Here is a 115,343-nt window from a genome sequence, read left to right as displayed (position 1 = left end):
TGCACCAAAAGGGTGGTGCCCAAGAGCAATCGCGCGTTCAGCCACCGCATTTGAACGGCGCAGATGACGTAAGACCTGTTCTTTACTCGGCGTTGGCCCACGTTCTACAGACATATTTCTCTCCTTCCTTATTTCGCGTCGATGCTCCACGGGAACAGGCGTTTTTGCAGCCAGCTCACTAGCCCGTAAAGAGTCAAACTACACACCACCAGCAAAAATAGACTGGCGAAAGCCAATGGGATCTTAAACGATGAGGTGCTGAATAAAATCAGATAGCCAAGCCCCTGGTCAGCGGCCACGAACTCCGCCACTACGGCACCGATTATCGACAGCGTAATCGCCACTTTTAGCGCGCTGAAAATATACGGCACTGCGTACGGCATACGGATTTGCCAATATTCACGGTTACGTGGCGCACGTAGAGTTTTAGACAGTTCGAGCAGTTCCGTCGGTACGGAATTCATCCCTGTCGCGGTGGAAATCACCAGCGGGAAGAAAGAGATAAGCGTGGTTATCACCACGCGCGGCAACATGCCGGAACCGAGCGTTACGACAATAATCGGCGCAATTGCCACCACTGGCGTGGACTGAATCACAATCAGCCACGGCAGCACCAGACGGGCGAGCAATTTAGAGCTAACGATGGCAATCGCCAGTGGCAAGGCAATCACAATCGCCAGCAAAAAACCGCCCAATGCGACACTCAGCGTTGCCAGGATGTGCGTAAACCAACGCCCGGCATCTAGCGTGCTGACGGAGGCAAAAATTGCAGACGGCGACGGCAGGATAAATACCGGAATAGCGAAGAGTTTGCACGCTCCTTCCCATACTGCCACCGCCACAATCAACGCCAGCAACGCGATGTACCGTTCCAGAAACACTCTCATGCAGGCTCCTTGTGGCGGCTAAAGACTTTATGGCGGATTTCTGCAGTTAACTGATGAAACAACGGATGATTAAGCGTTTCCTCATCTCTTGGGCGCATCAGCGGTACATCAATAATCTCGCTCACTCGCCCTGGACGTGCGCTCATCACCACAATGCGATCCGACAACAGCAAAGCTTCCTGAATCGAGTGGGTCACAAACAGTACCGTTTTTGGGCGTTCATTCCAGATACGCAACAATTCAAAGCTCATTTCGTCGCGCGTCAAGGAATCCAGCGCAGAAAACGGTTCATCCATTAACAAAATATCCGGGTCATGCAATAACGAGCGGGCGATGGAAACACGCTGCTGCATCCCACCGGATAACTCCGCCGGGCGCTTTCTGGCAAACTGCATCAGGCCGGTCATTTCCAGTAATTCATGGCCACGAGCAATGTCTTTGGCATCAACACGACCATACTTATGTTTCATCGGAAAAGTGATGTTATCCAGCACATTGAGCCACGGCAGAAGCGTTGGTTTCTGAAACACAAACCCCATTTCGTCGCGCGGTTCAGTGACCGGTTTGCCGTACACTAAAATCGCGCCACTACTCGGCTTGAGCAGCCCGGCAATCAAACGCAAAATGGTTGATTTCCCGCAGCCTGACGGGCCAATAAACGAAACAAATTCATGGCGGCGCAGTGTCAGATTCACCTCATCCAGCGCCGTAACTTGGGTGCCATCTGCAGAAATAAATGTCTGATTGACGTGACTAAGCTCTATAACAGGCTGCATGGCGTTCCCTTATTTAGCGAGATAACTACGGTCGACCAGTGATTCCGGATTTACTTTATCGAGGGGATATTTCATGGATTTCGCCACCCATTCCCAGGTGTGTTTCAGCAGCGTTGGGTCAAACTGGCCAAGGCCATCACGCTGGCTGATTTCGTTATCTATCAGCGGTTTTGTGACATTAAAATCGGCTTCTAACATCGTGGCATCCGCTTCTGGAACCATCGTTTTTTGGTCAGCGGCGGCTTTGTCCGGGTGTGCCAGACTAAACTCGATAGACTTTTTCGCCGCGCGCAGGAAACGCGCCACCACGTCCGGTTTTTCCTGGATGAGCTTATCGGAGGCGAAGAACGACAAGCCGTAGCCGTCAAGACCGTAATCCGTCCACGCCAACTCGAGTGGTTTTTTACCGACCTGTGTCAACGTCGCGTCTATGATTGGGCGATTGGTTGACCACACCACAACGCCATCAACACGCCCTTGCGCCAACATAGGTACCAGCGTGCTGGGGTCAGCTTTAATCTGTTTCACACTATCTGGGTCAACGCCGTTGCTTTGCAGCATGATCGGCAATAGCGCGTTTGATGCAGAAAAGGTCGGTATACCCAACGTTTTACCTTTCAGGCTTTTCATGTCGGTAACACCGCTGCCCTGCCAGGAATAAATCGCATCTGGTTGTTTTGAATAAATGCTCATAATGGCTTTTACCGGTATACCTCCTTCCGCCTGCGCCATCATTAATGAGGCAATGCCACCAGTACCAATATCTGCCGCACCCGAGGCAATTTTCGTCAGCGTGTCACTGCTGCCCCGGCCTGGTAAAATGGTGATATCCAACCCTTCGGCTGCATAAAACCCTTCTTGTACGCCAACAAAAACAAATGCTTTATCACCACCGTTTGGCATCCAGTCGAGTTGCAGTTTTAACTTATCTACAGCCGCGGCATGCGCACTTGCCAGCACCAGGGCTACAGCGGTTGTCAGTGTGATTACACGCATGGTTATCTCCTCAAAGGGGGGTATATCTGCCCGGCAGATGAATGTGAAACATTTGTCACAACACCTGGAAACTTTTGTTTCAAACATACGAGTGGCAAGGGCAAAAGTTAAAATATGAAAATCTTATATACCCTTTAGCATTCAAGTTGCAGCCAACCCCCTGCAGCTTGAAGGATGATGGGTATTACCTGATAAAAAGCAGGTGGTTGAACTGGCTCCCTTTATTCTCAGGCGCGAGAGGTATACCGTATTGGGCATCAGAAACATCTCAACCGGAAAACCCGGTTTCAAGAATGAGGATTCACCATGAAAGCAGTCGTACTTGAACAAGTTGAAGGCCAGACTCAGGCCGAGGTAAAACAAATCTCCGCACCGGCTGAAGATCTGGGAAATGTGCTGGTTGATGTTGAGTGGTCAAGCCTTAACTATAAAGATGCGCTGGCAATCACCGGGAAAGGAAAAATCATCCGTAACTTCCCGATGGTACCGGGTATTGATTTTGCAGGCCGTGTGGCAAGCAGCGAAGACGCCGCTTTCAGTGCGGGCCAGGAAGTCGTGTTGACCGGCTGGGGTGTTGGCGAAAACCATTGGGGTGGCCTTGCAGAACAAGCTCGAGTGAAATCCGAATGGCTAGTCCCGTTGCCTGCTGGGTTAAGCGCGCGTAAAGCGATGGTCATCGGCACCGCAGGCTTAACCGCCATGCTGTGCGTAATGGCGCTGGAAGATGCAGGTGTTACACCGCAAAGTGGTGAAGTTGTCGTGACCGGCGCCAGCGGCGGTGTGGGCAGTACAGCAATCGCTCTGCTGCACGCATTGGGCTACCAGGTTGTAGCGGTGTCTGGCCGTGAATCAACCCACGAGTATTTGCGCCAGTTGGGTGCCAACCGTATTTTGCCACGCAGTGAATTTGCCGAAACGCGCCCGTTGGAAAAACAAGTCTGGGCCGGTGCGGTGGATACTGTTGGCGGCAACGTGCTCGCCAAACTGCTGGCACAAATGAATTACTCCGGTTGTGTCGCTGCTTGCGGCCTGGCAGGTGGATTCGCCCTGCCAACTACCGTAATGCCATTTATTCTGCGTAACGTGCGTCTGCAAGGTGTGGATTCCGTTAGTGCACCGCTTGAGCGTCGTATTGCTGCATGGAAACGCCTTACTGAGCTGCTGCCAGAAAGTTTCTACGAGACTGCGACTACGGAGATAAGCCTCGAGCAAGCGCCAGCCGTTGCTGAGAGTTTTATGAGTAATGAGATTCAGGGGCGTACGCTGGTGAAGATTAAGTAAGCAGCCAGTCAGTGCCGGATGTCGCTTACGCTAATCCGGCCTAAGAAAGCGGCTATTGGGTGGATTAGCGTAAGCGACATCCACCTTTTCTACTCTGAATCTCTAGCCCGGCAATACGATATTGCTGTCCGCCAACGACCCCATCTCATTGTGCATCGCGCACGCCGCATCGACTAAATGCATCGCCAGTGCCGCACCACTGCCTTCGCCTAAACGCATACCCATCTGCAAATACGGTTCAAGCCCCAGCTTATTCATCGCAATCACCGCACCTTTTTCAGCCGACAAATGCGACGGGACTAAATAATCACGCACGCCTGGTGCAATCTGGCAGGCTGCGAGTGCTGAGGCATACGACAAGAAACCATCCAGAACGACAGGAAGCCCGGCTGCTGCTGCCCCTAGCATTACGCCCGTCATGCCCACCAGGTCAAAACCACCTACTTTCGCCAGTACGTCAATACCGTCAGTGGCATCCGGCTGATTGGTTGCGATGGCTTTGCGTACTACCGCAATTTTGTGGTGCATTTTGTCGCCCGGGAAATTTGCCCCCATACCTACAACATCATCAGGAGAGCTATCAGTTAGTACGCTGACCATCGCTGCCGCAGGCGTCGTGTTCGCCATACCCAACTCACCCACGCCAAATAACGTGACACCTTCAGCTGCTTTTTCCATGGTGAGTTTCATGGTTGCCAGCAATAAATCTTCTGCTTGTTCGCGGCTCATCGCCGGGCCTTGTGCAATGTTGCCACTGCCGCGCGCCACTTTCATATCCAGCACACCTGGCAGTGCATCGCTGTCGATACCGACATCAACTACATGAATATCTGCGCCCACGGTCGCACCCAGAACGCACACGCCAGTGTTGTGGCGCGTCATGTTCATCGCCTGAATAGCAGTAACAATTTGCGGGGAAATCGCCACACCTTCCGCGTAAACACCGTGATCGGCACACATCACGAGAATGGCTTTGCGTTTGGTATTCAGGCCGTTCTTCATCCCTGGCATTCCCGCCAGTTGCACCGCTAACGCTTCCAGGCGCCCGAGACTGCCGAGCGGTTTTAGCAAGCCATCAATGTGTTTTTGCGCATGTGCCATTGCTTCGCTATCAAGCGGTGAAATCTTTGCCAATAAAGAGTGTAGTGTTTGCATTTTTTATTCTCATAAACGTTATAAAAATCAGTTCAGGGCGAGTTATCGCAACAGTGCCAGCAGGAAAACAACTTCACCTAATTCGATTGCAGCACCCAAGGTGTCACCCGTTTGCCCGCCGAGCGTACGGCGTAGCGCCCACGCCAGGCCAAATATGGCAAGCAGTGTCACAACCAATGCCAAAAGCCCCGCGCCAGACAACAGAATGGCGCATAACACCGCCCCTCCGGCGAGGGTCAGCAACGTTTGGGTGCCCGTCACTTTGCCGATGAACAGATTGCCCAACCCTTTTTCACGGGCATATTGATGGCGGTACATCAGCAACACGCTCGCGGTGCGTCCGGCGACGGAAGCCGCAGCCAATACCGCCAGCATGTTACCGCCGCGCAATGCCAGTTCACTCACCACCAGCACTTTCATCACAATCACAAAAATAAGCGCCAGCCCGCCGTGTGTACCGAGACGGCTGTCACGCATGATTTCTAGCATACGGTCACGGGCACGCGCCGAGAAAATACCGTCGCAGGTATCTGCCAGGCCATCAAGATGAAAACCACCGGTCAGCAGCGCAAGCGCCAGCACATAACCCATAGCGGCGAGCGGCAATCCAACCCAAGGTTGCAGCAGCGTAAACACCACGCCCGCAAGCGCCCCCAGCACCAGGCCAACAAACGGGAAGGTGACGATACCCCGCACATACTGATTAGTTTCGATGCCCAGCGCCCAGCGCCCAGGCACCGGAATGCGGCTCATAAACTGCAAGGTGGCAAAGAACAAACGGAAAATCATTTAATTTTTACTCCAATACCTGAAACAACTAGCCATACTTCATCGGCACTCTGCGCCAGGCGCTGGTTCACTCGCCCGGCTATATCACGAAAATGCCGCGCCAGGCGGTTTTCCGGCACAATGCCCATGCCTACTTCGTTAGTTACCAGAATCACTTCTGAAGGACTTGCGGCACACGCCGCAAGCAAGATGTCGATTTGCTGATTAACCCCCTGTTCAATCTCAACAAAATCCCAGTCATCTTCTGGCAGGCGGCCTGCCACGTCGTACATCACGTTGGTAATCAGCGTGGTAATACATTCCAGCAGCACCGCTCCCTGGGCATCGTTTTGCTCATTAATCACCGTGTTTAATTCGCGATACTGTTCCACGGTTCGCCAGTGCGATGGGCGGCTATCGCGGTGGTGTTGAACACGCGTCGCCATTTCATCGTCAAAGATTTTCGAGGTGGCGATATACAACACGCGATCAAAGTTTGCCGCCAGCCGTTCCGCATGGCAGCTTTTACCACTGCGGGCGCCACCCGTGACTAATTTCATGCCGGTTGCTCCTGATGTTCATGCATAATCTGGTAAATCCTTTTGATATCAATGTGTTCACGCATCGCGTCAGCCAGAATATCGAACTGCTGGTTTTTATGGTTTTGATAGTCAAATACTTCGCCTTCCCAGACGTTCAGCCCTTTGCGTTGGCGTAAGCTATCCAGCAGCCCGCGGGTAAATTCAGCGCTATCAAACAGGCCATGCAGATAAGTGCCCAGCACCCGCCCCTCTTCACTGATTGCACCATCAACATTATGATAAGGCTGAGTATTGCACTCCGTAAAGATGGCAAACGGTGAGGTATTTTCACCCCGCTGCGTTTCACCCATATGGATTTCATAACCCTGCAAAGTGGTGGATGAGCACGCGGCAAAAACGCCAGCAAGTTGCGCCTGAACATGGCCTGCCACACGTGTTGTGGTTTTTTCGTTAGCAAAACGGGTGACAACATCCAGCAAGCCAATACCTGGCATTTCGCCAAGCCCCGACTCCACTTCGTCGTAAATATGCTGTCCGAGCATCTGATAACCGCCGCAAATCCCCAGCACAACGCCATCATTGCTATGGTGCGCCAGCAGCGCCTGTTCGAGTCCGTTTTCCCGCAGCCAGTGCAAATCACCAAGGGTATTTTTACTGCCTGGCACAATTACCAGGTCACTGTTTGCCAGCTCATCAGGTTTGCTGACATAGCGCAGGCGCACATCGGGTTGTGCTGCCAGCGCATTAAAATCGGTGAAGTTCGACATATACGGTAATTTCAGCACCGCGATATCCAGCTCTTTCGGGGTAGCCTCGTCGTATTTTCCGCGTTGCAGCACCACGCTGTCTTCATCTTCAAGATCGACATTCAACCACGGCATCACACCTAATACCGGTACACCTGTTAACGCTTCAATTTGTTCGATACCGGAGTAAAGCAGCGCTACATCACCGCGAAATTTATTGATGATGACGCCTTTAACCCGCCACTTTTCATGCTCAAGAAGCAGCGCAATAGTGCCGTAAATCGCCGCGAATACGCCGCCACGGTCAATATCTGCCACCAGAATCACCGGACATTCTGCCAGCTCTGCCATACCCATATTGACGATATCGCGGTCACGCAAGTTGATTTCTGCCGGGCTGCCAGCACCTTCGAGCACCATCACGTCATGCTCTGCCGCAAGGCTTTGGTAAACCTCGCGGATTTGTGTTTTCAGCTGTGGTTTGTAGTTGTGGTAAGTGACAGCATCCATATTGGTGGCGACTTTGCCCATCAATACTACTTGCGCTTTGCAGTCGCTGGTTGGCTTGAGCAGCACCGGATTCATACGCACATCAGGGGCAATACCTGCGGCTTCAGCCTGGAAGATTTGCGCCCTGCCCATCTCTTTGCCATCTGGCGTAATACCAGAGTTGAGCGCCATGTTTTGCGATTTAAACGGTGCGGTGCGGTGCCCGTCCTGGGCAAAAATACGGCAAAGGCCCGCCACCAGCATACTTTTGCCAACATCTGAAGCAGTGCCCTGGACCATTATTGCAAGACTCATCATGCCTCCTTTGAAATGCGCAAAGTGTCGAACAGTTGGGTTTCGGTTTTGCACAGCGGGAACCCAAGTTCGCTATGCAGTTTGACCAGCCACGGCTGTACCAGCCCAGCTTCACGCAGCATTTCGGCCTGGCTAAATACCTCACCAGGCTCACCCGCCGCCATAATTTTTCCGCCATTGAGCACATACACGCCGTCGCAGACTTCATAAATCAAATCAATATCGTGGCTTGAGATAACCACATGCTTACCGTGCGCAGCTATTCGGGCAATGATTTCAATCATTTGCTGCCGCCCAGAAGGATCAAGCCCTGCGGTCGGTTCATCCAGCAATAAGTAGTCGGCTTCCATCACCAGAGCACCAGCAATCGCCACACGTTTCTTTTGCCCGTGGCTGAGATATTGAATCGGTTTATGGCGAAAAGATTGTGCGTCCACAAGGTGAACGGCGCGCTCTACGCGGCGGCTAATATCGGCTTCATCGACACCCAGGTTACGCAAACTAAAGGCGATATCGCTATCAATATCGGTATAGAAAATTTGTTGTTCCGGATCCTGGAATACGGTGGTGACGCGCTGACGATGTTCGATAAGTCCAGCTTTGCTGTAATTTAGCGGTTTGCCCTGCCACAACACAGCACCCTGCTGCGGGCGCAAAACACCGTTCAGATTCATAAACAGGGTGGATTTCCCGCAACCATTCTCACCGACAATGCCCGTCACCGGATAACGTCCAAAATCGAAGGTTAAGTCGTGCAGAACCGTCTCATCCTGATAGCGAAAAGATAAATTTTGCGTAGTAAGCATCGGTGCGGTTCTCACAGGTGGAAATCACCCTGGTAAAGTTTGACGTCCAGCGTCGTGACCATTTGTTGATAACGAAGCAGCACGCGTGAAAACAGCATGCTAATCAACATGGCCAACGAGCGGTATCCGCCCGGCAACGTACGATAACCGAAACGCAATGACTGAGCACGGTGAATGGCCTGCGCTTCATCTAACAGGATAAAAATAAAACGCCAGGTGAGCAGGATTTGTTCAGTCAGCAAACGTGGCACCCTTGCGCGTTGCAGCAGGATAATCAATTGTGGAAATGGCAGATTCAGCACCAGCCAGTAGGTTGCGGCCAGTGCAGCAAGGCTGCGCCAGAGGGTTTGATTCGCCATCGCCATCCCTTGAGCATCAATGCCTACATAAAATGAGCCGATCGGCACACTCCACAACAAGGATTCAGCCTGGTGTGCGGCACTAAAGATAATCGTCACGACACCTACCAGCAGAAAACCCAGCGGCACCGCCAGCCATTGCAGATAACGCAATGGGCCAACGCGCAACAACCAGCAGGTGAAAATCGCAATAATCAGCAGCAAAAGCGCCTGCCCCCAAGAGGGAAGCACAAATGCCAGGACCATCATCGTCAGATACAATGCGAATTTACGCAGCGGTGAAACACGACACCAGCGGCTTTGGTAACTGAGTTTATCAATCCCCAGCATGGTCTTCGCGTCGGCCCCGGTAGAAGCCCAAAATATAGAAAATCACCGCCGTACCCATTGAACCCTGCAGGGTAAACAACAGGCTCTCAATTTCACCGCTGGCAGGTTCATAAAGTGGCTGGAACCAGGGTTTGTAATCTGGCGCGACTGCAAGGATCTGGCCCTCAGCCTGATCGTCGGAACCGCCATAGTCGCCGCCATGAGGAATAAAGAAAGGCACAATCATCAATCCCACCACCAGGGAGAGCAAAATCAGGGTCTTTTTCATGTTATTGGCTCCTGGCAGGAAGCAGTTGTCGCTTCGTAAGCTGGTCGTAAATCATTACCGTCAGCAGTCCTTCGGCAATCGCAATCGGGATTTGCGTCAGGCAGAAAATGCCCATGAATTTCATCGAAGAACCGGTAATACCAAAGTGTGGGTCGGGGAATGCCACACCAAGCTGTAACGAGGTGACAAAATAGGTCGTCAGGTCAGCAATCATCGCGCACAAGAACACGCCAACGTCACGGCGAAAACCTGCTTTACACGCCAGTTTCCAGACCAGATAACCCACAATCGGGCCAATCACCGCCATCGACATGCCGTTTGCACCTAACGTGGTCAGCCCACCATGCGCCAGTAACAACGCCTGGAACAACAGCACGATTGCACCCAAAACTGCCACCACACCCGGCCCAAACAGAATTACCGCCAGCCCAACACCCGTTGGGTGCGAGCAGCTTCCAGTCACCGACGGGATTTTTAGCGCCGAGAGAACAAAAATAAACGCACCGCATAACGCCAGCAGTACTTTTTGGTTGCTATCGTGCGCAACGATTTGGCGCAAACGCACCAGTCCGACATACAAACATGGCAGGAACAAAATCCACCACGCCAGCGCCCACATTGGCGGCAGGAAACCTTCCATGATGTGCATAGCAAAGGCTTCTTGCGGCACGATGAGCAACAACATCCCCATGCCCAACCCACTTAACGAGAGTTTTTTAAGTAATTTCTCCATGATTTAACCTCGATGACTCCACTGTTTGTTAACTAAAATGGTCGAGAAATAGGGCAGTTTTTGATCATCTGGTACCTCATCAAGATGACGCCAGCACTGCTCACCTGGTAATGTTGCTTCCGCCATTAATAGCGCGTGGCCGATAAGCCCGAGATGTTGGAGCAGGGCCTTGATCTGTGCGAAACGCCCGTAGACTTTCATCAACACCACACAGTCATGCGAACGTAAGGCCTCAGTCAGGGCATGATGCGAAGCAGTGCAAGACATCACCGCCAGCGACTGCTGCTCCATAGCCAGAGGTAGTTGTGCACGTGAGGCAATGGCGGCAAAAGAGGTGACGCCAGGGACGATTTCCAGCCACTCCGGGTTGCCAATCCGCGCCAGCAAAAACACCCAGGTGCTGAATAACATTGAATCGCCCAGCGTGATAAAACCGACCTGCTTGCCCTGCTCCACTTCGTGCTGCAAAGCGGCAGCAGTTTCATCCCATACCTGCGCTTTTTCGTCGTTATCCGCACTCATTGGGAAGTGGCAAGTACGCACTTCGGTGGTGTCGTTGAGGTATTCGCGCACAATCGAAAGCGCCAGGCTATCACCGCCTTTGCGGCCTGCCGGTGCAAACAGCACATCCAGCTTGCCAATAATACGTGCCGCACGAACGGTGATCAGATCACTGGCACCAGGGCCGGTGCCAAGGGCATACAAACGGCCGCTCATACTGTTACCTCAGCATTTGATTTTTCCAGGGCACGCTGTAAATGGTTAACGAACATGGCGCGAATTTGCGGGTTTTCACCCAAACCTTGTAACCAGGGCTGTGCGTCGATACCCGCTTCATGCAACTGCGCTTTCCATGAGCCTTCTTCGTCAGACGCCATGTCATTAATCGCATGGTCACCCGCCACCAACATCAGCGGCATCAAATGGACTTTGCACACCTTTTCTCGCAGCAAGCCACTCAGGATTTGGTCAATTTCCGGATAACTCTCAACCGCGCCAACGCGTGCCGGAATTTGGCGTGCCGCCATGAGATGGTCAAGACAGGCATAAGCGGAAAACGCATGATGGCTGGCACCGTGGCCCATGAACACAACACGTTCGTCGGGCTCCAGTGGTGGCATCTGGCTTTGCAACGCACTGAGCAGCAGCTCGTAGTCATTGAAATCACTCAGTAACGCATTACCCAAAACCAGGCGCTGGAAAAGATGGCTGTGCGCCTGTACTTCACGGGCAATTTTTTCGTATTCATCACCGTTTATTACGTGCAGCGATTGCACCGCCACGTCCTGATAACCCAGCCTGGCCAGGCGAAGCAAGGCTTGCGCAGGTGAGTCTATGTCCAGATTATCGCGGCTTTTTAACTTGCGAATAATCATACCGGAGGTAAAAGCGCGGAACAGGTCGCGGTCAGCAAAAGTGCTGGCGAGTTGATCTTCGCAAGCAACAATGTTTTTGGTACAGGTATCGTGGTAACTGGTGCCAAAACTGATAACTAACAGGGCTTTTTTCATTATTTCCTCTCTTGCAGCCAACGTGCTACACGGTGATTAACGTCTTCACGGCTTTGAAGCAGTTCAGGGCCAAAAACCTGCGCTTGCGGGCGCGTCACAACGACACACGGGATACTTTGCTCAAGCGCGGGATTGACCTTATCGAGATAGCCGCCTTCCGCACCGGACTCTTTGGTTATCACCACGTCGGGCGAGCACCAGGCGTACATTGTGGCGTTGAAATCGGCGCTAAACGGGCCGCGCAACGCAATAATATTGTCCACGCCCAGCCCCAACGCTTCGCACTCAGCAATCACTTCGCAGGTCGGCAACACGCGCACTAGCAGAGTTTTACCAGGCAAACCTTGTTGATACGCCGCCAGCTCTTTACTGCCTGTGGTCAGCAACACGCGTGGGCCGTAATTCCGGGCCACCGCACATGCGGCTGGCAGGCTGGGAACTTTATGCAGCAACGGGTGTTCCAAATCGTTAAGCTCGCTGCGGCGCTGGTAACGGCTGAGTGTCACGTCCGCATATTTGCAGGCGTGGGTAATATTGCGACTCAGGAGCTCGGCATACGGATGCGAGGCGTCAATCACCCACCGCACTGCATTACTCACCAACCAGTCAGCAATTTCATCGCTGTCGATACGCCCGACACGGATCTTGCCGTTGATGTTGCCCGCAAGCGCCTCCCCCACCGCGGTCGCCACCGACAAGGTGTATGAAATGCGCTGCTCATCGAGAATTTGGCAGATAAATCGCGCATCACTGGTTCCACCAAACACCAGCACTTGCGGCTCACTCACAGCTCATAGCCTCGTGGAGTAATCATTAAACCGTCGCGCACAAAAGTCGTCTTGTTACCGACAATCACCAGGCTCGTCATATCGACCGGCTCAAAGTCCATCTCATCAAAAGTGGTCAGCCATTTTTGTTCTTTTTTACGCCCGGCAGCTTTCACCACGCCAACAGGCGTTTGCGGGTGGGTAAATTCGCTCATTAATTCGAATGCACGCGCCAGATGCCCTTCACGGCCACGGCTGCGCGGGTTGTAGAAGCAGATAACAAAATCAGCCGACGCCGCCGCAATAATGCGTTTTTCGATAACCGGCCACGGCGTTAACAAATCGCTAAGGCTGATATGGCAGAAATCGTGCATCAGTGGCGCACCCAGTAATGATGCGGCGGCGATACTGGCAGTGATGCCAGCAACCAGGCGCACTTCAATATCCAGTTGCTGGCTGGTGACCAGTTCCAGCACCAGACCTGCCATACCGTAAATCCCGGCATCGCCACTGCTGATTAGCGCCACTTTATGCCCGGCCTGTGCCAGTTCAATAGCGGTTTGGCAGCGTTCAATCTCTTTGCACATACCGGTTTTGATCACCTGTTTGTCGCCCGTTAATGGCTTCACCAGATGGGTATAGGTTTTATAACCGACGACAATTTCAGCTTCTTGCAGGGCAGCAATGGCTTCCTGAGTCATCATGGCTTCGCTACCAGGGCCAATGCCAATTACCGTTAACATTTGTCTGAAACTCCTAAAGTTATTGTTACGCCTTGCTCACGCAGGGTGTTGCCAACCAGATTCCCGTTGCTCATCAGCCACGCAGCCGGTTGCGACACACTGCCAACGCCCACGGTCAGGCGCACAAATTCCGACGACGGAAATCGCTGCTCGTGTTGGGCAAGTTGGTCAACGTCAAAAAGTTTGAACGGGATTTGATGACGCAGTACCAGTTCAAGTAACGCAGGTTCATCTTGTTTGAGGGTCACGCTGCCTATTGCACTGAGCGCCAGCGAGTCAAAATTATTCTCCGCCAGTTGCTGACTCAGAAGCGTAGCCACTGTTTGTGGCGAGGTATCGCGGCGACAGCCTATTCCGGCGACCACGCGTTTAGGCACCAGCTTATAAAGTGGGATGTTTTGCGGCGGCAATTCTGCACGCAACGTCACGCATACCAACGCATCAAGCTCTGGCAGTACCGCGAGATTATCGATAGGGACAAAACCGCGAGTGTCGTAACACTCAGCGTTTTGTGCAAAATCACGGTCCCACCACAACCCAACGCGCTGCTGGCTTACCAGCATTTGGTTAATAGTTTTCACCGTCTGGCGAAAATCCAGCGTAGTCGCGTTAAGTTTTGCCGCCAGCGTATCAAGTGCCGCCAGTTGGTTTACGTCGGTTGCGGTAGTTATCACGGGATCGGCATTTAACAGCTCGGCAAGATGGCGAGTTAGCGCATTGGCACCGCCCATATGCCCCGAAAGCAGGCTGATAACATGCTCTGCGCGCTCATCCATTACCACGATTGCCGGGTCTTGCAACTTGTCACACACTAGCGGCGCAATCACGCGCACCACAATTCCAGTCGCGGCGATAAACACCAGCGCAGAATACTGGCTAAACGCCTGTTCTACGGTTTGTGCGAAGCTGCCACCGAAGGGAATAAACCCCGGTTGCAGCAGCTTTTCACTGGTAAAACAGGTCAGTGGTAATTTGCTGCGCAGCCGTTGTGCTAGCGCAACACCGCCGGGGGTCAGGCAAAACAGAGCAATCGACTCAGGCCTTGCGGTATTCATGGCTGAATCCTGCGTCGTAGAGTTTGGAGTAGTGATACTCCTCGCCAAGAAATGCCCCAACCATGATCAGCGCTGTTTTACGGATCCCCGCTTCACGCACTTTTTCTGCGATATCCGTAAGCGTGCCACGTAATTCCTGGCAATCAGACCAGGTGGCTTTGTAGACCACCGCAACAGGCGTGTCCGCAGGGTATCCCCCTTCAATCAGACGCTCCGCCACGCGATGAATACGCTGCACCGAAAGAAAAATAGCCATCGAGGTTTGGTGTCTGGCGAACGATTCAAGCTGTTCGAGCGGCGGCATTGGCGTGCGGCCTTCGATGCGCGTAATGATCAGGCTCTGTGACACTTCCGGTACGGTATATTCCACGCCAAGTTGCGCGGCGGCTCCCAAAAATGCGCTTACGCCCGGTACGGACACGTAGCCAATTCCGAGTTTAGTGAGCATCTCACCCTGTTCGCGAATTGAGCCATACAACGAAAGATCACCGGTTTGTAGGCGCACCACCAACTTGCCCGCTTTGATTGCGTTTTCCATCAGCTCAATAATTTGCTCAAGGTTTAGCCCGGCGCTGTCGTGGCATTCAGCCCCCGCCTGGCAGTAATCCAGCAGCTCAGGGTTGATGAGTGAACCGGCATAAATCACCACTTCTGCCTGCTGCAAGATGCGATAGCCCTTCAGGGTTATCAGCTCTTTGTCGCCAGGGCCTGCGCCGACGAACCAGACTTTGCGGGTATCAAAAATTTTAGTCATCGCTTCCTTCCTTGAGGCAAGAAATCAGATAGGTGGGATTGTTCGGTTTGAAGTAGTGCCCACTGCCAAGCGTTGCGAGGTTTGCCACTTGCAGTTGCAGACAGTCAAAATCGCGGATTGCGCACTGCTCAAGGTGGGTTAACGCGCAGGTTAAGTTTTCAAGCAGGATAAAGGTCATGACCAGACGCCCGCCTGGATGCAAATGTGCCAACGACCAGTCGATGAGTTCGGTTAACAGCCCGCCGCTACCGCCGATGAATACCGCATCGGCCAACACGGTCAGCCCTATCGGTGCGTATCCACTGATAATCTCAACGTTCGGGCAGGCAAACAGCTCACGGTTTTCAGCCATTAGCGCTAGCGCGTCTGGATTGCGTTCAATCGCCATCACCTGCAATTGCGGATAGCGCATTGCCGCTTCAAGCGACACGCTGCCGGTGCCAGCACCAATGTCGATAAATCGCTGCGCGTTCTGGAGCTGCAAACGCTCCAGTGCCTGAGTGCGTACTACTTCTTTGGTCATCGGCACGCGTGCGCCACGTAAAAAAAACTCATCTTTCATTGAGGATAACCACCACGTTCATCGCGTAGCTTCGCGCCACATCAGCAGCACGCAGGCAATGGATTCGTTCATCTGCAGACGAGAGATTCTCGCCAATAATAAGCGTTGAATTTAGGCCTCGAGCCAGCAACGCCTGGGCGATGGCATATGGCCCGATGTTTTTGTCTGTCACCATTGCCACTTTTTGGTGCGCGGCAATCGCTTGAAAATCCGGTTCACGTCCATGACTGCTGGTTATCCATAAGTCGTTCATATCGACCGCCGCTTTCGCGCACAGGTATTGAATCGAGCTAATGCCAGGAATAATGCACAGCTGTTCTGGCGTGAAGTTTGCTACCAGGCGTTTACCGATGCCGTAAACCAGCGGGTCACCGGAAGCCAGCACCACCACGCGCTGATTGATACGCTCATGAAGCCAGAGGATTAAGCCGTCAAGATCAGCGTCCAGCAGACGTGTTTCACCACTAAATTCAGCAAAAAGTGCCAACTGGCGAGCTCCACCGACCAGAATGTCAGCGCTATCAATCGCGCTACGTGCCTGAAAGGTCAGGTATTCCGTGTCACCCGGGCCAATGCCTACTACGGTTAGCATCGCAATGCCTGCGCAATATCAACCACGGGGCGGCTGCTGCCTAAAATCTGGTTATCAAACGAGAATAAAATGGCGTCGCATTTTGGTGGGGATTGGGTAAAGCGCAGCATTTCGTCGACTCGTTCGCAGATGCGGCAGGCCAGGCGCTCGAATACGCCAAGCCAGCCCTGTTCGGTGATGATCTCAAGCGCGGCCTCGGTGGTGTCGCACTGGCTTACGGCTTCCAGTAGCGCAAACGGTGCACCCATTAATGCCAGATGAGCGACCAGTGTTTCCATGCGCCCATCAGCAATGTGGCTGTGAGTGTGGAAAATTCCGGCGGCAACTTTTACCAGCTTGCCTGGGTGACCAATCAGAACGATATGGCGATATTCCAGCCGCACCGCTTCCTGAATCATGTAGCCGACGAAATTGCTCATCGTCACTACGCATTCGCTATCCAGTTGCAGCTGTTCGCGTACAAAACGTTCGCCGTGGTTGCCAGGCACCAGAATCACTTTATCCAGCCCGGCGGCACGCTTCATTTCCAGCTCAAGTGCGAGCGAGCGCTTCCAGCTTTCTTCAGACATTGGCATCACAATTCCGGTGGTGCCAATAATAGAAATACCGCCCAAGATACCGAGGCGATGGTTATAAGTTTTCTTTGCCCGCGCCTCACCTTCCGGTGCAAAAATTTCAATTTCAGCGCCACGGTCAGTGCCGATAACTTCACGTACTGCGGCCTCAATGGTCTGACGTGGCGTGCGGTTAATTGCAGATTCACCCATCGGTAAACCAATGCCTTTGCGCGTCACGACACCAACACCCGTACCACCATGAAGCCGGATAATGCCGCTGTCGTTCAGCTGCACGCGGGCGAAAATAAGCATGCCGTGCGTAGCATCAACGTCATCACCGCCGTCTTTACGAATCGCCGCAGTTGCCTGCTGCCCTTCAATAATTGGCATTTCAACATTGAGGTGCAGCGTGACACCGGACGGCGTCACAATTGAAACCTGGTCAATCACGTTTTGGCGCAAAACCATCAACGCTGCAACTTTTGCCGCAGCAGTGGCACACGAACCGGTGGTGTAACCTTTACGGTACGCCTTGCCTTTATGCCAGACGCAGTCGGCGTGTTGCTCGCTCACGCTACCTCCCGCAAGCGGTAAAGTAGAGCATTGACGATGGCAGCAGCCACATTGCTACCGCCTTTACGTCCACGCGCAGCAATCGCAGGCAAGCCGCTTTCAACCAACGCTTCTTTGGATTCTTCAGCACCAACAAACCCTACCGGCACACCGATAACGGCTGCCGGTTGAGCGCCTTTTTCCAGCAATCGAAACAGTGCGGTAGGTGCGTTGCCAAAGACGAAAACCTTCTCGCCCTCTTCTTCCAGCGCGAGATCTACCGCGGCCATAGAACGGGTAATGCTCTGCTCTTTGGCATGGGCGACCACACGCGGGTCGCTGATAAAACAACGACAGCTACAACCAAATTGTGCCAGTAGCGTTTTATTAATCCCCGATAACGCCATAGTGGTATCGGTGTACAAAGTGCATCCACGCTGCAAGCTTTGGCTTAGCTGTTCGATGACATCCGGCGAAAACCACAGAATATCCAGCCACTCAAAATCGGCAGTGGTATGGATAACGCGCTTGATCATCGCTTCCTGAATGGCATCGTTAAAACGGTATTCTGGGTGCTCAGCGGCAATAATCTCGCTGATGATTTCAAAGCTGTGTTGCTCAATAAGCTGTGGTTGTTGCAAGTAATTCATCGGGTGTCCTTAAGCTATACCAAGCGCCAGCCAGCGCAGTGCGGCGAACAGCAGCAGAGCAAACAGCGAGGCCAACATCATCAGTTGAATGGTGCGAGTGATGTCTTCAAGGGCGATGCCGCGCTGCTCATCCCCCATCCAGGGTTTTTCTACCCGTTCGCCAAAATAGTTATTTGGCCCGCCGAGGCGGATACCCAGCGCACCCGCGACCGTCGCTTCAGACCACGCACAATTTGGGCTACTGTGCTGATGGCGGTCGCGCCAGCCGACAAGCAATGCCTTGCGCGGATTAGCTCCGAGAAACCAGGCTGAAATGCTTAACAATAGCCAGCTCAGACGGGCGGGAATAAAGTTAGCAGCGTCGTCCAGGCGTGCACTGACATAGCCAATAGCGCGGTATTTTTCAGTTTTGTAACCGACCATCGAATCGAGGGTATTGATAGCTTTGTAGGCCATTGCCAACGGGGCACCGCCTATTAACAAGAAGAAGAGTGGTGCAATCACGCCATCGACGCTGTTTTCAGCCACGGTTTCGACTACCGCGCGGGTGATTTGCGGGCGTTCCAGTTGGGAGGTATCACGCCCAACAATCCATGATAGTTTCTCGCGGCTTTCGGCGAGCGTTCCCTCTTTCAGTGCACGATAAACCTCCAGTGCCGCATCACTCAGGCAGCGCGCTGCAAGGACGGTATAAATCATCCACACTTCGACCAACCATCCGAGCCACGGATGCACGAGACTTGCGACATGCAATATCCCCCAACTGACACCCCAAGTTGCCCCAACCACTACCAGCCATAACACACCGCCGCCGATTTTTAGAGCACGGTCGCTTTTGCAAAACCGACGCACTACGCGCTGCGTAACGGTGATGAGATTGCCAATCCAGCGCACCGGATGTGGCCAATGTGGCGGGTCGCCAAGCCAGTAATCCAACAACCACGCAACGCCCCAGGCAAGCAATGTCATAGGTTTCCCCTCGCAAGTGTTAACCAGTGATTAAGCAAATCTGGGCGTTGAGCGAAATGCACATGCAGATAGCTGGCAAAGGTCGCCTGGTGCTGAACACCACCCTGCCAACGCGAAACGGCGACACTATCTCGCCATTTACAACAGTCGAAAGCGGCAGGTAATGGGCTGCTGAAATCCGAGTAGTGAAATTCGTGACCACGCAGTGTTTCGCCTTTTCTGGCAAGCAATGTGTCGTGCAAAGCTGTTGCCTCGCAATAACCAAAGCGCGTCAACCGTTTACCCATTTCGCTGTGACCTGGCAGCACGCCACACATTGCGTGAGTTTCACTTTCACCATCGGTAAGAGACTCCCCCAAATACATCAACCCACCGCATTCGGCATACAGCGGGATGTGTTGTTGATGGGCTTTGCGCAAGGAGTCGCGCATCCGAACGTTCGCGGCGAGTTTTGCGGCATGGACTTCGGGATACCCCCCGCCCAGCCAGATCATCTGGCAATCAGGGAGTTTTTCGTCATGCAGAGGGCTGAAACGCTGGATTTTCACCCCGGCGTGTTCAAGCATTTCGAGGTTATCCGGATAGTAAAAATTGAAGGCTTCGTCTTCAGCGAGTGCCAGCGTTAGCCCATCAGCTAAAGCGGCATCAGGAGGTGTTGGCGCGTCACCTTCGGGTAGTGAATTCAGGTGAGATAAAGACAGCAGCTGATCGATGTTGACCGTTTTCTCAATCTGTTGCGCGAGAAGTGTCCAACGTTCATCCTTCGGTGTCTGCTCTTGCGCCGGGACCAGCCCAAGATGGCGTGAGGGCAAAGCCACATCCGCCATTGCTGGCACGCGGCCCAGAACCGGCAGCCCGCAATAACGCGTGATGGCATCGGCAAGCAATTGATAATGGCTGTCGCTGTTAACTCGATTGAGAATCACACCCGCGATGTTTAGCGTCGGGTCAAATCGCTGGAAACCCATTACTGTAGCAGCGATGGAGGTGGACACAGCTTTGCCATCCACCAGCAAAATCACCGGGCAGCCGAGCTGTTTTGCCATTGCAGCGCTGCTGCAATAATTTGGGTCAGTTCCATAACCATCGTACAGCCCCATCACGCCTTCAATTACCGCGATATCCGCATGTTGCATCTGTTTTGCAAACAGACCATTGAGGGTTTGAGTGGGCAGCATAAACGCGTCGAGATTACGGGAAGCAATGCCGGTAACCGCGCTGTGCCAGCCGCTGTCGAGGTAATCAGGGCCGATTTTGAAAGGTTGAACGCGCAGACCGCGCTGCATTAGGGCGCGGAGCAATCCTAGCGTAACGGTTGTTTTACCGCAGCCGCTGCTGGTTCCTGCAATGACGAATGCGTGTTTCGCAGCCCTTGCCATAGTTGCCTTATAAAATTCGGCAAAGAGAGGCTGTCAGCGCACGCGTGCGCACCCCTGAGGCTGCACGCATCTGATGACAACTGGCTTCCCACCGAAGGAGTTGTTAAGGATTGGCTGACAGGTCGGTCTTCTGGCTTAGCGTCATTCTTACCCGCCCTTCCCAATCTTGAGATCAGTGGTTACGCGGGTTCGTCGGCATCACAGCAGCGGGGGCTGCGGGGGATTGTCACCCCCTTCCCAGCCACGTTTATTCACGTGGCATGAACGAGTCAGTTGTCGATAAATTTTTAAATTCATCGGCTAAATGAATATATAAAAACCAATACAGTGTAAAAGCTAATAGATACTGAGTGTTGCGCTATAACAATTTTTACTGATTTTTTAGGTCTTGAGTTGTAATGGCTGTCGCAAACCGCTGTGCTATTATCCCGCGCTTGCAATACAAAATCAGAATGGAGGGTTGCCAATATTATGGCTGAAGCACGCTGCCCGGCATCATGCGGCGAATTCATTCAGGGATGGATTGACGGCGGCGAGAAGCTGGTGTCATGCCCGATAGACTGGTTTAGCACCGTTAACGTGTGTGAAAGCGCTATGTCATACGACGAACGCCCACGCATGCGCCAGATGCTGGAGCGAGTCGTCGCTCATTTTGGCCACCCGGCTTCGTTCGCAAACAGTCTCAGCATTTCGCTGGAATCAACGATTCCAGTTGGTAAGGGGCTGGCGAGTAGCACCGCTGATATTGCCGCCACCGCAGTTGCGACTGCGCGTCATTTGGGTCAAGAGCTAGATGAACCTACGCTTGCTACTTTATGTGTGCAAATAGAGCCAACGGACAGCACCGTTTTTCGCAAGCTCACATTATTCGATCATCTTAACGCTCAGGTTCAGATTGCCTGCCCGATGGTACCCGCACTGGAACTGCTCCTGCTGGAAGGTAACACCACGCTGTTGACCGAGGATTATCATCGCCGCAATCGAGAACCCACGTTGATCAGCAGTGCAGAGGTTCTCGATAACGCCTGGCTTCGCCTACAACGCAGTTGCGAACAACAAGATGTTCGGTTATTAGCTGAGGCCGCTACGCTGAGCTCAGTAGCCAGCCAGCAGCTTTTAGAAAAACCGATGTTTAACGAGCTGTTATGCCTGGTTGAAAAGTTTGATTTATACGGACTGAACGTGGCGCATAGCGGCAGTGTGGTGGGATTGATGCTTGATAGCAGCAAACATGATTATCAGAAAGTAGTCTGGCAGATAAAGAAGCTAGCCATTGATGTACATTACCCAAAACAGCATCTGGTGACGATGATTGAAGGCGGTGTGCGCTAACTCTGGGCGAAAAAAAACCGCCTGGTCGGCGGTTTTTCAGAATAATTTGCCTCTACCCTAAATAATTCGAGTTGCAGGTATGCGGTAATTGAATGTAGCCAGCCCCCCTTGCAGCTCGAAGAATGACGGCTATATTATTCGGGCTTGATTTCGCCCATTACTTTGAGCTTTTTGGAAATTTCACGACGCTCTTTGGACAGTTCAGCATTCTTGATGATGTAGTCATCAACACGGTCTTCATAGTCAGTTTTCATGCTGGCGATGATGCCCTGGATAGCCTCGATGCTCATGCCTGGCTTAATGTAGTCGCTCAGGTTATCAAGCAACAGAACGCGTTTTGAGTTATCACGGATCTTTTTCTGAACGTCCTGGATTTCACGTTGCAGTTTGTTTTTACGACGAAACAGACGAACAAATTCAAGCACGTCCTGGAAAGAAGGTTTGGTTGGTTCCATTTTTATACCCCTGCTAATTTCATACTCGGATTCGTTAAAGCATCCGCCATAAGATTACCTTAATGGTAGAGGCGGCTGCTGGCGATTAGTATCTTCCGCTATCTTAACCTCAATTGATGCTGAATCGAAACCAGCAATTCGCATCAGGTTACGCAATTATTTACGTAACGCGCGACAGATCAACTGTGACAGCAATTCTAATTGGCGGGCAAGCTCAAGGCTAAGCCATACATAGCCATGAATCGGCGTTTCCTGAAGTTTCCCGTTTTGCCCATCTTGCATCAACTGACGCAGCTCGCTGACAATTTCGGTCAGTTTCTCGTTATTTGCGGAAATCGGTGATGGGTTGCCATCACGAAGTGCCAACGCTATAGCGCCAAGGGTGCGCTGCGTCATCTGCTGCGTATCGCGCAAGGTATGCGCATTAATCATCAGGAAGTGGCTTTCTCTTGATGCCCAGTAAGCATTGATTTGCAACTCAAGCGTACATACCATGTTACGGCTAACCGTTTGTATCGCTTCAAAAATAGATTTCTGAATGTGAGTTTCTTTGCTGCTCGGCCCGATTAGCGCACGCATTCTCACTACATCGTTCAGCACTTGATGCAAGTGCTTTTCCAGGCGCGGACGTTCTAACAGGTTAGGCGAAAAACCGGCGTTATAAACTCGACCAAAGGACGTGACGAAATTCGCCATTTGAATACGCCAGTGGATAAACGCCCGTTGTGGGTAAATGCTGGTGAACAACATCGCCAACAGTGAACCAAAGATAACATCGCCACTACGCCACATTGCAATTTCCATATCACCGGCTGGCGCGCCAACGACTACCGCAAGGGTGATGCCAATCAGCAGAGCCTGATACGGATGTTTACCCAGCGCCAGGTAGCCGCAAATAAACATCGCTACAGCGCACCACACTAACATCAGTGGCAAAGAAAAGAGTTCAAGCCGCAGGGCAATAAGCCCCATAGTGGCACCACAAATGGTGCCGCCGATACGCTCAAAAGCGCGAGGTACTACATTGCCCCAGAAGGAGATTGGCCCCATCACAACCACGAGTGTGATTAATGGCCATGTACCTTCCGGAACTTTCAGAAGATGAACAATCAGAAAGGTAAGAACAAAAGCAAGGGCGATGCGAATACCGTGCACAGTACGGTATTTACGATAAACGCGCAGCTCAAAGGGGCTTAGTGATTTGTCGGGTCGCACTCCCGGCTCTCCTGAACACAAAAGCGTGATTGTACCAGAGTAATCACAAACACCCGAAAAGCTGCTTTCCGGGTGTTTGGTGTAGATCAATTCAGGCTGTGATTTATTTATTGCAATTTATAGAATTGTTATTAGCTTTTACTGGCAACCGAAATAAACATATCTACTTCCCACACACCGCTTTCTGAACCATCATTCAAATAATGCTCGAAGCACGGTTTCCCGGTTATCTGGTAACGTTCATCCGCCAGCAGACTATCAAAAAACAGGTTCCACGGCTTCGCAAAATCGCCGTCGTCAACGCGGGCACGAGCAACAGCATATTGCCCACCTTCGATGCGGGTAACGATGACGCCTTCACTGTTTTCCGGCACGGTAAAGTTTTCAGCAACGGAGACGACCGTGTCGCAACGTAGTTTTTCCGCAGGCACAACGTCGGGGTTGTCGTAATAAACCGCCAGCCACTCTTCGCCGACAATTTTATGCGATTTTACCCATAAGGAGAGCTGTTCAAACCCCTGATGAACTGTTTGTTCCCACGGCCCCACCATATGAAAACCCGCTACTTTCCGCTCACGAACTTGTTGTAAGTTAAATTCCATATGACCTCCTGACTCGGCTAGAAATACTGTATATTTATACACCACACTATTGCAGGGAGACAATCCTTTGCCAGGGTGATGTGGTTACTTTGCGAGCAAGATCGCTATTCGCATATCTTTCGCCTGTTGATTTTAGTACAGGTAAAAAAAACGGGCCGACTTTGACCGTCGACCCGCTTCGAACTCACAACATGAATTACAGTTTGTGGCTTAGATAATCGCTAAATCGTGACCATGCACTGCCCTTTTTGACGCTACCCAGCGTCACCAATGGCCAATGTGCAATGAGCTTATCGCGATCAAAGAGTTCAATTTCACCGACGTGTTGATTTGCTGCAATGGGTGCTTCCATATCCTGGCTATCGAGAACATATTTGGCTTTAATGTTAGGGACTTCCGATTTTGGCAACGCCATAAATACATCTTGATTGGTGCCGACTTCTACAATCTTTTTATCGCCATACCAAATCGTTTCTGTTCCAATTTTTCGCCCTTTGTGCAAAACCTGCACAGTATCGAAATTATCCTGGCCCCAGTGCAGTAATTTACGCGCTTGATCTTCGCGCCCTTTCGGGCTTTCAGCGCCCATTACAACGGCAATTAAACGGCGCTGCCCATCTACACTTGAAGCGATAAGATTAAAGCCAGCGCTTGCGGTATGGCCCGTTTTAAGACCATCAACATTGAGCCCTTTATCCCACAACAAACCATTACGGTTCTGTTGGGTGATGCCGTTCCAGGTGAGGCTACGTTCTCTGTACATATGATAAAATTCAGGTTCACCATGGATAATAGCGCGTGAAAGTATCGCAAGATCGTAGGCGGAGCTGTGTTGGCCTGGCGCATCAAGGCCGTGCACCGTTTCAAAATGGGTATCGCGCAAATTGAGTTGCTGCACGTATTTATTCATCATCGCCACAAACTGTGGCTGCCCGCCAGCGACGTAATCAGCTAACGCGACACAGGCATCGTTACCGGAGTCAATGATCAAACCACGGCTCAGGTCATGAACTGATAGTTTGTCACCCGCTTTTAGAAACATTAGCGATGAACCTTCAAAAACCGGATTGCCTTTTGCCCAGGCATCTTTACCCACGGTGACAATATCGTTTGCCGAAATACGCCCGCTATCAATGGCGCGATCAACCACATAGCCCGTCATCAGCTTGGTGAGGCTCGCCGGGTTGCGTCGCACATGCTCATTTTGCGCAGCCAGTATTTGCCCGGTGGTGTAATCCATCAATACCCACGACCCGGCCTGGATTTGTGGCTGTGGTGGTGCATTAATGAAAGTGTCGTCGGCAAATGCGGAGTGAGCAGTAATTGACAGGAGTGAACAGACAGCAAACAGACGGATCTTCAACGATATATCCTCAGTAACAATATTTTCAGCCGCCCGTTTTACTGGAATTTGTGACTCTTTTCGCTATTAAATTGCAAAAAATTATAAATACAGATGATTCCATGCGGATATTGAATGCTTGGCTTGGTGATGCAGGCACCTTATTAATGGTTTACCATGGCAGCAGCCGTATCAGACAACGAAGATAGACACATGGAGAGAGTTTTAGTGGTATTTCAGTTTAGTAACAGTATGTTAAAAAACACTCAAGGGCGGGAGTAAACCGTGGAAAAGTCAACGCAACAACCTACCTTCCTCTTTCATGATTATGAAACAACCCCATCAAACCCGCGCCACGACTGAAACTAAAAACTATAACTATATATTTGGTACGCAATTTGGTACGCACCATCAATAATGATGCAGTGGTGGGCGGACTGGATTGATGCCGGAGTTAATGCTTGGTCACACCGGAACATCATTTTCATCCACCCGGTTTATGTAAAACGTAACCCGCCCTCTGACCGTCACATCCTCAAGAGCCTAACCCTCTATCGTTTCACCATCTTCCGTTATCAGCGGCCCCCCATCACCTTTGCAAGTTCACTACGCCCGTCTGCATGAATCAGAATGGTAGAGCCCTGGGTGCACGGCAATGACTTGTCTACCACTACAAACCCCGAACACGTTTCCATGATTATTCTGTTTGCGCTTATATTGCAGAAATCATTAATGTTGAGTCGCCGTTCAGTGTAATCAGCTGCCGGAGAAGGAAATCCCATATTTACCTCACGTATCCCATGTTCATCAAAAAGTAGTCTTTGTCTTCACCTTCATGATCGGTGTAGTCGCGGAATGAGCCTCGGTAATAAGTAATCCACTCGTTGGCCTGCCTGAGCGACCAAAAGTGATTGAGCTTATTAAGCTCGGACACAAAGTCTCGCGTGGAAATAATCTGCCCGCGCTCAGGGTCGAATTTGATAGCGCACTTGAATGCGATGATGATGTCACTGCGCCGCGGCATGATCCCCCCTTCAATTAAACTGTATTTATATACAGTATTTTTTATTGAAGAGCAGATCAAGCGAACCAGCCACGCTGACTTTCACTGATGTGAGCTGGAGAGATTAAAGGACTTTATTGATGAAGGGATTACGCGTTGTGTAAATTTTTAATGAAAGTACGCTAAGAGTTATCCCGCAACGGCTCCCATTTAAAACTGAGCCCGCAGAAAGACGATGTACGATTAATAGCAATGATTTTACACAGGGTGAATCGCTTCCTGGCGTGGTTTTGAATTGTTCTACGCTAAATTTTTGCCACTTAACCTCCCATTACACCTTAAGCATCCAACAAAAAAACTGCCTGAGGAAGGTTCATAAGTATATTGTTTCACATTATTGAGATTTTTTTAATATTTAGCTTCCACTTAAAACGAAACTCTATGTTAAAATGGCATTATTCCTTTTGTAAAAATGTTCTCAGAGTAGAAACGCATGAATGAGAGAAATAACTCTTTTGACCTAATACGCCATGTTGCTGCTTACATGGTTTTATTTTCTCATCACTTTATTCTTTCGGGTTTGCATGAGCCAATTTTTCTAAAATGGGAGACTTTGGGCTCAATTGCTGTTGCTATATTTTTCACTATATCAGGTTACTTGATGCCTAGAAGTTTCAGTGGTTCAAGTAACTTCTTAGCGTTTATGAAAAAGAGATGTAATAGAATATTTCCAGGGCTTATCGTGTGTTCATTTGTAATGTACTTTGGCATTGGCTTTTTCTTTAACACTGCATCACCATCTGATTATATTTCATCAGGAGATGCATTGGTGAAAACCTTACGAAACTCCGTCTTTATACAAGAACAAATACATGGCGTCTTCTCTAATTTTAAATACAAAGATATTATAAATGGAAGTCTATGGACGCTGCCGATAGAATTTGTTTGTTATATAATTATTGGATTCTTCCTTTCCATTAGTAACTCATGGAAATCACCATCCATTCTTTTATTAATTGCTATCATTGCAACAATTGCTATAAATTACCAGGCTGAATTGTATGCCTATTATGCGGTACCATTTAAATTTTTAGCTTTGTTCATGATACCGTTTTCTACCGGAGCCTTATTATCCATGACAAGATCCGCATGGTGGAATTATAGATTTAATTTTTTAGCAATTGCTGCCTTGATGCTAGTAGCAGCTTCTGGAAAACCAGAAATTCAAATAATCGGTCTACTTTGCGTATCACTAATAACAGTTATGATTGGCACTATCTTTAATGAAAAAATAATCCACAATAAATTTGACATTTCCTACGGAGTTTACATTTACGCATTCCCAGTGCAGCAGATAATAATAAACACATTTAACATCACTTTCTACTCCAGCATGTTCGTGTCAGCAACAATAACTACTATTATTGCTATTGCATCTCATAAGTATATTGAAAGTCGATTCACAAGAAGACATAAGCACTTAGAGAAAGACATACATATTAGTCACATTTAATTTAAAGGGAGGTAATCACCCTTATAATATATCACCTTTTCTCTAACCGTTTAATCATAGGAATTGCTGTCTGAATTAAAAGATAATCCAAACTGGCCGCGGTTCATTCTGAATATCGTTACATATGCAGTCATTGCCTGCGTAGCTGAATTGCCAATCTAAACAACCATAAATGACTGTTGTAGTGATAAGGAAACAGGGTGTGGATGACATCATGACGCGGGTCATCATGCCACTAACGACGGCTGATATATGGCAACAAACCGTATCGACTCGGGGCTTGCACGATGCATAGCGTCCATTTATGGCACACTGCCGCTGGCCCTTAGGGGAGTACGGGCATAAATTATACTTTGCCATGAGGTAGTGATTATTCTTGAGCCGGTAAAGGGGTCGGAATGGATAAAACCGGGACTGGTGGTCAATTGATGCTTTCCGGTGCGGTGGATATGTCGACCCCTTTCACCGCTTTGATGTACGCCATACACTCAATTTTGCCTTGTCATCATCGCTCCCCAGCGACACCTCTGTACGCCAGTCGGTTGTGATGCCTTTTTGGTTTATTCCGTTACCGAGCAACGAGATGCATACATCATCTCCTATATTGATGAAAACGCTCACAGTGAGTCTGAAAAGAGCGCAATGGTGGATGCTATTATCAAAGTAACCTACGGCGTTCCATGATCAGGTGTAAGCAAGGCCAATGCCCATTGAGCAGCGCCACAGTATCTGTGGCGATAAATGACTTGAATAAACCCAATCAAAAGCCCACCTGAGTGGGCGTTTGATACAGGATAGAATGCCTTCACATTCCCAGGTATCTAAATGGAGAAATTCTTAATTTGATGTTAAGCTTGGTTTTTAATTTTTAATCAAGATATTTCTTATATCTCATGAAACAGACTACTCTTAAGCCAACGCGGCTAGACAACGTAACAATACTACGCTTCATAGCAGCGCTATATGTTTTCCTATACCACGCCAACGCAAGGATTCATATTGACTTCGAATGGCCAATAAACTGGATTATCTCAAATGGTGCTGTTGGGATGAGCCTTTTCTTTGTTTTGTCTGGATTTATACTAACCTACACTTATGGTGATACTGTTGGTGTTGGATACTTTAAAAAACGCCTGAACAGGATATTCCCTGCATATTTATTTTGTGGGTTAATCACACTTCCGTTCCTGTTTATGCAATCAGGGATGTCTACTACTGGGATTGTAAAGTCTATAACTTCAATTTTCCTCTACACGACAGCGACACAGTCCTGGGTAACTCCAAGTTTTTTTTACTGGAACTTCGGTGGAACATGGTCAGTTTCTACTGAAATGTTCTTTTATGCTTGTTTCCCACTTATATTAAAGAATATCAATAGGGATAACATACATTTAGTTACAATGGCAGCCATCGCTTTTTGCGGTCTTATCATACCACTTTCTCTTGTGTATAACCCTGAGATTCAAATACCTATTTATTATGCAACCCCAATATACAGGTTGCCTGAATTTATCCTCGGTATTGTTGCGGCTAAGTATATGCAATATGGACTAAAGATAAAATGGCCTCATACTTTAATTGCTCTTGCAATCTTGCTGGTCGCAACTTCGTTCCCTATGAAGGGATACATGCAACATAATATTGTTATTGTCCCAGCAATCGCACTGATTCTTGTTGGCATAGCTCAAATGAATACACACAAGGCCTTTAAACCTTTTGTATGGATGGGCGAAATAAGCTACTCATTTTATTTAATGCAGTGTGCTGGCTTTATGTTCTTCGATTACATAAAACCTTCATTCATATATAACAATGGGTTATTCGGTTGGTTAATTCTCTATGTGATATTCACGATTGCAGCACAATTCTCATACTCATTGTTTGAGAAAAGGAATATTGTAAAGCTGGCATTTAGAAAACTGGCTGGCTCTGAGATTAAAAGGGTGGCATAACCCGCCCCCAAGTTTATGGAGTGATATATGTATAATTACTCTTTATTCTTGATGTCGCGGCATAGCTATATAAATTTGCTCTGCCGCATAATCCTAACTCCCCCCTGTTCATGCGATGGCCTGTAACATAAATGGTTGCAGCGCTGGTTGTTGTGCTGCCGATCTCAACCACAATAAAGGAACTGCTTGTTTCCACTCCAGAGACAGCAACAGAATATGTTATCTCTTTCCACTCACCACCTGACCTGCCCCCAGGATTAGATACAACCTTAAGTTAGTAATGTCGGTTGGTTTTTCTTCATATTTCCCGTTTCGCCAGCCAGCCGCAAATTCAGCTGGAGTCTGGTAATTCAGCGATGAATGAGGACGGCACTCGTTATAATCTTGTCGCCAGTTATTAATGATTTTCCTAGCGTGAACAATATCACTGAACCAGTGCTCATTCAGGCATTCATCGCGAAAGCGTCCGTTAAAACTCTCAATAAATCCGTTCTGGGTCGGCTTGCCCGGCTGGATAAGTCGCAGCTCCACGCCATGCTCAAAGGCCCATTGATCCAATGCGCGGCAGGTAAATTCCGGCCCCTGATCGGTTCTTATCGTCGCCGGATAGCCGCGAAACAGTGCAATGCTGTCCAGAATACGCGTGACCTGCACGCCTGAAATCCCGAAAGCGGCGGTAATCGTCAGGCACTCTTTCGTGAAATCATCCACGCAGGTCAGACACTTGATCCTGCGACCGGTGGCCAGTGCGTCCATGACGAAATCCATCGACCAAGTCAGGTTCGGCGCATCTGGGCGCAGAAGGGGAAACCGCTCGGTCGCCAGCCCTTTGCGACGTCGTCTGCGTTTTACGCTCAGGCCGTTAAGGTGGTAAATGCGGTATACCCGCTTGTGATTGACGTGAACGCCCTCCCGACGCAGTAACTGCCAGATGCGCCTGTAACCAAAACGCCTGCGTTCAAGCGCCAGTTCAGTGATGCGCCCTAATAAATGCGCATCCGACGCCGGACGCTGCGCTTCATAGCGGCAGGTCGACAGGGACAAACCTGTCAGCCTGCAGGCACGACGTTGCGACAGACCGGTCGCACCACATATCAACTCCACGGCTTCCCGCTTCTGGTCTGTCGTCAGTACTTTCGCCCAAGAACCACCTGAAGCGCCTCCTTATCGAGCATGGCTTCGGCGAGCAGCTTCTTGAGTCGGGCGTTCTCTTCTTCAAGCGACTTCAGGCGCTTAACCTCAGGCACTTCCATACCGCCATACTTCTTACGCCAGGTGTAAAACGTGGCATCGGAAATGGCGTGCTTGCGGCAGAGTTCACGGGCAGATACCCCGGCTTCAGCCTCGCGGAGAATACTGATGATCTGTTGGTCGGAAAAACGCTTCTTCATGGGGATGTCCTCACGTTGCAGATGAAGACATTACTAACATCGGGGTGTACTAATCAACGGGGAGCAGGTCACACCGCCTACAAATGATTTAGCAAGTAACGCTGTCCTCGCGCCATTATCATTAGCAACATAAATGTTAACGTTGAATGTTTGCTAAGAACTTGCATTATAAAGTGCCTATATAGTAACAACCTCGCCATTGACCAGGTCGGCCCTTGGATGTTCGTATATTAAAGATGTATTAGCACCTATGCCGCTACTAATCGAGGCAATATAACGACTCATGCGCAGATTTTGCTGCGGACTTCCAGAGATCTTACCCAGCAATAGTGGACACGGAACTAAGTGAGTAAACTCTTAACCCAGAGGTAGCTCACATAACAAAAGCAGCATTAATCAAAAAACAGTCCCGCAAGCAGTACACACCTGAATTTCGTCACGAAGCTCTGAAGCTCGCTGAACGCATTGGTGTTGCTGCCGCTGCCCGCGAACTCAGTTTGTATGAGTCACAACTCTATGCCTGGCGCAGCAAACAGCAGAGTCAGCATTCCTCTTCCGAGCGAGAACCAAAGTCACGTGGCTGGATACTCATAATTGAGCAGCTATCGATAACTTGACGCCTCATGCACCAACTAATCGCGGAGCGAAGCTGTGACAGCATTTGCCTGGCGCGGCGGCTATTGGCTTTCTCTTCCTGAGTGAACAGGTCAACCCATTGCTTAACCATTACCGAACCAACGGATCTGCCGGGGAAGGCGTCATGCATATGTTTGATGACCGTTGACTGGTAAAGCTGAACGGTGTTCGGCCTTAGCGTTGCTTTAACGTAATTATCTTCCCAATAATCCAGGCAATCAGCAAGGGTCATTGATTCACTAGCGGAGTTTTCAAAGTGAGTGCGGGGGGTCTATACCTTTGTCGTACAGCACTCGGAGATCTGCGGTTATGTTCCTTGCCTCTTTAAGCTGCATTGCAGGGTATCGGCCCAGACTTAACCTTTGTGCTTTCGAGTCCCATCGATACCGGTACTGAAAGCGAATCACTCCGTTGGGGGAAATTCGCGCGCCGAGCCCGTCAGCATCCGATACTTCTTGCGGGCCTGAATATGGTTTACCATGTATAGAACGAAGTTTAGTGTCGCTGAGAGCCATAATAATATTTGGTACGCATCAGAAAGTGGGTTTGGTACATATCTGGTACGCAATATCACATGGACTAAAGTGGGCAGTAAACAACATTAAGGAGCATAGATTGACGTATGAAGGGGTTATTTAGTGATTATTCAGTTTAATAACAGTACGTTAGACAACACAATTGGACGGAAATAAACATTGAATAACTCAGAGAAACAACCTACCTTCCTCTTTCATGATTACGAAACCTTCGGTAAAAGTCCGTCCCTCGACCGCCCTGCACAATTTGCTGCTATTCGTACCGATGACCAATTTAATGTTATTGGTGAGCCAGAGGTATTTTACTGCAAACCTGCGGATGACTATTTGCCACAGCCTGAAGCGGTAATGATCACCGGTATTACACCCCAGCAAGCATTAGCGCTTGGCGTTAATGAAGCCGACTTTGCGAAGCGCATTCACGATATTTTTACCGTGCCGAAAACTTGCGTGGTGGGCTACAACAATGTGCGTTTCGATGACGAAGTCACGCGCAATATTTTCTATCGTAACTTTTATGACCCGTATGGCTGGAGCTGGCAGAACGATAACTCACGCTGGGATTTACTCGATGTTATGCGTGCCTGCTATGCGCTGCGTCCGGAAGGGATTGTGTGGCCTGAGAATGATGAAGGTTTGCCGAGTTTCCGCCTTGAGCATCTGACGAAAGCCAACGGTATTGAACATGCCAATGCACACGATGCAATGTCAGACGTTTACGCAACTATCGCGATGGCACAACTGGTCAAGACTCGCCAACCGCGCCTGTTTGATTATCTCTATAGCCATCGCTCAAAACACAAACTCACCACCCTGATTGATATCCCGCAGATGAAACCGCTGGTGCACGTTTCGGGGATGTTCGGCGCTATGCGCGGTAATACCAGTTGGATTGCGCCGCTGGCCTGGCATCCTGATAACCGTAATGCGGTGATCATGGTCGATTTGGCGGGCGATATTTCCCCATTATTGGAACTGGATCCCGACACATTACGTGAGCGTTTATACACACCCAAAGCCGCACTTGGCGATGCCGCAGCAGTCCCCATCAAACTGGTTCACTTAAATAAATGCCCGGTTCTGGCGGTAGCGAATACATTGCGCCCGGAAGATGCAGAGCGTTTGGGAATCGATCGTAAACGTTGTCTGGATAATCTGAAGCTGTTGCGCGAAAACCCTGTCGTGCGTGAAAAAGCCATCGCAATCTTTGCCGAAGCCGAGCCGTTTGTGCCTTCCGATAATGTGGATGCGCAACTGTATAACGGTTTTTTCAGTGATGCCGACCGTAACGCGATGCGCATCGTGCTGCAAACTGATCCACAAAACCTGCCAGCGCTAGATATTACCTTCGCCGATAAACGCATTGAGAAATTGCTGTTTAACTATAGGGCACGTAACTTCCCTGGCACGCTTGATGAAGCTGAACAGCAACGCTGGTTGCAGCATCGCCGTGATGTATTATCTCAGGATGCGCTGCAAGCTTATGCCCAAGAGTTGGAAGCGTTGTATAACCTGCATGAAAGCGATAAAGAAAAGACAGCGTTGCTGAAAGCCCTGTATGAATACGCACAGTTTTTAGTGGGATAAGAGTTATAAAAAGATGCCCGAACAGGCGAAAACAGGTGGATGTCGCTTGCGCTAATCCACCCTACAACAGCTTTTAGTAGGTCGGATTAGCGTTAGCGACATCCGACATTTACCTGGGTTCTTACGCTAAGTCTTCGTTGAATTGCGGAACCGGGTTGCGGAAGCGACGCGTCACGAAGGCCAGATAAGTCAGGCCGATTGCCGCCCAAATCAGGCCCAGAATCATCGAGCTTTCTTCCAGGTTAACCCACAATGCACCGACAGTCAGCGCGCCACAAATTGGCAGCACCAGATAGTTGATGTGATCTTTGATGGACTTATTACGCTTTTCGCGGATCCAGAACTGGGAGATCACTGACAGGTTTACGAAGGTAAACGCCACCAGCGCACCGAAGTTAATCAGCGCCGTTGCTGTCACCAGGTCAAACTTAACCGCAAACAGAGCAATGATACCCACCAGCACAACGTTCAGAGCCGGGGTGCGCCATTTCGGGTGAATGTAACCGAAGAAACGCTCCGGGAACACACCATCACGACCCATGACATACATCAGGCGAGATACGCCAGCATGTGCTGCCATGCCAGAAGCCAGAACGGTGACACAGGAGAAAATCAGAATGCCAAACTGGAAGGCTTTGCCTGCCACGTAGAGCATAATTTCTGGCTGTGATGCGTCCGGTTCTTTAAAGCGTGAGATGTCCGGGAAATACAGTTGCAGGAAGTAAGACACAACAACGAAAATCACACCGCCAATCAGAGCGGTCAGGAAAATCGCTTTCGGGATGACACGGCCTGCATCTTTAGTTTCTTCTGACAGCGAACTGATACCGTCAAAACCAAGGAACGAGAAGCACAGTATCGTCGCACCGGTAATCATCGGCACTACGTTGGCATTCTCCGACCAGAATGGTTTTGTACTGGTCAACGTGCCAGCACCTTCGCCGTTTGCAACGCCGTAAATCACCAGGCCGGTAATCACAACGATGACAAACATCTGCAACACAACAATCAAACTGTTGAAGTTGGCTACAGTTTTGATGCCGCGCAGGTTAGAGATAGTCATAAAGCCAACTAGCAACACCACGAAAATCCACGACGGGATAGACGGCACCAGGGCTTCAAAATAGATTTTTGCCAGCAGAATGTTGATCATCGGCATGAACAAATAATCAAGCAGCGCTGACCAGCCCACCATAAAGCCAACCACTGGGTGGATTGCTTTTTGAGCGTAGGTATAAGCGGAACCCGCAGATGGGAAGCGGCGTACTAGCTTTCCATAACTTAACGCGGTGAACAAAATTGCCACAAGGGCAAACGCGTAAGCCGTCGCGACATGTCCGTCGGTAAGGCCAGATACAATACCAAATGTATCGAACAAGGTCATAGGCTGCATATAAGCCAGACCCATCATAACAACCGGAAGGAGCGTCAGGCTCTTACGGAGTTCAACACGAGATTTTGCACCTGCAGTGACGTTAAGCGACATAGTCATTCTCCCAAATGGCGAATACATGCGCAAAAGCAAAAAATTGCCCCATCTTGTTTTCCTCGGCGACACAACTGTCGTTTTTTAAAAGCTAGTATCTATCCGGTACGAAGCCCGGCCTCTTGGTTTTTTTGGCGGATGCCTGTTTGACTACTTGAACTCAATGCAAAAAAATAACCGACGCGTTTAACGTCGGTTTTTTGTTCTCATTTAGTGAGGCGCGTATTTTGCACCAATTCGAGGCAGGATGACAAGATGTTGAGGCCTTCATTAACAATTTCTTTTTCAGCGGTTAATGGAACGAGGAAACGGATAACATTAGCACGCACACCACAGGACAATAAAACCAGCCCTTGCTTGCCCGCTTCTTTCACAAGCTCCTGAGTTAATTCTTTATTTGGACGGTGGCTATCACGCTTCTCAACCAGCTCCATCGCAATCATTGCGCCGTAACCACGCACATCGCCAATGCAGTCAAATTGCTCTGCCATTTCCTTTAGACGATGGGTGATTTGCTCACCAATAGCCTGGGCGCGTTCATTGAGATTTTCGTTCTTAATCACATCCGTAACAGCCAGCGCTGCGGCAATCGCTACCGGAGAACCTGCGTAAGTGCCGCCAAGGCCACCAGGCATCGCTTTATCGAACAGTGATTTCTTGCCGACAAGCGCGGAAAGAGGGAATCCACCCGCCAGACTTTTCGCCATGGTGACGAGATCAGGTTCCACATCGCTATGTTCAATGGCGAAGGTTTTGCCAGTGCGGCAAAAACCACTCTGAATTTCATCCGCAATCAGCACAATACCGTGCTTATCACACAGCGCCCGTAGCTGTTTCATAAATGAAGGAGATGCCGCATAGAAGCCCCCTTCCCCTTGCACCGGCTCAATAATGATGGCGGCCACTTCATCGGGTGCGACATCCGCGGCAAAAATTCCAGCCAACGAGGCCAGCGCTTGAGTGTCAGTCACCCCAAGATAAGCCGCCGGATAAGGCGCGTGGTAAATTCCAGCCGGGAATGGGCCATAGCCCTTTTTATACGGCTGAACTTTGCCAGTTAAAGCCATTCCTAGCAGAGTTCGCCCGTGGAAGGCGCCTCGAAACGCGATAATAGCCGAGCGCCCTGTTGCAATTCGCGCCACTTTAATCGCATTTTCAACCGCCTCCGCACCAGTGGTGAGGAACAGTGTCTGACAGGGTTCACTGATTGGCACCAGTTTATTCAACCGTTCAGCAAGCTCAATATAGTTGCCGTAGGGTGTGACCTGGAAACAAGGATGGGTAAACTTTTCAAGCTGTTGACGCACAGCGTCAATGACTGCGGGATGGTTATGCCCGGTATTTAGCACCGCAATACCAGAAGCAAAATCAATATAGCGTTTGCCCTCAACATCCCAAATCTCTGCATTTTTTGCTTTTTCGATATATACCGGCAATGCATTGCCGACCCCATGGGGAACGGCTTGCTCACGCCGCGACTGCCATTGCTGATTGGTTTGCTTCATACAGACTCCTTGCGCACAAAAAACCTCTACAAAACAATGTAGAGGAGAAAATTTAAACGCGAAGACACTTTAAGAAGAGAATTTGTCCCATCATTAACGATAGATGTGACAATTAGGCTCTGCCAGTCGCCCATCTGTATTATTTTTGCGAGGTTCCGTACACCACGGCGATTTCAGGATTAGTAACGATTTGCTCGCGCCACCATTCGCTGGCAAGCCCGGCGGTTTGCTCGTTCCAGCCAATCCAAACCGGTACAAAAGGCACATGGGAAGTCACTTGTTTTTCCACCAGCACGCCGCTTTCAATAAAGCGCTGAGCCATGTAACGGGGAACGTAACCGCAGCCAATACCGCTGATTTGCAGCTCGAGTTTGGTTTTAAAATCAAAAACAGTAATTGCGTCCTGATCTTCGAGTAAATGCATCGAACGCGATGGCTCCAGACGCGAAGTATCCCCCACAATTACCGCACGACTGCGTTTGATAATGCGGCGAGTTAACGGTTCTTCGGCGTCTGCAAGCGGGTGATGTGGAGCGACAACAAAAACGCTTTCAAGCTGGCCTAATAACGTAAACCCAAAACCACTCAACGATGGAGGATCACTCATCGCGCCAACAATAATGTCCGCGCGACCTTCGGTGAGCGCTTCCCATGAGCCTCCTAACACGCCGTTGATGAATTTCAAACGCGTCACGCTGTAACTTTTGTAGAAAGCTTCGATAAGGGGCGTCAGCAACGAGAAGGGAAACGAATCATCCACACCAATCACCAACTCGTTTTCCCACCCTTGATGAAGCTTGATGGCTTGCTGTTCCAGTTCGCGTACGGTATGCAGCACTTCGCGGCCTTTTTCCAGCAGAAGCTGACCCGTTCGCGTAAAACGCGCGCGGTGGCCGGAGCGGTCAAGGATTTGAATATTGAGATCGTTTTCGAGTTTTTGAACGGTATAACTGAGCGCGGAAGGCGTTTTAAAGAGCTTTGTTGCCGCCGCAGCAAAGCTCCCTTCTTTATCGAGGGTATCGAGAATTATCAGCACATCCAGCAGTGGTTTCATACTCGTTCCCGGGAGTCACGAGCAATGCCCCACAGTGGTTACTGCATGGGCATTACCAGCGGGTTTGGATACTGATATTCAAACCCAAGTTCGTTACAGATACGGTTGCCATCCACCAGCTTACCGTGGCCATTTTGTGCTTCAGTTCTAAAGACAGGGGCGTCGAGATTCATCTGACGCGCCATCAAAGAGTAGAACTCGGCACGCGTTGGGTGATCTGGCGCACATAAATTATAGATGTGCCCACCCTTTGGAGCCTGTAACAACAACGTAATTGCTGAAATAACATCTTCGAGATGCACCAGATTCACACCGTGCGCGCCATTCGCCACATCGGTTTTCCCCGCCAGAAAGCGCCCCGGATGGCGTTCCGGCCCGACTAAACCGGCCAGACGTAAAATATCCACTGACGTACCCGGCAAATCATGCAGCCAGGTTTCTAGTTCTTTAAGCACCCTGCCACTGGCGGTAACAGGCTCAAGCGGCGAGGTTTCTCTCACGGTTCCTTCCCTTTCACCATACACAGAGGTAGAACTGGTAAAAATAATGCGCGGAATATTATGCGCCAACGCACTGTCGACAATTTCTTGCACTGCTTGCAGGTAGAAATCGTCACCTTCGCCAGTTCGGCGGGCAGGCAGCGTTATGACCAAAGCATCCACATCGAGAAGCGCATCAAGATCGTCGCTGTCGCAAACCAGTTCCGGTGTCAGTTGCAATTGATAACTGTCTATTCCACTCATTCGCGCGGCTTCTACACCATCGAGAGTGGTTTTACTCCCTGTTACTTGCCAGCCTCGCGCCGATAAAGACATCGCCAGTGGCATTCCCAGCCACCCTAACCCGACAATCGCAACTTTTTTCATACCCTGGCTCCTGAATTGCAGCATATATCTCTGCTGCGCTTTGCATTCTCTGCATTAAGGCTACGCCACGATGGACGAACTGACAATCAGTGGTGCTAAACAGAATATTAATTGAGAGGATAAAAAGCCCTTGCACTCAATGGCGAATCTGGTTTAGGTTATTTGCACAGACAATGAATACTCATTCATACGAGAATTTTATGACACGCGTTCAATTTACTATCCACCATCATCACCATCACCCTGACTAGTCTTTCAGGCGATGTGTGCTGGAAGATGAAAAAATCTTCCACTGGTGCATGAACGAGTCAAAAAGCCCCCGGAAGATTACTTCCGGGGGCTTTTTTTTTGGACGTCAGACAAGAATTGATAAGAGGAACCCACCCATGTTAGACAACAACCGTTTACGCATAGCTATTCAAAAATCCGGGCGTTTGAGCGATGACTCACGCGAATTACTGGCTCGCTGCGGCATAAAAATTAACTTGCATACCCAGCGACTGATTGCCCTGGCAGAAAATATGCCAATCGATATTCTGCGTGTTCGTGATGACGATATCCCGGGGCTTGTGATGGACGGCGTCGTGGACCTCGGCATTATTGGTGAGAACGTGCTGGAAGAAGAGTTACTGAATCGCCGCGCTCAGGGCGAAGACCCACGTTACTTCACACTGCGTCGTCTTGATTTCGGTGGCTGTCGTTTTTCACTCGCCATCTCCGTCGATGACCCATGGGACGGCCCGGCAAGCCTTAACAATAAGCGCATTGCGACTTCTTACCCTCACATTCTTAAGCGCTACCTTGATAGTAAAGGTGTTCAGTTTAAGTCCTGCTTATTAAATGGTTCCGTTGAAGTCGCCCCACGCGCCGGTCTTGCTGATGCGATTTGCGACCTGGTTTCCACCGGAGCAACACTTGAAGCCAACGGCTTGCGTGAAGTTGAAGTGATTTATCGCTCCAAAGCGTGCCTGATTCAGCGCGATGGCGAAATGGCAGATGCCAAGCAACAGCTTATCGACAAACTGATGACACGTATTCAGGGCGTGATTCAGGCTCGTGAATCGAAATACATCATGTTGCATGCGCCAAGCGAGCGCCTGGACGAAATCGTGGCTCTGTTACCTGGCGCTGAACGCCCAACGATTCTGCCGCTGGCAGGTGAACAGCAGCGTGTGGCCATGCATATGGTGAGCAGCGAAACGCTGTTCTGGGAAACCATGGAGAAACTAAAAGCGCTGGGTGCCAGTTCGATTCTGGTGTTACCAATTGAGAAGATGATGGAGTAACACCATGGCAAACTTCAATACGTTGATTAACTGGAATGAGTGTGATGAAGCGGCACAACTTGCATTGCTGACCCGCCCGGCGATTTCAGCATCGGAAAGCATTACGCGCACAGTGGCTGAAATCCTTAATAATGTGAAAGCCAACGGCGATTCGGCATTGCGCGAATACAGTGCCAAATTCGATAAAACGATCGTTGCGAAAATAAAGGTCACCGACCAGGAAATTGCCGCAGCCGTCGATCGGTTAGGTACAGAGATTAAAGATGCGATGGCTGTCGCTGTCGCGAATATCGAAAAATTCCACGTTGCTCAGCAACTGGAAAATGTAGATATCGAAACCATGCCAGGCGTGCGTTGCCAGCAGGTCACTCGCCCCGTGGCTTCCGTCGGCCTATACATTCCTGGCGGTTCAGCTCCACTGTTTTCAACTGTATTGATGCTTGCCACCCCTGCAAAAATTGCCGGATGCAAAAAAGTAGTGCTTTGCTCACCGCCACCGATTGCCGATGAAATCTTGTATGCCGCACAACTCTGTGGCGTGCAGGAAGTGTTCCAGGTTGGCGGTGCACAGGCGATTGCTGCACTGGCGTTGGGCACCGAAAGTATTCCAAAAGTGGATAAAATCTTTGGACCCGGGAACGCCTTTGTCACCGAGGCAAAACGCCAGGTGAGTCAGCGCCTTGATGGCGCGGCAATCGACATGCCAGCGGGCCCTTCCGAAGTGCTGGTGATTGCCGATAGCGGTGCGACACCTGATTTTGTCGCATCCGATCTGTTATCTCAGGCCGAGCACGGCCCGGATTCACAAGTTATTTTGTTAACGCCGGATAATGCGATGGCACAGGCTGTTGCAAAAGCCGTCGAATGCCAGTTGGCAGCGTTACCGCGGGCTGAAACTGCTCGCAAGGCGTTGGAAAGCAGCCGTCTGATTGTCGCTCGCGATTTAGAGCAATGCATTGAGATTTCCAACCAGTATGGCCCGGAGCACCTGATTATTCAGACGCGTAATGCTCGCTCGCTGGTCGATAGTATTACCAGCGCCGGTTCGGTGTTCCTCGGTGACTGGTCACCGGAATCGGCTGGCGACTATGCGTCTGGCACAAACCACGTTTTGCCGACGTACGGTTACACCTCGACCTGTTCAAGCCTCGGTCTGGCCGATTTCCAGAAACGCATGACGGTTCAGGAATTATCACCACAAGGTTTCGCAAGTCTGGCTAAGACAATTGAAACTCTGGCGGCCGCCGAGCTGCTGGATGCCCATAAAAACGCCGTTACCCTGCGCGTTGCTGCGCTGAAGGAGATGCAATGAGCATTGAAGAGTTAGCCCGCGATAATGTCCGCGCCCTGACCCCTTACCAGTCGGCTCGCCGTCTGGGCGGCAATGGCGATGTGTGGTTGAATGCCAACGAATATCCCACTGCGATTGAGTATGAACTCACGCAACAAACGTTGAACCGCTATCCGGAATGTCAGCCAAAGTTGGTGATTGAACGCTACGCCGAATATGCCGGTGTAAAACCGGAGCAGGTATTGGTCAGTCGAGGTGCCGACGAAGGTATCGAGCTGTTAATCCGCGCGTTCTGCGAACCAGGTAAAGATGCGGTGCTTTACTGTCCGCCAACTTACGGTATGTATACCGTGAGTGCCGAGAGCTTCGGCGTTGAACGTCGTACCGTGCCAACACTTGAAAATTGGCAGCTCGATTTACCGGCCATTGCTGAAAATCTGGATGGCGTGAAAGTCATTTATGTTTGCAGCCCAAACAACCCAACCGGCCAGTTGATTAATCCGCAAGATTTCCGTGTGCTGCTTGAAATGGCGCGCGGCAAAGCGTTGGTCGTTGCAGACGAAGCCTACATTGAATTTTGCCCGCAGGCGACGCTGGCTGGCGGGTTAAACGAGTATCCGCATCTTGTTATCCTGCGCACACTTTCCAAAGCCTTTGCGTTGGCGGGATTACGCTGCGGCTTTACGCTGGCAAATGAAGAAGTGATTAATTTGCTGATGAAAGTCATCGCCCCTTACCCGCTCTCTACACCGGTTGCGGATATCGCAGCCCAGGCGTTAAGCCCACAGGGTATTAATGCGATGCGCGAGCGCGTGGCTGAAGTGTTGGTTAATCGTCAATACTTGATTACTGCACTCCAGGATGTCGACTGTGTAGAGCAAGTATTCGACTCCGAGACAAACTATGTTCTGGCACGCATCACAGCCTCAAGTGCTGTATTTAAATCTCTTTGGGATCAGGGCATTATCTTACGTGACCAGAATAAACAACCATCGTTAAGCGGCTGCCTGCGTATTACCGTCGGCACCCGTACTGAATGCGAGCGCACCATTGCTGCGCTGCGTGAACAACCCGGCCTGACGGCCACGGAGGGCGTGTGAGCCAGAAAATTCTTTTTATCGACCGTGACGGTACCCTGATTTCCGAACCACCTTCAGATTATCAGGTGGATCGCATGGATAAGCTGGCCTTTGAGCCTGCAGTGATCCCCGCCCTGCTGCAATTGCAAAAAGCAGGATACAAACTGGTGATGATCACAAATCAAGATGGTTTGGGTACTGATAGCTTCCCGCAAGCAGACTTCGACGGCCCGCATAACCTGATGATGCAAGTGTTTACCTCTCAGGGCATAAATTTTGATGACGTGCTGATTTGCCCGCATTTACCGGCAGACAACTGTGATTGCCGTAAGCCAAAACTGGCGATGGTGAAAGGTTATCTGGAAGAAGGCGTGCTGGATAAACCCAACAGCTATGTGATTGGCGATCGCGCAACGGATATCGAGCTTGCCGAAAACATGGGGATTCAAGGGTTACGCTACCATGGCGAAACTCTGAACTGGCCGACGATCAGCGAAAGGCTGACTAAACGTGACCGTTATGCCCACGTAGAACGTGCCACCAAAGAAACACAAATCGATGTACAAGTTTGGCTCGACCGCGAAGGCGGCAGCAAAATTAACACCGGTGTTGGCTTCTTCGACCACATGCTGGACCAGATTGCGACGCACGGTGGGTTCCGTATGGATATCAGCGTGAAAGGCGATCTTTATATTGATGATCACCACACAGTCGAAGACACGGGTCTGGCACTGGGAGAAGCACTGAAAATCGCTTTGGGCGACAAACGTGGTATTACGCGTTTCGGCTTTACGTTGCCGATGGACGAATGCCTGGCGCGTTGTGCGCTGGATATTTCTGGCCGCCCGCACCTCGAATATAAAGCCGAGTACAACTTCCAGCGCGTGGGTGATCTTAGCACTGAAATGGTTGAGCATTTCTTCCGCTCCCTTTCTTACACCATGGGCGTGACGCTGCACTTAAAAACCAAAGGCAAAAACGACCATCACCGTGTCGAAAGCCTATTTAAAGTCTTTGGCCGCACGCTGCGCCAGGCCATTCGCGTCGAAGGCGACACGCTACCCTCCTCAAAAGGAGTGTTGTAATGAACGTGGTGATTCTGGATACAGGATGCGCCAACCTGCACTCGGTGAAATCGGCTATCCAGCGCCACGGCTATGAGCCATTGGTGAGCCGTGACCCGGAGGTGGTACTGCTTGCCGATAAACTGTTTTTACCTGGCGTGGGAACCGCGCAGGCGGCGATGAATCAGATTCGTGAACGTGACCTTATTGAGCTCATTAAAGCCTGCACACAACCGGTGCTTGGCATCTGCCTTGGTATGCAACTGCTAGGTTCGCGCAGCGACGAAAGCAACGGCGTGGAAATGCTCGGCATCATTGATGAGCCAGTGTTGAAAATGGCCGACCATGGCTTGCCGTTGCCACATATGGGTTGGAACCGTGTCTATCCAAAAGCCAGTGACCGCTTGTTCCGTGGCATCGACGACGGTGATTACTTTTACTTTGTTCACAGCTACGCCATGCCAGTGTGTTCGAATACTATCGCGCAAGCCAGTTACGGCGAGGCTTTCACGGCTGCGGTGCAAAAAGATAACTTCTTCGGCGTACAATTCCACCCGGAACGCTCGGGTGCCGCCGGTGCAAAATTACTGAAAAATTTCCTGGAGATGTAAGCACCATGATTATTCCAGCTCTCGATTTAATTGACGGCACAGTGGTGCGCCTCCATCAAGGGGATTACGACCAACAACGCGATTACGGCAACGACCCGCTTCCGCGCTTGCAAGATTATGAAGCACAGGGTGCTCAGGTGTTGCATCTGGTCGATTTAACCGGGGCAAGAGACCCCGCTAAACGCCAGATCCCCCTGATTAAAACGCTGGTTGCGGGCGTCCATGTGCCGGTGCAAGTTGGCGGTGGCGTGCGTACTGAAGAAGACGTTGCCGCTCTGCTTAAAGCAGGTGTTGCTCGTGTAGTGGTTGGTTCAACGGCCGTGAAATCACCAGAAGTAGTCAAAGGCTGGTTTACCCGCTTTGGCGCAGATTCACTGGTACTAGCCCTTGATGTGCGCATCGACGAACAAGGTAACAAGCATGTTGCCGTCAGCGGCTGGCAAGAGGACTCCGGCGTGTCTTTGGAAGAACTGGTGGAAACTTATCTGCCAGTCGGACTCAAACATGTGCTGTGCACGGATATCTCCCGCGACGGGACGCTGGCTGGTTCTAACGTCTCGCTGTATGAAGAAGTTTGCGCACGTTTCCCGCAAGTGGCGTTCCAGTCTTCCGGCGGCATTGGCGACATCAACGATATCGCTGCTTTGCGTGGAACTGGCGTACAAGGTGTAATTGTCGGGCGCGCATTACTGGAAGGGAAATTCAACGTGACGGAGGCTATTTCATGCTGGCAAAACGGATAATTCCTTGCCTGGATGTACGCGACGGGCAGGTCGTTAAAGGTGTGCAGTTCCGCAACCATGAAATCATTGGTGACATCGTACCGTTGGCGCAACGTTATGCGGCAGAAGGTGCAGATGAGCTGGTGTTCTACGATATCACCGCATCAAGCGATGGTCGCGTAGTCGATAAAAGCTGGGTTTCACGCGTAGCAGAAGTAATCGACATCCCTTTCTGTGTGGCAGGCGGCATTAAGTCGATAGGAGATGCAGCGCAGATCCTCTCTTTTGGCGCGGATAAAATTTCCATCAACTCCCCTGCTCTGGCTGACCCGGAACTGATTACCCGTCTGGCCGATCGTTTTGGCGTGCAGTGTATTGTTGTCGGAATTGATACCTGGAGTGATTGCGAAACCGGGAAATATCATGTCAACCAATATACTGGCGACGAGACCCGCACGCGTGTAACAACGTGGGAAACCCTGGACTGGGTGCAGGAAGTTCAAAAGCGTGGAGCCGGGGAAATCGTTCTGAATATGATGAACCAGGATGGAGTGCGCAACGGTTACGATCTCGAGCAGTTGAAGAAAGTACGTGAAGTTTGCCACGTACCGCTGATTGCTTCGGGTGGCGCGGGAACGATGGAACACTTCCTGGAAGCATTCCGGGATGCAGATGTAGACGGCGCATTGGCAGCATCTGTGTTCCATAAACAAATTATTAATATTGGTGAGTTGAAACTGTATTTGGCTCAACAAGGCGTGGAGATAAGAGTGTGCTAACACAAGAGCAACGAGACCAACTGGACTGGGAAAAAACCGATGGTTTGATGCCTGTCATCGTCCAACACGCAAAATCTGGTGAAGTGTTGATGCTAGGGTACATGAACCCTGAAGCCTTGGCACAAACCATAGACAGTGGCAAAGTGACGTTCTTCTCGCGCACTAAGCAGCGTTTATGGACCAAAGGTGAAAGTTCCGGCAATTTCCTGAACGTGGTAAACATCGCACCAGATTGTGATAACGACACCTTGCTGGTGTTGGCGAACCCAATTGGCCCAACTTGCCATCTGGGCACGTCGAGTTGCTTTGGCGATGCCCATCACGACTGGCACTTCTTATATCAGCTCGAGCAACTATTGGCCTCGCGTAAGAGTGCTGATCCGGCGAGTTCATACACCGCGAAGTTGTATGCGAGTGGAACCAAGCGTATAGCTCAGAAAGTGGGTGAAGAAGGCGTTGAAACCGCATTAGCCGCGACCGTCAATGATCGCTTTGAGCTGAAGAATGAAGCTTCGGATTTGCTCTATCACCTGCTGGTGTTGTTGCAGGACCAGGATTTGGATTTAAGCGCGGTGATTGAGAATTTAAGGGAAAGGCATAAGTAGGGTTATCCAGATGTGAAAAAGGCCGCGAATGCGGCCTTTTCTTTTAATATTGCTCTCAGAGCTTAGACAACGGTTTTGTAGTTACGCAATGCTTTACGACCAAGAACCACACCCGAGCCAAGAATCAGACCAATCAAAGCCCCAAGTACTAAAGTCAGGCTTTTCTTCGGGCTATCACGGCGGATAGGCAAGCTTGGCTTCATCACGTAGCGGAAAGCATAAGTGGTATCAGGCTTGGATTTCAATGCGCTAATCGCCAACAATGATTGACGAGCATTGAAGTAAGAATCATCCAACGGCAGCGGGCGCGTCGACTCATTTTTAATGATGGAAGAAAGCGCATCGCTACCCAATACAAATAGAGTATCTTCGGACAGCGTCTCAGCCTGCTGAACCAGGGTGTTTTTGATATTGGATTGTTGCGCAACAATCAATGCCTGATTCAATATTTCCAAACGCTTATCTTTCTTCTCTTGAGCGATTTTCTCTTTGGTTACTAAATCGACTTTAAGATCGCCAACTTTTGAATCAATGCTGGTTTTCAAGTCATCATCAAGTTCGGTGACAACACGCTTGTTAATCTGCTGAATATAGTTAGTCAGTGTTTTTTGCGCTTCTGCTGCACTTTGAGCAACATAGGTCAACTTCAACGGAACTGGCTGTCCTTTAACAGATTCCTCGATGGTCAGTTTTTCGGGCTTTTCCTGATTATCTAACTGCTCAGATAATGCAGACAACGCCGAGTTAAAGCGGCCGAAGAAACGTTGTTGTATTTCTACAACTGTAGGAGCGCTGGCAGGATTTTGGCTATACAACACATCCATCGCATTATTATAGTTCGCTATTTGCCCAGAATCCGGCAATGTAATGATAGCTTCAGAGGTCCATTTCTCTTTAGCAACGAACAGATAGATAACGGCAAGGATCACAGCTGCAACAGTGAAGGCAATTATGGTGATTTTCCCTTTCCACAGCTGCATTAAAATATCAAATAAATCAATGGATTCAGATGAGTCACTAACGTGATCTCTGCCTGTATTGTTGTTGTATTGAGTCATGGCTACCCTAGAAAAGTTACTCACAATATGTGGTTTTTGCATGCATGATTATTGTATGCGAAATACTAAATTGAAAAACATATCTTTTTTCAATAAATATTAAAATCATCAATTATGTTGATTTTTTGTTAAAAACCACATTCCATCGGTCACTTTATCATGTTCAATTGAGAAAACCAGACGGTTAATCCGAAAAAAAACGGCCCTTAAAAGGGCCGCTTAATTGATCATCTTATGTAATAAGAGAGCTTATTCCATCCATTCCGTATGGAATACACCTTCTTTATCAGTACGCTTATACGTATGTGCGCCAAAGTAGTCACGCTGAGCCTGAATCAGGTTGGCAGGTAATACCGCCGAACGATAACTGTCGTAGTATGAAATCGCTGCTGAGAAGGTTGGTGTTGGAATACCGTTTTGCACCGCATAAGAAACTACATCACGCAGAGCTTGCTGATATTCGTCAGCAATTTGCTTGAAGTATGGTGCCAACAGCAAGTTTGCAATGGCTGGGTTCTCAGCATAAGCATCCGTGATTTTCTGCAAAAATTGAGCACGAATGATGCAACCAGCACGGAAGATTTTAGCAATCTCACCGTAATTCAGATCCCAGTTATTTTCTTCCGATGCAGCACGCAGTTGCGAGAAGCCCTGTGCATAAGAAACGATTTTTCCGAGATAAAGTGCGCGACGCACTTTCTCAGCAAACTCAGTTTTATCACCAGCAAATGGCTTAGCCTGCGGCCCGCTCAGTACTTTAGATGCTGCAACACGTTGCTCTTTCAATGAAGATATGTAACGTGCGAAAACAGATTCGGTAATTAGAGATAGTGGTTCGCCAAGATCCAAGGAACTCTGACTGGTCCATTTGCCAGTACCTTTGTTTGCCGCTTCGTCCAGGATTACATCAACCAAATATTTACCGTCTTCATCTTTCTTAGTGAAGATATCTTTGGTTATGTCTATCAGGTAGCTGCTCAACTCACCTTTATTCCATTCAGTAAAGGTTGTTGCAAGTTCCTCATTAGAGAGGTTCAAGCCATTTTTAAGCAGTGAATAAGCTTCAGCGATTAACTGCATATCACCATATTCAATACCATTGTGAACCATCTTCACATAGTGGCCTGCACCATCGGCACCAATATAGATAACGCAAGGCTCGCCATCTTCCGCAACAGCTGCAATCTGCTTAAGAATTGGTGCAACCAGTTCGTAAGCTGCTTTCTGACCACCAGGCATGATAGATGGGCCTTTCAGTGCGCCCTCTTCCCCACCCGACACACCAGTACCGATGAAGTTGAAACCTTCAGCGGACAGCTCGCGATTACGACGGATAGTATCCAGGAAGAAGGTGTTGCCACCATCAATAAGTATATCGCCCTTATCGAGATATGGCTTGAGGGAGTCAATGGTCTTGTCCGTGGCTTCACCAGCCTTCACCATCAACAAAATACGACGAGGAGTTTCAAGAGATTCAACAAACTCTTGTACCGTATAGTAAGGCACCAGCTGCTTACCCGGGTTTTCCGCGATAACTTCTTCAGTTTTATCGCCAGAACGGTTGAACACGGAAACGGTATAGCCACGGCTTTCGATGTTTAGCGCCAGGTTGCGCCCCATGACGGCCATGCCGACGACGCCGATCTGCTGCTTGGACATTATTTACTCCTGTCAGGTGTGTTTGTTCAGCTGTTATTAGCCAGCTGCAGTATTAAGAATGACCTAATGCTAATGCATAACTACATACATAAAGCATTTAAATTTATCATCATAATATTATTGGTAACGCGATGTAATCCCCATATATAAACAACTACTGTAAGAGAAATAGTTAAAATAACCAAAACCAAAAGCATTGCAGGCTTTAAATTATCAATAAATTTTTATCCCATCGGGTAGGTATTTACGATATTTATTCAATGACTTATTTATCGCATCAAAACTAATATTGTAAAAATAGTCTATTTCATTATCAGATATTATTGTGGCACCAAATCTTTCATGAAATCGAGAAACAGAATCATTACCTTTACGAACATCAAAATGAGCTTGCGTAAAACCTAACTTCAAACCATAACTATATACAATTAGAGCTGATTCAATTGCAGCAAAGGATGGTGCATTATTTTTTAATATCCATGACCCCCAACAAAAAGAGTCTCCAATAATGTCATAGATCCTTACAGTTCCAATTTTTTCACCACCTATTTCGTTAATAATAAAATAGGCCTGCATAGGATCACCTTGATACTTAAGTAACCAAGATCGCTGCTCTTCAATATCTGCATTAGTTTGAGAAAGATATTTGTTTTTTGTTGCATCAGTTCTAAGAGATATTATAAATTCAGCGTCATTTGCAGTAGCATTTGATAGATATAATTTATGCCCATGCAATATATTTGATTTAATGCTCTTCATAAGACCCCTTGCAAATAATGAAAAAATAACATTATCAATAACAGCAATTAAACTCCTTGGCTTAGGATATTTAAAATGAACCATATTTATTTTTAAAAAAATCAACTACACCTTTTAGTGCATATGTCGCTCTTTTCTTCTTTTCATCTAATAAAAAAAGAATTAGTAAAAATTTAACTGGTAGTTTAGCTAGTTGTGATAATTTCCATTTTAATGGTGCATATGGACGGCAGAACATATATAGAATATTTCTATACTGGTAGTAATGTCGAATAGGTGAAGGATATTTCATAGGAATAACGTTAGCCACACCATCACCTAAACAATGATTGAGCTTTGCATTCTCAATAATATAAATATGAAAACCTAATGACAGAGCACGCCACCCCCATTCAAAGTCTACGCAGTCAATGAAAAGTTTGTCTTCAAATAACCCAACCGACTCAATATGGCATACATTAATCAATGTTCCTGAGCTGATCAGGTCACGGCACGCATAGATTCCATCAGACAGGCTATCACCAAAAACAGATAAGTTTTCACCACTAACATTGACTGCATTTGCACATACTATCGGCATATTTTGGATGAGTGTTGCACATTTATTTCTGCCTGACAGTAGCACACTGAGCATGCTAGGATCGGGAATGCTATCATCATCTAAAAAAAGTATATCTGTAGAATTTAGTTCTATTGCCTTAGCAAGACCAGCATTTTGAGCTGATGCAATTCCCACATTACCAATCATAGGTACGTAAATCGCTCCTGATTTAGTACAAAAATGATTTATATCTGAACGTCTCTCTAAATCAGTTGAGTTATCAACAATAATGTAGCGGACTGAGAAGTCCAAGGCTCCTAAAATAGTATTCAATTTATCAACATCAGAGTTGTAAGCTACAATAATGACACTAATTAACACTTTTGTTTACCTCACGACAAACGGAAGCAATAATCCAAATCAAAATAAGGATGATAAATACATCTATAATGTATGCAATTCCAACTGATGGATTAAGTACTATAGCTAGAGAACGACAATATAATGCAGAAATAAATGCTACTGCTACTGCAGAGCTATGGATATACTTCTTTTTAAAACCATTTATTTTTCCTAAAATAGCTCCAATGAAACAGCTAAATATCATTCCACCGACATATCCAAAGTATACATACCCCGTTAAATCAAAATGATTTGCTGGCCCCCGCATAATGGGATCATTGGGATACCAGTTTAGCCAAATTTGCCGTCCAACATCAGAGTTAGCAAAATCAAAATCAAATAAATTAGACATTAATCCATTGCCAAATGTATTAGCAAACATTTGCAATAATGGATGCTGAATGGATATATTTTCAAGAATTTGATTTGTTAGCGATAGATAGTATTGGTCACCATTTGCTAATACACGCAGTATTAATAGTTCGACAGTTACAGGCGCGCCAGGAATATATTGTGAATTAACATAGCCTATTGCAACGGATGTTTGTGAGAGTATTGCCAATACAAAGAATAACAACAACGCCCCCAACAGTAAAAATAAAAAAAGAACACCAAACGTGAGTTTTATTTTTTTTCTTTCAGCTATGAACCCAGCAACAAACATTACATATAATTGCTCAAGCAAAGCAAATTTAGCACCAGATAGTAGTGCACCTATTAAGGAAACGAATATTGCACCCAAAAGATATTTTTTCTTTTTTATTCGTAAAAAATATACAAATAACCAGGCTGCAATTATTAACCTTAGAGCATCCATAATTCTTACAACACCACCCAAGCCTCTATTAGCTTCAAATCTAGAGGAATAAAAAACGGCGGTGGATACTTTCCCTATATAAATAGCTGCACATAAGAAATAGATAAAAATAAGAAACTTAATTAACAACCCTTCCTGACGTTCGCAAGTATATGTTAATCGATAAAAAATGCCACTACTACGCGCTCGTCTTGATGATAAGCTGCTGGTTAAAATAAAACAGAATAAAAATAAAATAGCATAAAGAGCTAAAAATGAAAAATAATAATCACTTACTAAACCATGAGCGTAAAGAATTATAACTATTGCATAGGAAGTTCCAAACGTAAAAGTATAGTAAAAATGAAACGGATCAAATATATAACCAATTGTTTTACGTGTGCATAAATACAACACTACACAGCATGTAATTGCATACGCAATATATTCAAGAGCATTGGCGAAAAGAAAATCAAAAAACAAAAAATCGCGCATGTTATAATTTCCTTTTCACCCAGTCACTAATTTCACTAGCGAAAGAAGTTATAAACATAACATATTCCCCGTTTTTGATTATCGCCCTTAATAAATATTTAATAACCAAAGCATCTTTATTTTTTATAGCCATTAATAGATAAAACGCGTATTGCTTTGTTAGAGCTTTTGGCAAAATATTTGCTGGCACTACAACCTTAAAGGCCTCTTCTAACATAGAAATTTGCTTTCTTATATTTTTATACGTATTGGTTTCATGTTGCCTGTATTTTGATACAACATATTGCTCATTATATTGTATTTCCTTTCTAGAAATTGAATAGTTAGAAATCATCTTAACGAACATGGGATAATCATCCCATACCAGATTTTCATTCCAACCACCAACATCCAGCAGCGCTTGTTTTTTAAAAATGGCTGATTGCAATAACAAAGGTTTAGGAAAGTTTGTGAAAATAGATTTCCTTATTTCGTCATCTGATAAAGCGAAGAAATCATTGTGTTTAGTGGTATAGCATTTTTGCGAGCATGGGGTGTTTGCGTGATAAATCCAAGCATTGCCAATAATCATTTTTGATTGTTTGCTTTCTAAGAACACGTTAAATAACGACTTAAAATCTGCAGGGCAAATAATATCATCTGAAGCAATAAAATAAATATTTTCATACTTAGCCATGTGTAAGCCAATATTCAATGACTTCACTAAACCACTATTTACTTTTTCTATAAATTTTATATCTATGTTGCTAGATTTTTTATTGATGTAATCTTTAATTACACAAGAAGAATCATCTGTAGAACCATCATCAATTACAATAATTTCTTTTACAAGATCAACTTCGCATGCTGAATCTAAAGTGTCCAATATATAATCTTGATGGTTATAAGATAAAACTACAATTGAGATCATGCTTACCTCAAATTTAAAAATGACGACTTACCTCGAAAATCTTTTGACATTACAAAATACAAATAAGAAATATAAAATGTAATTAAATAGATATGCATAGTTAGCCCCATGAACACCGATTTTCGAGACAAATATTAGAGTAAATACAACCCAAGAAATAGAGAAAATAACTTCGGTTCCTACGAACCATTTTGTAGCTTTACGCGATAACATTGGATAGGCATACAACCAACTAGCAACTTTAACAACATCACCAAGTAGCTGAATAAAGAAAAGATCACGAGCAGGTGAAAACTCTTTCGTAAATAATATTGAGATGGCAATATCTCTTGTCAAATACACTAATACAGCTAAAAGAGTAACAATTGGGATGATAACAATTGCTGTATTATTAATTTCATTTTTAATCTCAGTCGCAGAATCAATTGTCGACAGGCGTGGCAAAAAATAAACCCCAAGTGCCATCGTGATAACGCCCAAATAGACTTCTGAAATTTTCCATACTGCCTGCCATTGCCCTGTTACTATCCACCCTACATGGTCGACTAGAATATTTCTGATTAAAATTAAAGAAATAGGCAAAGTTAAAGCAGTAGCCATAGCCATTAATATATAGCCGCCAATATCTTTTCTTTCTTTATTACCTGTTCTACCCCACCAATACTTTAAGCGGATCCAAGGTTGTCTAAGTGAAGATAAGAGCAATATAATACCAACTATTGCCGATTGAATAGTAGCTGCAAGTAGAGCACCATTTAAGTCAGCATAAATAATCATCACTATCATCAACAATCCGGAAATAATCGCTGAAGCCATACCAAGAGCGACATACCGCCTATATAATTGTTGACCATTAATAACAGAAGTTATCAATGTACCTATTGCCGTAAAAGGTAAACAAATAATTACAGCACTAACAATCCATTTATAATCGGCATTACCAAAAATCCATTCTGATATACTTTCTGAAAAAATAAGCCCCAAAGGAATCATTATTAGACATAATAGCATCACCCACTGAAATGATGCTTTCCACCATGGCGAGCAGGCATTAAAACCATATTCTTTATTTTCTGACGTATAGCGTATAATGCCATTATTTACTGGTGAATTAATTACACCATTGAACCCATTAACCAGGCTTTGAACTTGACCGAGGAGGGCCATCCCAGATGGCCCTGTATAAACCGCAACAACTTTTGCAATAACAAAGCCCATGACCATTTTGACAAGTGTTAATAATCCTGTCATTGCCGTGACCTTTAATAACCTTTTCATACACTGAAATTATTCAATGTATGAATAATTTTAGCCACATCAGAATCTTTCATGGTAGGATCGAGTGGGATTGATAATACAGTGTCATGTATTCTCTCAGTTACTGGCAAAATAAGAGAGTTCAATTCCGCATACGCTTTTTGTTTATGTGGTGGAATAGGATAATGGATTAATGATTGGATATCATTTTGTTGCAACCATGCCTGCAACAAGGATCTTTCATCACACTGAATTACAAATAAATGCCATACATGTGCAGACTTACATAATACATGTGGCAATGTGATTAATGGGTTTTTAATATTATCAAGGTACTGACCTGCTATACTTTGGCGGCGAATAGTTTCGTTGTTTAAATACTTTAATTTTACACTTAGCATTGCAGATTGTATTTCATCGAGACGACTATTCATCCCGGTATAAATATTTTCGTACTTCTTATGAGAGCCATAATTACGCAACGCGCAAATTACTTCAGCTAATTCGTCATCATTGGTAGTTATTGCCCCAGCATCACCTAAAGCACCAAGGTTTTTCCCCGGATAAAAGCTAAAACCGGAAGCGATCCCCCAAGTACCTGCTCGCTTCCCATTTATATGGGCGCCATGTGCTTGAGCACAATCCTCAATGACAAATAAATCAAACTCCTCAGCTAACTCCATAAGTTGAGGCATTGGTGACAATTGACCATAAAGATGAACTGGCAAAATAGCTTTAGTTTTAGATGTAATAGCAGAACGGACAATATCAGGAGATAAATTGAACGTTAGAGGATCTGGTTCAACAAGAACTGGTGTTAAATTATTTGCTGTAATAGCCAGTACTGATGCAATATACGTATTGGCTTGAACAATCACTTCATCTCCATCCTGAAGTTTGCCCAGTTCTTTTAATGCGCGGAATATTAATATAAGAGCATCAAGTCCATTAGCAACCCCAAGAGTATGTTTGACTTCGCAGAATGAAGAAAAATCATTTTCAAACTTACTCAGCTCTTCACCCATAATATACCAACCCGAATCAATAACTCGAGCACATGCTTCTTTTAATTCCGCTGCATATTGGGAATTTATGGACTTTAAATCAAGAAAATTAATCATTTCTACACTCTTTAAATATCAAAATTAATTCTATTAGTAGGCGATTATACTCATAGTTGAGCATAATAATTAAATACACTTTTGAGCAGAATAGATAATCATGCATCTATTTATACTTACATGGATTTTCACAATTATATAAATTATGATTAGCTACAACAAACTGCAGTAGTATTTATTTGCTTTGCTCTAGAAAGTCTTCGTAATCTCGTACATAATCTGACTCATCGTAATGTTGATCTGCAAGAACCATGAGTACACAATCATCGGAAAAATCATACATTTCACGCCACATGAAGGATTCAATAAGTAATCCTTGTGCCGGATTATCTAAAACAACTTCAATACGTTCCCGACCATTATCTAATAAAAAGCGACAAGTGCCCCGAACAGCAATAGCAACCTGTTTTAGGTGTTTGTGTGCATGAAACCCACGTCTAACACCATCTTTCGTATTAAACATATAATATACACGTTTGATTTCAAAGGGTATATTATTTCCATCTTCCAGTGCAACAAGAGAGCCGCGATCGTCCCCATGAGTTTGAAGAGGTATTATTTGGATATTCATTTATTCTTCCTAACCTTTAATATCTCACTTAATTTTTTTGCTTTCTTGTCTTTATCTGAGAGAACCACATCATTAATCGGCCACTCAATACCAATTTCGGCATCATTCCAAAGAATACTATCTTCATGCGTAGGGGTATAATAATTAGTTGCTTTGTAGACAAATTCAGCATGGTCTGACAATGTTAAAAAGCCATGAGCAAATCCTTCAGGTATCCAAAGCTGTTTCTTATTTTCAGCAGACAATAAAATACCAAACCATTTACCAAAATCTGCCGACTCAGGTCGTATATCTACCGCAACATCAAAGACCTGCCCCATTACACAACGAACGAGCTTACCTTGAGAATAAGGTTCATGTTGAAAATGCAAACCTCGTAAAACTCCTTTGCTCGATCTTGAATGATTATCTTGAACAAAATCATATGATTTACCTATCGCATTCTCAAAAGATGTTCGGTTATAACTCTCAAAGAAAAAACCTCTATCATCCCCATATATCGTAGGTTCAAAAACCACCAGATCAGAAATATTTGTTTTATAGCTTTTCATGCATCTTCTCTATTCGATAGTTGAAATAAGCTCCATCCTTCTAAATTTCAAGAGCATTTTATACAGTCATATTTAGGGTGATTACCGATTAAGGGAAAGGAATTAATTATTAATCCGTCGCGATTTTTTATACAAATATCTTAGGAGGGGTACAGGTAACAATCTTGGTAAGCTTCTTATAAAAAAATACGTTAGTGAAATTGGTAAAGACTGAAACTTCAATTTGTATTTTAGATACGCTAGTTGATACTCGCTTTTAATGTACAACAAGCCTCTTCGCCTTGCGATCATCCCATCCCCGGCCCTAACCTTTACTAAATATGACTCAATATTTGCAACCTGGCATGAAGTAGCTAATACCCTTAACCAAAGATTATAATCTTCCATCAGATAATGATGACGATAGCCACCTACAGAAATTATTGTATTCTTATTGAAAATTACTGACATGTGGTTAAACGGGTTTTTTAAAGATGCATACTTAACAATATCTTGGCTACTGGAAGGGACAATACGTGATGAGGTAATAATATTTTCATCCGACTCGAATTCCAGTGTATTACTGCCCAAAATTGCAGTTTGAGGATTTTTTTCTAAATATGCTATTTGTTCTGAAAATCTTGTTTCTACACAAATATCATCAGTATCCATTCTAGCAACAAAATCATAACTACAATGTTTTAAACCTTCATTTAACGCATTACCAAGGCCAACATTTCTATCTAGCTTAACAGTTTTTATAGGTAATTTAGAGGCCCATTTCATCACAATATCATCAAGTTCTTTTGAAACAGGGCCATCATAAACACATATTACTTCTGGAATAGTTAATGTTTGATTATAGAGACTCAATAAACAATCATCTAGATTAGCAGCTGACTCTTTATGATAGAGAGACATCAAGACACTGAATTTCATTTTTTACTCTCGCAAGATGTCATATATTGAATATTTGGCATAAAAGCTAGCTCATTTCTATTAACTAGACTTAACCATTTTCAATAAATATTGACCATAATCATTTTTCACTAATGGTGCGGCCAGATTTTTAACTTGTTCTGCATCAATAAAACCTTTGCGATAAGCAATCTCTTCTGGGCAAGAAACTTTTAATCCCTGACGAAGTTCTATGGTTTGAATAAAATTACTGGCTTCAATCAAACTTTGATGAGTTCCTGTATCCAACCATGCATAACCACGGCCCATCATGGCAACAGACATACGCCCTTGTTCCATATATATTCGGTTAATATCGGTGATTTCTAATTCACCGCGAGGTGATGGTTTGAGACTTTTTGCCATTTCTACAACACTGTTATCATAGAAATACAATCCAGTAACTGCATAGTTGCTTTTTGGTTGCATTGGTTTCTCTTCAAGAGAAATTGCTTTACCAGTCTTATCAAACTCTACAACGCCATAACGCTCAGGATCCGTAACATGATAAGCAAATACAGTTGCACCAGATTCTTGAGCAACAGCACTTTCAAGTTGCTTTTGTAAATCATGTCCATAGAAAATATTATCACCAAGTACCAATGCACAATCATCACTACCAATGAACTCTTCACCAATAATAAATGCTTGAGCCAAACCATCAGGACTTTCTTGAACTTTGTATTGCAGATTCAAACCCCATTGGGAGCCATCGCCAAGCAACTGTTCAAAACGTGGAGTATCCTGAGGTGTACTGATAATCAAAATATCACGAATGCCGGCTAGCATCAGAGTGCTAAGCGGATAATAAATCATAGGCTTGTCATAAATTGGTAGCAGCTGTTTACTAACTGCCATCGTTACCGGATATAAACGAGTGCCAGAACCACCAGCAAGAATAATACCTTTACGTGAAGTCATTTTAATTTTCCAATTTTTAAAAGTGTTCTATTTATAGTTCACTAAATAATATTATTTATTATGCATTCATTGCAGCAAAGAGTTCATCTAACATTCGTTTAACTCCTACATGCCACTCAGGTAGAGTTAGACCAAAGGTCTGCTGGAATTTCGCAGTATTCAGTCGTGAATTCTGTGGGCGACGGGCAGGTGTAGGATATGCACTTGTTGGAACCGGGTTGGTTTTATTCACTGCCAGTACCAAACCTGCATTTTTTGCTTCGGAAAATACAAGATTTGCATAGTCAAACCAAGTCGTTGTACCTGACGCAACTAAGTGATATAAACCGGCCACTTCAGGCCTGCGCATTGCTGTTGTAATTGCATGAGCCGTGCAATCAGCTAATAATTCAGCTCCGGTTGGCGCGCCGAATTGATCGTTAATTATCGCGAGTTCTTCACGATCTTTTGCCAGGCGCAACATGGTTTTGGCGAAGTTATTTCCTTTCCCTGAAAAAACCCAACTAGTGCGAAAAATGAGATGTTTGGTGCAGTTCTGTTGTACTGCAATTTCACCTGCGAGTTTTGTTTCGCCATAAACATTTAACGGTGCAACTTTATCCGTTTCTAACCATGCCCTTTCACCGTCTCCTGGGAAAACATAGTCTGTAGAATAATGAACCAACCAGGCATTAATTTTTTCAGCTTCTTTTGCTATTGCTTCAACACTTGTTGCATTGAGTAATTGTGCAAAATCACGTTCACTTTCAGCTTTGTCAACAGCAGTATGAGCAGCTGCATTCACAATCACATCGGGTTTCACACGACGTACGGTTTCAGCGACCCCTTCAGGATTGCTAAAATCTCCGCAATATTCAGTTGAGTGAACATCCACTGCAATAATATTCCCTAATGGAGCCAGGGAACGCTGTAACTCCCAACCAACCTGCCCTGTTTTTCCGAACAAAAGTATATTCATTTACGTTCACCGTAATTTTGTTCGATCCAGGATTTATACGCACCACTTTTGATGTTATCGACCCACTGTTGATTAGTTAAATACCATTCAACCGTTTTGCGTATTCCGCTTTCAAAGGTTTCCTGTGGTTTCCAGTTTAAATCATGGCTAATTTTGCTAGCATCAATTGCATAACGGCGATCATGACCAGGGCGATCCGCAACATAAGTAATTTGCTCATGGTAAGACATATTTTTAGGAACTAATTCATCCAGCAAATCACAAATCGTCAATACTACATCGAGATTTTTCTTTTCATTGTGCCCACCAATGTTGTAAGTCTCACCCAAAACTCCCTGGGTAACGACTGTGTACAACGCGCGCGCATGGTCTTCAACATACAGCCAGTCACGTATCTGGTCACCTTTGCCATAAACAGGCAGGCTCTTCCCTTCCAATGCATTAAGAATGACTAGTGGGATCAATTTTTCTGGGAAGTGGTATGGGCCATAGTTATTCGAACAGTTAGTCACAACGCAAGGCAAGCCATAGGTCCGTTGCCACGCGCGAACGAGATGATCGCTTGATGCTTTAGATGCGGAATATGGGCTGCTAGGTGCATACGATGTTGTTTCAGTGAACAGCGGAAGAACTTTTCCGACCGGGCATTCATCTGGATGCGGCAGATCGCCATACACTTCATCCGTAGAAATATGGTGGAAACGAAAACCAGTTTTACGCTCTTCGGTTAACTGTGACCAATACGCGCGGGACGCTTCAAGTAAAGTGTAGGTACCAACAATATTGGTTTCAATAAACTCTGCAGGCCCGGTGATAGAACGGTCTACATGGCTTTCAGCCGCCAGATGCATAATCGCATCGGGTTGATGCTCTAAAAAAATCTTGTCCAGCGCATTTCTATCGCAAATATCAGCCTGAACAAATGCGTAGCGATCATCGGTCGACACTTCAGCTAATGATTCTAAATTACCTGCATAAGTTAATTTATCAACATTAACAACGCTGTCTTGAGTGTTATTTATAATATGTCGAACGACCGCAGAACCAATAAATCCGGCACCACCAGTAACAAGAATTTTCACGGGAATAGTCTCTCTATAATCTTGTAATAATTTGCTTCGATAAATGAATATCTGACGATTACATTACTTGAGGTAATTAATAGCAAAACGAAATGATGAATAATTGAGCTTTAGCCACGCTACCGCCCCTGGCTTAACAGCTACCAGTGGACTGAAATCTCTAACGTTGCCAACTTTCCTGGCTTACGTTTGGCTAAATTTCACTAAACATTCGAATGAACAAGTAGTTAGATTTACAAACTAATAATAGAATAATCAGTTTTTGCTCATTCGAATGCCAAACATAGAACCAGCAAACTTACACTTTGTAACATGCCACCCAAAAAAAACGGCAATCAGTTTCAATCAGGTTCTAAAATGCAACCTTCCTGTCACTATTGACTGCCGTTCTTACCATCAGAAATGCACCATCATTGTTCTCAAAACAATTAGCGGGCCAGCATCTGCTTGATGCTATCCCTGAACTTCTGCCCTTCTTTGTGGTTACGCAGACCGTACTGTACAAATGCCTGCATGTAACCCATTTTCTTTCCGCAGTCGTAACTTTCGCCGGTCATCAATGCCGCTTCAACGGCTTGTTTTTGGTTCAATGCAGCTATGGCATCTGTCAGTTGGATACGACCCCAGGCACCTGGTTCGGTTTTTTCCAGTTCAGGCCAGATATCAGCTGACAGGACATAACGCCCTACGGCTGCCAGATCGGAATCCAGTGAATGCGGCTGATCCGGTTTTTCCACAAAATCAACAATGCGACCAATCTGGCCATCGTTATTCAACGGCTCTTCAGTTGTGATCACAGAATACTCAGACAAATCTTCGTTTGGCATGTGCTTCGCCAGAACCTGACTGCGGCCGGTTTCTCTGAAACGCTCGACAATTGCAGCTAAATTATAGCGTAGCGGATCCGCGCTAGCGCCATCCAGGATTACGTCTGGCAATACCACAACAAATGGGTTGTCGCCGATAATTGGGTGGGCACATAAAATGGAGTGACCCAGTCCCAACGGCTGAGCCTGACGCACGTTCATAATGGTCACACCCGGCGGGCAGATGGACTGAACTTCCGCGAGCAACTGGCGTTTTACGCGCTGCTCAAGCAGAGCTTCAAGCTCGTAAGAGGTATCGAAATGGTTTTCTACTGCATTCTTGGATGAATGCGTCACCAGCACGATTTCTTTGATACCGGCAGCTACAATTTCGTCAACGATGTATTGAATCATCGGCTTATCGACGATCGGCAGCATCTCTTTGGGAATAGCTTTTGTTGCTGGCAACATATGCATACCCAAACCTGCTACCGGAATAACTGCTTTCAAATTAATCATGTTCAGTTCCACCTCTAAAATGGTTGGAGGATTATAGTCTTTTCGTGCTTTGATGCCAGCATGAATTGAATCCGAAAATTAGGACTTCATCTTAACGTTTACAATAAAGTACGCAAAACCAGATGCTTGGTTTTAATCTCGCCAATGGCTAAGAATACTCGCAAAGCGGCTTGACGATTTACTTAAAGGTCGTTGGTAGAGCAAAATTCAAACCGCTTGTGTTCACATGTTGATGGTCAACCCGGTCGATATCCACTGAGCTATCCCCCTTCTCGTTCACGGCACGCACATTAGCAAGCGACAGCAGCGTATCGTCTTTGGCCATAAACCGGCCACGTACATCCTTACGCAGGTCAAAGTTTAGCTTCAACGCAGGCCCAACGTCCGAGTTTTGCATCACGTCGACATTTCGCAGGAACAAATGTTGCGGCTTGTTATGCAACTCAAGCGTTGCGCGCTTCATCACAACATTGGTGATGGCTACAAAGGAGGTGGCGTTCCCTGAAGAAATCTGTATTCCCCGGCTTTTAAACTGCATTTTGGTATTATCAAGCGTGATATCGTTGAGTTTGAAATTTTGCGGAATAGATAAATATTTGCCTTTGACAGTACCGTAACCAATAAGAAACCCCGCACTCTCTTTCATGTCGATATTATCAATCACGAAATTATCACAGCCATAAATTGCTACAGTGGCATTATCAATTCCTGCTTTCTTACTAAAAGTATGATTAATATTGCGTGCCTTTATATTGCGGATAATAAAGTGCTTGCCATTCTCAACGTGGACCAACTGCCGGCAGTTGCTGCCCGTAATATTCGCCACCACAAAATTCTTCACCGCCTGGTCTTCCGGGTACTCGTTGTCGTAAGTACTTCCAGCAAGCCCAATGCCGATGCCCCAATTGATTTTTCCATTGGTGCAATCAATGTTATCAATCACATGGTCGGAGATAAGCAGATTGTGGTCGTTGATCGCCACGTTCCATTCAATGGCATCACCCTGCAAGTGGCTAAAATGGCCGTTGGTGATCTTCACGTTTTCCATTCGATTGTGGAAACCCTGGCGCAGAATGGCATAGTTAGCATCGTGCACGGTAATCTGATCGATGACCAGATTGCGCATAGTCCGTTTCTCTTTGCCGCCAATATAGATCTGCGTAACGGGTACAAAACCACTCATATCAATCCCTTTGATCGTGCAATCTGAGCCACGTACATCCAGAGTGATATTGTTAAAACGTCCGCCCTTCTCCCCCACTATTTGGCAGCCATCCTGCATCACAAAACGTCCTTTGCCATTGCCTTTTAAACCACCGGCAACATGCAAGGTTTTGCCTTCAGGCATAAAGATTGCGGTATTGATATTGTCGCAGACCAAATCAGCGGGAACTATTACGGTGTTAGCCGTTGAAAAGGCTTTTTTGAAGGCGGCAATCCAGTCGCCACTGTAGAATTTTTGCACGCTGACCTCGCCTTCTCCGGCTGCTGCCAGCACGCTGCGAGGTAAAATGAATGGCACCGCGGCCAGTACTGAACTGGCCTTTAACAATTTGCGGCGGGAGGATGAAAAGAAAGGAAGAGTAGATTGAGTTTTTTTTCGCATACGTCCTCGCGGATTTAAAGCGTATGTAACTGATGAGCTAATTTTTGATAGATAATTTTCTGATTAAATTCGGTTTCAACTTTTTTGCGAGCACGGCTCAACATTGGTTTCAACTCACTTTCTTCAACACTGGAAAATGCCTGCAAGCAGTCAGCAAGTGCAGCTGCGTCTTTTTCCGGCACTAGCCAGCCAGAACGCCCTGCGTCTATTAGTTCAGGAATGCCACTGTGAACGGTAGAAATAACCGGGATACCGACCGCCATCGCTTCCATCAATGCCACGGGTATCCCTTCCATATCGCCGTCCTCGCCAGTAATTGAAGGCAGCAAAAATAGGTCGGCTTCGTCCAGCATCGCTTTCACTTCATGGTTTGGTTTAAAGCCCGGCATAAACACCACATCATCAAGCTGATACTGTTCGATAAGTGTACGCAGGCGAGTTTCCCACGGGCCGATGCCTAGTATGTTGTAACGAAACTTCACACCGCGTTCTTTAAGCAGCAAACAGGCGTCGATTGCCACATGCAGGCCTTTCTTCTCGGTTAATCTCGCCACCGAGATAATCTCCAGCGTGTTGGCTGGCGCTTTAACAGGGCGCTGCGAGAAACGTTCCATATCAACGCCCATACGCGAAACGATAATTCTCTCGGCTGGACAACCCATTTGTTGCAAACGCCCTGCCCACAAATCGCTGATTGGCAGCATCAAGTCGCCACGTACGAAAAGTTTTTGATATTCAGGTGTGTAGTGCGACAAAGCCTCACGTCCTGAGATATCAATGCCGTGGAAAACCGTGGCAATTTTGCCTTTGAGCAAGCCAAGCTCACGCAATTTTGCCGCCGTGACACCCGCAGGGCCAAAGTGAGCGATAAACACATCGGCCTGCACAGTTTGTGGATTACGGCCACAAATCGAGGACAGAATCAGATTGCGAGCTTCCTCACCATAGCGTGCCGTATTTAATGCCCGCCACGTACGCGGACGTAGCACACCACGCAGTGTATTCAAAGCCCGTGATTGCAGCTTCGCGGCTTTACCCGCGGGCTCATCCATCAGCCAGGTCGTTTTCTCGGCAAGTTTGTACTCTTTGAATGCCGCGTGTGTATTGGTCAAATCTCCCTTCTGGATGGCAACAATTTCCACCTCAAAACCCATGTCGATAAACGCGACAATCTGGTTCAACACAAATGTTTCGGATGCCACTGGGAACTTGAGCAGGAAGAAACCAACTTTCATTTTTCCTCCTTGATGCGAGCCAACACCGATTCCACCATGCGCAGGCCGTCTTCACGTTCCGCACGCACCGCATGATCTAAACGCTCTTTGATTGCAGGCAATTGTCCCAATACATCTGCGACCACGCTTTGTAGCGACCCATTCAGAAGCTGGCGGATTTCGATCGCCATTTCCGGCATCCCCAGTTGCTGCATGATGCCCGCCGATTTGTGTTCGTAATTAATGGCAATCGCTGGTGTACCGAAGTTCATGGAAATGATGGCGGAATGCAGACGGGTGCCGACTGTCAGTTCGCACTCAGCCAGGATTTTCCCCATTTCAAGGTCGTTCAACTCATCCATAACCACATGGTATTGTTCGGGATTATTCACATATTGACGCAGGTTGAGTGCCACCATGCGATCGTCTTTGTTGTAACTGTCGATGCCGGTACAGGTAGATAAAGCCAGCACCTGATAACCTTGATCAATCACACGATTAACCACCGAGGCAAACGCCTGCTCATAGGCCTGCTGCGTGGTGCCAAGACGTTTATCGAACGGCGCCAATTCACGCAAAGTAATAGCGACTGTTTTCTTACGCTTAATGACATCGAACCAATGCCGCACTGCGTAACTCGGCACAAAACTGTCATTGTGATGTTCCACAAGCCAGGCCGTATCCACGCCATGTTCAACTTTGCTGCTATCAATGTTGCTCTGCATCATCAAATTGAGGCTAACAGTTTCACGCAAAATCAGTGCCTTCGCGTTGCCAAAAACATAGCTCGCCAGGTGGTTAAACTGCGCATCCTGGAATGGCCCCACGCTGTGGCCAATCATGTAAACCGGTTTTTTCGCCATAAAGCTGCACAACGCATGCTCGAATTGCGAAACACCGTACAAATCGACAAAGAACGAACCGCCGACCTGAATAATCGCGTCATATTTTTGCAGTGATTTAACGAAATCGATAAAGCCCTGCGGGATGGAAATATTGCGCAAACGCCCGTTATCAGTGGCTTTAGCCAGCAAAACCTGGTGTTGATACTTGCGCCTAAGTACTTTCTTAACTCGACCCACCAGCCCGACCGCGTTGTTGTGTTGCTTCATCTGCTTATATAAACCATCACCCATCACTGGGCGGCCCAGCAACCAGGCAGAACTCACCGGATAGCGGCTCATGACATCAACCTGCACAGTTTCATCAACAGTGGTAATCGCATCAATCAGCCCGCGCAATATGGCGCTATCACCGCGATTACCGCAGGTGTGGTTGCCAAGAATTAATAATTTCATAGTGATTAGACCTCTTAGGGGTTTTCAGCTTGCGCGAAGCAGCGTTTTCAAACGATCGTTACGGCAAAACTGGCGTTTCATCTCGACCACCAGCGCATTACGGGACACCGCCAGCATGATGATAAAGGCCAGCGTCCCGGCAGCAATTTGTACGCCCAACAACAGGCCGAGCGAGAGCTGCCCTTGCAGGGCAATGCCCAGAACAGCGCTAACGACAACGGTTGGAATGGAAAGGTAAAACGGCAGCCAGATACTCTGAATATATTGGCGATAACTCGAACCAAGCACTGGCTTAATCATGATGAAATAGCTCAGCACGGTATTCACCACCTGCACAAACAAGAAACCCAGCGTTACGCCCAGCGCTCCGGCCAAATGTCCACCGACAATAATCGCCGGGATAAACAAGCAGGTTTTGAAGACATTGAATTTAAAGCTGATATCAACACGAGCTTTTGCCATCAGCAGCGACCCAATCGGGTTACCAATGGAACGCAACAGGCCAACCACGCACAACAGTTGCAGAATCGGTGTAATAAACTGCCACTTATCACCAAACACCAGCGGTACAAAATTGTTCGATACCACCAGTAGGCCTAGCAGCGCCGGGAAATTAATAATCCCGACAATCGACAGCAGCTTGTAGAAATTGACGCGCAACTTGTCGGTATCGTCCTGGATTTTGGCGAATGCCGGGAATAATACGCGTGTAATAATGGGATTTAGTTTCATGGGTGGCACTACCGCCACGTTATAAGCGAGGTTATAGCCACCGGCGATGCTCGCACCAAGAATTCTTGCCAGCACTAACGTTGAAAGGTTGGTATTCACATAATTGATGATGCTATCTGCCGTAAGCCACGCACCAAACTTTAAATTAGAGCTGACGGATTTCAGCGAAAAATGCAGGCCAGGGTGATAAATCTTACGGCCAAAGAAGCCAAACAAAGCAGTACGAACGACGGTATTAACCAGGTAACCAATGATCGCGGTCATCGCGAACGGGTAATACATGGCAGCGCCCACCGTCACGGTAAAACCGGCAAGCACCGACACTGTTTCAATAGAGCCAATCTTTGAAAATTCCAGCTCCTTTTGCATCAATGCACGGAACTGTTGGCCATGGGGAATAACGATAAATGCAAACGACAGCATTTTAATCAACGGTGCAAGCTTTGGCGCATGCAGAACCGAAGCGATAAAATCGCTCAGTAAAAACACCAGTGCAAACACCGCTAAACCCAACCCCACATTCAGCCAGTACAGCGTGGTTAACTCAAGATTACTTATCTCTTTACGCTGGATAATCGAGTTGGCGATACCAAAATCTGACAGCGTATCGGCCAGCGCAATGATAACCAATGACACCGTCAACAAACCAAACTCGTGGCTGTCGACAATGCGCGCCAACACTGTCATCTGCACCAGGCCAAGGCTAATAATAATCACCGTGGCAATAGCGGACCATTTGGCGCCGCTGATGGTTTTTTCTCTCAGACTCATGGGTAGTTTCCGTTAATAGGCAGCTTTGTTGACAAAGCCTTTGAATATGGTCAAAAAGACAATTTTGATGTCAAACCACAGGCTCCATTCACGGATGTACTCAAGGTCAAACTCAACGCGTTTTTCCATTTTCTCAAGCGTATCGGTTTCGCCACGCCAGCCGTTTATTTGCGCCCAACCGGTGATCCCCGGCTTCACTTTATGGCGCAACATGTAGCCTTCAATCAGCGAGCGATACTGTTCGTTATGGGCCACTGCATGTGGCCGCGGGCCGACAATCGACATCTCGCCCATCAGCACATTGATAAATTGCGGCAGTTCATCAAGGGATGTGCGACGTAGGAAATTGCCCACTGGCGTAATGCGCTTATCGCCTTTAGTGGCCTGAGTGACCACGGCGTCATTTTCCATCACCTTCATAGAACGAAATTTCCAGACTTTGATAGGTTTACCATCCATGCCGTAGCGTGTCTGGCGGAAGATAACGGGTCCAGGAGAAGTCAGTTTCACCGCAGCACTGATACACAGAAGTACCGGGGAAATAAACAGCAGGATGAGCGCAGACAGCACAATGTCCTCAAGGCGTTTCATCACCCGATTGATGCCGTTTAGCGGAGTATCAAACAGCGGTACAACAGGCACACCGTTAACTTCTTCGGTGCGAGAGTTCAGAATATTGAAGGTGAAAACATCAGGGATCAGCATCACAGAGCAGGTGGTGTCTGTCAGTTCACGCACCAACGTTTTGATTCGCGCTTCTTCACTCATCGCCATCGCGATATAGATATTGTCGATGTGCCCTGCTCGCGCTTGTTCAACCAAATCTGCGAAACAACCCGCATAATCGCCATGCTGTGAATCGGGTTGCTTATCGTCATAAACACCCATGACGTCAAAACCCAGCCACGGTTCGTTGCGGAAGCTTTCAGCCAGCGTATAGCCCACAGGCAGAGAACCCGCGATTGCGATGCGGCGCGTGTTGTAACCCATATTGCGCATCCAACCCGCCCCAAAACGAATAAACACCCGGCAGAAAACCATGCCGAAACTGGTCAATACATACCACGCCAGGTAAACCCAGAAAGATCCGTCAAAGTCAGGATTAAACGCCAGCAAACCGGCACTGAATATCAGGCTCAACGTCCAGTTTTGCAGCAGTAACATGAGCTCGCTGGACATTCGCACACCGCGCCAGGAACGGTAAAAATCGGTAATTCCCCCGATCATCTGAAAGACCACGAGGGCAAGCAACGCCATCAGCAAATGCATATACAAAAACGGTAATGCGTTGACCTGACACACCACCCATAACCCAACAAACATAATGGTTATGTCAGAAAAACGTTGCACCATTGAGATTAACGATGCGTTCGTTTTTGGCAGCTCGCGCTTTTTTAGGTTTGTCATCGTTTTACCTTTGTTAACTGTTTCCCCCTCACCCCAACCCCCTCTCACAGAGGAAGAGGGTTAGGGTGAGGGCGACCTGTGCGAATCAAATCACTGATTCAGCAGTTCCATAATTTCCCGTGTTCGCGTCTGCATCAGCAGTTCATTGCCGCGTGACTCCACATTCAGACGCACCACCGGCTCAGTATTTGAGCTGCGCAGGTTAAAGCGCCAGTCGCCGAATGCCATGCTCACGCCATCAGTGTTATCCACATCCGTGGCGTGTGGGGCAAAGTGCTGCTGCACACGCTCAATGGCAACGACCGGGTCTGCCAGCTTGCTGTTGATTTCACCGCTTGCTGGCCACGCCGCCATGCGGTCATGAACCAGTTCACCCAGGGTTTTACCTTTCAGGCACAACAGTTCGGTTACCAGCAGCCACGGGATCATCCCGCTGTCGCAGTAAGCAAAATCGCGGAAATAGTGATGCGCACTCATCTCACCGCCGTAAATGGCATCTTCCAGACGCATGCGCTCTTTGATAAACGCATGTCCGGTTTTCGACATCACTGGCGTGCCGCCTGCACGCTCAACGATATCCACCGTGTTCCAGGACAGACGTGGGTCATGAATAATCTTCGCCCCCGGCTGTTTTTCAAGGAATGCCGCCGCCAGCAAACCCACGATGTAATACCCTTCGATAAACTGCCCTTCCTCATCGAACAGGAAGCAACGGTCGAAATCACCGTCAAAGGCGATGCCCATATCTGCACCGTGTTCAATCACCGCATTGCGCGTGTCGTCGCGGCATTCAGGCAGTAGCGGATTAGGGATACCGTTCGGGAAATTGCCATCAGGCTGGTTGTGTACTTTGATGAACGTCAGCGGCACATTCAGGGTGTTAAAGCGCGCTTCAATGGCATCAATAATCGGGCCAGCCGCACCGTTACCGGAATTAATCACAAGTTTCAGTGGTTTGATGTTGTTGACATTGATGTACGAGAACAGATGGTCGATGTAAGCCTCAACCACAGATAGTTTCTGGTAGCTACCACGCTTTTCGGCGTTTACAGGTGGGAAATCATTGGCTTCCGCCAGACGTTGCACATCACGCAGGCCGGTGTCGCCGCTGATTGGTCGCGCGCCTTCACGTACCAGCTTCATGCCGTTGTAGTCCATCGGGTTATGGCTGGCCGTCACTTCAATGCCGCCGTCCACATCCAGATGCCAGGTAGCAAAATAGATTTCTTCGGTGCCGGACAGGCCGATATCCAGCACGTCCACACCCGCATCCTGCAACCCTTTCGCCAGCGCCAGTTTCAGTGTTTCACTGGTCAGGCGCACGTCGCCCCCCAGCACGATGGTTTTCGGTTTAAGGTACTCGCCATACGCGCGGCCAATGCGTTCCGCGATATCTTCATTGAGTTCATCACCCAGGCGACCACGGATGTCGTAGGCTTTAAAGCAGGTTAACTTTTGCACGTTTCAGTCTCCTCCAGGCAACAGTTGCCCAACCCACAGGGTTTGCCTGCGGGGACTTATGAATTTTTTAGTGGCTAAATGCGCCCGTAACGGTCTTTAAAACGGACGATGTCGTCTTCTTCGAGGTAAGTGCCAGAGCGCACTTCAATCAGGTCGAGCGGAATTTTTCCGGGGTTTTCCAGGCAGTGCGTCACACCCAGAGGTATGTAGATGGACTCGTTTTCGCCCAGCAGCTTTATCTCATCACCCAGTGTCACTTTTGCAGTGCCCGCCACCACAATCCAGTGCTCGGCGCGGTGGTGGTGCATCTGTAAAGACAGCCCTTCACCCGGCTTCACGGTGATGCGTTTCACCTGGTAGCGTTCACCTTCATCAATGGAGTCATATTTGCCCCACGGGCGATACACTTCGCGGTGTTTGTGGTGTTCGTGGCGACCATCAAATTTGATTTGTTCAACGACCTTCTTCACGCTTTGTACGTGGTCACGGTCGGCAATCAGCACCGCATCTTTGGTCTGCACGACCACCAGATCTTTCACGCCAACCGTGGTCACCAGACCAGACTCGGCATAGATGTAGCTGTTTTCTGTGTCATGGCTGATGACATCGCCATGGTGCACGTTGCCCTGCTGGTTTTTGGTGCTGATTTCCCACAGAGACGACCATGAACCAACATCGCTCCAACCCGCATCCATCGGCACCACTACCGCATCGGCGGTTTTTTCCATGACAGCGTAATCTATGGATTCGTCCGGGCAGGTCAGGAATGCGGCTTCATCAACGCGCACAAAGTCGAGATCCGGGTCGACATTCGCCATCGCTTTTTCGCAGGCAGCAAGAATGTCCGGGCGGAATTTTTTTAACTCTTCAAGATAGCGCCTGGCGCGGAACAGGAACATGCCACTGTTCCAGTAATATTCGCCGCTGGCAACGTACGCCTGAGCGGTATCGATATCCGGCTTTTCGACAAATTGCGCCACGCCGAACGCCACGGAATCCACACCTGGCGTGTTCGCTGTTGCAACTTCACCACGGCGAATATAGCCATAACCGGTTTCTGGCAAGTCAGGAACGATGCCAAACGTCACCAGCTTTCCTGCTTCGGCATACGGTTTCGCGTTACGCACCGCTTCACGAAAGGCTTCTTCATTCTGAATCACATGGTCAGCGGCAAGAACCAGCATCAGTGGATCGTTATCGGGCTGATGACGAATCGCTGCGAGTGCAGCCAGTGCGATAGCCGGTGCCGTGTTACGTCCGGCAGGCTCGAGTACAATATTTTCCGTCAGCTTGTTCAGCTCACGCAGTTGCTCGGCCACGATAAAACGGTGTTCTTCGTTGCAAATCACCACCGGGCTTTCGCACTCCACGCCGTTTAAGCGGCTAATGGTGGTTTGCAACATAGTCAGTTCCCCTTTCAAACACAGGAACTGTTTCGGGTAAAGCACGCGGGACAACGGCCATAAACGGCTACCGTTTCCTCCAGCCATGATCACCGGATAAAGTTGGCTCATTTTTAACCCCGAATGTCAGCAATAAATTGATTCAGCACGCTATTTTTCTCAAGCGTGCGCTCGGCATATTCACATGCCACCGTGTTGTGTAGCGGCAATTGCAGGCAGCGCTCTATTCCATCGGCTAATGCATCAACCGATTCAGGCTCTACGCACACAGCAATACCGGAATACGCATCGCAAAGTTGGCCGAGTTCGGTATCCGGTTCTGCGGTAATCACCGCATTACCGCCCACGGCAAGAATATTGGTCAGTTTTGAAGGCAAAACGGCGTCTGCTGCCCCCCGGCGTTGAATCACCAGATGACAATCAGCAAGACTCAGTAATGCAGGCAGAGCGTTGTAAGGCTGCAACGGGTGGAACACTACGTTTTGCAAACCTCGTTCCTGCGCCAGTTTTTTCAGACGCGCAGTGCCGCCGCCCTGCCCGACAATGACAAACAGATAAGGCTTGCTGGCAAAACGCTCGGCAACGGCAATGACCGTTTCCAGCCCCTGTTTTTCCCCAATATTGCCCGAGTAAAGAATGATTTTTTTATCAAGAGGCAGTTGCAGGCGGCCACGCACAGCAAGGATTTCCTCACGTGAGACACCCTGAAAACGTTCTACTTCCGACCAGTTCGGGAAGAAGATCACTTTGCTTGGATCCACACCTTTTTGGGCCGCTTTGTTCATCATCGAACGGGAAATGGTCGAGACGTTATCCACGTTGTGCAGACCACTTTGCTCAAAACGCTGAGCCAGACGGGCAACTTTGCCCTGTTTTTTGCCCGCCATGCCCAAACCGAGCATGGCGTCCACTTCGTAATCCTGGATATGCAGCAGCGTTCGTGCGCCACTGAGTTTTGCCAGCAGGCGCATACCTGGAACACAAAACAGCGTCGGCACCACACCAATAATGCGATCCGGTTTCCAGCTACGTTGCGCCAGTAACGGGAATAACGAACTTAGCGCAAAGCTGCCCAAATGAATCAGGCGCTTTAACGTTGAAGGTTGTTTTGGTACGTAAAGTGGGCAGCGCCAGACGGTAGCTGCGCCGACTTCTTTTTTATACTTCCAGGCTGAATAGTCCGGATGTACTTCCCAAACCGGATAATAAGGTGGTGCGGTGATAACCCGCACCTCGTGGCCCTGGCTCGTCATCCACTCAACCATCTCGCCGGTATATTTACCGATGCCCGTCAGCTCCGGTGAATAATTAATGCCATAGACCAGAATCTTCATAATCCGATGACCTTATCTGCCTTGTCGGCAAGAAAATAAGCACGGCTGTTGTCATGCACATCTTCACGCTCAAGCAACTCAGCAGGTGTTAACCAGCGATAAGCACTGTGCTGGGCATCTGGCAATTGCAGTTTTGCTGCATCCACACGCAGGCGAAATCCCAGCACGATGTAGTGCGTGGAGAAATCTGTTCCTGAGAAGTTGTCGTCGTAAAAGTGCTGCCACACGCCGTAAAATTCCCCGTCAGAAAGGGTGAAACGCTTACCTAATTCGGCTTCAGTTAAGCGAGAAAAAGCCCGCTCCAGCGTTTCATCTTTCTGCACCCGACCACCCGGCACGAACCAAAAATTCTGCGCCGGGCGCTGGGTACGCAGCCCCAGCAGGAACTCTCCGGCCTGATTTTCAACAATCAAGTCGATAGAGATAAGCGGCGTCGAACGCACGACGGTTGAGAAATCTTCAGCACTCAGAAACATACTTACCCCCGGAACCGCTGCTGATTTTCGAGGAACCACTGGTACGTGCTGGCAAGACCGGGTTCCAGAGTGATTTCCGGATACCACCCAAGGCGACGCAGACGCGTCACATCCAGCAGTTTGCGCGGCGTACCGTCAGGCTTAGATGCGTCAAACACCACGCGCCCACGGTAGCCAGTCACTTTGGCGATGGTTTGCGCCAGTTCGCGAATAGTGCAGTCAACACCGGTACCCACGTTGATGTGCGAAAGCATCGGCTCGGTGTGTTCCTGCCAGACTTCATGGTCCAGTTCCATCATATGGATGCTGGCGGCAGCCATATCGTCAACATGCAAGAATTCGCGCATTGGCGTGCCACTTCCCCACACCACCACGTCCGGTAAATTCTGCGCAGTCGCTTCGTGGAAGCGGCGCAGCAACGCCGGAATGACATGCGAATTGCTCGGATGGAAGTTATCGTGCGGGCCATACAAATTAGTTGGCATCACCGAGCGATAATCGCGACCGTACTGGCGGTTATAAGATTCGCACAATTTAATGCCCGCAATTTTGGCAATCGCATACGGCTCGTTTGTTGCTTCAAGCGTGCCTTGCAGCAGCTCGCTTTCTGCCATGGGCTGGTTGGCCATTTTTGGATAAATGCACGATGAACCGAGGAACAGCAACTTATTCACGTTGTGCGTATGCGCGCTGTGAATAATGTTGCTTTCAATCATCATGTTTTCGTAGATAAAGTCAGCTGGATAGGTATTGTTCGCGACAATACCACCCACTTTCGCCGCCGCAAGGTAAACCTGGTCAATACGTTGCTCGGCAAAAAAGGCGTTAACTGCCGCGCCATCCAACAGATTCAGTTCATCGCGACCACGTAGCACTAACTCAATATCAGCGCGATGCTCAAGCTGTCTAACGATGGCGGAACCGACCATCCCTCGATGACCGGCAACAAAGATACGTTGTTTATTCATGCTCAGGACTCCAGCGCGATGGCAACCTCGTAACCGTGGGCCTTGAGCAACGAGTGTTTTTTCGCCGCTTCCAGATCTTTAGCGACCATTTCGCCGACCATTTCTCTCAGCGTGATCTCTGGTTTCCAACCCAATTTTTCGTGCGCTTTGGTTGGGTCACCCAGCAGGGTTTCCACTTCAGCAGGACGGAAGTAACGCGGGTCAACAGAAACAATCACATCGCCCGCTTTCACGCCCGGTGCGTCATGGCCGGTAACAGAAACCACAATACCTTTTTCGTCCACGCCGTTACCTTCAAAGCGCAGTTTGATACCCAGCTGTGCTGCCGCCATTTCAACGAATTGACGTACGGAATACTGCACACCGGTTGCAATCACGAAGTCTTCTGGGTTGTCTTGCTGCAGCATCATCCACTGCATTTTCACGTAGTCTTTGGCATGGCCCCAGTCACGCAGGGAATCCATGTTGCCCAGATACAAGCATTTTTCCAGGCCTTGAGAGATATTGGCGATAGCACGGGTGATTTTACGCGTAACGAAAGTTTCGCCGCGGCGTGGAGACTCGTGGTTAAACAGAATGCCGTTACAGGCATACATGCCGTAGGATTCACGGTAGTTCACGGTTATCCAGTAAGCGTATAGTTTCGCAACGGCATACGGGGAGCGTGGATAGAAAGGCGTGGTTTCTTTCTGCGGGGTTTCTTGCACCAGGCCGTACAGCTCAGAGGTGGACGCCTGGTAGAAACGGGTTTTCTTCTCAAGGCCTAAGAAACGAATCGCTTCCAGCAAACGTAATGTGCCCATCGCATCAACATCTGCGGTGTATTCCGGGGATTCAAAAGAAACCGCTACGTGGCTCATTGCGCCAAGGTTATACACTTCATCCGGCTGCACTTCGGAAAGAATACGGGTCAGGTTTGAGCTGTCCGTCAGATCACCGTAGTGCAGATGGAATTTTGGATTGCAGGCATGTGGATCCTGGTAAATATGGTCAACACGTTCGGTATTGAAAGAAGAGGCGCGGCGCTTGATGCCATGCACTTCATAACCTTTTTCCAGCAACAGTTCTGCCAGATATGAGCCGTCTTGTCCGGTTACACCCGTGATGAGAGCTACTTTAGTCATAATAATTCCTATGATTGAAGATGAATTTAAGCGCCTTATTTACAAATAAAGGCTTTACGCTCGGGAGCGTATTTTTACTGCAGGGTTACCCCGGCAAACGGCATTCGCCGGTAATGATTTATAAATGCTGCTGCGGGCACCCACGACAGTGCTATTGCCAATCGTCACACCTGGTGAAACAAATACATCGGTTGCCAACCAGCATTTTTCGCCAATGACAATAGGTGTGGCGGTAATATCGAAATGCTTGCTCATGTAATCGTGACTACCGGTACATAAATAACACTTTTGTGACACGACGGAATTTGCACCAATCGTGATCTCACCCAGCGTATATAACACCGCGTCATCACCTACCCAGGCATAGTCACCCAACGTTAATTTCCACGGGTAGGTGATTTTTACTGATGGACGAATAACCACGCCCTTGCCAATTTTCGCGCCAAATAGCCGTAATAAAAATGCACGCCAGCGATATAACACTTGTGGAGACCAGGCAAACAATGTCGCCTGCACTGCCCACCACAATTGAACCTTTATAGGATTGCCTCCTCGAAATCCTTTCGGCACCGAGAAGCCATTTAATTCCTGCATAATATTTCCTTATAGCAACGGCATAACAACTACGCTTTGTTATACAGCGCCTTTGCTTTACCGGTTGTACGCAAGCGAAGCTTGAAGGATAATTCTGCAATAAAACCTGGCACACCTAATATTTTGCGCTGAACGTTTTTAGCATCACGGCATAATTCAATATTATTAGACGTTGACACACCGCCCATGGAGAATTCAGACACCATCCCCTTGACGCGCTTAAATGCATAGCCACTTTTATACATTTTGGCTACTAATGCATAATCAGAGGAAACTTTATATTGCAGATCGTAGGGGTACTTTCTCAGCCCAGTGAGTGGGAAAAATATCGCCTGATGGCTGGCGGGCAAACTATGGTAAATATACCAACCCCGTTTTGCACGCCGTTCTATTTTTGTACCATCACCAAAATCTAATAAGGCATCGCCAATGATCATCGAATTGTCAGCTGATGGTATCGCCGCAAGCTGGTGTGCAACATGTGCGATATCTTGATGGAAGATATCACCTGAATTAAGGAACAATGCATAACGGCCCTGAGCCATATCAATGCCTTTGTTCATCGCGTCATAAATGCCGTTATCTTTCTCACTGACGTAGCGTAAGTTGTACTGTCCATTGAGTTTTCCAAGGAATTCAGCCGTACCATCCTGCGAACCACCATCAACTACAATCCATTCAAATGTGATACCAGGCACCTTGGCTAAGTGAGCCAGCGACTGCCAGGTTTTCTCTATCCCGGAGAGGTTTTTATAGGCGACGGTGATGACACTTAATAGCATATTGACCTCAGGAGTTCGTAATATTGAGTGCCTTACGCAAAATAAATGGACACACAATTAGAAACGCATATTCAGGGCTAAAAATTGAGCCAGTAAAAAATAATGACATAGGTGTGAAAAGCCATAATTGCACGCGATAATTTTCGTTATTACCAAATGCAGTGCGCATCATTTTAAAGACTTTCCAAAGATACCAAACAGTCAATAACACGGCGAACCATGAAAAATAAATAATTAGCAGGTATAAGCCATTGTCTACTGTTTTACCGACATCCGCACCGTTAAAGATTCCGAATGATGCAACATATTCATATAAAGAACCAAACCGCACTACCCCATCAATATTGGTCAAAGAATACCCGACCATCGCTAATGGGCCAATAATACGGTAATACGATGACGAACCTTCAGTCCCTAAATCCCCAAGGCGTGTTGCAATATAAGGAAACGCAAATACCAACCCTACTAAAAATACGGATAAAGATATAATTGCCAGTGGTAACTTTTTCTTTATGGCACTTTTGTTAAGGTACTGAAATGCCCATTCAAGAAGATAAAACAGGATAAATGTCATTACCCCTGAAAACGATCCCGAAAGAACTATCCCGATAAGAATCATACCATCAATTTTTGGTGTTTTGATACCGAACTGTTTGATGCTGAGCCAAATTGAGATTAATGCCAGAGCAAAAAATGCTGGTTCAAAATAAAGTGCCGTTGTGCGTTTTCCACCGAAGCTAATAAAATTCAGAACATAGCTGTTACTGTAAATAAGAAACTTCGAAATTTTCTCAATCAGGCTACTACCACCTGTCAAAATAATTTGCGCCATTTCTGCCGCAGCCAACATAACAATAATGCCGACCACGCCATAAAATAACCTCAGTAATTTTCGGTGATTATGAGGTGAAATAGTTTTGAAGCGACAACTCCAGGTCATCGCCAGAATCAGCACGATATAAACGAATAATAATGTCGAGGTGACGTATTTGCTGGCATCAAGCGATTGGCCAAAGATGTAGTTAAATGCGGTCAGTCCGGCACCGATACCCAGTGCTATCATCAACTTTTTGATGCTGATTCGTTCAATATACAAAAAGAGGATTGCGGGTAAAAAGGTCACTATCGTTATCGGAAAACTTTCGCCTAGTGAGGCCAACTTGATGTTGACCACCAGATAGATAAACGGCAGCAGCAGATAACTACAGATTCTGATAGAACGAGACATATTCCTCCAGCATCTGTTGTCCACTATACGCCTGGCGACTTGCCGATTTGAAAGACTGCAAATCTTGACCAAACACCTGCTGCGCCAGTGGCTCTTTGAGCATGGTTACCAGTTCGAGTACTCGGGCATCACTAAAGGTTTTACCCCCTACTTTGCGCAGCACTTCATCAGCAGCTTCACTTTTAGTCGCGATAACCGGTACACCAATCGACAACGCTTCACACAAAATCAACGGGTAGTTATCCACCTGTGAACTAAAGACCAGTGAGTCCATTTCGTTGAGCTGGCTCATCAGCGCTTTTTTATCAGTCATATAGCCGTGGTTCACCACGTTCTGGCCCTTGAACGGTGAAAACTTCCCAAACGTGTGCAGTTCAATACTGTCGCCCAGTGCCATTATCGCCTGCACAAGTTGCTGATTAGTTTTGCCGTCATAACGCAAGTCATGCGCCACTACCGCGACTTTTGGCTTTTCGCCCGCGGCTTGCACAAGGGGTAATTCAGCCAGAATCGCTTCGGTCGCCACATCAATTCCGTTGTTGATGATTTTGCAGCGCCCTGCCCCATAGATGCGATTGAACGCGTCGGCCACATGCTGGCTTGGAGAGATAAACTGGCAGCACAGTGCCAGCATTTCGCGGAACAGCTGGCGTTTGCTATCAACCAGAAGATGAGCGCGGTCTTTTTTCACCGGCGGGTAGTTATTTAAAGAAGGGCATTTCTGGCAGCCAGTTTTCCAGCCTTCACAACCATCCAGAAACGCACAGCGGCCAGTGATGCTCCAGTGGTCGTGTAGCGTCCAGACAAAAGTGACATCCGATTTATGCGCTTTAACTCGCTGGCAAAACGCCACCATTTCCTCAAGATTTAGCCAGTAGCTGTGTACCACATGGAAATGCAGTACCACAGGCCCTTTCGCGCGAGTGACTTTGCGATACAGGTTATTCAGGTTGCCGAAGGGGTCGCGGTTGAAAAAGCGGAATAACACGATATTGGCGATAGAAATCAGACGTGGTGTATGTTTTTCAACGTCCGGGTATTTGTCGTGGCTTGCGCTTTTCTTACCACCTTTCCCATAGCCGTAGATAAATCGCGAACTAAGGCCCGCTGCGCGTGCTCGCTGGTGAAGATCCAGTGCCACACCCGCCGCGCCGCCTTCAGCCAGGCGTACATTAAATTGCATGATATTCATTTTTATACCTTTATCCGTATCCGCGCTTTCTCACCCACCACCAGCGCGTTATCTGGCACGTTATCCAGCACCACACTTCCTGCGCCGACGACGACGTTATTACCCACCGTGATATCACCAATAATCACCACATTGGCACCTAGTTCAACGCCGTTGCCAATCACCGGGCAATCATTGCTTTTGCTTCGATTTCCGATTGTGACGCCGTGACGGATGGTGAAATCATCCCCAATGACAACGAATTTATTGATGACGACAGCGTAACCGTGGTGAATAGTAAAGCGCCGTCCGATGGTCGCTCCCGCCTGGATTTCATAGCCAAACAGACATTCGGTAACAAAGCGGTAAAACAGGATTATCGGGGCTGCCCAGAGGTTGTTGATGACGTTTTTTTTACGCCATACCGAACAAAAATGTGCGATGCGATAAGCCATTACCATGCAGCAGGGGCGCAGGCTCCAGGAGTTTGCTTTTAGGTCTTCAAGCACGTTTATTTCCCCCGTAATCCATCAGCAAGACGCTTGGTATTACGCACGCTCAACAGTGCGAATAGCGTGCGTAAAGACATACGCTTATTGCGGATTTGGTAGAGAGTAAACAGTTGGTATTTCTTGCTGGCACGGTCGAATTTATCTTTGTGCTTTTGATAGAAGTGAAAGTAACCGGCAAACTTTTTCGGGGATTTGGTTATCTGCATTTCGCCGTGATTGATATGCAAAATTTGCGTGGCTTCTTCCACTTTCCATGGTTGACCGTACTCCACCACCATACGCAGGAAAATATCGTAATCCTGAGCTGCGGCAAGGCTTGTATCAAACAAGCACGCTCTGAAGCGAGAGGCATAGGTAAAGACCTGATTGCCAATAATATTGCGTTTATAAAACAGCTTTAATGAAAAGGGTGATTTTGGATACAGAGGCAAACTTGCAGGTTGCGAATACACCTGCCCTTCGCAAACGTAGTCATTGGCGTATAAGAAGGCGTGAGTCACCAGTTGATGCTTGTGCTCGAGAAATACCGACAGGCGGTTGGGCGTCCATTCATCATCGTCATCGATACCTGTAATCAACTCGCCCTTCGCCTGACTGATGGCCTGATTGCGCACCGAGCAAGCGCCGGAGTTGAAATCGTTGCGAATATAACGCACACGTTTATCGCCAAGCTCTTCAACAAAACGCTGAAGCTGTTCAAATGAAGAAGAACAGTCGTCAACGATGAGCATTTCCCAGTGTTCGTAATCCTGACGTAGCACAGAGTTAATGGCGCGAATAGCCAACTGCTGGCGATTCCAGGTAGGCATATAAATAGAAATAAGTGGGCGCGATGTAGTGTTATTCATGACACTCCCCAAAAGTCTTGTTATGACGAGAAAGTAAAACTACCCCCATCCCAACCGTCACCATGAGGTAGATGGCGAGGATGAGAGCATTACGTTACCGTCGTTTATTTCGCGTCAGATTTATATTCGTACTCGTAGTAACCGTAATCCTCATAACCTGCCGCACGGCGGAAGATAGAGTTCAGGATTACACCGCGCACGGTGATGCCATTTTGTTCGAAGCGGCTCAGACTGGTTTCGACTTCTTTGAGCGTGTTAACCGCATAACGCGCCACCATCAGCGTGGTGCCTGCATGGCGGCCGACAACGGCGGCATCAGTGACGGCAAGAATTGGCGGGGTATCGATTAACACCAGGTCGTAATTCTTGCTTGCCCATGCCACAAGCTCACCAAAACGCTCGCTCATCAGAAGTTCAGAAGGATTCGACGGCACTGTTCCACGGGGAACGAGGTCAAAATTAGGCACCGAGGTTTTCTGGGCACAGCGGGTAATGTCCGCCTGCCCGGTCAACACTTCCGCAAGGCCATTGGTATTGGTGGTGCCCAGTAATTCGTGGGTATAGCCTTTGCGCATATCACAATCGATTAGCAGCACACGTTTGTTGGTCTGGCTGATAACAGCCGCCAGGTTGGCACAGACAAAGGTTTTACCTATAGACGGGCTAACGCCCGTTAGCATCAGGACATTGTTCGATGCCTGCATCATGGCGAAGTGCAGACTGGTACGCAGGCTTCGAATCGCCTCAATGGCCAAATCCGTCGGATTACCCACTGCCAAAAGTTGGCTTTGCTTATTCCGCTTCGCCCCTTTGACATTGCGCACAATGGCGTTGTCACGAGATTTTTGCCATTCAGAAAGAGGAATACTGGCGTAAACACCAATTCCCGCTTCTTCCAGTACCGCCGGGCTTTCAATACCACGGTTAAACAAGGAACGTAACAGCACGCCCATGATAGATAACATCAGGCCCAGAATGATGCTGCCGAGTATAATCAGCGCGCGTTGTGGTTTGACCATGCCTGGCTGGGCAATCGCTGGGTCAACGATACGTACATCACCAACGGTGCTGGCCTCAGTAATTTTCAGTTCTTGCTGTTTATTTAGCAGCTGCATGTAAACCTGCTGGCCAGATTCCACGTCACGCGTTAAACGCACGATTTCTTGCTGCGTTTTCGGCATCGCCGTTACACGCCCATTCAGGCGTGCTTTTTCCTCTTCCAGAGTTTGACGTTTTTCCAACAGCGTGCGATACGCCGGGTGAACTTTGGTATACAGCTTGGAAATTTCTGCCTCTTTGAAGGTCAACTCGTTGAGTTGCGCATCAATGTTCACCATGGTGTCGAGGACAGATTTTGCCTCAAGCGACAGATCAACCGAGTCTTGTTGCTGGCGATAAGCATTGAGTTTGTTTTCCGCAGCATCAAGACGAGTGCGCACTTCCGGCAACTGTTCGGCGAGGAATTTAAGACTTTTCGCCGCTTCTTCGGATTTACGCTGCACGTTCTGTTCAAGATAATTACGCGTGATGCTGTCCAGAATGTCGCGGATCCTGGCTGGATCTTCGCCAGTGTAAGACAGGCTCAACACTCCCGTATCTTTGCCATTTTCGGCCACCGTCAGGTTACCCTGAAGTTGGTTTATCATGCCAAGCGTTGAATATTTGGTTACCGTGAAGGTATCGCCCACTTGCGCTTTGATAGCGCTCACGTTCATCGTGATGCCACCTTGATTCAGCGGTCGTCCAACTTGCCCTTTGGCGCTAAATCCGTTATCGCTGGTCAGCAAATATTGTGTTGGGCTCAGAACTTCGACGGTGAAAATGTTTTTACCCTGACCGGTCGGAAGGTTAAAGGTGTCGACAATAACGGTGTCATTCTGGTGGCCTTGCAATCTGTCCCAACCGGCACCCAACAGCCAGAAGCTGTTTTTATCGACTGAGATATCAAGGTTGAGATCGTCGACAGTTTTACCTAGCACCAGGCGAGACTGAATCAGCTGCATTTCCGCAGCAGAAGCAGGTGGTTTGTTAGATAGCGCAGAGCTAATGTCATTGACCAGTGAGTTACCGGCGTTTTGTTCGATTTGTACCAGCGCATCAGCTTTATAAATTGGCGTGGCAAACATCGCATAGACCACAGCCAATAAAGCAAAGATTGCCGTGATCCCTAAAACCCACCAGCGGGCCTCAAGTACCGTACCAAACAATCGGCCGATATCAATTTCATCATTGCCCTCAGTCGGGGCGCTCGAACGGCGTGATTTTTCTGTCATTGTTATCCCTGATGAGCGTTGAGTGCGTGAGCCCATTTCTGGGCGCTGAGGTCCAGAAGACCGTATACCGCTTCAAAAGCGTCGTGGCTTTTGCGATACGGATCGGGAATTTCCCGTTCCGCATCCCAGTGACCAAAAAGCATCACTTTGCCGCGCATTTCTGGAGCCATTTCGCAAAGTGCAGAAATATGGCGTTTTTCCATCGCGAGTATTAGGTCGTATTCACGGCACATTTTTCCGGATACCTGTTTTGCACAATGGCCCTCAAGCGAGAGGTTATGCTGTTGTGCCACACGAACGGCACCGATATCAGCCTCTTTTCCCACTAACGCCCCGAGCCCCGCAGACATCACGGTCAGATTCGGGTGATAGCTTTTCAGCAACCGTTCAGCGGTTGGAGAACGGCAAATATTTCCCACACATACAACCAGAATTTTGTTGAACATAGCGCGTTACCAGGTATGGATATCTTTGGCGGTATCCGTCATATAACGAACGCCACTGATGGTTGGCAGCAGTTGGTTGATCAGGCGATTCCAACGCGTGACAGGTGCGGTAGTCACATACACCACATCGTATGGCTGCAACTGGAATTCAGTGCCCATTACCAGCGATGTCGCATCCGACATATCAAGTTGGTAAATGTTGGCAATTTTGCCGCCCTGCTTCTCTTTGAGTGGGCGAATCACAAATATCCCGCTGGCGTTCGATGCGCTCATATCAAGACCTTCGGCCTGGCCGAGGGCTTCGGTCAGCGTCATACCGCTGAAGTCCATTTTCAGGGTGGTCTGTTTCTTCACTTCGCCCATGACAAACACTTTCAAATCGTCATTGCGCGGAACAAAGAGGATGTCGCCGGGATAAAGGAGATGGTTCTGGCTCAGGTCGCCGTTTTGCATCAAGGCTTGCAGGGAAATACGTTTCTCCTGGCCGTTGTGCGTCAGCACGACATTACGCCAGTCGGCCATATCCGTCAGACCGCCTGCGGCGTTAACCGCATCCAGAATAGTGAGTGGGACGTTGGTAATTGGCTGCTGGCCTGATTTGTTGACCTGGCCTGAAACATAGGCTTTTTGGGAACGGAACGCAGCGATATTAACGTCCACCTGCGGGTCAGCAATGTACGTCGCAAGGCGGCTGGTAATATCACTACGAATTTCAGCCAATGTTTTCCCGGTGACTTTTACTTTGCCAACGTAGGGATAGAACATGGTGCCGTCAGACTGAACCCAGTTACCTGCATCGCTCGAGCTACGGTACTGGCCCGCAGGCGTGGTGAGCTCTGGGTGATCCCAGACGGTGATATTAAGGACGTCGCCTGGACCAACACGATATTGGTAGGCGGAAATTTCCTGGTCGAGCGCGATATTTGGTTGAGCAACCGGAGGACGTACGCGTAATTGCTCAACCAGACGCGGTGTTAACGGATAGACGTTAACCATGCGGTCCAAGTTAAAATCTGAATCTTGCTGCTTGATAACATCCTTCCCTACTGTAGACATATTGCTACCGGGGAGCACTGTGCAACCACTCATAAGGGTTACCGACACCAATAAAGGCATCAATTTAAGTTTATATTTTATCATTGAGTATTTATCACTATGGCAGAGTAATTATCCTGAGCGAATAGAATAAGTGACTCGTTAGGTTTATGAATGTGGTGCGAGGTATGAATTTAAACCTACATGCCGATTGATATAACTGGCATCACTCCTAAAAAAATACTTATTTCCAGACATCCTATTGACAGAATAATTAAGGCTTATTTCCTGACTTTCGAGCATGCTACCGCCCCTGGCTTACAGTCACCAACCCACTGAAAAAAGACAATTTATAGGAGATGGAATTAGAGAGCATTAACTCCAAAAATTTATCTTAGGAGATAAGCTCAGCGCCACCAGGTTAAATACCACGGCTTCAAAGAATATAAAAAAACATCTATTATCAGAGAACGATATCGATTGTTGCAGCTAACCCAATATCAGGCAAGGCGCTACGACACGATATCAGGACTTTTAAGAATAATATTAACAGCACAATTACACGCCTTTAGGAATTTCTTTATATTGACAGAAAATTAATAGCTGATACGTCGCAACATGATATACAGATATATCTCATGTAATTCTTATTATAATAAAAAACAATACTCCATAATTACTGAATTCAATTAACTATTTACCTTGGTTATTACGAGGAATTAAGCTCACTACAATTCAAATATTAAGCTAAGCTAGATTTCTCCCCTCTCTGATATTGCAATTTCCCCATCGATTACCCATGATTTCATTGTGACATTTGTCATTTTATACGAGGTGCAGTAAAGCGTATGGAATGGATTGCAGATCCTTCAATCTGGGCAGGGCTAGTAACACTGGTCGTTATTGAGTTGGTTCTCGGTATCGATAATTTGGTGTTTATCGCGATACTTGCCGAGAAACTTCCCCCGGCCCAACGTGACCGGGCACGCGTTACGGGGCTCATCCTTGCTATGTTGATGCGTTTGCTATTGCTGGCCTCTATCTCCTGGCTAGTCACGCTGACAAAACCACTGTTTTATATCGGTAATTTCGCGTTTAGCGCGCGGGATCTGATAATGCTGTTCGGCGGGTTGTTTTTACTGTTCAAAGCCACCGTTGAACTTAACGAACGGCTTGAGGGCAAAGACAGCGAAACGCATACTCAGCGGCGCGGCGCGCAGTTCTGGCCGGTAGTCGCGCAGATTGTGATTCTGGATGCGGTGTTTTCTCTCGATTCAGTCATTACTGCTGTCGGTATGGTTGACCATCTTCCCGTCATGATGGCAGCGGTGATTATTGCGATTTGCCTGATGCTGCTTGCCAGCAAAGCTCTGACTCGCTTTGTGAACAACCACCCTACCATTGTCATTCTCTGCCTGAGCTTCCTGCTGATGATAGGTTTTAGCCTGGTAGCTGATGGCTTTGGTTACCATATTCCGAAAGGCTATTTGTATGCCGCTATTGGTTTCTCGGTGATTATCGAGAGCCTGAACCAGCTCGCCATCTTCAACCGTCGCCGCTTCTTATCCGCTGATCAATCGTTGCGACAACGCACTGCCGAAGCGGTACTGCGCTTATTGAACGGTAAGAAGGAAGAAGCTGAACTGGATGCGCAAACAGCGTCGTTGATTGCCGACCACTCTCAGCAAGCGGAAATTTTCGAACCACAAGAACGGTTGATGATTGAACGCGTGCTCAATCTGAATCAGCGCACAGTGAGCAGTATTATGACTTCTCGCCATGACGTTGAGCACATCAAGCTCAGCAACTCAGAACCTCATATCCGTACGCTGTTGGATAAAAACCAGCATACCCGCATGGTCATTACCGGCGAGGGCGATGAGATTTTGGGCGTGGTGCACGTTATTGATTTACTCCAGCAATCGCTGAAAGGTGAGCCGCTTAACCTCGAAGTGTTAATTCGCCAGCCGCTTATCTTCCCGGAAACGTTGCCTTTATTGGCGGCACTTGAGCAGTTCCGCAATGCCCGAACACACTTCGCCTTCGTGGTTGATGAATTTGGCTCAGTAGAAGGTGTAGTAACACTCAGTGACGTAATGGAAACCATCGCCGGTAATTTGCCCAATGAGGTCGAGGAAATCGATGCACGCCATGACATTCAGAAAAACCCAGATGGGACGTGGACAGCTAACGGGCATATGCCGCTGGATGATTTAGTCCAGTATGTGCCGTTGCCGCTTGATGATAAACGCACCTATCAAACAATCGCAGGGCTGCTGATGGAGTTATTGCAGCATATTCCAGCCACCGGAGAATCCGTTCAGGTGGGCGATTTTATGTTTCGCACGCTACAGGTTGAAAGCCATCGGGTGCAGAAAGTGCAAATTATCCCGCTTAAAAACGAGGACGACCTGGATTTTGAAGTGTAAGAAGGAAAAAAAAGAGAGAACCTTAAGGTTCTCTCTTTTTTTAAACAACTCGAATTACAGCTTATCCAGCAACTCTTTCACATCTTTCGATTTGCTGCTGTCTTTATGCTTTTCTAACCAATCATTCAGACGACGTTTTGCTTCACCCTGCAACTGTTTACGCAGCACCTGATCGGCTTGTAATGAGTAATTCAGTTTCTGCCATTGGCCATAAACACGCAGTGGAATTGGCGTCGTTTTCAGTACATCAATCAGTTTGCTGTCCCCTTTCCAGCCGCCGAGTACGGTGACATTAAACTGGGTGTCGCACTGCTGTTTAACCAGATCCAGCGACCCTTTCCCTGAGAGTGACAGCACGGATGATTTGCCTTCCATTTTATCGAGTATCAGCTCACCGTTATCGAGGTTTGCCTGCGCCGAGAAGCTATCAAGTGAGGTGACGTTGTCATAGGTTTGCAGGCCTTGCACATCGCTATTGCTACGTGCAACCGCCTGATGAATCAGCTGCTGGAAGTTCATACCCTGCATGGTTGTATGCAACATAGTGATGCTTGCATCGCCCTGCCAGGTATGGCGGAAGGCATCTGCGTTGAGCTTGTCGCCGCTAAACTCCCCTTCCATTGATAACAATCCTGACAACGCAATAGGATAGTCGAACGCAGTAAGAATCGGCCCAATCTCAATATCTGACACTTTCGGCTGGAAAGTTAACTGAGATTGTTTCTGGCGTGCATCCAGTTGACCTGGGAACGACATGCTGCCTTTCCCAAATTTCCCGGTCAGTTCTGATACCGTCAACAGGCCGTACTGGTTGTCGATAGCTGATTGAACATCGGCGAAGTCCAGCCCTCGCCAACGCACGCTGGCGGCGGCAATTTTAACCTGTGCACTAAAGCCACGCAGGTACTGGTAACTGGAATCGTCAATACCGGAAGCGATAACTGGGCGCGGTAAGGTTGTTTGCTGCTGTGCTTGTTGCACAACTTTGTTATCGGTTACTGCATTGCCGGCAACCAGACCATCCAGATTCAATTTATTTGCATGTAGATCGAGCACCCACTGAGGTTTTTCTTCCAGTACGACACTCGCGTTACCTTGCAAATCACTGTCGTTGGCGGTCAGTTGCAATTGATTGAGTTCAAGTCTGTGCTGTGCCTCAATCCAGCGAGCCATGAAGATACCGCTGCCCGCTATTCCTTTCGCAGGAAGGTCTGCCCCCTGCAGTTGGTAATCAAGCTGCGAGATATTGGCGCTTAACTGCTGTGGGTAATTGCTGGCATCAAGACTGGCCACCAGCGATAGATTCAGATCGCGCTGGTCACGGTTAATACGGCTGCTCAGTTCGATGTGCGCCTGTTTTTTATCGTTCTGTTCCATTTGCAGATTGATATCGCGCACCGTGATTTGTTCATCACCGTCATGCTGGAACACCAGCACGCTGTCGGCAACTTTTAACTTAGCGATATCAAAAGACCAACCGCGCTCTTCTTCAGGCGGAGAAATGGTGGTTGATGGTTCAACCGGAGCATCTTTCGGGCGACGCTCTTCAGTCTGCGGCGTGAGTTGAATCACCGCACCTTTGAGCATCACCTGTTTAACTTGTAGCTGATGGGATAATAGCGGCAATAAAGCAACGTCCAGACGCATGTTATCAGCACTGACCAAAGGCTGGCTGGCCCCTGGTGCTGTCAACGACATGCGCCCTGATAAAATACTGAGTTGTGGCCAGACATGCCATCGCAGCGAACCGTCTAAATTCAGCTGATAGCCACTGCGAGATTCAACCTGGCGCACCATATATGCACGAAAATCATTTGGATTAACCAACAACACCAACGCAGAAAGGCCAGCAACCAGAACGACCAGCAAAATCATCAGCGTGGTAAGTAATCGTCTCATACATTCCCCATACAGATGGTAACTCAGTCCTTATCAATACGGCTTGCTACAGCCCCTTGCTGATCGCGATATTTCGCGTCCTGGCGGCTGTTATACGGGCGTGCTGCTGGGCCTGAAAGTGGCTCGAAGCTCAACGCGCCAATCATCATACCAGGGCGTAAAGCCAATGGCAGCTTACCGGAATTATAGAACTCCAGCACGATGCAACCATGCCAGCCTGGATCGATACGGTGTGCGGTGACGTGAACCATCAAGCCCAAACGCGCCAAAGATGAACGCCCATCTAACCAACCAACTAAATCGGCAGGAAGGCGGACGGACTCAAACGTTACAGCCAAGGCCAGCTCACCCGGGTGCAGGTAGAAAGCTTCGCCTTCTTTGAGGACAATCTCGTCACTCATCACCCGCTCAAGCGCTTCGCTTACTTCATCTTTCGGGCCACTTAAGTCAATAAACGGTGCGGTATGGCCGCTGAAGGTACGGAATTTGTTCCCCAGACGCACATCAACGGTGGCACCACTGATGCGTTCAACTGGCGGACGAGGGGTAATCGTTAAGCGCCCGTCATCAAGCCAGGCTTCTATATCGCGGTCACACAAACGCATCAGTGATGCTCCTTATCTCATGCTCAGTTTTGTTTACCCTGCCACAGCAAGCCTGAGATAGCCACGCTACGACGGGTAAATATAGGGAATACATTATTTTTTTGCGAGCGAGGCGCAAGAACGCACTCGCCAGGGGCAGTTATGCCAGATGGTTATTCAAAGAACTGGCTGATTTTCGCCTTGAGGATATCAATGGCGATACGATTTTTCCCCCCACGCGGTACGATGATATCGGCATACTGCTTGGAAGGTTCGATGAATTGTAAGAACATTGGACGAACGGTTTTCTGGTATTGGGCCATCACAGAGTCCATTGAACGGCCACGTTCGTTAACATCACGTTTCATACGGCGCATCAGGCAAATATCCAGCGGCGTATCAACAAAAATGGAGAAGTTCATCTCTTCACGCAGACGGGCATCCGTCAGCAACAAAATCCCTTCCAGAATAATGACTTTCTTCGGCATTAAGTGAACGGTATTACCGGTACGGGTATGTTCCACGTAGCTGTAGACCGGAAGTTCAATTGGGCTACCGGATTTAAGCATTTGTAAATGCTGGAATAGCAAGTTGTGGTCCATCGCGTTTGGATGGTCGTAGTTGGTCTTAACTCGTTCTTCCATCGAAAGATGGCTTTGATCTTTGTAGTAACTGTCTTCTGGAATGACACCAATGTGTTCATCACCAACCTGATCACGCAGTTCGCGATACAGTGTGCTGGCAATAAGACTTTTTCCTGAAGCCGACGCACCGGCTATCCCGATGATGACGCATTGATGGGACTTGTCAGTCATGTTGTAACGAGCCTTGTTGACTTAAATGTTGAGGAAGGGCGACGCGAAAGGCGTCAAACGCGGCAATTATAGGGAGATCCGCCTGCTGATACCAGAGTAATGCGTTCTCTCGGGTGATTTTAGCTAACGGTTAGAAACGAAGGGATAACCACTCAAATAAAAAGGCTATTCTTAAGCAGTGAAAATAAGTATGTCAAATATCACTTTTTATTACTCCTTAATGTTAAATTATGACCAGACTACATAGGAATTGTAAATTGTTTGTACTAGCATAAACCGAAACTTATCTTTTTATTTGCATCCGGGCATGGCACCTGGCGGCACGCCTTAACGGATTTGTGGTAATGATCAAACAAAGCGCAAAAGAGTTAATCGCATTACCTCCCTTCGTATTGCCCGTGGGATTAGGGTTTTTAAGCTTTATTTTTACTTATTACTCACTGGAATTATCTCTGGTTGGTACCGTTTTAGCGCCGTTATGGTTCCCAACCTCCGTCATTATGGTGGCATTGTTCCGCAATCCTTTGCGCCAATGGCCGATGGTAATTGTGGTTTGCGCACTGGGAAGCTTGAGTGCTTCCATGATTTTACAGCCCCTAAATGACATTAATCTCGGCTATACGGCAATCAATATAATTGAGGCGCTAGTGGGCGCATCATTAATGCGCCGTATGTTGCCACAGCACAACCCATTGCAAAACCTAAACAATTGGGTGCAACTGGTTATTTGTAGCGCGATAATTCCGCCCGTAATTGGTGGGGTGCTGGCCGTATGGTTAGACGATTCTGGTATTGGGAGTTTCGTAAAAACCTTTTTCGTCTGGATTTTGTCTGAAACTATTGCTGCTCTGGCCTTTGTTCCGACAGCATTATTGTTTAAGCCCAACTATTTATTACGCCATAAAAATCCGAAACTATTGATTGAAACAATATTCACTTTTGTCATTACTCTGTCATTGAGTTACCTGGCACTGCGTTATATGCCATGGCCGTTTACTTTTATTATTGTTTTTCTGATGTGGAGCGCTATTCGGCTGCCTCGTCTGGAAGCCTTCATTGTTTTCCTCGGCACCTTGATGATTGTCTCATTAATGATGGCAACTCACGCCACAACCATTCAGCAGCCTCACACCACCATAATGGAAAATGCCCCCTGGTTGCCTTTCTTGATGATTTTATTACCCGCCAACGTGATGACGATGGTGATGTATTCGTTTCGTGAAGAACGTAAACACATCACGGAAAGTGAAGCGCGTTTTCGTAACGCAATGGAATATTCTGCCATCGGCATGGCGCTGGTATCAACCGATGGTCAATGGTTGCAAGTCAACAAATCGCTTAGCAAATTTTTGGGTTATACGGCAGAGCAACTACGCTCGCTGACCTTCCAGCAAATCACTCATCCGGAAGATTTACACGCTGACTTACAACAGCTCAATATGCTAGTAAGCGGTAGTATCAATAGCTATTCGATGGAGAAGCGCTACTACACCAGCAAAGGGGATGTGGTGTGGGCATTGCTGGCCGTTTCCATCGTGCGCGACATCGACGGTTCACCACTCTATTTAATCGCCCAAATCGAAGATATTAACGACCTTAAGCACACCGAGTGGGTTAATAAACGCCTGATGGAACGCATCACGCTTGCCAACGAAGCGGGTGGAATTGGGATATGGGAATGGGACCTGGGCACTGATGTGATCAGTTGGGATAAACGTATGTTTGATCTCTATGAAGTCCCGGCGCATGTAAAACCCACCTACTCCCTGTGGCTTGAATGTATTGTTCCTGAAGATGCGCCATCGGCTGAGAAAACAGTCCATGAGGCCTTGAAGGCTCGCGTGCCGTTCAAAATGGAATATCGCATCCATGTCAAAGATGGGGTTCGCCACATTCGCTCACTGGCAAATCGAGTGTTGAACAAAAATGGTGATGTCGAGCGTCTGCTGGGCATCAACATGGACATGACGGAAGTCAAACAGCTGAACGAAGCGTTGTATCAGGAAAAAGAACGCCTGCACATCACGCTGGACTCGATTGGCGAAGCGGTGATTTGTACCGATGTTGATATGAATATCACCTTTATGAACCCTATCGCCGAGAAGCTCAGCGGCTGGCCTCAGCAGCAAGCAATAGGCCAGCATATTCTGACTATTTTGCACATCACGTTCGGTGATAATGGGCCGGTGATGGAGAATATTCACAGCGGTGATTATTCGCGCACCACCATCGAGCACGACGTGGTTCTGCATTGCCGTAACGGTGGCAGTTACGATATCCATTACAGCATTACACCGTTAACCACACTTGATGGGCAAAGCATCGGTTCGGTGCTGGTTATTCAGGATGTGACCGAGTCTCGCAAAATGCTCAAACAGCTGAGCTATAGCGCCTCGCACGACGGGCTTACACACCTGGCAAACCGTGCCAGTTTCGAAAGCCACCTTAAACGCTTGCTGCAAAGCGCCGGAGAAAATCGTCAACGCCACGCTCTGGTGTTCATCGATCTTGACCGCTTTAAAGCAGTCAACGACACAGCTGGCCACGCAGCTGGGGATGCGCTGTTACGAGAACTTTCGTCCTTAATGCTCAGCATGTTACGCACCGGCGACTTCCTGGCTCGTCTGGGTGGTGATGAATTTGGTCTGCTACTTCCGGACTGCTCCGCGGACAATGCGCGTCATATTTCTGAGCGTATCATTCAAAGCATCAATGATTATCACTTTACCTGGAATGGCCGTTTACATCGTATCGGCGCCAGCGCTGGGATAACCCAAATTGACGCCGATAACAGACTCGCGTCTGAAGTGCTTTCTCAGGCGGATATCGCCTGTTATGCCTCGAAAAATAGCGGTCGTGGCCGGGTATCAGTGTTTGAGTCTTCTCAGCATGATATTCGCAAAGACAGTCAGGAGATGTCTCTGGAAGAGCAAAAACGCATCATCAATGAGAATCCAATTTTGATGGTGGCAAGAGGTGTTGCCCCACCGCGAGTTCCTGAATCAACCAGTTTCTACCTGGTATCGTTACGTTTCTGGGGAAGCGACGATGTGGTTATTGATGAGTCAAAATTCCGTGCGGCAGTAACCGACAAAGAGCTGCAATGTGCACTCGATCTGCGGATATTTAATGAATTCTTCAGCAAATTTTCCCAACAAGTCGCAAACAAGGGCTTTGGCATAGCACTCGCCCTTTCCACCCACAGCCTCGCCACTGACAGAGTTATAGACGAGTTGCTGGAGCGTTTGTCCCGCAGTGCTCTGCCAGAACGCTTGTTACACTTGATGGTGCATTGCGAAGCGCTGCAAAGTGAAGATGAGAAGATCGGCAGAAACCTGCAAAGATTGCACGACAGCGGTTGTCAGCTAATCCTAAGCAATGTCAGCCGCGATCTGGATATCTTTAAACGCGTTTCACGCCAATGTTTCAGCTACATCATCGTGGATGAAGAGCTGATTCAGAACGTGCATTGCAACCTGATGGACGAAATGATGGTGACCATCATTCACGGCCACGCACAGCGCCAGTCGCTGCAAACTATCGCCGGCCCGGCAGACTTGCCAATGGTGATGGATACCCTTTCAGGTTTAGGTATCGACCTGATTTTTGGCGAAGCCGTAACGCAACCAGCACCGTTAGAGATGCTGCTTAATACCAGCTATTTTGCTATTAACTAAGCGCTATTATTTAAAATATAAAAGCCGGTATGGATTTTCCATACCGGCTTTTTTATTACTTATAGTTTCGTAATAGTTACTTTGCTTGCTTCCATATTACATCGCAGATTTCATCTGTCGGTTTGAAACCTGTAGGCGCTTTCAGCAATAACTCTCTGATACGTTTTTGATCAAAATGACTACAGGCTATATTTAATTCTTCAATGTAATCATTGAGTTCCTCCCACGGGAGCATAACTTCATTAGCAGTTAAAATTCGTGGATGCTGCGTAACAGAGACATTTTCACCGATCAATAACTCTTCAAAAAGCTTTTCACCAGGACGTAAGCCTGTGGTTTTAATCTCAATGTCACCATCAGGATGATGTTCATCCCGTACCGTTAAACCACTTAATGTCACCATCCGATGTGCCAGATCGATAATTTTAACTGGTTCGCCCATATCTAATACGAAGACATCACCACCGTTACCCATCGCACCTGCTTGTATAACTAACTGAGCTGCTTCAGGGATAGTCATAAAATAACGAATGATATCCGGGTGTGTCAGTGTTATCGGGCCTCCAGTGTCAATTTGCTTTTCAAACAAAGGTACAACCGAGCCTGATGAACCTAATACATTCCCAAAACGCACCATACTAAAACACGTGGATGAGCCTTGTGCAGATAAAGCTTGCAGAACCAGTTCAGCCATACGTTTAGTCGCCCCCATGGTATTTGTTGGGCGTACGGCCTTATCTGTTGAAATTAATACAAAATTATCAACCTGGCAGTTAATTGCAGCTTTCGCGCAAGATAATGTGCCAAACACGTTGTTACGCACACCATCGGCGACATTATATTCAACCAAAGGAACATGTTTATAAGCCGCAGCATGATAAATAGTTTCAACATGGAAACTTTTTAAAACTCGTTCAACATGTTCCTGATCCTGAACATTGCCAAGTACTGGGTACAGAGCAATATCAAGTGAATGTGTAGAAAGGTAGGTCGAAAGCTCTCGCTCGATGGCATATAGCGAAAACTCGGACATCTCATAGAGGACCAATACTTTTGGACTATTTTGTAAAATCTGCCGACAAAGTTCTGACCCAATTGAACCACCTGCACCAGTGACCATGACAACTTTTGCTGTGATGTTTCGGGCAATAAGCTCAGGCACAGGGGCAACTGGATCTCGTCCAAGCAAATCGGTAATCGACACTTTCCGCAAACTGTCGATTCTGGCTTTTCCCTCAACCAGATCTACCATGCCCGGTATAGACAACACTTCGCAGGGTAATCCTTCAAGCATCTGAATAACCGCATTTTTACGCGAACGGCTGGCACTTGGCATAGCAAGAAGGATTTTCTTCACTTCATATTTTTCAACTAGCCAAGCCAGTTTTTCTGGAGGATAAACGGTCACCCCATGCATGACACTGCCCTGCAATCGAGGATTATCATCCACAAAAGCTACTGGGAAATATTCCGCAGCCTGGCTCAGTGCAGGTAATAGTTGGCGTCCAGAGGCACCCGCACCATAAATAATAATTTTGGTACCCAGTTTCAAACTGCGGTTGATTACCATCCTTAATGCAAGACGGGAACCCGCAATCATGAGTAGACCGAATGAGAAATAGATGAACGGAATGGTACGAGGCAGATAAATATTGGTGTAAAACGCGGCAATTATAAGAAGAACGGCTGAAGCAACCATCCCAATTGCAACTGCCACCAATATTTTAGCCGTGATATAGCGAATAACCGCGCGATACAGGCCCAGCTTGATGAAGAAGAGTAACGTAACACCGACAATCGAAAAAATGAGGCCCCAATGTGGCCAACTGGTCAGTGGGGTCATCGAGTCAATGCGCACCCAAAATGCGAACCAGAAAGCACAAAGTAAAAGGACGGTATCAATAGCTAGCGTGATAAGTCTTTTCAAAGGTCTTGGCAATGACAGCAAATACGTAAGCATAGTTTTAACCAATTATCTTCTGAGTATCATACTCGTGATTTCAATACTGACCCTGGCGCAAAGACAGCGTAGGGCTCAGCAACTGCGCCAAAGCCAGCACATGAACCGGCCTGAATGAACACACTTCTACCTATTTGGCTACTTCCAGCCAATTGCACTCCAACACCTAAATGCGCAAAGTCATCCACGAATCCATCGTGATCAATCGTTGAGTTGCAATTAACGATTACGTTATCTCCGACTCGAGTGTTGGGTCCTATGACAACACCTGCAAACACAACTGTACCTCTGCCAATTTGTGCTGAAGGGCTGATAAAAGCGGTAGGATGAACTAACGTAGCAAGGTTCATGCTTTGTGCAAGCACTTCGGCTTGTAACTTCTCCCTGACACTATTATTACCAACACCGATAATGATATGGCTAAATGCATATTTATGCTCAGCGAGATGTTCCATCCGTCCTATGATGTTTGATACCTGTTCGGCCTCGGTTTGCCATGAATCATCAAGGAAATCTACTTGCGAATACTCCCCTGTTAGCGCTGCAACTTCAGCGATACAACGCCCATGCCCGCCTGCACCGAGAATTAGTAAATTTTTTTTCACTTGTCACTAAACCTTATCCTTAACCCCTGCACCACTGCGATATGCAGCAATAAGTAATGGTAACCACGCAATAATCACACCAACAACGCCAGTAACTTTTCCAGAGGAGATCAGTAGCGCAATAGGGAACAACCACACGACGTTAATGATAAAAGCACCTATTGTTACCGGTTTGTGTGAACCATATTTGCGAGCAAGAATTTGATAGGTATGACTAGCATGTGCTTCATAAACTTTCTTCCCAGCAATCAATCTACGAAGCAATGTCGTCGTTGCATCAACAATAAACACACCTAATAGGCATATTTCAGCAAGAAATAGTTTGCTATCGAGTAATGACACATGCAGGACTATTAAACCGATAGTAATACCCAGGAATCCGCTACCAGCATCACCCATAAAAATTTTTGCTTTCGGGAAGTTCCAAAAAATAAACCCAAGTGCTGCACAACCTAACAGAGATAAAATTGCAACCTGGCTGGTTTCCATGGCATTCGGTACTGAAAATGCAATAACTACACTTGAGGCAAATGCAAAGAAAATGGTTTCCATACTGGCCAACCCATTAATACCATCCATAAAATTATAGAGATTCAACATCCATGCAAGGTAAACCAATCCGAAAATCATTCCCACCAAACCTGCGGAAAATTGATAACCAAAAAGATCAATCGCTGGGAACTGCCCTAAGAAAAATAACCCCGCAGCCGCAGCAAGGAAATGCATTAATAAACGCCAGCGCGCCGCGATGTGTCCATGATCGTCAAGAAACCCCACAACTGCAGTAACAAATCCGGCAATAAACAAAGACAACATTTGCGCCAATGTCACAGCACCTATAATCTTTAGCACAATGACGCCAATCAAAAAGGCTACAACAATAGCAACGCCTCCGCCACGTGGGGTCGGAACTGAATGTGAGCTTCTCTGATTAGGGATATCTATCACATTGTTTTTTAGTGCATAAATTCGAATACACCAGGTAAACACAAATGAGAAAATAAAAATGGCTACGGCTATACTCATTACCTGCATTATTTTGCACCCTTATAATACGCTGCGGTTTGTTTCATACTTTCATATATATTTACTGGCGGCACCCAGTTAAGAAGGTTAGATGCTTTGCTAGCATCAATATCTAGCGAGCCAAAGAGTTGCTCATAAATATTTTCTTTTTTGATGACTTTTAATCCAACTTTCAAAACAGATGACGGGAACCAAACGACTCGGGCCGGTTTATTCATCCCTTCAGCAAATGAACGAATAATCTCTTCCGTTGTAGGTTTATCCACATCTGCAAGTAAGAAAAGCTCATTTTTTGAAAGCGGGTTATCGATACAAGCAATGATAAAACTCACAACATTGTTGAGTGAAACCATTCCTCTTTTATTTTTAATCCCTTTAAACGGCAAAGGAATTCCACTTTCAACAAGTTTGAGCAAGCGACGGATATTACCTGGCGCATTTTCACCACAAATTAATGCCGGACGAATTATCGTGATAGCCATAGAGGTATTGCGGAACTCATTACATAAGGCTAATTCAGCCTCTAATTTGGACACAGCATAATCTGAGGTGGGTTTTGGAGTTGACGTTTCTGTAAAAGCCACATTCGTCGTGGTATTGCCATTAACCCCTATCGAGCTGATAAAGATAAAGTGTTTAACCCCTGCAGCCTGCGCATCACGCGCTAATTTTAGGGTTGCATCCCGGTTGACTCGACGAAACTCAGCCAACTTATCATCTGCCTGGTCGTTCATCATGTGCGCTCGACCAGCAGTGTGAACAACCACATCACACCCAACTAATGCTATAGACCAATCTGTCTGTTCAGAGATGTCACCAATGTTAACAAGGTCCGACTCTGCCGGGATTGAACGCCGGGAGGTACCGACTGCATCATATTGTTTAGTTATAAGCTCTTTAAGTAACTGACTTCCGACAAACCCAGTTGCCCCTGTCACCAGAATTTTCACTGCTTACCCTTCTTCGTTTGAGGACTTCAAATACCATCAATGAATAAAATCAACACAACCGATGTACGACTATTAATTGGAATAATAGCCGAAGATTTTCGTACTTACCGAAGGGAGTTACAAGTTCAATCATGACTTTTTAGTCATAACTGCACCATTTCGGCTTAATCCTTAATCAACAGACCATCGCTGTACCATATATGCAATAACGCATAGGATCGCCATGGTTTCCAGCGCTCAGCGTAACGGCGAATTTGCGCAGGTGTCATGCCCGGAAAACGTTGTTTAATCAGATAATCATCAGGCAAGAAGACGTCGCTTGCCTGCCAGCCACGTAAAGCAATGTAGTTTGCTGTCCAGCGGCCAATTCCCGGATAAGTCGTCAGCGTCTTCACACCTTGTTCAACATCTGTGGGGCAGTCGAGTGGAAACTCGCCCTGCTCCATCAAACGCGCCAGATGAATAATCGCTTCACCACGCTTTAATGACATACCCAACAACTTCAGCTCCTCAGGGCTTAACGATGCCAGGCGTTCAGGCGTTGGGAAAACAACATACTCAGGATTTCCTGCAAGCCTTTCACCATAGGCCTGAGCCAGTTTACTGGTCAGTTTTGCCGCCATCGCGACACTTACCAGTTGCCCTAAGATGGCGCGGACGGATTGCTCAAACGTGTCCATACAGCCTGGCAAACGTAAACCTGGACGCGCCGTCGACAAATCGCCGAGGCTTTCGAGAATAGCCTGCGGCTGGCAATCGAGATCCAGCAGTTGCTTTATTCTTTGTAAAACGTCATTGGCGACGGGCTGTAAACCCGCACTCAGCGTCACTTTAAGCTGGCAGGCAGCGTCATCGGGCTCGAGGGTTAATAATCCCTGACATTGCCCCAATGCAAAACTGCGGCAATAACGCGTCTCGGTAACAACTTCAATGCCCGCGACCGCACGCCCGGCTAGAAAACCAAACATCCATTTCCAGTCATAAGGCGGATTGTAGTCCAGTTGATACATTCTTTAGTCCTGTCGTTAACTGTCGCCATAGCATATGCCCGTTAGCATTCGAGTTGCGACCAACCCTTTTGCCGCTTGAAGGACGACGAGTATAGATGTACACCGTGAATCCCGCCTTGCTTTGATATTCAGTTGCCCGATGCTCTACATTCCGCTAAAGTCGCCCCCCTTCTTCACCGGCATGGGGATGTTATGCAATTTATAGGCTTTGATTATGGTACTGCAAACTGCTCTGTAGCAGTGATGCGCGATGGCGTTCCGCAGGCGCTGGAGATGGAAAATGGCTCGACATTACTTCCGTCAATGTTGTGCGCACCAACGCGTGAAGCAGTCAGTGAATGGTTGTATCGCCATCACGAAGTTCCAGCAACCGGTACTGAAACCCAGGCGTTGCTACGCCGTGCGGTATCCTTTAACCGCGAAGAAGATATCGACGTATTACCTGGCAGCGTGCAATTTGGGCTGAATTCCCTGCGCCAGTATATGGAAGAACCAGACGAGGTTTACTTCGTAAAATCGCCTAAATCCTTCCTTGGTGCCAACGGCTTGAAGCCCCAACAAGTGGCGCTGTTCGAAGATTTAGTCTGTGCCATGATGCTGCACATCCGTAACCAGGCACAAAGCCAGGTTGCCGAACCTATTACTCAGGCCGTGATTGGCCGCCCAATAAATTTCCAGGGTTTAGGGGGAGATGAGGCCAACCAACAGGCGCAAGGCATTCTCGACCGCGCAGCTCATCGTGCCGGCTTTAAAGATGTTGTGTTTCAGTTTGAGCCAGTAGCCGCGGGCCTGGATTTTGAAGCCACGCTAACTGAAGAAAAGCAGGTGCTGGTCGTCGATATTGGCGGTGGTACTACGGACTGTTCCGTGTTGCTAATGGGGCCGCAATGGCGCGCCCGCCGCGACCGCGAACAGAGCCTGCTTGGCCACAGTGGTTGTCGCGTTGGTGGTAACGACCTCGATATTATGCTGGCCTTTAAACAGCTTTCGCCATTACTGGGAATGGGTGGCCAAACTGAAAAAGGTATCGCTCTGCCGGTATTGCCCTGGTGGAATGCGGTCGCGATAAATGACGTTCCCGCGCAAAACGATTTTTACAGCAGTGCCAATGGCCGCATGCTCAAAGAGCTGGTCCGTGACTCGCGTGACCCTGAAAAAGTGGCTTACCTACAAAAAGTCTGGCGTCAGCGACTCAGCTATCGTCTGGTGCGCGCCGCAGAAGAAAGCAAAATTGCGCTGTCAGACAGCAAACAAGTCGCCACGTTACTGCCGTTTATCAGCAAAGAGCTGGGCTGTGAAATTACCCAGCCAGAACTGGAAAGCGCTATCAGCCAACCGCTGCAGCGTATTCTGGAGCAAGTGACACTGGCGTTGGAAAACAGTGCCGTGAAGCCTGATGTGATTTATCTCACCGGGGGAAGTGCGCGCTCGCCGTTACTTAAACAGGCGCTAGCACAGCAGTTACCTGGCATTCCATTGGCCGGAGGCGATGATTTCGGCTCCGTTACCGCAGGTCTTGCGCGCTGGGCTGACGTGGTGTTCCGGGACTAAACACAACGCCGTGGGGAAACTCACGGCGTTTTAAATTTTAAACGGCCCAAAACTAACCGCTATCGGACTTATCCATACAGTACTTCATATTTCCTCCATCTTTCCGCCCCCCTCACTCACTACACTAGTATTATTAAGCCTAATCGTTTCAGGAAGAGAAGACGTACAACTATGAAAGGCACATTCACTGCACGTTGGTTATGGATTGCAGCAGCAGTCGTTGCCGTTATTGCCGCCATTTTCTATTGGCACAATATGAGTACCAGTAACGACACTACGGGTAAACAATCTGCGCAACAACGCCCTGCTGGCGGCCGCAACGGAATGCGCGGTGGTGCGTTAGCACCCGTTCAAGCAGCAGTAGCCACCAGTGAATCCGTTCCTCGTTATTTAACAGGCCTTGGCACCATTACTGCGGCGAATACCGTTACGGTGCGTAGCCGGGTAGATGGTCAGTTGCTGGCGATTCACTTCCAGGAAGGGCAGCAAGTTAAAGCCGGTGATTTATTGGCAGAAATTGACCCAAGCCAATTCAAAATCGCGCTAGCCCAGGCTCAAGGGCAACTGGCAAAAGACCAGGCGACGCTTGCAAATGCGCGCCGCGACCTGGCACGTTTCCAGCAACTGGTTAAAACCAATCTGATTTCTCGCCAGGAATTAGACGCACAACAAGCATTGGTTAACGAATCTGTCGGTACGATAAAAGCGGATGAAGCCGCCGTTGCCAGCGCGCAATTGCAACTCGACTGGAGCCGCATTGCTGCACCAATTGATGGCCGCGTGGGTTTAAAACAGGTAGATGTCGGTAACCAGATTTCCAGTAGCGATACCACGGGTATCGTAGTTCTGACGCAAACACATCCTATTGATCTCATCTTTACCCTGCCAGAAGGTGATATTTCCACCGTGGTTAAGGCGCAAAAAGCTGGCGCTAAGTTAAGCGTTGAAGCCTGGGATCGTACCAATAAGCAGAAACTCAGCAGCGGTACATTACTGAGCCTTGATAACCAGATTGATGCCACAACCGGTACCATCAAACTCAAAGCTCGCTTTAGTAATGAAGACGACGCGCTGTTCCCTAACCAGTTCGTCAATGCTCGAATGCTGGTCGATACCCAGCAAAATGCGGTAGTCATCCCAACGGCTGCCTTACAAATGGGCAACGAAGGTAACTTTGTTTGGGTGCTGAACAGCGAAGATAAAGTCAGTAAACATCTGGTGACGACCGGTATTCAGGATAGCCAGAAAGTTGTGATTACCGCAGGTCTGTCTGCCGGCGATCGTGTAGTCACTGATGGTATTGACCGCCTGACGGAAGGCGCAAAAGTTGAAGTAATCGAAGCACAAGCCGCCACCGCAACCCCGGCGGCAGGCAAAGCAGATGCGCCTGCAAAACACAAACGTAACGGAGAGACTTCCTGATGCAGGTGCTACCACCCAGCGCCACAGGAGGCCCATCTCGCCTGTTTATCCTGCGGCCAGTCGCCACCACGCTTCTGATGGTGGCTATTTTACTTGCCGGGATTATCGGCTATCGCTTCCTGCCCGTTTCCGCACTTCCCGAAGTGGATTACCCGACTATCCAGGTCGTCACACTTTATCCGGGTGCCAGCCCGGATGTAGTAACCTCCGCAATTACCGCACCGCTTGAGCGACAGTTTGGCCAAATGTCCGGCCTCAAACAAATGTCTTCGCAAAGTGCCGGGGGGGCGTCGGTCATTACGCTGCAATTCCAGCTAACATTGCCGTTGGATGTCGCCGAGCAGGAAGTTCAGGCAGCAATTAATGCCGCCACCAACCTGCTCCCAAGCGATTTACCCAATCCGCCGATTTATAGCAAAGTGAATCCAGCAGATCCGCCGATTATGACGCTCGCCGTCACCTCTTCCGCCATGCCAATGACGCAAGTTGAAGACATGGTAGAGACGCGTGTCGCGCAGAAAATTTCCCAGGTTTCCGGTGTTGGTCTGGTCACGCTTTCTGGTGGCCAACGCCCTGCTGTGCGCGTGAAACTCAATGCCCCAGCCATTGCCTCTCTCGGGTTAACGAGCGAAACCGTGCGCACGGCTATTACCAGCGCCAACGTAAACTCGGCAAAAGGTAGCCTGGATGGCCCGGAGCGCGCCGTTACGCTTTCCGCGAACGACCAAATGCAATCTGCCGAAGAATATCGCAATCTGATCATTGCTTATCAGAACAGTGCACCGATTCGCCTGGGTGATGTGGCAACCGTTGAACAAGGGGCAGAAAACACCTGGCTTGGAGCCTGGGCGAACAAGCAGCCAGCCATTGTGATGAATGTGCAACGCCAGCCAGGTGCCAACATCATCGACACTGCCGACAGCATCCGTGCGATGTTGCCCGCATTAACCAAAAGTTTGCCAAAGTCGGTCGAGGTTAAATTACTCAGCGACCGCACTACCAATATTCGAGCCTCGGTCACCGATACGCAGTACGAACTCATGCTCGCCATCGCGCTGGTAGTGATGATTATTTATCTGTTCTTGCGCAATGTCCCCGCAACCATTATTCCGGCCGTTGCCGTACCGCTGTCGTTGATTGGTACCTTTGCCGTCATGGTGTTTCTGGACTTCTCGATAAACAACCTGACGCTAATGGCGCTAACCATCGCCACCGGTTTTGTCGTCGATGATGCTATCGTGGTTATCGAGAACATCTCACGCTATATCGAAAAAGGTGAAAAGCCGCTGGCTGCATCGCTAAAAGGCGCAGGTGAGATTGGCTTTACCATTATTTCACTGACTTTCTCGCTGATTGCGGTTCTGATTCCGCTGCTGTTTATGGGCGATATTGTGGGCCGATTGTTCCGCGAATTTGCGGTTACGCTGGCGATTGCCATTTTGATTTCTGCGGTGGTGTCGCTTACGCTGACGCCAATGATGTGCGCCCGCATGTTAAGCCACGAATCGCTGCGTAAACAGAATCGTTTTTCACGTGCCAGCGAACGCTTTTTCGACCGCGTAATCGCCGGTTATGGCCACATGTTAAGCCGCGTACTCAACCATCCGTGGCTCACGCTAAGTGTGGCTTTTGGTACCCTGGCACTCACCATCGTGCTGTGGATTTTCATCCCAAAGGGCTTCTTCCCTATTCAGGATAACGGCATTATTCAGGGCACCTTACAAGCGCCGCAGTCGGTCTCTTTTGCCAGCATGGCGCAACGCCAGCAGCAGGTCGCCAACGTAATAATGAAAGATCCAGCGGTTGAGAGCCTGACGTCGTTTATTGGCGTTGACGGTACCAACCCTTCGCTGAACAGCGCACGCTTGCAAATCAACCTCAAACCACTGAGCGACCGTGATGACCGCATTCCGGTTGTGATTGAACGCTTGCAAAGCGATGTTGCGAAAGTACCGGGCGTTGATCTTTACTTGCAACCGATACAAGACTTAACCATCGATACCACAGTGAGTCGCACGCAATATCAGTTCAGCTTGCAAGCCACCTCACTCGACGAGCTCAGCACCTGGGTTCCACAATTGACCGAAAAACTGCGAGCATTGCCACAATTGTCTGATGTCAGCAGCGACTGGCAGGATCGGGGGTTGGTGGCGTATGTCAATGTCGACAGAGCGAGCGCCAGCCGCCTTGGTATCTCAATGTCGGACGTCGATAACGCGTTGTATAACGCATTTGGTCAGCGCCTGATTTCCACTATTTATACGCAAGCCAACCAATATCGCGTGGTGCTTGAACACGACACAAACGCCACACCGGGTCTGAGTGCACTGGATAATATTCGTCTTGCCAGTACGGACGGTGGCAGCGTGCCGTTAAGCGTAATTGCTAAAATTGAGCAGCGCTTTGCTCCGCTGACGGTCAACCATCTCGACCAGTTCCCATCGACGACGTTCTCGTTTAACGTGACCCAAGATCATTCATTAGGTGAAGCGGTGAAGGCCATTACGGCGGCTGAAAAAGAACTCGCCATGCCTGCGGATATCACCACTCAATTCCAGGGCAGCACCCTCGCCTTCCAGGCTGCATTAGGTAACACGATTTGGCTTATCGTGGCGTCGGTGGTGGCGATGTATATCGTGCTCGGTGTGCTTTATGAGAGCTTTATTCACCCGATTACCATTCTTTCTACATTGCCGACGGCAGGCGTTGGCGCGTTATTAGCGCTGATGCTGGCGGGCGCCCAACTGGATGTGATTGCGATAATCGGCATCATCTTGCTTATCGGTATCGTGAAGAAAAACGCCATCATGATGATCGACTTCGCCCTGGCGGCTGAACGTGAACAAGGGATGAAACCGTACGACGCGATTTATCAGGCCTGTTTGCTTCGTTTCCGCCCGATTCTGATGACCACGCTTGCCGCGCTGCTGGGTGCGCTCCCACTGATGCTCTCCACAGGGGTTGGCGCGGAACTACGCCGCCCGCTGGGAATCGGTATGGTTGGAGGGTTGTTGGTGAGCCAGGTATTAACGCTGTTTACCACACCAGTTATCTATCTGCTATTTGATAATTTGTCGCACACGGTGCGCCGCCGTTTTGGGCGTCGTGATGAGGAAGTGCTGTGAAATTCTTTGCACTGTTCATCTATCGGCCTGTCGCCACAATTCTGCTGACAGCCGCCATCACACTGTGTGGCGTGCTGGGATTTCGTTTGCTGCCAGTTGCGCCGCTGCCGCAGGTAGATTTCCCGGTCATTATGATCAGTGCCTCTCTGCCCGGTGCATCACCTGAAACAATGGCTTCATCAGTGGCAACACCGCTAGAACGAGCGCTTGGGCGTATTTCGGGCGTGAGTGAAATGACCTCATCGAGCTCGCTTGGCAGCACACGCATCATTTTAGAATTCAACTTTGACCGTGATATCAACGGTGCCGCGCGTGATGTGCAGGCCGCCATCAACGCCGCTCAAAGTCTGTTGCCAAGCGGAATGCCAAGCCGCCCAACATACCGCAAAGCTAACCCGTCAGATGCGCCTATCATGATTCTGACGCTGACTTCCGACACGCTCTCGCAAGGCCAACTGTATGACTTCGCCTCTACGCAACTGGCGCAGACCGTATCGCAAATTGATGGCGTCGGTGATGTGGATGTCGGCGGGAGTTCTCTTCCGGCGGTGCGCGTCGATTTGAATCCGCAAGCCTTGTTTAATCAGGGTGTTTCTCTGGATGCGGTACGCACAGCTATCGACAATGCCAACGTGCGCCGCCCACAAGGTGCAGTTGAAGACGGCAATCAACGCTGGCAGTTGCAAACCAACGACGAGCTGAAAACCGCAGCGGATTATCAGCCACTGATCATTCATTACAACAGTGGTGGCGCAGTGCATCTGCGTGATGTTGCAAACGTCATCGATTCCGTGCAGGACGTGCGTAACGCCGGAATGGCCAACGCAAAACCGGCCATTTTGCTGATGATCCGCAAATCTCAGGAAGCGAACATTATCGAAACGGTTGACCGTATTCGGGCGAAAATCCCTGAACTGCGTGAAACCATTCCGGCATCGATTGATTTGCAAATTGCGCAAGATCGCTCGCCAACAATTCGCGCATCTCTTGCCGAAGTCGAGCAATCGCTGATTATCTCCATTGCACTGGTCATCCTGGTAGTGTTCCTGTTTCTGCGATCCGGGCGCGCAACACTTATCCCCGCAGTGGCGGTTCCGGTGTCCCTCATCGGCACTTTCATCGCCATGTATCTGTGCGGTTTTAGCCTTAATAACTTGTCATTAATGGCGCTGACTATTGCCACCGGCTTTGTGGTGGATGACGCGATTGTGGTACTGGAAAATATTTCCCGTCATCTCGAAGCAGGTGTCAAACCTTTGCAGGCAGCACTTCAGGGCGTGCGCGAAGTTGGCTTTACCGTTCTATCGATGAGCTTGTCGCTGGTCGCCGTTTTCTTACCCTTGCTCTTAATGGGCGGTTTACCAGGGCGCTTATTTAAAGAATTTGCCGTCACGCTGTCGGTCGCTATCGGTATTTCACTGCTGGTGTCGATTACACTCACGCCGATGATGTGCGGTTGGTTGTTAAAGAACCAACCGCAGCGTACGCCGACTCGCAATCGCGGATTTGGCCGCCTTTTGGTTTCTATGCAACAAGGTTACGGGCGCTCGCTGAAATGGGTGCTCAACCATACCAAACTGGTGGGCGTGGTATTACTGGCAACTATTGCGCTCAATATCTGGCTGTATATCGCCATTCCAAAAACCTTCTTCCCGGAACAAGACACCGGACGTTTGATGGGCAACATTCAGGCCGACCAAAGCATTTCGTTTCAGGCGATGCGCGGTAAATTGCAGGACTTCATGAAAATCATCCGTGAAGATCCGGCGGTCGAAAACGTGACTGGGTTTACCGGCGGTTCGCGGGTAAACAGCGGCATGATGTTTATCTCGTTGAAACCATTATCCGAGCGTAAAGAATCCGCACAGCAGGTGATTGACCGTCTACGTAAGGCATTGGCAAAAGAGCCTGGTGCCAGCCTGTTCTTGATGGCAGTTCAGGATATTCGTGTCGGCGGACGCCAGGCCAATGCCAGTTATCAGTACACGCTGCTATCAGATAATTTGGCTGATTTACGCACCTGGGAGCCGAAGATCCGCCAGGCGCTTGCTAAGCTACCGCAGCTCGCGGACGTGAACTCCGACAGCCAGGACAACGGCGCGGAGATGGATCTGGTGTATGACCGTGAAACCATGGCGCGGCTTGGGATAAGCGTTCAGGATGCCAACAACCTGCTCAATAACGCCTTTGGTCAGCGACAAATTTCTACTATCTATCAGCCCCTGAACCAGTACAAAGTGGTAATGGAAGTCGACCCGCGTTACACACAAGACATCAGCGCGTTGGATCAAATGTTTGTTATCAATAAAGAAGGCAAAGCAATTCCGCTTTCTTATTTTGCCAAATGGAGACCGGCTAACGCACCGCTTGCGGTCAATCACCAGGGGTTATCAGCGGCATCCACGGTTTCCTTTAACCTGCCGACCGGCGTGTCCTTATCGCAAGCGAGCGATGCTATCGATCGCACCATGACAGCACTCGGCGTGCCGTCAACGGTGCGCGGCATGTATGCCGGAACCGCGCAGGTATTCCAGGACACCATGAAATCGCAGGTGCTATTAATCATTGCCGCGATTGCCACTGTCTACATCGTGCTGGGGATTTTGTATGAGAGCTACGTCCACCCGCTGACTATCCTCTCAACATTGCCCTCCGCAGGCGTCGGTGCATTGTTAGCGCTGGAATTATTCGGCGCTCCGTTTAGCCTGATTGCACTCATCGGCATCATGCTATTAATTGGCATTGTGAAAAAAAACGCCATCATGATGGTGGACTTTGCCATCGATGCGCAGCGTAACGGCAATTTGCCGCCAGAAGAGGCGATTTTCAAGGCCTGCCTGCTACGTTTCCGCCCGATAATGATGACCACGCTGGCAGCATTGTTTGGCGCATTGCCATTGGTACTCACCAGCGGTGATGGAGCGGAACTGCGTCAACCGCTCGGGATTACCATCGTTGGCGGTCTGGTAGTGAGCCAGTTATTGACGCTTTACACCACGCCGGTGGTTTATCTGTTCTTTGATCGCTTACGCCTGCGATTCCAAAAAACTAAGAAACAAAGTGCACTTCAAAACTAACTGGCGGGTGCGCGCGGCTTATTCGCCCTACGAAAATACACTTGTAGGGGGGATAAACGCAGAGCAATCCACCAATGGCTTTAATATGAAGGATATTAAATGACTGAACTGCCCGCAGCCGTCCGCTGGCAACTCTGGATAGTCGCTTTCGGCTTCTTTATGCAGTCGCTGGATACCACTATCGTCAACACCGCCCTACCCTCCATGGCTGCAAGTCTTGGGGAAAGCCCACTGCACATGCATTCGGTTATCGTTTCGTATGTGCTGACGGTAGCGGTGATGTTACCCGCCAGCGGCTGGCTTGCTGACCGCGTGGGCGTGCGTAATATCTTTTTCACCGCTATCGTGCTTTTCACTATTGGCTCGTTGTTATGTGCCCATGCTGCAACGCTTAACGAACTGGTGATGGCGCGGGTGGTACAAGGAATTGGCGGTGCCATGATGGTGCCCGTCGGGCGTTTGACGGTGATGAAAATCGTGCCGCGTGAGCAGTATATGGCAGCAATGACCTTCGTCACATTGCCCGGTCAAATTGGCCCATTACTTGGCCCTGCGCTGGGTGGCGTGTTGGTTGAGTATGCCTCCTGGCACTGGATTTTCTTGATTAACCTGCCTGTCGGCATTATTGGTGCTGTTGCCACACTTTGGTTGATGCCGAATTACACCATGCAAACGCGAAAATTCGACATGATGGGTTTTGTGCTGCTGGCATTTGGTATGGCGGCGTTGACAATTGCGCTGGATGGCGCAAAAGGTTTAGGCGTCAGTCCATCAACCGTATGGCTGTTGGTTGGCGGAGGTGGGCTGGCGATAGGACTGTATCTGTGGCATGCCCGCGCTAATGACAGCGCCTTGTTTAATCTAAATTTATTTAAGACTCAAACCTTTTCCCTTGGGCTGCTGGGCAGTTTTTGCGGGCGAATCGGTAGCGGCATGATCCCTTTTATGACGCCCGTATTCCTGCAAATCGGCCTCGGTTTTTCACCGTTCCACGCAGGCTTGATGATGATTCCGATGGTGCTGGGCAGTATGGGGATGAAACGCATTGTGGTGCAGGTGGTTAACCGCTTTGGCTACCGCAATGTGTTGGTCGCCACTACGTTGGGTTTATCGTTGGTTATCTTGCTGTTTATGGGGTCCGCGCTGCTGGGTTGGTATTATCTGCTGCCGGTGGTGCTTTTCCTGCTCGGCATGGTGAACTCCACCCGCTTCTCCTCGATGAACACACTAACGCTGAAAGATTTGCCGGACGATCTCGCCAGCAGCGGCAACAGTATGTTGTCAATGGTGATGCAACTATCGATGAGTATCGGCGTCACCATCGCCGGGTTACTGTTGGGAATGTACGGCCATCATCAACTGACAGCCGACAGCGCTGCGGTGCACAGCGTCTTTATGTACACCTGGTTCAGCATGGCGGTGGTGATTGCTCTACCCGCGCTGATTTTTGCTCGCGTCCCGAAAGACACCACCAAAAATGTCGTGATTGCACGGCGTAACAGGAGGAGCTCATGAAGCTCTGGCGGCCAGGTATTACCGGCAAACTATTCCTCGCGATTTTCTCTACCTGTTTGCTGGTGTTAGCAATCATGCATTGGGGTGTGCGGCTTAGTTTCGAACATGGTTTTATCGATTACATCAAACGCGGCAACGAGCAACGCCTGGAGCTATTAAGCGATGCACTTGGCGAACAGTATGCGCAACACGGCAACTGGCAGTTTTTGCGTAACAACGACCGTTTTATGTTTCAGATCCTGCGCTCATTCGAGCATGGCGATGATGAAAATCGCAACCTGCCACCACACGGTTGGCGCACGCAATTCTGGGTTATCGATCAGGATTATAAAGTACTGGTTGGCCCACGCAGCCCGGTTCCAACAGACGGAACGCGCCGTGCCATTAATGTGAATGGCCGTGATGCCGGTTGGGTAGTCGCCTCACCTGTCGAGCGCCTGACGCGCAACACCGACATCAATTTCGATCGCCAACAGCGGCGCACCAGCTGGTTTATTGTCGCCCTTGCCACACTGCTCGCGGCGGCGGCTACCTTCTTGCTCGCACGCGGTTTACTGGCACCGGTTAAACGGTTAGTCGAAGGCACGCATAAACTCGCGGCCGGCGATTTCTCCACCCGCGTGGATTCCACAGGCCAGGATGAACTGGGCAAACTGGCGCAGGATTTTAACCAGCTAGCCAGCACGCTTGAGAAAAACCACAATATGCGCCGCGCTTATATGGCAGATATTTCCCATGAATTGCGCACCCCGCTGGCCATTTTACGTGGCGAACTGGAAGCTATTCAGGATGGCGTGCGCAAATTCACCCCCGAATCCGTCGCCTCACTGCAAATGGAAGTGGCAACGCTAACCAAATTGGTTGATGACCTGCACCAGTTGTCGATGTCCGATGAAGGTGCGTTGGCCTATCAGAAGCAATCTCTGGATATCATTAACCTGCTCGAAATTGCGGCGGGTGCATTCCGCGAACGATTCAACTCACGCGGTTTGAGTATCCGCCTGGCTCTGCCCGATAGCGTGAACGTTTTCGGTGATGGCGACCGGTTAATGCAACTATTCAACAATCTGATGGAAAACAGCCTGCGTTATACCGATGCAGGCGGCCAGTTAGTTATCTCCGGCGAAATTGTGAATCAGCGTTTTGTGATGCACTTTGCCGATAGCGCACCGGGTGTGAATGACGAGCAATTAACTATGCTGTTTGAGCGTTTTTACCGTACCGAAGGCTCACGCAACCGCGCAAGTGGCGGCTCCGGCCTCGGTCTGTCCATTTGCCAGAACATTGTTGCCGCCCATAATGGCAAGCTTGATGCCTCGCATTCGCCTTTCGGCGGGGTAAGCATTACAGTAGAGTTACCGCTGGAGCCAGAATCGTTGAGACCTGTATGACCGAATTACCTATTGACGAAAATACACCGCGTATCTTAATTGTTGAAGACGAGCCTAAGCTCGGACAGCTATTAATTGATTACTTACGTGCTGCGGGCTATGCGCCGGAATTAATTACCCATGGCGACAAAGTGCTGCCTTTTGTGCGCCAGACACCGCCGGATTTGATCCTGCTCGATTTGATGTTGCCAGGTACAGACGGCCTGACACTGTGCCGTGAGATTCGCCGTTTCTCTGAAATTCCGATAGTCATGGTGACCGCCAAAATTGAAGAGATCGACCGTTTATTAGGACTAGAAATAGGTGCCGATGACTACATCTGCAAACCTTACAGCCCGCGTGAAGTGGTGGCGCGCGTCAAAACTATTTTGCGTCGCTGCAAACGCCAGCGTGAACCAATTCCCGCTGACGAAATCAGCCCGCTTATCATCGACGAAGGGCGTTTTCAGGCAAGCTGGCGGGAAAAACTGCTGGATTTAACCCCAGCTGAGTTTCGTTTGCTAAAAACCCTCTCCCACGAACCGGGTAAAGTGTTCTCACGCGAACAACTGTTGAACCATCTTTATGATGATTACCGCGTGGTTACCGACCGCACAATCGACAGCCACATTAAAAACCTGCGCCGCAAACTTGAATCGCTGGATGAAGAACAATCGTTTATTCGTGCAGTGTATGGTGTTGGTTATCGCTGGGAAGCTGACGCCTGCCGTATTGCTTGAGGGTAGTTTCTGGAAGTAATAAGCGCTACAATTCCCACCCTAAAATTGTGGCTAAGCCGCATATCTGAAAACCGCTTTACCCGGTGAGGCGGTTCTGACCTGACATCAGAACGAGAAAATCATGTTTAAACCAGAACTCCTGTCGCCAGCCGGAACGCTGAAGAATATGCGTTACGCTTTCGCTTATGGCGCCGATGCAGTCTACGCAGGCCAACCGCGTTACAGCCTGCGTGTGCGCAATAACGAATTCAACCACGAAAACTTACAGCTCGGCATCAATGAAGCCCATGAGCTGGGCAAAAAATTCTACGTGGTAGTGAATATTGCCCCGCACAACGCCAAACTGAAAACCTTTATCCGTGACCTGAAACCGGTGATTGATATGGGTCCGGATGCGCTGATCATGTCCGATCCCGGGCTTATCATGATGGTTCGTGAAGCTTTTCCGGAAATGGATGTGCACCTTTCTGTGCAAGCGAACGCCGTAAACTGGGCGACCGTGAAGTTCTGGAAACAAATGGGTCTGACTCGCGTCATTCTTTCCCGCGAACTCTCTCTTGAAGATATTGCGGAAGTGCGTGAGCAAGTACCTGATATGGAACTGGAAATCTTCGTTCACGGCGCATTGTGCATGGCCTATTCTGGCCGCTGTCTTCTTTCTGGCTACATCAACAAACGCGACCCAAACCAGGGTACTTGCACTAACGCCTGCCGTTGGGAATACAAAGTTGAAGAAGGCAAAGAGGATGATGTCGGAAACATTGTGCATCTTCATGAGCCCATTCCATTGCAAAACATTGAGCCAACGCTGGGTGCAGGTGCGCCAACTGACCAGGTATTTATGCTGGAAGAAGCCAAACGCCCGGGCGAATACATGACGGCGTTTGAAGACGAGCACGGCACTTACATCATGAATTCCAAAGACCTGCGTGCCATTGAACACGTAGAACGTCTGACCAAAATGGGTGTGCACTCGCTCAAAATAGAAGGCCGTACCAAGTCCTATTACTACTGTGCCCGTACCGCTCAGGTTTACCGTCGCGCGATTGACGATGCTGCCGCAGGCAAACCGTTCGACCCAACGCTTCTGACCACACTCGAAGGCCTGGCGCACCGTGGTTATACCGAAGGTTTCTTGCGTCGCCACAATCACGATTCTTATCAGAATTACGACTACGGCCACTCTGTTTCTGAAACCCAGCAGTTTGTCGGTGAGTTTACCGGCGAGCGACGCGGTGATTTAGTGGCAGTGAAAGTGAAAAATAAATTCCTGCTGGGTGACAGCCTGGAATTAATGACACCACAAGGTAACGTCACCTTCACCCTTGAAGTTCTGGAAAATGCTAAGGCGCAGGCGATTGAAGTCGCACCGGGCGATGGCCACACCGTATGGATGCCTGTACCGCAAGATGTGTCGCTAGATTTTGCGCTACTGATGCGCAATTTAGCGGGTCAGACCTCACGTGATCCACACGCTAACTAGTTAATTTAGGTTATTTTTTACTCGAGAAGAATTCTTAGAAATCGATCACATACCGCTTCGCTGTATGCGGTTATTATCGCTGGGCTGAAAAACATAACCCATAAATGCTAGCTGTACCAGGAACCACCTCCTTGGCCTGTGCAATCTCCCTTGCGCAGGCCTTCTTTTTTGGTGATAACCAAATGAAATAAAAGGATTTATTTCAATCAATGTCCACACATTGACCACATCGATAAAAAAGGCACCCCGCTTGAGGTGCCTTTTTTTACATCCAATGGATTTGTTGCTGACCGCCTGGCATCGGATGAGGCAGCACCGGCGTTCTTTCGCCTGGCTTAACAATGTAATGTTTCACTGTCTCCAGTGTCACAAAAGTCGCGCTGCAATTCACATTCTGGCACTGGTGATAACGCTCTTTTGTTTCGGTGGAATGATAGCGGCTGGTACGGGCGTGGGCGGCGGTCTGACACAATGGGCAATGGAACATTTCAACACCTCGACTGGCTTCGTTTGATGTTGTTATTTTACGCATTAAATCATTTATTAACAATGAGTTATAACCATAAAACTGCATTAGTTACTCTCCTGATACTCCACATCATTAAGCCTCACCTCAAGCTCTAACGACGTCGTGAAGCCGTTATTACTGAGTGAGTGCATCACCTTAGTGATCGTCCACGCCTGCTCGTCTATGACGCGCTTAAAGCCTGAGACCGCGACCGGTGTTTCCGGGTAGAGATCTGCGCGTCCCATCGCCAGGCTGATGGAAAACTCCGCCACCCCGCGTTGTAACTTGTCCCATTTGGCCTGTGCCGCACGCATCGCCTGCGCTTTGCTGGCGTAAATGGTGGTCAGCGCAAACACATTATCGTCCTCGCCGACCATGTATTCCCCCTCGCGCGCTTCCTTTTCCTTTGGTGCCGCTTTGGCTTTTGCCGGCTGCGCTTTCGGGTGCTGGAGTGCGCGCAGGCTCTGCGGTTTCGCCTTACGTTTGAGTTTGACCTGCTGCTTTTGTTCTTTCGGCTCTCTGGTGTGCAGCCATTTAACGGTCACGCCGGTGTAAGCCCCACGGTCGGCAATCGCAAACTGGTGACGGTCGCCGTCGCGGCGCTCGAGGGTCATCTGCGGAATGACTCTGCCGCTGGCCGTAACTCCGCTTCCGGCTTTCAGGAACAGCAGTTTCCCGGCCTTGACCGACACTTCCGCCCCGTTGCGCTCGGCCAGCCGGGTGAGGAATTTCGCATCCGACTCCTGCGACTGGTCAATATGTGGGACAGCAATCGCGGCAAACAGCGGCGCAACGCTGGCCGTCAGTTTGTTACGGCTGGCGATGGTGTTGAGTACCGCGCCCAGCGTGGTGTCGTGATACGACGCTTCACGGCGTGAGTTGAGCGTGCCGCGAAAATCTGCACTTCTTGCGCGGATGGTCAGCGTATCCGGTGCGCCCCGGTGCTCAATTTCATCCACCGTGAATTGCCCTTTGCCCAGTAATGCCGAGCCCTGCCAGCCGAGAAACAACGACAGCACCGCACCACGCGTCGGCAGCTCAATCAGGCCGTCAGTGTCGTCGAGTTCGATATCAAGCTGGTCAGCTTCAAAACCCCGGTTATCCGACAGACTGAGGCT

The 115,343-nt window shown here is 48.3% G+C and carries 105 protein-coding genes, 2 pseudogenes, 1 riboswitch and 1 other annotated feature (1 of these 109 running past the window's edge); of the genes and pseudogenes, 26 read left to right on the top strand and 81 right to left on the bottom strand.

Annotated features, from left to right (window positions below):
• The 4 genes in view from FH968_RS16560 to FH968_RS16545 are tightly spaced (at most 14 nt apart) and all read right to left on the bottom strand, a layout consistent with a single transcriptional unit that may run on beyond the window.
• A protein-coding gene (locus FH968_RS16560) for a nucleoside deaminase (protein WP_139881533.1) crosses the window boundary here: on the bottom strand, positions 1-114 show its 5' portion. 387 nt of this gene lie to the left of the window's left edge; the window shows 114 of its 501 coding nt (coding positions 1-114); the start codon lies at positions 112-114; its stop codon lies beyond the left edge, outside the window.
• 14 nt (positions 115-128) lie between these two features.
• The gene (locus FH968_RS16555) at positions 129-887 is read right to left on the bottom strand and encodes an ABC transporter permease (protein WP_139881530.1); all 759 of its coding nucleotides are present in this window, start codon (positions 885-887) and stop codon (positions 129-131) included.
• Positions 884-1,663: an ABC transporter ATP-binding protein gene (locus FH968_RS16550; protein ID WP_139881528.1), complete on the bottom strand. Its 780-nt coding sequence runs from the start codon at positions 1,661-1,663 to the stop codon at positions 884-886. Before FH968_RS16550 ends, FH968_RS16555 begins: the two co-directional genes overlap by 4 nt.
• A gap of 9 nt (positions 1,664-1,672) precedes the next feature.
• Positions 1,673-2,659, bottom strand: coding sequence for an ABC transporter substrate-binding protein (locus FH968_RS16545; protein ID WP_223271330.1), 987 nt, complete (start codon positions 2,657-2,659; stop codon positions 1,673-1,675).
• A gap of 306 nt (positions 2,660-2,965) precedes the next feature.
• Between FH968_RS16545 and FH968_RS16540 the strand changes: the two genes are divergently transcribed.
• Positions 2,966-3,940, top strand: coding sequence for an MDR family oxidoreductase (locus FH968_RS16540; protein ID WP_139881526.1), 975 nt, complete (start codon positions 2,966-2,968; stop codon positions 3,938-3,940).
• Between the two features lie 102 nt (positions 3,941-4,042).
• Here FH968_RS16540 and cobT read toward each other — a convergent pair whose 3' ends face one another.
• From cobT to FH968_RS16440, 20 genes are read right to left on the bottom strand one after another with little or no spacing between them, the layout of a single operon-like run.
• Entirely contained in the window at positions 4,043-5,095 is a 1,053-nt protein-coding gene (gene cobT / locus FH968_RS16535) for a nicotinate-nucleotide--dimethylbenzimidazole phosphoribosyltransferase (protein WP_139881523.1), read from the bottom strand.
• Between the two features lie 42 nt (positions 5,096-5,137).
• Positions 5,138-5,884 (bottom strand): adenosylcobinamide-GDP ribazoletransferase, encoded by a 747-nt coding sequence (gene cobS / locus FH968_RS16530; protein WP_223271329.1) that lies wholly within the window; start codon positions 5,882-5,884, stop codon positions 5,138-5,140.
• The gene (cobU, locus tag FH968_RS16525) at positions 5,881-6,423 is read right to left on the bottom strand and encodes a bifunctional adenosylcobinamide kinase/adenosylcobinamide-phosphate guanylyltransferase (RefSeq protein WP_139881521.1); all 543 of its coding nucleotides are present in this window, start codon (positions 6,421-6,423) and stop codon (positions 5,881-5,883) included. Before cobU ends, cobS begins: the two co-directional genes overlap by 4 nt.
• Entirely contained in the window at positions 6,420-7,955 is a 1,536-nt protein-coding gene (locus FH968_RS16520; protein WP_139881518.1) for a cobyric acid synthase, read from the bottom strand. Before FH968_RS16520 ends, cobU begins: the two co-directional genes overlap by 4 nt.
• Positions 7,955-8,761, bottom strand: a complete 807-nt coding sequence (locus FH968_RS16515; RefSeq protein WP_139881516.1) for an ATP-binding cassette domain-containing protein — start codon at positions 8,759-8,761, stop codon at positions 7,955-7,957. The genes FH968_RS16520 and FH968_RS16515 overlap by 1 nt, the downstream gene beginning before the upstream one ends.
• Positions 8,762-8,772: 11 nt before the next feature.
• Complete coding sequence (locus tag FH968_RS16510; protein WP_139881513.1) at positions 8,773-9,450, bottom strand: energy-coupling factor ABC transporter transmembrane protein; 678 nt, start codon at positions 9,448-9,450, stop codon at positions 8,773-8,775.
• Positions 9,437-9,718 (bottom strand): energy-coupling factor ABC transporter substrate-binding protein, encoded by a 282-nt coding sequence (locus tag FH968_RS16505; protein WP_139881511.1) that lies wholly within the window; start codon positions 9,716-9,718, stop codon positions 9,437-9,439. Before FH968_RS16505 ends, FH968_RS16510 begins: the two co-directional genes overlap by 14 nt.
• A gap of 1 nt (position 9,719) precedes the next feature.
• Positions 9,720-10,451: a cobalt ECF transporter S component CbiM gene (cbiM, locus tag FH968_RS16500; RefSeq protein ID WP_139881509.1), complete on the bottom strand. Its 732-nt coding sequence runs from the start codon at positions 10,449-10,451 to the stop codon at positions 9,720-9,722.
• A 3-nt stretch (positions 10,452-10,454) separates the two neighbouring features.
• Complete coding sequence (locus FH968_RS16495) at positions 10,455-11,168, bottom strand: cobalt-factor II C(20)-methyltransferase (protein WP_139881507.1); 714 nt, start codon at positions 11,166-11,168, stop codon at positions 10,455-10,457.
• Positions 11,165-11,962, bottom strand: coding sequence for a sirohydrochlorin cobaltochelatase (locus FH968_RS16490; protein ID WP_139881505.1), 798 nt, complete (start codon positions 11,960-11,962; stop codon positions 11,165-11,167). Before FH968_RS16490 ends, FH968_RS16495 begins: the two co-directional genes overlap by 4 nt.
• A complete protein-coding gene (locus tag FH968_RS16485; protein WP_139881502.1) occupies positions 11,962-12,750 on the bottom strand; it encodes a cobalt-precorrin-6A reductase in 789 nt (262 codons plus the stop codon). The genes FH968_RS16490 and FH968_RS16485 overlap by 1 nt, the downstream gene beginning before the upstream one ends.
• The gene (locus FH968_RS16480; protein WP_139881500.1) at positions 12,747-13,472 is read right to left on the bottom strand and encodes a precorrin-3B C(17)-methyltransferase; all 726 of its coding nucleotides are present in this window, start codon (positions 13,470-13,472) and stop codon (positions 12,747-12,749) included. The genes FH968_RS16485 and FH968_RS16480 overlap by 4 nt, the downstream gene beginning before the upstream one ends.
• Positions 13,466-14,527 carry a cobalt-precorrin 5A hydrolase gene (gene cbiG / locus FH968_RS16475; RefSeq protein WP_139881498.1) on the bottom strand — a complete coding sequence of 354 codons (1,062 nt, stop codon included), beginning with the start codon at positions 14,525-14,527 and terminating at the stop codon, positions 13,466-13,468. Before cbiG ends, FH968_RS16480 begins: the two co-directional genes overlap by 7 nt.
• On the bottom strand, positions 14,508-15,281 hold the full coding sequence (locus tag FH968_RS16470; RefSeq protein ID WP_139881496.1) for a cobalt-precorrin-4 methyltransferase: 774 nt from the start codon (positions 15,279-15,281) through the stop codon (positions 14,508-14,510). Before FH968_RS16470 ends, cbiG begins: the two co-directional genes overlap by 20 nt.
• Positions 15,274-15,843 carry a decarboxylating cobalt-precorrin-6B (C(15))-methyltransferase gene (locus FH968_RS16465; protein WP_139881494.1) on the bottom strand — a complete coding sequence of 190 codons (570 nt, stop codon included), beginning with the start codon at positions 15,841-15,843 and terminating at the stop codon, positions 15,274-15,276. Before FH968_RS16465 ends, FH968_RS16470 begins: the two co-directional genes overlap by 8 nt.
• Positions 15,833-16,435 (bottom strand): cobalt-precorrin-7 (C(5))-methyltransferase, encoded by a 603-nt coding sequence (locus FH968_RS16460; RefSeq protein WP_139881492.1) that lies wholly within the window; start codon positions 16,433-16,435, stop codon positions 15,833-15,835. The genes FH968_RS16465 and FH968_RS16460 overlap by 11 nt, the downstream gene beginning before the upstream one ends.
• On the bottom strand, positions 16,429-17,565 hold the full coding sequence (gene cbiD / locus FH968_RS16455; RefSeq protein ID WP_139881489.1) for a cobalt-precorrin-5B (C(1))-methyltransferase CbiD: 1,137 nt from the start codon (positions 17,563-17,565) through the stop codon (positions 16,429-16,431). The genes FH968_RS16460 and cbiD overlap by 7 nt, the downstream gene beginning before the upstream one ends.
• Positions 17,562-18,194, bottom strand: a complete 633-nt coding sequence (locus FH968_RS16450; protein WP_139881487.1) for a cobalt-precorrin-8 methylmutase — start codon at positions 18,192-18,194, stop codon at positions 17,562-17,564. The genes cbiD and FH968_RS16450 overlap by 4 nt, the downstream gene beginning before the upstream one ends.
• Before the next feature lie 9 nt (positions 18,195-18,203).
• Positions 18,204-19,163 carry an adenosylcobinamide-phosphate synthase CbiB gene (cbiB, locus tag FH968_RS16445; RefSeq protein ID WP_139881485.1) on the bottom strand — a complete coding sequence of 320 codons (960 nt, stop codon included), beginning with the start codon at positions 19,161-19,163 and terminating at the stop codon, positions 18,204-18,206.
• Positions 19,160-20,542: a cobyrinate a,c-diamide synthase gene (locus FH968_RS16440; RefSeq protein WP_139881483.1), complete on the bottom strand. Its 1,383-nt coding sequence runs from the start codon at positions 20,540-20,542 to the stop codon at positions 19,160-19,162. The genes cbiB and FH968_RS16440 overlap by 4 nt, the downstream gene beginning before the upstream one ends.
• A gap of 102 nt (positions 20,543-20,644) precedes the next feature.
• A riboswitch (cobalamin riboswitch) is annotated at positions 20,645-20,827 on the bottom strand.
• A 186-nt stretch (positions 20,828-21,013) separates the two neighbouring features.
• Here FH968_RS16440 and FH968_RS16435 point away from each other — a divergent pair.
• Positions 21,014-21,874 (top strand): GHMP kinase, encoded by an 861-nt coding sequence (locus tag FH968_RS16435; protein WP_139881481.1) that lies wholly within the window; start codon positions 21,014-21,016, stop codon positions 21,872-21,874.
• 134 nt (positions 21,875-22,008) lie between these two features.
• On the opposite strand, the gene FH968_RS16430 is transcribed toward FH968_RS16435, so the two are convergent.
• The 5 genes from FH968_RS16430 to FH968_RS16405 form a co-directional block, all read right to left on the bottom strand.
• Positions 22,009-22,329: a DUF496 family protein gene (locus tag FH968_RS16430; RefSeq protein ID WP_064512128.1), complete on the bottom strand. Its 321-nt coding sequence runs from the start codon at positions 22,327-22,329 to the stop codon at positions 22,009-22,011.
• A gap of 156 nt (positions 22,330-22,485) precedes the next feature.
• Positions 22,486-23,544 carry an FUSC family protein gene (locus tag FH968_RS16425; RefSeq protein ID WP_139881479.1) on the bottom strand — a complete coding sequence of 353 codons (1,059 nt, stop codon included), beginning with the start codon at positions 23,542-23,544 and terminating at the stop codon, positions 22,486-22,488.
• Positions 23,545-23,675: 131 nt separating this feature from the next.
• Positions 23,676-24,146, bottom strand: a complete 471-nt coding sequence (gene sbmC, locus FH968_RS16420; protein WP_139881477.1) for a DNA gyrase inhibitor SbmC — start codon at positions 24,144-24,146, stop codon at positions 23,676-23,678.
• Positions 24,147-24,342: 196 nt separating this feature from the next.
• Positions 24,343-25,509, bottom strand: a complete 1,167-nt coding sequence (gene dacD / locus FH968_RS16415) for a serine-type D-Ala-D-Ala carboxypeptidase DacD (protein WP_139881475.1) — start codon at positions 25,507-25,509, stop codon at positions 24,343-24,345.
• Between the two features lie 763 nt (positions 25,510-26,272).
• On the bottom strand, positions 26,273-26,512 hold the full coding sequence (locus FH968_RS16405; RefSeq protein WP_139881473.1) for a DNA polymerase V: 240 nt from the start codon (positions 26,510-26,512) through the stop codon (positions 26,273-26,275).
• A 472-nt stretch (positions 26,513-26,984) separates the two neighbouring features.
• Here FH968_RS16405 and FH968_RS16400 point away from each other — a divergent pair, with 472 nt between their 5' ends.
• The 3 genes from FH968_RS16400 to FH968_RS16395 all read left to right on the top strand — a co-directional run bounded on the left by FH968_RS16400 (position 26,985) and on the right by FH968_RS16395 (position 29,956).
• Complete coding sequence (locus FH968_RS16400) at positions 26,985-28,004, top strand: acyltransferase (RefSeq protein WP_139881471.1); 1,020 nt, start codon at positions 26,985-26,987, stop codon at positions 28,002-28,004.
• Between the two features lie 398 nt (positions 28,005-28,402).
• Positions 28,403-28,552 carry a hypothetical protein gene (locus FH968_RS23670; protein WP_189389166.1) on the top strand — a complete coding sequence of 50 codons (150 nt, stop codon included), beginning with the start codon at positions 28,403-28,405 and terminating at the stop codon, positions 28,550-28,552.
• A gap of 345 nt (positions 28,553-28,897) precedes the next feature.
• Positions 28,898-29,956 carry an acyltransferase gene (locus tag FH968_RS16395; RefSeq protein WP_139881469.1) on the top strand — a complete coding sequence of 353 codons (1,059 nt, stop codon included), beginning with the start codon at positions 28,898-28,900 and terminating at the stop codon, positions 29,954-29,956.
• 219 nt (positions 29,957-30,175) lie between these two features.
• Here the strand turns inward: FH968_RS16395 and FH968_RS16390 are convergent.
• A protein-coding gene (locus tag FH968_RS16390) for an IS3 family transposase (protein ID WP_139881466.1) occupies positions 30,176-31,347 on the bottom strand; the annotation gives its coding sequence in 2 pieces (ribosomal slippage) (positions 30,176-31,089 and positions 31,089-31,347; 1,173 coding nt in all).
• A gap of 377 nt (positions 31,348-31,724) precedes the next feature.
• Between FH968_RS16390 and FH968_RS16385 the strand changes: the two are divergent.
• A pseudogene (locus FH968_RS16385) lies at positions 31,725-31,913 on the top strand (transposase); the annotation flags it as partial.
• Here FH968_RS16385 and FH968_RS16380 read toward each other — a convergent pair.
• Positions 31,901-32,498 (bottom strand): annotated as a pseudogene (locus FH968_RS16380) (integrase arm-type DNA-binding domain-containing protein); the annotation flags it as partial. The pseudogenes FH968_RS16385 and FH968_RS16380 overlap by 13 nt on opposite strands.
• A gap of 180 nt (positions 32,499-32,678) precedes the next feature.
• Between FH968_RS16380 and sbcB the strand changes: the two are divergent.
• Positions 32,679-34,106, top strand: coding sequence for an exodeoxyribonuclease I (gene sbcB / locus FH968_RS16375; RefSeq protein ID WP_139881464.1), 1,428 nt, complete (start codon positions 32,679-32,681; stop codon positions 34,104-34,106).
• Positions 34,107-34,227: 121 nt separating this feature from the next.
• Here the strand turns inward: sbcB and FH968_RS16370 are convergent, their stop codons facing one another.
• The 5 genes from FH968_RS16370 to FH968_RS16350 all read right to left on the bottom strand — a co-directional run bounded on the left by FH968_RS16370 (position 34,228) and on the right by FH968_RS16350 (position 39,017).
• The gene (locus FH968_RS16370; RefSeq protein ID WP_139881461.1) at positions 34,228-35,592 is read right to left on the bottom strand and encodes an APC family permease; all 1,365 of its coding nucleotides are present in this window, start codon (positions 35,590-35,592) and stop codon (positions 34,228-34,230) included.
• The gene (gene yoeI / locus FH968_RS24185) at positions 35,582-35,644 is read right to left on the bottom strand and encodes a membrane protein YoeI (RefSeq protein WP_139881541.1); all 63 of its coding nucleotides are present in this window, start codon (positions 35,642-35,644) and stop codon (positions 35,582-35,584) included. The genes FH968_RS16370 and yoeI overlap by 11 nt, the downstream gene beginning before the upstream one ends.
• Positions 35,645-35,798: 154 nt before the next feature.
• Entirely contained in the window at positions 35,799-37,097 is a 1,299-nt protein-coding gene (gene gabT / locus FH968_RS16360) for a 4-aminobutyrate--2-oxoglutarate transaminase (RefSeq protein ID WP_139881457.1), read from the bottom strand.
• 139 nt (positions 37,098-37,236) lie between these two features.
• The gene (locus tag FH968_RS16355) at positions 37,237-38,151 is read right to left on the bottom strand and encodes a LysR substrate-binding domain-containing protein (RefSeq protein WP_139881453.1); all 915 of its coding nucleotides are present in this window, start codon (positions 38,149-38,151) and stop codon (positions 37,237-37,239) included.
• A 38-nt stretch (positions 38,152-38,189) separates the two neighbouring features.
• On the bottom strand, positions 38,190-39,017 hold the full coding sequence (locus tag FH968_RS16350; protein ID WP_139881449.1) for an SDR family oxidoreductase: 828 nt from the start codon (positions 39,015-39,017) through the stop codon (positions 38,190-38,192).
• A gap of 200 nt (positions 39,018-39,217) precedes the next feature.
• On the opposite strand from FH968_RS16350, the gene hisL reads away from it, so the two are divergent.
• The 9 genes from hisL (at position 39,218) to hisIE (ending at position 46,454) form a co-directional block, all read left to right on the top strand.
• Entirely contained in the window at positions 39,218-39,268 is a 51-nt protein-coding gene (gene hisL / locus FH968_RS16345; RefSeq protein WP_139881539.1) for a his operon leader peptide, read from the top strand.
• Positions 39,244-39,366, top strand: a sequence feature (His leader region). (Overlaps the previous gene by 25 nt.)
• Positions 39,367-39,403: 37 nt before the next feature.
• Positions 39,404-40,303, top strand: coding sequence for an ATP phosphoribosyltransferase (gene hisG / locus FH968_RS16340; RefSeq protein ID WP_139881446.1), 900 nt, complete (start codon positions 39,404-39,406; stop codon positions 40,301-40,303).
• Between the two features lie 4 nt (positions 40,304-40,307).
• Complete coding sequence (gene hisD / locus FH968_RS16335) at positions 40,308-41,615, top strand: histidinol dehydrogenase (RefSeq protein WP_139881442.1); 1,308 nt, start codon at positions 40,308-40,310, stop codon at positions 41,613-41,615.
• A complete protein-coding gene (hisC, locus tag FH968_RS16330) occupies positions 41,612-42,694 on the top strand; it encodes a histidinol-phosphate transaminase (RefSeq protein ID WP_139881437.1) in 1,083 nt (360 codons plus the stop codon). The genes hisD and hisC overlap by 4 nt, the downstream gene beginning before the upstream one ends.
• Positions 42,691-43,758: a bifunctional histidinol-phosphatase/imidazoleglycerol-phosphate dehydratase HisB gene (gene hisB / locus FH968_RS16325; protein WP_139881433.1), complete on the top strand. Its 1,068-nt coding sequence runs from the start codon at positions 42,691-42,693 to the stop codon at positions 43,756-43,758. Before hisC ends, hisB begins: the two co-directional genes overlap by 4 nt.
• Entirely contained in the window at positions 43,758-44,348 is a 591-nt protein-coding gene (gene hisH / locus FH968_RS16320) for an imidazole glycerol phosphate synthase subunit HisH (RefSeq protein WP_139881432.1), read from the top strand. The genes hisB and hisH overlap by 1 nt, the downstream gene beginning before the upstream one ends.
• A gap of 5 nt (positions 44,349-44,353) precedes the next feature.
• Positions 44,354-45,091, top strand: a complete 738-nt coding sequence (gene hisA, locus FH968_RS16315) for a 1-(5-phosphoribosyl)-5-[(5-phosphoribosylamino)methylideneamino]imidazole-4-carboxamide isomerase (RefSeq protein ID WP_139881431.1) — start codon at positions 44,354-44,356, stop codon at positions 45,089-45,091.
• On the top strand, positions 45,073-45,849 hold the full coding sequence (hisF, locus tag FH968_RS16310) for an imidazole glycerol phosphate synthase subunit HisF (protein WP_139881430.1): 777 nt from the start codon (positions 45,073-45,075) through the stop codon (positions 45,847-45,849). Before hisA ends, hisF begins: the two co-directional genes overlap by 19 nt.
• Positions 45,843-46,454 (top strand): bifunctional phosphoribosyl-AMP cyclohydrolase/phosphoribosyl-ATP diphosphatase HisIE, encoded by a 612-nt coding sequence (gene hisIE / locus FH968_RS16305; protein WP_139881429.1) that lies wholly within the window; start codon positions 45,843-45,845, stop codon positions 46,452-46,454. The genes hisF and hisIE overlap by 7 nt, the downstream gene beginning before the upstream one ends.
• 62 nt (positions 46,455-46,516) lie before the next feature.
• On the opposite strand, the gene wzzB is transcribed toward hisIE, so the two are convergent.
• From wzzB to FH968_RS16130, 35 genes are all read right to left on the bottom strand, one after another.
• The gene (wzzB, locus tag FH968_RS16300; protein WP_139881427.1) at positions 46,517-47,512 is read right to left on the bottom strand and encodes an LPS O-antigen chain length determinant protein WzzB; all 996 of its coding nucleotides are present in this window, start codon (positions 47,510-47,512) and stop codon (positions 46,517-46,519) included.
• A gap of 249 nt (positions 47,513-47,761) precedes the next feature.
• Entirely contained in the window at positions 47,762-49,171 is a 1,410-nt protein-coding gene (gene gndA, locus FH968_RS16295) for an NADP-dependent phosphogluconate dehydrogenase (RefSeq protein WP_139881423.1), read from the bottom strand.
• 213 nt (positions 49,172-49,384) lie between these two features.
• On the bottom strand, positions 49,385-49,930 hold the full coding sequence (locus FH968_RS16290; RefSeq protein ID WP_189389164.1) for a GNAT family N-acetyltransferase: 546 nt from the start codon (positions 49,928-49,930) through the stop codon (positions 49,385-49,387).
• A 70-nt stretch (positions 49,931-50,000) separates the two neighbouring features.
• Complete coding sequence (locus FH968_RS16285; protein ID WP_139881421.1) at positions 50,001-50,852, bottom strand: glycosyltransferase; 852 nt, start codon at positions 50,850-50,852, stop codon at positions 50,001-50,003.
• The gene (locus FH968_RS16280; protein ID WP_139881419.1) at positions 50,842-52,164 is read right to left on the bottom strand and encodes a hypothetical protein; all 1,323 of its coding nucleotides are present in this window, start codon (positions 52,162-52,164) and stop codon (positions 50,842-50,844) included. The genes FH968_RS16285 and FH968_RS16280 overlap by 11 nt, the downstream gene beginning before the upstream one ends.
• A 1-nt stretch (position 52,165) precedes the next feature.
• Positions 52,166-53,074 (bottom strand): glycosyltransferase family 2 protein, encoded by a 909-nt coding sequence (locus tag FH968_RS16275; RefSeq protein ID WP_139881417.1) that lies wholly within the window; start codon positions 53,072-53,074, stop codon positions 52,166-52,168.
• A 27-nt stretch (positions 53,075-53,101) separates the two neighbouring features.
• Positions 53,102-54,325, bottom strand: a complete 1,224-nt coding sequence (locus FH968_RS16270) for an O-antigen translocase (protein ID WP_370451519.1) — start codon at positions 54,323-54,325, stop codon at positions 53,102-53,104.
• Between the two features lie 23 nt (positions 54,326-54,348).
• Positions 54,349-55,452 carry a DegT/DnrJ/EryC1/StrS aminotransferase family protein gene (locus FH968_RS16265; RefSeq protein WP_139881413.1) on the bottom strand — a complete coding sequence of 368 codons (1,104 nt, stop codon included), beginning with the start codon at positions 55,450-55,452 and terminating at the stop codon, positions 54,349-54,351.
• A 175-nt stretch (positions 55,453-55,627) separates the two neighbouring features.
• Entirely contained in the window at positions 55,628-56,023 is a 396-nt protein-coding gene (locus FH968_RS16260) for an FdtA/QdtA family cupin domain-containing protein (protein WP_139881410.1), read from the bottom strand.
• On the bottom strand, positions 56,020-56,574 hold the full coding sequence (rfbC, locus tag FH968_RS16255) for a dTDP-4-dehydrorhamnose 3,5-epimerase (protein ID WP_139881408.1): 555 nt from the start codon (positions 56,572-56,574) through the stop codon (positions 56,020-56,022). The genes FH968_RS16260 and rfbC overlap by 4 nt, the downstream gene beginning before the upstream one ends.
• 102 nt (positions 56,575-56,676) lie before the next feature.
• Positions 56,677-57,492, bottom strand: a complete 816-nt coding sequence (locus FH968_RS16250; protein ID WP_139881406.1) for a glycosyltransferase — start codon at positions 57,490-57,492, stop codon at positions 56,677-56,679.
• Positions 57,493-57,552: 60 nt separating this feature from the next.
• Positions 57,553-58,431, bottom strand: coding sequence for a glucose-1-phosphate thymidylyltransferase RfbA (rfbA, locus tag FH968_RS16245; protein WP_139881404.1), 879 nt, complete (start codon positions 58,429-58,431; stop codon positions 57,553-57,555).
• 58 nt (positions 58,432-58,489) lie between these two features.
• Entirely contained in the window at positions 58,490-59,389 is a 900-nt protein-coding gene (gene rfbD, locus FH968_RS16240) for a dTDP-4-dehydrorhamnose reductase (RefSeq protein ID WP_139881402.1), read from the bottom strand.
• On the bottom strand, positions 59,386-60,471 hold the full coding sequence (rfbB, locus tag FH968_RS16235; protein WP_139881399.1) for a dTDP-glucose 4,6-dehydratase: 1,086 nt from the start codon (positions 60,469-60,471) through the stop codon (positions 59,386-59,388). The genes rfbD and rfbB overlap by 4 nt, the downstream gene beginning before the upstream one ends.
• 428 nt (positions 60,472-60,899) lie before the next feature.
• Entirely contained in the window at positions 60,900-61,796 is an 897-nt protein-coding gene (gene galF, locus FH968_RS16230; RefSeq protein ID WP_139881396.1) for a UTP--glucose-1-phosphate uridylyltransferase GalF, read from the bottom strand.
• Positions 61,797-61,974: 178 nt separating this feature from the next.
• Positions 61,975-63,402 (bottom strand): colanic acid biosynthesis protein WcaM, encoded by a 1,428-nt coding sequence (gene wcaM / locus FH968_RS16225; RefSeq protein ID WP_139881394.1) that lies wholly within the window; start codon positions 63,400-63,402, stop codon positions 61,975-61,977.
• Between the two features lie 14 nt (positions 63,403-63,416).
• Positions 63,417-64,637: a colanic acid biosynthesis glycosyltransferase WcaL gene (gene wcaL / locus FH968_RS16220; protein ID WP_139881391.1), complete on the bottom strand. Its 1,221-nt coding sequence runs from the start codon at positions 64,635-64,637 to the stop codon at positions 63,417-63,419.
• Complete coding sequence (gene wcaK, locus FH968_RS16215) at positions 64,634-65,914, bottom strand: colanic acid biosynthesis pyruvyl transferase WcaK (protein ID WP_139881389.1); 1,281 nt, start codon at positions 65,912-65,914, stop codon at positions 64,634-64,636. The genes wcaL and wcaK overlap by 4 nt, the downstream gene beginning before the upstream one ends.
• Before the next feature lie 24 nt (positions 65,915-65,938).
• Positions 65,939-67,417 (bottom strand): MOP flippase family protein, encoded by a 1,479-nt coding sequence (locus FH968_RS16210; protein WP_139881387.1) that lies wholly within the window; start codon positions 67,415-67,417, stop codon positions 65,939-65,941.
• Positions 67,418-67,429: 12 nt separating this feature from the next.
• Positions 67,430-68,824 carry an undecaprenyl-phosphate glucose phosphotransferase gene (gene wcaJ / locus FH968_RS16205; RefSeq protein ID WP_139881385.1) on the bottom strand — a complete coding sequence of 465 codons (1,395 nt, stop codon included), beginning with the start codon at positions 68,822-68,824 and terminating at the stop codon, positions 67,430-67,432.
• A 90-nt stretch (positions 68,825-68,914) separates the two neighbouring features.
• Complete coding sequence (cpsG, locus tag FH968_RS16200; RefSeq protein WP_139881383.1) at positions 68,915-70,285, bottom strand: phosphomannomutase CpsG; 1,371 nt, start codon at positions 70,283-70,285, stop codon at positions 68,915-68,917.
• 74 nt (positions 70,286-70,359) lie between these two features.
• The gene (gene cpsB / locus FH968_RS16195) at positions 70,360-71,799 is read right to left on the bottom strand and encodes a mannose-1-phosphate guanyltransferase (protein ID WP_139881381.1); all 1,440 of its coding nucleotides are present in this window, start codon (positions 71,797-71,799) and stop codon (positions 70,360-70,362) included.
• A 2-nt stretch (positions 71,800-71,801) separates the two neighbouring features.
• Entirely contained in the window at positions 71,802-73,022 is a 1,221-nt protein-coding gene (gene wcaI / locus FH968_RS16190; protein ID WP_139881379.1) for a colanic acid biosynthesis fucosyltransferase WcaI, read from the bottom strand.
• Entirely contained in the window at positions 73,019-73,498 is a 480-nt protein-coding gene (locus FH968_RS16185; RefSeq protein ID WP_139881377.1) for a GDP-mannose mannosyl hydrolase, read from the bottom strand. Before FH968_RS16185 ends, wcaI begins: the two co-directional genes overlap by 4 nt.
• A gap of 2 nt (positions 73,499-73,500) precedes the next feature.
• Complete coding sequence (locus FH968_RS16180) at positions 73,501-74,466, bottom strand: GDP-L-fucose synthase (RefSeq protein WP_139881375.1); 966 nt, start codon at positions 74,464-74,466, stop codon at positions 73,501-73,503.
• 2 nt (positions 74,467-74,468) lie between these two features.
• The gene (gene gmd / locus FH968_RS16175; protein WP_139881373.1) at positions 74,469-75,590 is read right to left on the bottom strand and encodes a GDP-mannose 4,6-dehydratase; all 1,122 of its coding nucleotides are present in this window, start codon (positions 75,588-75,590) and stop codon (positions 74,469-74,471) included.
• 54 nt (positions 75,591-75,644) lie between these two features.
• Entirely contained in the window at positions 75,645-76,184 is a 540-nt protein-coding gene (wcaF, locus tag FH968_RS16170; RefSeq protein ID WP_139881371.1) for a colanic acid biosynthesis acetyltransferase WcaF, read from the bottom strand.
• A gap of 29 nt (positions 76,185-76,213) precedes the next feature.
• Positions 76,214-76,966 carry a colanic acid biosynthesis glycosyltransferase WcaE gene (gene wcaE, locus FH968_RS16165; protein WP_139881368.1) on the bottom strand — a complete coding sequence of 251 codons (753 nt, stop codon included), beginning with the start codon at positions 76,964-76,966 and terminating at the stop codon, positions 76,214-76,216.
• 7 nt (positions 76,967-76,973) lie between these two features.
• Positions 76,974-78,194, bottom strand: a complete 1,221-nt coding sequence (wcaD, locus tag FH968_RS16160) for a colanic acid polymerase WcaD (RefSeq protein WP_139881366.1) — start codon at positions 78,192-78,194, stop codon at positions 76,974-76,976.
• On the bottom strand, positions 78,169-79,386 hold the full coding sequence (wcaC, locus tag FH968_RS16155; RefSeq protein WP_139881364.1) for a colanic acid biosynthesis glycosyltransferase WcaC: 1,218 nt from the start codon (positions 79,384-79,386) through the stop codon (positions 78,169-78,171). Before wcaC ends, wcaD begins: the two co-directional genes overlap by 26 nt.
• A gap of 2 nt (positions 79,387-79,388) precedes the next feature.
• Positions 79,389-79,874 (bottom strand): colanic acid biosynthesis acetyltransferase WcaB, encoded by a 486-nt coding sequence (gene wcaB, locus FH968_RS16150; protein WP_139881362.1) that lies wholly within the window; start codon positions 79,872-79,874, stop codon positions 79,389-79,391.
• A 2-nt stretch (positions 79,875-79,876) separates the two neighbouring features.
• Positions 79,877-80,725 carry a colanic acid biosynthesis glycosyltransferase WcaA gene (gene wcaA / locus FH968_RS16145; RefSeq protein WP_139881360.1) on the bottom strand — a complete coding sequence of 283 codons (849 nt, stop codon included), beginning with the start codon at positions 80,723-80,725 and terminating at the stop codon, positions 79,877-79,879.
• A gap of 104 nt (positions 80,726-80,829) precedes the next feature.
• Positions 80,830-82,998 carry a tyrosine-protein kinase Wzc gene (wzc, locus tag FH968_RS16140; protein ID WP_139881358.1) on the bottom strand — a complete coding sequence of 723 codons (2,169 nt, stop codon included), beginning with the start codon at positions 82,996-82,998 and terminating at the stop codon, positions 80,830-80,832.
• Positions 82,999-83,000: 2 nt separating this feature from the next.
• A complete protein-coding gene (gene wzb / locus FH968_RS16135; protein WP_139881356.1) occupies positions 83,001-83,444 on the bottom strand; it encodes a low molecular weight protein-tyrosine-phosphatase Wzb in 444 nt (147 codons plus the stop codon).
• Between the two features lie 6 nt (positions 83,445-83,450).
• On the bottom strand, positions 83,451-84,584 hold the full coding sequence (locus FH968_RS16130) for a polysaccharide export protein (RefSeq protein WP_139881353.1): 1,134 nt from the start codon (positions 84,582-84,584) through the stop codon (positions 83,451-83,453).
• A 743-nt stretch (positions 84,585-85,327) separates the two neighbouring features.
• Here FH968_RS16130 and FH968_RS16125 point away from each other — a divergent pair.
• Positions 85,328-86,908, top strand: coding sequence for a TerC family protein (locus FH968_RS16125; RefSeq protein ID WP_139881351.1), 1,581 nt, complete (start codon positions 85,328-85,330; stop codon positions 86,906-86,908).
• 54 nt (positions 86,909-86,962) lie between these two features.
• Here FH968_RS16125 and asmA read toward each other — a convergent pair whose 3' ends face one another.
• The 3 genes from asmA to udk all read right to left on the bottom strand — a co-directional run bounded on the left by asmA (position 86,963) and on the right by udk (position 90,206).
• The gene (asmA, locus tag FH968_RS16120) at positions 86,963-88,807 is read right to left on the bottom strand and encodes an outer membrane assembly protein AsmA (protein ID WP_139881349.1); all 1,845 of its coding nucleotides are present in this window, start codon (positions 88,805-88,807) and stop codon (positions 86,963-86,965) included.
• Positions 88,808-88,830: 23 nt separating this feature from the next.
• Complete coding sequence (gene dcd / locus FH968_RS16115) at positions 88,831-89,412, bottom strand: dCTP deaminase (protein ID WP_139881347.1); 582 nt, start codon at positions 89,410-89,412, stop codon at positions 88,831-88,833.
• A gap of 152 nt (positions 89,413-89,564) precedes the next feature.
• Complete coding sequence (gene udk / locus FH968_RS16110; RefSeq protein WP_139881345.1) at positions 89,565-90,206, bottom strand: uridine kinase; 642 nt, start codon at positions 90,204-90,206, stop codon at positions 89,565-89,567.
• Between the two features lie 344 nt (positions 90,207-90,550).
• Between udk and FH968_RS16105 the strand changes: the two genes are divergently transcribed.
• Positions 90,551-93,883, top strand: coding sequence for a diguanylate cyclase (locus FH968_RS16105; protein WP_139881343.1), 3,333 nt, complete (start codon positions 90,551-90,553; stop codon positions 93,881-93,883).
• Positions 93,884-93,959: 76 nt separating this feature from the next.
• Here FH968_RS16105 and FH968_RS16100 read toward each other — a convergent pair whose 3' ends face one another.
• From FH968_RS16100 to alkA, 5 genes are all read right to left on the bottom strand, one after another.
• Positions 93,960-95,726, bottom strand: coding sequence for a polysaccharide biosynthesis protein (locus tag FH968_RS16100; RefSeq protein WP_370451518.1), 1,767 nt, complete (start codon positions 95,724-95,726; stop codon positions 93,960-93,962).
• Between the two features lie 143 nt (positions 95,727-95,869).
• On the bottom strand, positions 95,870-96,448 hold the full coding sequence (locus FH968_RS16095; protein ID WP_139881339.1) for a sugar O-acyltransferase: 579 nt from the start codon (positions 96,446-96,448) through the stop codon (positions 95,870-95,872).
• A gap of 6 nt (positions 96,449-96,454) precedes the next feature.
• On the bottom strand, positions 96,455-97,483 hold the full coding sequence (locus tag FH968_RS16090) for a glycosyltransferase family 4 protein (RefSeq protein WP_139881337.1): 1,029 nt from the start codon (positions 97,481-97,483) through the stop codon (positions 96,455-96,457).
• Entirely contained in the window at positions 97,483-98,424 is a 942-nt protein-coding gene (locus tag FH968_RS16085; RefSeq protein ID WP_139881335.1) for an NAD-dependent epimerase/dehydratase family protein, read from the bottom strand. Before FH968_RS16085 ends, FH968_RS16090 begins: the two co-directional genes overlap by 1 nt.
• Positions 98,425-98,588: 164 nt before the next feature.
• Positions 98,589-99,434: a DNA-3-methyladenine glycosylase 2 gene (gene alkA, locus FH968_RS16080; protein ID WP_139881333.1), complete on the bottom strand. Its 846-nt coding sequence runs from the start codon at positions 99,432-99,434 to the stop codon at positions 98,589-98,591.
• 192 nt (positions 99,435-99,626) lie between these two features.
• On the opposite strand from alkA, the gene yegD reads away from it, so the two are divergent.
• The 8 genes from yegD (at position 99,627) to yegQ (ending at position 113,717) form a co-directional block, all read left to right on the top strand.
• On the top strand, positions 99,627-100,985 hold the full coding sequence (yegD, locus tag FH968_RS16075; protein ID WP_139881331.1) for a molecular chaperone: 1,359 nt from the start codon (positions 99,627-99,629) through the stop codon (positions 100,983-100,985).
• 171 nt (positions 100,986-101,156) lie between these two features.
• On the top strand, positions 101,157-102,407 hold the full coding sequence (locus FH968_RS16070) for an MdtA/MuxA family multidrug efflux RND transporter periplasmic adaptor subunit (RefSeq protein ID WP_139881329.1): 1,251 nt from the start codon (positions 101,157-101,159) through the stop codon (positions 102,405-102,407).
• Positions 102,407-105,532, top strand: a complete 3,126-nt coding sequence (locus tag FH968_RS16065) for an MdtB/MuxB family multidrug efflux RND transporter permease subunit (RefSeq protein WP_139881327.1) — start codon at positions 102,407-102,409, stop codon at positions 105,530-105,532. The genes FH968_RS16070 and FH968_RS16065 overlap by 1 nt, the downstream gene beginning before the upstream one ends.
• Positions 105,529-108,609 (top strand): multidrug efflux RND transporter permease subunit MdtC, encoded by a 3,081-nt coding sequence (gene mdtC, locus FH968_RS16060; protein WP_139881325.1) that lies wholly within the window; start codon positions 105,529-105,531, stop codon positions 108,607-108,609. Before FH968_RS16065 ends, mdtC begins: the two co-directional genes overlap by 4 nt.
• 99 nt (positions 108,610-108,708) lie before the next feature.
• On the top strand, positions 108,709-110,124 hold the full coding sequence (locus FH968_RS16055; RefSeq protein WP_139881323.1) for an MFS transporter: 1,416 nt from the start codon (positions 108,709-108,711) through the stop codon (positions 110,122-110,124).
• Positions 110,121-111,515, top strand: a complete 1,395-nt coding sequence (baeS, locus tag FH968_RS16050; RefSeq protein ID WP_139881320.1) for a two-component system sensor histidine kinase BaeS — start codon at positions 110,121-110,123, stop codon at positions 111,513-111,515. Before FH968_RS16055 ends, baeS begins: the two co-directional genes overlap by 4 nt.
• Positions 111,512-112,234: a two-component system response regulator BaeR gene (baeR, locus tag FH968_RS16045; protein WP_139881318.1), complete on the top strand. Its 723-nt coding sequence runs from the start codon at positions 111,512-111,514 to the stop codon at positions 112,232-112,234. Before baeS ends, baeR begins: the two co-directional genes overlap by 4 nt.
• 121 nt (positions 112,235-112,355) lie before the next feature.
• On the top strand, positions 112,356-113,717 hold the full coding sequence (yegQ, locus tag FH968_RS16040; protein WP_139881316.1) for a tRNA 5-hydroxyuridine modification protein YegQ: 1,362 nt from the start codon (positions 112,356-112,358) through the stop codon (positions 113,715-113,717).
• A 265-nt stretch (positions 113,718-113,982) separates the two neighbouring features.
• On the opposite strand, the gene FH968_RS16035 is transcribed toward yegQ, so the two are convergent.
• The gene (locus FH968_RS16035) at positions 113,983-114,204 is read right to left on the bottom strand and encodes a DNA-binding transcriptional regulator (RefSeq protein WP_034496804.1); all 222 of its coding nucleotides are present in this window, start codon (positions 114,202-114,204) and stop codon (positions 113,983-113,985) included.
• Positions 114,205-114,290: 86 nt separating this feature from the next.
• Positions 114,291-115,343 (bottom strand): phage late control D family protein (locus tag FH968_RS16030; protein ID WP_139881314.1); only part of this gene is annotated, 1,053 nt, incomplete at its 5' end.

Source organism: Buttiauxella sp. B2 (assembly GCF_006376615.1).
Lineage (GTDB): Bacteria > Pseudomonadota > Gammaproteobacteria > Enterobacterales > Enterobacteriaceae > Buttiauxella.
This window is presented reverse-complemented; position numbering and strand designations above follow the sequence as displayed.

Coding starts and splice junctions, on each gene's coding strand:
- wzb (WP_139881356.1), bottom strand. CDS start 83,444: ATGTTCAACAAAATTCTGGTTGTATGTGTGGGAAATATTTGCCGTTCT.
- FH968_RS16100 (WP_370451518.1), bottom strand. CDS start 95,726: ATGACCCCACTGACCAGTTGGCCACATTGGGGCCTCATTTTTTCGATT.
- cbiB (WP_139881485.1), bottom strand. CDS start 19,163: ATGACATTGCTTGCCTGGGGCGTTGCGTGGTTGTTGGATTACTGGCTT.
- wcaD (WP_139881366.1), bottom strand. CDS start 78,194: ATGTCTCGTTCTATCAGAATCTGTAGTTATCTGCTGCTGCCGTTTATC.
- rfbC (WP_139881408.1), bottom strand. CDS start 56,574: ATGAAAAGCTATAAAACAAATATTTCTGATCTGGTGGTTTTTGAACCT.
- cobS (WP_223271329.1), bottom strand. CDS start 5,884: ATGATTTTCCGTTTGTTCTTTGCCACCTTGCAGTTTATGAGCCGCATT.
- FH968_RS16105 (WP_139881343.1), top strand. CDS start 90,551: ATGATCAAACAAAGCGCAAAAGAGTTAATCGCATTACCTCCCTTCGTA.
- FH968_RS16460 (WP_139881492.1), bottom strand. CDS start 16,435: ATGCTAACCGTAGTAGGCATTGGCCCGGGTGACACGGAATACCTGACC.
- wzzB (WP_139881427.1), bottom strand. CDS start 47,512: ATGACTCAATACAACAACAATACAGGCAGAGATCACGTTAGTGACTCA.
- wcaI (WP_139881379.1), bottom strand. CDS start 73,022: ATGAAGATTCTGGTCTATGGCATTAATTATTCACCGGAGCTGACGGGC.
- FH968_RS16350 (WP_139881449.1), bottom strand. CDS start 39,017: ATGAAAAAAGTTGCGATTGTCGGGTTAGGGTGGCTGGGAATGCCACTG.
- rfbA (WP_139881404.1), bottom strand. CDS start 58,431: ATGACTTCACGTAAAGGTATTATTCTTGCTGGTGGTTCTGGCACTCGT.
- FH968_RS16465 (WP_139881494.1), bottom strand. CDS start 15,843: ATGAAAGATGAGTTTTTTTTACGTGGCGCACGCGTGCCGATGACCAAA.
- hisH (WP_139881432.1), top strand. CDS start 43,758: ATGAACGTGGTGATTCTGGATACAGGATGCGCCAACCTGCACTCGGTG.
- FH968_RS16490 (WP_139881505.1), bottom strand. CDS start 11,962: ATGAAAAAAGCCCTGTTAGTTATCAGTTTTGGCACCAGTTACCACGAT.
- FH968_RS16035 (WP_034496804.1), bottom strand. CDS start 114,204: ATGTTCCATTGCCCATTGTGTCAGACCGCCGCCCACGCCCGTACCAGC.
- FH968_RS16540 (WP_139881526.1), top strand. CDS start 2,966: ATGAAAGCAGTCGTACTTGAACAAGTTGAAGGCCAGACTCAGGCCGAG.
- wcaJ (WP_139881385.1), bottom strand. CDS start 68,824: ATGACAAACCTAAAAAAGCGCGAGCTGCCAAAAACGAACGCATCGTTA.
- gabT (WP_139881457.1), bottom strand. CDS start 37,097: ATGAAGCAAACCAATCAGCAATGGCAGTCGCGGCGTGAGCAAGCCGTT.
- hisD (WP_139881442.1), top strand. CDS start 40,308: ATGGCAAACTTCAATACGTTGATTAACTGGAATGAGTGTGATGAAGCG.
- gmd (WP_139881373.1), bottom strand. CDS start 75,590: ATGACTAAAGTAGCTCTCATCACGGGTGTAACCGGACAAGACGGCTCA.
- dcd (WP_139881347.1), bottom strand. CDS start 89,412: ATGCGTTTGTGTGACCGCGATATAGAAGCCTGGCTTGATGACGGGCGC.
- FH968_RS16260 (WP_139881410.1), bottom strand. CDS start 56,023: ATGAATATCCAAATAATACCTCTTCAAACTCATGGGGACGATCGCGGC.
- FH968_RS16545 (WP_223271330.1), bottom strand. CDS start 2,659: ATGCGTGTAATCACACTGACAACCGCTGTAGCCCTGGTGCTGGCAAGT.
- wcaA (WP_139881360.1), bottom strand. CDS start 80,725: ATGAATAACACTACATCGCGCCCACTTATTTCTATTTATATGCCTACC.
- wzc (WP_139881358.1), bottom strand. CDS start 82,998: ATGACAGAAAAATCACGCCGTTCGAGCGCCCCGACTGAGGGCAATGAT.
- FH968_RS16440 (WP_139881483.1), bottom strand. CDS start 20,542: ATGGCAAGGGCTGCGAAACACGCATTCGTCATTGCAGGAACCAGCAGC.
- FH968_RS16275 (WP_139881417.1), bottom strand. CDS start 53,074: ATGATCTCAATTGTAGTTTTATCTTATAACCATCAAGATTATATATTG.
- hisG (WP_139881446.1), top strand. CDS start 39,404: ATGTTAGACAACAACCGTTTACGCATAGCTATTCAAAAATCCGGGCGT.
- FH968_RS16430 (WP_064512128.1), bottom strand. CDS start 22,329: ATGGAACCAACCAAACCTTCTTTCCAGGACGTGCTTGAATTTGTTCGT.
- gndA (WP_139881423.1), bottom strand. CDS start 49,171: ATGTCCAAGCAGCAGATCGGCGTCGTCGGCATGGCCGTCATGGGGCGC.
- baeR (WP_139881318.1), top strand. CDS start 111,512: ATGACCGAATTACCTATTGACGAAAATACACCGCGTATCTTAATTGTT.
- udk (WP_139881345.1), bottom strand. CDS start 90,206: ATGACTGACAAGTCCCATCAATGCGTCATCATCGGGATAGCCGGTGCG.
- FH968_RS16435 (WP_139881481.1), top strand. CDS start 21,014: ATGGCTGAAGCACGCTGCCCGGCATCATGCGGCGAATTCATTCAGGGA.
- yegQ (WP_139881316.1), top strand. CDS start 112,356: ATGTTTAAACCAGAACTCCTGTCGCCAGCCGGAACGCTGAAGAATATG.
- wcaL (WP_139881391.1), bottom strand. CDS start 64,637: ATGAAAGTTGGTTTCTTCCTGCTCAAGTTCCCAGTGGCATCCGAAACA.
- cobT (WP_139881523.1), bottom strand. CDS start 5,095: ATGCAAACACTACACTCTTTATTGGCAAAGATTTCACCGCTTGATAGC.
- wcaE (WP_139881368.1), bottom strand. CDS start 76,966: ATGCTATTAAGTGTCATCACCGTCGCCTATAAAAACCTCTCCGGGATA.
- FH968_RS23670 (WP_189389166.1), top strand. CDS start 28,403: ATGGATAAAACCGGGACTGGTGGTCAATTGATGCTTTCCGGTGCGGTG.
- FH968_RS16280 (WP_139881419.1), bottom strand. CDS start 52,164: ATGCGCGATTTTTTGTTTTTTGATTTTCTTTTCGCCAATGCTCTTGAA.
- hisC (WP_139881437.1), top strand. CDS start 41,612: ATGAGCATTGAAGAGTTAGCCCGCGATAATGTCCGCGCCCTGACCCCT.
- galF (WP_139881396.1), bottom strand. CDS start 61,796: ATGATTAATTTGAAAGCAGTTATTCCGGTAGCAGGTTTGGGTATGCAT.
- sbmC (WP_139881477.1), bottom strand. CDS start 24,146: ATGGAATTTAACTTACAACAAGTTCGTGAGCGGAAAGTAGCGGGTTTT.
- FH968_RS16550 (WP_139881528.1), bottom strand. CDS start 1,663: ATGCAGCCTGTTATAGAGCTTAGTCACGTCAATCAGACATTTATTTCT.
- FH968_RS16065 (WP_139881327.1), top strand. CDS start 102,407: ATGCAGGTGCTACCACCCAGCGCCACAGGAGGCCCATCTCGCCTGTTT.
- FH968_RS16210 (WP_139881387.1), bottom strand. CDS start 67,417: ATGAGTCTGAGAGAAAAAACCATCAGCGGCGCCAAATGGTCCGCTATT.
- FH968_RS16265 (WP_139881413.1), bottom strand. CDS start 55,452: ATGATTAATTTTCTTGATTTAAAGTCCATAAATTCCCAATATGCAGCG.
- FH968_RS16180 (WP_139881375.1), bottom strand. CDS start 74,466: ATGAATAAACAACGTATCTTTGTTGCCGGTCATCGAGGGATGGTCGGT.
- FH968_RS16470 (WP_139881496.1), bottom strand. CDS start 15,281: ATGACTAAAATTTTTGATACCCGCAAAGTCTGGTTCGTCGGCGCAGGC.
- cobU (WP_139881521.1), bottom strand. CDS start 6,423: ATGAAATTAGTCACGGGTGGCGCCCGCAGTGGTAAAAGCTGCCATGCG.
- FH968_RS16450 (WP_139881487.1), bottom strand. CDS start 18,194: ATGAATTACTTGCAACAACCACAGCTTATTGAGCAACACAGCTTTGAA.
- hisA (WP_139881431.1), top strand. CDS start 44,354: ATGATTATTCCAGCTCTCGATTTAATTGACGGCACAGTGGTGCGCCTC.
- FH968_RS16495 (WP_139881507.1), bottom strand. CDS start 11,168: ATGAGCGGCCGTTTGTATGCCCTTGGCACCGGCCCTGGTGCCAGTGAT.
- cpsB (WP_139881381.1), bottom strand. CDS start 71,799: ATGAGCCAACTTTATCCGGTGATCATGGCTGGAGGAAACGGTAGCCGT.
- FH968_RS16290 (WP_189389164.1), bottom strand. CDS start 49,930: ATGAAGAGCATTAAATCAAATATATTGCATGGGCATAAATTATATCTA.
- FH968_RS16395 (WP_139881469.1), top strand. CDS start 28,898: ATGAAACAGACTACTCTTAAGCCAACGCGGCTAGACAACGTAACAATA.
- wcaF (WP_139881371.1), bottom strand. CDS start 76,184: ATGCAGGAATTAAATGGCTTCTCGGTGCCGAAAGGATTTCGAGGAGGC.
- FH968_RS16505 (WP_139881511.1), bottom strand. CDS start 9,718: ATGAAAAAGACCCTGATTTTGCTCTCCCTGGTGGTGGGATTGATGATT.
- wcaC (WP_139881364.1), bottom strand. CDS start 79,386: ATGAATATCATGCAATTTAATGTACGCCTGGCTGAAGGCGGCGCGGCG.
- FH968_RS16055 (WP_139881323.1), top strand. CDS start 108,709: ATGACTGAACTGCCCGCAGCCGTCCGCTGGCAACTCTGGATAGTCGCT.
- FH968_RS16515 (WP_139881516.1), bottom strand. CDS start 8,761: ATGCTTACTACGCAAAATTTATCTTTTCGCTATCAGGATGAGACGGTT.
- FH968_RS16270 (WP_370451519.1), bottom strand. CDS start 54,325: ATGACAGGATTATTAACACTTGTCAAAATGGTCATGGGCTTTGTTATT.
- wcaM (WP_139881394.1), bottom strand. CDS start 63,402: ATGCGAAAAAAAACTCAATCTACTCTTCCTTTCTTTTCATCCTCCCGC.
- FH968_RS16130 (WP_139881353.1), bottom strand. CDS start 84,584: ATGATAAAATATAAACTTAAATTGATGCCTTTATTGGTGTCGGTAACC.
- asmA (WP_139881349.1), bottom strand. CDS start 88,807: ATGAGACGATTACTTACCACGCTGATGATTTTGCTGGTCGTTCTGGTT.
- rfbD (WP_139881402.1), bottom strand. CDS start 59,389: ATGAATATACTTTTGTTCGGAAAAACAGGGCAGGTTGGTTGGGAGTTA.
- FH968_RS16355 (WP_139881453.1), bottom strand. CDS start 38,151: ATGAAACCACTGCTGGATGTGCTGATAATTCTCGATACCCTCGATAAA.
- FH968_RS16070 (WP_139881329.1), top strand. CDS start 101,157: ATGAAAGGCACATTCACTGCACGTTGGTTATGGATTGCAGCAGCAGTC.
- FH968_RS16480 (WP_139881500.1), bottom strand. CDS start 13,472: ATGTTAACGGTAATTGGCATTGGCCCTGGTAGCGAAGCCATGATGACT.
- FH968_RS16125 (WP_139881351.1), top strand. CDS start 85,328: ATGGAATGGATTGCAGATCCTTCAATCTGGGCAGGGCTAGTAACACTG.
- FH968_RS16185 (WP_139881377.1), bottom strand. CDS start 73,498: ATGTTTCTGAGTGCTGAAGATTTCTCAACCGTCGTGCGTTCGACGCCG.
- alkA (WP_139881333.1), bottom strand. CDS start 99,434: ATGTATCAACTGGACTACAATCCGCCTTATGACTGGAAATGGATGTTT.
- FH968_RS16510 (WP_139881513.1), bottom strand. CDS start 9,450: ATGCTGGGGATTGATAAACTCAGTTACCAAAGCCGCTGGTGTCGTGTT.
- cbiM (WP_139881509.1), bottom strand. CDS start 10,451: ATGGAGAAATTACTTAAAAAACTCTCGTTAAGTGGGTTGGGCATGGGG.
- FH968_RS16400 (WP_139881471.1), top strand. CDS start 26,985: ATGAATGAGAGAAATAACTCTTTTGACCTAATACGCCATGTTGCTGCT.
- FH968_RS16090 (WP_139881337.1), bottom strand. CDS start 97,483: ATGCAGGTAATGAGTATAGCCGTAGCCATTTTTATTTTCTCATTTGTG.
- FH968_RS16250 (WP_139881406.1), bottom strand. CDS start 57,492: ATGAAATTCAGTGTCTTGATGTCTCTCTATCATAAAGAGTCAGCTGCT.
- FH968_RS16405 (WP_139881473.1), bottom strand. CDS start 26,512: ATGCCGCGGCGCAGTGACATCATCATCGCATTCAAGTGCGCTATCAAA.
- wcaK (WP_139881389.1), bottom strand. CDS start 65,914: ATGAAATTATTAATTCTTGGCAACCACACCTGCGGTAATCGCGGTGAT.
- FH968_RS16370 (WP_139881461.1), bottom strand. CDS start 35,592: ATGTCGCTTAACGTCACTGCAGGTGCAAAATCTCGTGTTGAACTCCGT.
- cbiG (WP_139881498.1), bottom strand. CDS start 14,527: ATGAATACCGCAAGGCCTGAGTCGATTGCTCTGTTTTGCCTGACCCCC.
- FH968_RS16555 (WP_139881530.1), bottom strand. CDS start 887: ATGAGAGTGTTTCTGGAACGGTACATCGCGTTGCTGGCGTTGATTGTG.
- baeS (WP_139881320.1), top strand. CDS start 110,121: ATGAAGCTCTGGCGGCCAGGTATTACCGGCAAACTATTCCTCGCGATT.
- FH968_RS16520 (WP_139881518.1), bottom strand. CDS start 7,955: ATGAGTCTTGCAATAATGGTCCAGGGCACTGCTTCAGATGTTGGCAAA.
- hisF (WP_139881430.1), top strand. CDS start 45,073: ATGCTGGCAAAACGGATAATTCCTTGCCTGGATGTACGCGACGGGCAG.
- yegD (WP_139881331.1), top strand. CDS start 99,627: ATGCAATTTATAGGCTTTGATTATGGTACTGCAAACTGCTCTGTAGCA.